We start from the raw sequence: 115,343 nt of genomic DNA on the forward strand, positions 1-115,343 counted from the left end.
GAAGACCGCGAGATCGGCTACTCGCTCGATATGGCATGGGACATCCTCGGAGAGCTGCCGGCGGGAGAGCTGACGCGCGTCAGCCTCGCCGACATCAAAGAGCACATAAAGAAGAAAGAGCAGTAGCGCAATACTGAGCGACACGACCAACCGCCCGCTGCTGATCGGCAGCGGGCTTTTATATATCAGAATCTATGTCAGCTTCCTATGATTATATGTTGACAACGTTCGTTTTATGATATAATTCTGAAATTATATTCACAATTTATGATTATGGAGGGAACGCAATGATAAATAATATCGCACTGGCGGGCTGCGGCAATGTCGGGACCGCGCTGCTTGAGATACTGCACGAGAAAAAGGCCGAGCTGAAGGAAAGGTATGGCTTTGAATATCAGGTGGTCCTCGTCAGCGATCTGATGAAGGGCATCGTGATGGACCCCAACGGCCTCGATCTGGGAAAGCTCCTTGACGAGATCCACGGCAAACGCAGCTTTGGGGCGCTGGCGCAGGCGGCGGGCCATTTTGAAGAGCTGCTCGACCGATCGGGAGCCACCGTCCTCGCCGAGTGTACGCCGACCAATCTCAAGACGGGAGAACCGGGGCTTGCGCACCTCAAGGCGGCGCTGTCGCGCGGCATCAATGTCACGACTACGAACAAGGGACCGATCGCCGTGGCCTTCGACGAATTGTGCCGGCTCGAGAAGGACTGCGGCGCGAAGCTCTGCTATGAGGGCGTGGTCATGAGCGGTACGCCGCTCATCGACATGATGAAGAACGGCATCGCGGGCTGCACCGTCCTCGGCCTTGAGGGGATACTCAACGGCACGACGAACTTTATCCTCACGAAGATGGGAGAGGGTTCCACCTACGCCGACGCGCTCGCCGAGGCGACGGCGCTCGGATATGCCGAGGCGGACCCCTCCGGCGACGTCGAGGGCTGGGACGCGGCGGTAAAGGTAGTCATACTCGCGAAGATCCTCTTCGGCAAGGACGTCGCCGTGAAGGACGTCACGCGCATCGGTATCACCCAGGTGACGCCGCAGCAGATCGCCGAGGCACGGCGCAGCGGCTTCACGATAAAGCTCGTCGCCGGCATCCGCTTTGACAGCTTCGGCATGCACCCCTACGTGATGCCCAAGGAGATCGCTTTAACGCATCCTCTGGCCGCGATCGGCGGCGCGACAAACGCCATCACCGTAAATACCGACAACCTGGGAGAGATCACCCTGGTCGGTCCCGGGGCGGGACGCCGTGAAACCGGACAGGCGCTCCTCTCTGATATGATAAGGATGAGCAGGTAAAAAACGGAGCGGGCCGCAGAGGCCCGCTCCATTTTTTGTATGATCGGATTATAAATTCAGCGTTTCAGCTCTCCGCTTTTCAGCTTGCTGTCAAAATCATTGACGAGGAAGCGCAGCTCCTTCGTCAGCAGCAGCAGCCCGATGAGGTTCGGGATCGCCATCAGCCCGTTGAGAGTGTCGGAGAGATCCCAGAGGTTCGCGAGAAAGTCGCTGCCGCCCCACGCGCCAAATACGATCAGCACCATCCAGAATATTTTGAACGGCTTTATCATCGCGCTGCTCTTCGTGATATAGACGAGTGCCGTCTCCGCGTACCAGTACCAGCCGAGTATCGTTGAAAGCGCGAACAGCGCGAGCGCCACCGAAAGGATCATGATGCCGCTGGGGCCGAGCACCGCGCTGAAGGCGGCAAGCGATAGCTGTGCGCCCGTCAGCTCCGGCTGCCCCGTCAGCACTCCCGTCGCGAGGATCGTGAGGGCGGTGAGGTTGCAGATGATTATCGTATCCATAAAGACTTCAAACAGCCCGTAAAGCCCCTGGCGTACGGGGTGGTCGGTGCGGGCGGCGCAGTGCACCATCGGCGCGGAGCCGAGTCCCGCCTCGTTGGAAAATACGCCGCGGGAGATGCCGCGCGTGATGGCGATCTTGACTGACCAGCCGGCCAGCGCCCCCGGCAGAGCCATCGGGTCGAAGAAAGCGCCGCGGAAGGCGTTAGCTATCGCCCCAGGGACCGCATCAAAGTGAGCGGACACTACGGCAAGCGCTCCAAGTATATAGAACACCGCCATGAAGGGAACGAGGTAGACCGTGACGGTGGCGATCCTCGTAAGGCCGCCCCAGATAACGAGCCCGACGATCGCCGCGATCACGACGCCGGTGACCAGATGCGAGACGCCGAATCCCATCGATATGCCCTCGGCGGTCGAGTTGGACTGCACCATGTTGCCGATGCCGAAGGAGGCGAGGATCGTGAAGACCGCGAAGATCATCGCGAGCCACTTCATGCCCAGCGCCTTTTCAAGGATGTACATCGTGCCGCCGCGATAGCTTCCCGCTCCGTCTTCCTCACGGTAACGGACGGCGAGCGTAACTTCGCTGAACTTAGTCGTCATGCCGAAGATGGCGGAGAACATCATCCAGACGAGGGCGCCGGGGCCGCCGAGGTGGAGGGCGGTCGCCACGCCGGCGATGTTTCCGGTGCCGACCGTAGCCGCCAGTGCCGTCGCCATCGCGGCAAACGAGGAGATCGTCCCCGCCCCCTCATTTTTCTTTCTGATATTCCCAAGTACCTCGCGGAACATCAGGGCAAAGTAGCGCAGCTGCGGGAAACGCAGGACGATCGTGAGCCAGATACCCGTGCCGACCAGCAGCGCGAGCATCCACGGCCCCCACACGATGCCGTTTACGAAACTGTTGAGCTTCCCAAACCATTCCACAATACTACCCCTCCACATCTGTTTTTATTTAGATGCGGAAAGAGCAGCATTAAATTACTGCCATGTAAAGCAAATCAAAGGGTCGCTTATAGATAATTTTTAACATAATCGACCATCTCACTTATTTTTATTTTGAAATGTCGTAAATAATCATTATCAGCCCTATTTTTTTCTGTAAAGATAGACGGCCATAGGCAGCGTGATCAGGCTGACAAACGCCCAACCGCCGGCGGCGGTGCATCCTGAGGATGACGACCGCTCTGACGGGGTGTCCTGACCGTCGGGCGGGACGGGGGAGACATCGGGCGAAACGACCGGCGGAATGTCGGGCCAGACGGGCGGAACGTCGGGAGAGGCCGCGGCGTCGTTCACGACGGCCAGGGCCGAGAGCGGCGCCGTTTTCGCGCCGCTTTTGTCAACGCCGCCGTCCAGGCTGCTCCTGTAGCCGGCAATCTGCGCCGTCAGCAGCGCCTCCCCCTTCGCCGCCCCCGCCGCAGTGACCGCGCGGCCGTCCACGGTTACGGATAGGCAGGCCGGGGGCTCGGCGCTTGCGGAAACGATGGAATAAAACTCGCCCCCGTCGGCGGGAGTGCCGGGATAGGTCTTCAGATCGACCGGCAGCGTCCGTGCCTCCCCGACGGCGAGAGTAAGATATGATGCGGAAAACGACGGTATCACGGTCGTCACAAATCCGGCAAGCCGAGCGCCGCTTAAGGGAACGCAGTCCCTCGCGGAGAGCGTGCCGTAGGCCACCGCGTCGCAGCCGCTCGGATAAACGGAGTCGGAGACGTCGGCGTTGGAAAGTTTGTTGCCGACCAGGCCGCCGGCGAAGGCCTTTCCTCCGGCGTCGACCGCGCCGCTGTTTGCCGAGTTCGTGAGCAGGCTCTTGCCCATCTCGCCGATAAGACCGCCGACCCGGGCCGCCGTTTGCCCCCCGCCCGATACCGCGGCGCTGTTGGAACAATTGGAAAAGACGTTTTCCACCGAGTTCGGGCCGGAATTGCACCATCCGGCGATACCGCCGGCGTAGGCATAGTTCGGAGTCCCCGCGGCGCCCACGGCTCCCATGTTTGCGCAGTTCACCGCCGAGGCGCCGTTATACGCCTTGCCGATGATCCCTCCCGATATTATCAGGCCGCCGCTCTGCCCCGTCCCTCCCACGCTTCCGAAGTTCAGGGCGTTCTGGATGGAGGTGCCGTAGGTGAAACCCATGACGCCGCCCCCGACGTTTGAGGAATATATGCTCCCCTTGTTTGCAGCGTCGTAGAGCACCCCGCCTTCGCCGACACCGGCAACGCCGCCGGCGATGTTCTGCACGAGGCCGACATCGCTGACCGAGACCGCCCCCTCGTTGCGGGACGACAGCACATAGCCTTTGACGCGCCCCGCAAGCCCTCCGGCGATGCTGTAGGTGGAGGTGCTCGCGCTGTTTACGGCGCCGTAATTGACGCAGCTGACGGCATAGCCCTCAAGGTGGGCTACGACGCCGCCGGCGATCGCGTGGTCCTCATCGCCAAAGTATCCTCCGCCCCCCTTTCCGGAAACGGAGACGGAGGCGAAGTTTTTACAATTAAAGATGACCGTCTCCGGCCCGGCGTAAGCGACGATGCCGCCGGAGAGAAGGTTGCTCCGCTGTCTGGTATTCGTCACCGTCCCCTCGACGGTAAGGTTGGCTATTTGGGCGTGCGCCCCGGAGAGGATAAGGAACAGCGCCGCGCCGGAATATTCCACCGTTCCGACGGGCACGGCGGACGACTGCGGCGCGGCGACCTTCAGTCCTCTGACCGTATGGCCGGCGCCGTTGAACTTGCCGCCGAACGGCGCTGACGCCGTCCCGATGGGGACCCAATCGGCATCTTTCAGGTCGATGTCGGCGGTAAGGCGGACGGTTACGCCGCTGTAGTCATCGCCGGCATTTACGCTGTCGCGGAAGGCCGCCAACTGTCCGGCGCTGCCGATCTCGGTCACCGTGGCGCTTTCCGCGCCGGCGGGGCAGGCGGCCGCCGCCAGAAACAAAATAACCGCTATATATATTGTTTTGGATAATCTCTTCATGACACACCTCTTCGTAAAATATTTCTCACAAAAAGGATAGTCTCTAAGCGCGGCGGCGGACAGCGGGAAACCCGCCCCGCGCCGCTACGCATAACGGCCTGGATCACAAGTTTGCCCTTTGTATCGTCACTCCGCCAGGAAAAAGAAAAAAGCGCCGTCGCAGGGACGGCGCTCTCTCTTAAACTAAAGGCTCGATCGGTTATTTCGTGTTCGCCTTAAGGCGTCCCTGGTCGTCGAAATGGTTGAGAGCCTCGCTCACGACCTTGCTCAGGCCGATAAGGGCGATAAGGTTCGGGAAGACCATGATGCCGTTGAAGAAGTCGGCAAGCTCCCAGACGAGGTCAAGCTTAAGCGTGGCTCCGAGCACGACGAAGGCCATGACCACTATGCGGTATGGAGTAAGTCCCTTGTTGCCGAAGAGGAACTTGACGTTCTGCTCGCCGAAGAAGTACCAGCCGACGATCGTCGAGAAGGCGAAGAAGAACATGCATATCGCGACGAACGGGAGGCCGAAGGAGCCGAGCCCCGTCGAGAAGGCGCTCTGCGTAAGCGCGATGCCGCTCGTCTTGCCGTCGATGGCGCCCGTGACAAAGATTACGAAAGCCGTCATGTTAAGGACGAGGAAGGTGTCGACGAAGACTCCCATGATGGCGACGAAGCCCTGCTCGGCAGGGTCCTTCACCTTGGCGACGGCGTGGGCGTGCGGAGTGGAGCCCATGCCGGCCTCATTTGAGAAGAGGCCGCGCGCGACGCCGTAGCGGATCGCTTCCTTCATCGTTGCGCCGATAAGGCCGCCTGTCGCCGCAGCGGGATTAAAGGCGCCCTCAAAGACCATGCCGAAGGCCGGGATGATGTGCGAGGCATGGGTCACAAGGATGTACAGGCCGCCGAGGAGATAACCGGCCGCCATGATCGGGACGATCTTTTCCGTGATAGAGGCGATACGGCCCATTCCTCCGAAGAAGACGAAGCCGCCGATCGCCGCGACGATGACGCCGATAAGGAGGCGGTTCACGCCGAAAGCATTGTTGAAGGCATCGGCGATCGAATTCGACTGCACCATATTACCGATAAAACCGAGAGCCATGATGATGGCCACCGAGAAGAATACCGCAAGGCCGTTGCTCTTGAGGCCGCGTGAAATGTAATAAGCCGGTCCGCCGACGACGCCGCCGTCAGGCATCTTTTCCTTATAGACCTGGGCGAGCACCGCTTCCGCGAAGATCGTCGCCATTCCGAAAAAGGCCGCGATCCACATCCAGAAGATGGCGCCGGGGCCGCCCATCGCGATCGCCGTCGCCGCGCCGGCGAGGTTTCCCGTGCCGACCTGAGCCGCTATCGCCGTCGCGAGCGCCTGGAAGGAGCTCATGCCGTCCTTGCCCGCGCGCTCACCAAAAATCGTCAGCTGCCCGAAGGTGTACTTAAAAGCCATCGCGAACTTGCGTATTTGGACAAAATTCAGCCGCAGGGTAAAGTAGAGCCCGGTACCGCAGAGAAGCGGGATGAGACAATAAAGCCCCCAAATAAAACTGTTGGCCTTTGACACCAGTGCTGTTAACTGATCCATAGAAAAATCCTCTCCTGTTCTTCAGATAATTAAGACAAACTATACTGTTGCTTAAACATTATGGCGCTCATCGGGCTATCCACAGATATATATTAAATCGCGAAACGCTCGATATCTGGATTATAGTATCGAAAGGGAAAATTGTAAATTATTATCTGTCTTTAAAAGACATTTTATCATTTTCTTGTTATATCAAACAAAGAATCAATCAATAACTGCCGTCCGCGGCCCCGCTTTTGTTTTTACGTACAAAAAAACGCGGTCCGGAAGCTTTAAGCCCCCGGACCGCTGCAGGTTAAAATGGTGAGAATCTACAAAAACACTAATTAATACACTTTGTCGTATAAAACCTGACGCATCGTCCGCTGATTAGATGTGCCAGCCGCTAAACAGGCAGTCCCTGAGCGGGGCGGAGGCGTATTCGTATACGTTGGAGCCACGGTCGGGGGCTGCCTGTGACGCGGATGGTGCATATAATCAGTGGTTCCCTACCTCCCAGGTATTATCTCTATCCAGTATCCGTCGGGATCTTCGATAAAATAGATCCCCATATCGCTGTTTTCGTAGCAGATGCAGCCCATCTCCTCATGGAGTTTATGCGCCGCCTCAAAATCCGACACATGCATCGCGAGGTGAAACTCCGCCTCGCCGAGGCCGTATGGCTCCTTACGGTCAAAGAGATATGTCAGCTCCAACTCGAAAGAGGTGACTCCGTCGCCAAGGTAAACGAGCGTGAAGTTCTCGCTCTCCTTGCGGTGCGCCTCCTTAAGGCCGAGCGCCTTTTCATAGAAGGCCAGGCTCCGTTCAAGGTCGAGAACGTTAAAGTTAAAGTGATTGAATGTGAATTTCATAGCGCGTATCCCCTACAGCAGCGCCCTGTTGAGGATAAAAAGCACCGCGAGCACGTAGAGCAGCCAGTTGACCTCTTTGCCGCGCCCCATGAGCAGCTTCAGCGCGACATAGGAGACGATGCCAAACTCGATGCCAGCCGCGATGCTGTAGGCAAAGGGCATCATGAAGAAGGCGATGATCGCCGGGAAGAATTCGGTCCAGTCGCTGAAATCCATATCCTTGAAGCCCATCATCATGTAGCCGCCCACCATTATCAGCGCCGGCGCGGTGGCGCAAGCGGGGACGATCGAGATCAGCGGGCTGAAGAAGGTCGCAAGCAGGAACAATATGCCGACGGTGAGCGCCGTCAGGCCGGTGCGGCCGCCCTGCTCGACGCCGCTGGCGCTCTCCACGAAGGTCGTGACCGTCGAGGTGCCCAGCACCGCGCCCGCCGTCGTGCCGATCGCGTCCGACATCAGCGCCTGGCTCGCCTTCGGCAGGCGACCGTCCTTGTCAAGCATATCGGCGCGGCTGGCGACGCCGACGAGGGTGCCGACCGTGTCAAAGAAATCAACAAAAAAGAAGGTCAGGACGATGACCCAGAAGGTGGGCTGCGCGATCATCGAGAAATCCATCTTCATGAATATCGGCGAGAGCGACGGCGGCATCGATACGATGCCAGCAGGCATCTTCGTGATGCCGAGGGGAATGCCGGCGAGCGTCACGGCGACTATGCCGATGAGGATGCCGCCCGTCACCCGGCGGGTCTCAAGCGTGACCATGAGCAACAGCCCCGCGAGGGCCAGCAGGCCGCCGGCGTTGCTGCGGAGCGGCGAAAGGCCGACGAGGACCGCGGGATTGGCAACGACCAGCCCCGCGCTCTGGAGGCCGATAAAGGTGATGAAGATGCCGATGCCGGCGGATACGCCGATCTTCAGCGTCTTCGGGATCGAGTTGACGACCTCTTCGCGCACCTTCGTGCAGGTCAGCAGGATAAAGATGACGCCTTCGATAAAGATCGCCGCGAGAGCCACCTGCCAGGGGATCTTCATCCCCAGCACGACGGTGAAGGCAAAAAAGGCGTTAAGCCCCATGCCGGGAGCCAGAGCGAAAGGATAGTTGGCGAGGAACGCCATCAGGAAAGTCGCCAGCGAAGCGCCCAGACAGGTCGCCACCAGCAGCGATCCGAAAGGCATGCCGGTCGTGGAGAGTATCCCGGGGTTTACAAAAATGATATAAGCCATAGTCATAAATGTCGTGATACCCGCGAGAATCTCTGTACGTACGTCCGTTCCGTGCTCGGAGAGCTTAAATTGTTTCTCAAACCAAGCGTTCATAAAGTTTCCTCCTTATAAAGTTGTATTAAAAGGAAAAGGGGGAATACCGACGCTCCCCGCTTTCCAGATAACCTAATAGCCGATGAAAGACCAGACGGCGCATACGACCGCGAAGACCGCCGCGACCGCAATGCATACAGTCTTAAATATATCTCTCTCCGCCCGTTTTTCCCTTTTCTTGTCCAACGTAAACACCTCTTTGAATATTATAAGATATTTTCCATATTTTAACCGTCGGACGATCCATTTTCTTCCGTATTACTGCTAACAGTCTCCTCCAGCCGCGAACAGAAACTCCTGACTTCGGCCAGCGTCCGTGCCAGCTTTCGCGGCGGGACCGGCGCCAGGGCCTCCATCATCCAGCCGTAGAGCTCATTCACCAGCACGTCGGCCGTCTCCCGGCCGAACGCGGTAAACTTGATGACCTTGCGGCGGCGGTCGGTCGGGTGCGCCAAGCGTTCTATTATGCCCCGTTTCTCAAGGCTGTCAAGCGTCGAGGTCATCGTCTGCCGCGGCACGCCGAGATAGTCGGCGATGACAGAGGGCTCCATGCCTTCGGGGCGGAGGTGAAGCTCCTCCATCAGAGACATCGCGTTCGTGGAAAAACCGCGGCTCTCGGCCCAATATGAATAAACCTGATCATAGCGCCGCATCAGGTCGGAGACTTCAAGTATAGTCCTAAGATTTTCTTCCTTCATCTTCTCGTCCCGTCCTTATAAAAGACCTATAGAAACACTGATTAATTCACTTTGTCATATAAAACCTGACACATCGTCCGCTGATTAAATGTGCCAGCCGCTAAACAGGCAGTCCCTGAGCGGGGCGGACGGCCAGAGAGCCAAATCAACGATTTTCTGATTTGTGCGAGTTGGCTGGTAGTCCCATCAGGCGTATATTAATACGTTGGAGCCACGGTCGGGGGCTGCCTGTGACGCGTAGCTGAGATAGGGAATCTGTGATTCCCGTCATCGAAGCTAGTAGTTACATCAGATGGTGCATTTAATCAGCGGCTCCCCATGATACTGCCGCCGGAAAGCGGAATCCGCCTCGCGTTCCCCCGTCTCCACATTATAACGAAAATCATGGCGAGCGTCATATTCGTGAAGAACATCGCCAGCCAGACGCCGTCAAGCGAAAAGAGGAGCGGCAGCGTCCAGAGAAAGAGCGGCTGCAAGATAAACGGGTCGCCGTAGGTCAGCATGGAGGCCATGTCGCTCCGGCCGACCGCCTGATAATATGACGCCCCCACCTTCGCGAGCCCAAGAAAGGGAAAAACGGGCACGGAAAGCAGCAGCCCGCGCGCCGCGACCTCCGCGGCCTCCCCGTGCATCGAGAAAAAGGCCGGCACGAGCCTGTTGCTGAAAAATACCAGCAGCGAGCAGGCGGCCCCGACAGAGACAGCCGTGGTAAAACCGAGCCGCGCCGTGAGCCGGCGGCGCGCGCCGAGGCTGGCGCCGTGGTAATAGCTGATCAGAGGCTGGATGCCCTCGGCTATCCCCTCCTCCAGCATCACTCCCACAGGGACGATGTAGCCGACCACCGCGTAAGCGGCGACGCCAATATCTCCGCCGTAGGCAAGAGACTGCCAATTGTAGAGGATCATCGTGACGGCCGTCGCGATCTGCACGCCAAAGGGAGAGGCCCCCATCACGAAGATCCGGCGGACAAGAGGACGCCAGGGGCGCACCAAACGCGCGCGCAGCCGGACCTTCGACATTCCCAGCAGGAAATGGGCGGAGAGCAGGACGGCCGATACCGTCTGCGACGCCGCCGTGGCCCAGGCCGCGCCAGCTATCCCGAAGGGAAAGACAATGACCCACAGCCAGTCGAGCACGATATTGGTGCCGAAGGCCGCGATCATGATAAACATCGCTTTGCGCGGAAAACCGTCGTTCCGCACCGCGCCGAGCATCGCCATCGTGACGACCTGCGCCGGGGAGGATATTATCAGTATCCACGCGTAAAGGCGCGCCATCCCGGCGATCTCGGGCGAGACGTCGTAAAAGGTCAGCAGATATTCCGCCAGCGGCGTCAGCAGAAGGCTCGACAGCGCCGAGGCCGCGACCATCAGAAAGACCATCGCGCCAAGTATGCGCTGCGCAAGCGCCTCCCTCCGGCGTCCCATGCTGATGGCGATGAGGGCCCCGCCGCCGACGCCGATACCGGCGCCGATCGCCGTCACAATGACTGAGAAGGGAAACGCGAGCCCGATCGCCGCGAGGCCGTCCTGCCCCACCCCCCAGCCGACGAAGTATCCGTCCACGATCGTGTATATGCCGCTCAAGAGCTGCGAACTCAGCGCCGGCAGCACAAACATAAAAAAGAGCTTCGTCAGCTCTCTGTAATTTCTAGTATGGAACATAGTTAAGACCTCCGATTTTCCCGCGCCCCCGGCAGACGCGCCGCCGCGCAAGCTTTTGCGCAAAATATACTATGCATTCATATAATACGATTACGGATTATATTATAACGGATTTTATTTTACAGTCAAGGCCGGCCTACAGAAAGCTCATGAAAAAGATAAGGCCCGACGACACACCGGCGATTAAAGGCATCGACCGGCTGGGCAGGAACTATGATGAGATCCTTGAACAGTGGCGCTTTATTACCAAAAACGGTGACCGGCACGGATAGGCCACAGGTACACGGAACGGAACTTGGAGATCAAGGAAAGATTCCCGATGTTGTGAATTTGGGGATTTAGTGGTATTTTCTATAACTACTATATTGAAAACCGCCGGTCCGGCCTTTATTTACCTGAGAGCCTCGCCGCAAGCGGAAACAGGGAGGTTCTGTCAATCATGAAGCTGTTCGTCGCGCCAAGCAAAAATTCAGCGGAGCATCATGCGCGCATGACGGAGGCTCCGGTCGGGCCGCTCATTATTTCGCTCGCCATTCCGACGATAATCAGCATGTTGGTCACGACGCTTTACAACACCGCAGACACATATTTTGTCTCCCAGCTCGGCACCAGCGCGAGCGGCGCGGTCGGAGTCGTCTTTTCGCTGATGGCGATCTTCCAGGCGATCGGCTTCACCCTCGGCATGGGTTCCGGCAGCATGATCGCGCGCGTGCTCGGCGCGGGAGACAGTAAAACGGCGAGCGTCTACGGCTCGACCTCTTTTTTCGGCGCGATCATTATGGGGGTGCTCCTCTGCGCGGGCGGGCTGATCTTTATCGACGGCCTGATGCGGCTGCTCGGTTCTACTCCGACGATACTGCCCTACGCGCGAAGCTACGCAAGCTGGATACTGCTCGGCGCGCCGGTGATGTGCGCCTCTTTCGTAATGAACAATATCCTTCGTTCGGAGGGTCACGCCGCCTTCGCGATGTGCGGCCTTGTGACCGGAGGGCTGCTGAATATCGCGCTGGACCCCATTTTTATTTTCACCTTCGGACTGGGTATCTCGGGAGCGGCGCTTGCGACGCTGCTCAGCCAGTGCGTCAGCTTCTCGATCATGATCTCCTTCTGCCTGCGCGGCAAGAGCCTGGTGAGGCTCCATTTGAAGAATCTCTCGCACAGGCCGCGGATCTATTTTGACATCCTCCGGCTCGGCTGTCCGTCGCTTTCACGCCAAGGGCTGGCCAGTATCTCCACAGCCGCGCTGAACGTGAGCGCCGCCGCCTACGGAGACCCCGCCGTCGCCGCGATGTCCATCGTCGGCAGGATATTCATTTTCATCCTCTCGGTGATGATCGGCCTCGGCCAGGGATTTTCGCCCGTCGTGGGCTATAATTACGGCTCCCGGCGCTACGGGCGCGTGCGCAAAGCTTTCTGGTTCACCGTCAAGGCCGGCATGGTGCTGATGGCTTTCATGACGCTCGCGGGATGGATATTCGCGCCGGAGATAATCGCCCTTTTCCGCAGGGAGGATGCCGTCGTCATCGCGATCGGCACGCGCGCGATGCGTTTTCAGTGTTCCGTGCTGCTCCTGCAGCCGCTATTCGTCACGACGAACATGATGCTCCAGGCCTCCGGCTTCGCATGGCGCGCGACGTTCCTCGCCTGCACGCGGCAGGGCATCTATTTCATCCCGCTCATCATATTGCTGCCGGGGATCTTCGGACTTACCGGCGTGGAAATGACGCAGACCGTCTCCGATATTTTCAGCTTCACGACGAGCCTGCCCTTCCTCTATTATTTCATTAGGATGTTAAAAGAAAAAGAAAGGTTTCAATAAGGGGCAATGACAATGAAAATCAAAAAACTATTTTCCGGAATATTCACCTCCGGCGCGCAGACGCTGACCGAGGGCAGCATCCCTTTGCTGCTGACGCGCTTCGCGATCCCGTATATGGCGGCGAACCTGCTGCAGGCGCTCTACGGCGCGGCCGACATGATAATCGTCGGACAGTTCACCGACGCCGCGGGACTCTCCGCGGTCTCGATCGGCAGCCAGTTCATCTTCATGATAAACAGCATCGTCATCGGCCTCTCCATGGGAGGCACGATAATGATTGGACGCTTTTTCGGCGCGGGAGAGGAGCATGAGATCGAGGATACCATCGGCACGATGCTCTCGCTCTTCGTCGTCCTCAGCGTCGTCATCACGGCGCTGCTGCTCGCGCTGACCGACCCGATAGTTGATCTGCTCGGGACGCCGGCCGAGGCTGTCGAACAGACGAGAGGCTATATCTTCATCAACGCCGCGGGGATCGCTACGATGTTCGCCTACAACGCCCTCGCCGCCATTTTTCGCGGCTTCGGGGATTCCACTTCGCCGCTTATCTTTGTCGGCATCGCCTGTGTCGCTAATGTCATCGGCGATCTCGTGCTCGTCGGCCTGTTCGGCTGGGGGGCCCCCGGGGCCGCTTTCGCCACCATATGCGCGCAGGGGCTGTCGGCGTTCCTCGCCGTCATCTACGCGCGCCGCGCAAATTACCGTTTCGATTTTCGGCTCAGGAGCCTGAGGATAAAGTGGCATAAGCTGGCGCACCTGCTTCGTATCGGACTGCCGATGGCGGTCCAGTTTTCACTGACCGGCATCTCCTTCATCTTCATCATGGCTACGGTCAGCAAGATGGGCGGCGTCGCGGCCTCCGCGGCGATCGGCATCACAAGCAAGCTCAACGGCTTCACCATGCTGCCGCCGATGTCCTTTTCGGCGGCGATCGCCGCGATGGTCGCGCAGAATATGGGGGCCGGAAAGCCAAAACGCGCGCGCTCGACGATGTATTCCGGCCTTTCGATATCGCTCGGTTTCGGCGCGGCCACCTTTATCGGGCTCTTTTTCTTTCCGCAGAGCGTGATCAGGATATTCACTCCGGACCGGGAGCTGATAGAGGCGACGGCGCTCTATCTCAAATCGTTCAGCGCCGACTGCATCCTCGTCTGCTTCGTCTTCTGCCTCAACGGCTTCTTCAACGGCTGCGGCAAAACGGCCTTTACGATGGCGAACAACATATTCTCCGCATTCGCCGTGCGAGTCCCCGCCACCTGGATACTGAGCGGCATCGAGGGAGCGAGCCTCTTCTCCGTCGGACTCGCGGCGCCGCTCGCCTCGCTGCAGACGATCGTTTTCAGCCTCTGGTATTTGAAAAGCGGCCGCTGGAAAAGAGGCAGGTAGGCCTGCCGCCCAGCTATTTCAAAGGCGCGGACGCGGGCCGGCTTCTCATGGGACAAAAAAGGCGGAGGATGCCTTCGACAAGGCTTTCCTCCGCCTTTCGGCGTGTATCCGCGGATGTCTGTCACCAAAGCGGGTTAAAGGTCGAGCTTCATGTCTCCCTCTTTTATCAGCCCGGTCCGGCGCATCACCTCGGCGATGAGAAGCGTCGTCACCGCCGGCAGCAGGAAGTGCATGAGGCCTATCTGCATCAGGACCGCGGGGGAGCTCCCCATGGCGTCGATCGCGCCGAACTGTCCGACGAGGCCGCTCGTTCCCATCCCCGCGCCGGAGGGCACGTTGGTCATGCCGAAGACGAGCGTCGATATGGGACCGAGGATGAAACTTGCGAGGGTCGGCGGCGCCCAGATCATCGGATGGCGCACGATGTTCGGCATCTGCAGCATCGAGGTGCCGAGCCCCTGCGAAAGGAGGCCGGAGAGGCCGTTTTCACGAAACGACATCACCGCGAAACCGACCATCTGCGTCGAACAACCGACAGCGGCCGCTCCCGCCGCGAGCCCGGAGAGGTTCAGCGCGACGGCGATCGCCGCGCTCGATATCGGCAGCGTCAGGATCATGCCCATGATCGTGGATACGGCGGCGCCCATCGGGCCGGGCTGAAGCTCGGTCGCGCGCATGATCAGCACGCCGAGCGCCGTCATCATCGCGCTGACGGGGGGGCCGATCAGCTTGGCCGCCGCCATACCGGTGATTATCGTAACGGCGGGCGTGGCGATTATGTCGATCACTGTCTCCTTCGAGATCATCTTGCCGCACTCGGTTCCAATGATCGCCGCTACGAACGCCCCCACCGGGCCGCCCCAGGTGTTGCCGGCGAAACCAACGGCGGCGCAGGAGAACACTACCATCTGCGGCGCTTTGAGCGCCTGGGCGATGGCTACGGCGATCGCCGGCCCCACCATCTGTCCGGCAAGCGTGCCAAATTCCACCAATATCGGGATTCCGCATTTTGAGCCGATCGTCTTCAATATGAGACCAGTGATAAGAGAGGCGAAGAGGCCGATGCCCATTGCGCCGAGAGCCTCAACAAAGTAACGCGAGAAGGAAAATTTCACATTTTTGCGTTCAAGAAATGCCGCGAAGGAACCTTTTTCCGATGCCAATGCAAACGCCCCATTTATAGAAAAATATTTTGCGTGACATTGTAGTTTGTTTACATAAAACTGTCAAACATGAGAAAAATATATCAAGCTCCGCAAATTTTTTTCAAAATCTTTTTAAATATCACGTTTTTCCTCATAAACAGACGTGCCGGTCACACACTCCGCCTTTGCGGCATAGCCAAACGCAGATTGACATCGTAAAAAAAGAACCTCATACTAAGCCCGGTGCCGCGCGGCGCCGTAATCACGACCCACAAAGAGGAGATGCTTACCTTGGGAGAAAAGATTCGCGGAGTATTCGCGCCCGTACCGACCCCCTTCAAAGACGACGGCGCTCTGGACGGGAACGGATGGGAGAAGAACATCACGCTGTGGAGCGCTTCGCCGCTCGACGGCATCGTCATCGCCGGCTCAAACGGCGAGATACCATTTCTTTCTCTCGAAGAGAGAGAGTTTCTGACAAGAACGGCAAAAGAGGGTTCCGCGGGGCGGCTGCACATAATGGCCGGCGCGCACTTTCCTTCGACGGATGAGACGATAAAGGCCGCCGGGAGGCTCGCCGCCGCGGGGGCCGACAGCATCCTGCTGCTTCCGCCGCATTACTACAAGGGAAAAGACGAGGCATTGGTGAAATACTTTACCGATGTCGCGGATGAATCTCCGGTACCGCTCTTCCTATACAACATGCCGGCCAACACCGGCGTCGACATCAACATTGAGGTGATATGCGCCGCCGCGCGCCACCCGAATATACGCGGAATAAAAGACACTTCCGGGGATATGACCAAACTAGGCTACACCGTGCTCCGTACTCCCGACGGTTTCTCGACTTTCGGCGGTACGGGAAACTGGTTCCTGGCGGCGCTCTCAATGGGAGCTTGCGGCGGCACGATGGCCGTCTCGATCCTATTCCCGCGCTCCTGTCAAATGCTTTACGAGGCTTTCAATGACGGGAGGATCTCTGAAGCCGCCGCGCTTCAAAAGAGACTGCTGCCCGTCAGCGACGCCATCACGCGCCGCTTCGGCATCCCCGGCCTGAAACGCGCGCTGGAGGCTTACGGAATGACGGGAGGCTCATGCCGCAAGCCGCTGCTGCCGATATCCGAGGCCGACGCCGGCGAACTGCTCAAGGTAATAAGAGACTCCGGCCTCGACGAATATGAGACCTGGCGAAATAACCGCTAAAAAGGATCTTCAGGGGCCCGTCACGCCGGCGGGTCCCTTTAAAGAGTTTGACGCGTCCGCCCCGCGGCGACGAACACCGCTGTTGACTTTTCTAAACTATCGTCTATAATACATAGGTTGCGCGGCATGGGTCCGCGCTTCGCATAAATTCTTTACACCGCGTACGATGTAACTGAGGAGTATTTTTCTTACCGCCTGGCCGGATTGCGCGTCACAAGAATTTTGTGCATGGATGCAACGGGGCAGATACCGATATTTAGTCGGTCTATTGTTTAAACTGCGTAAAGATATTTACCTGACAGACGCATGCCTTTCAAAAGAGCTGGCTGTATCGTAAATACAGCGGCAAGCTCGTTTGCCGGCAGGCGCCGATATATAGCTGAACGCGATTTTCAACGCCCCCAATATATTTAGGAGGTAGTCTATAATGACACAGGAAATTCAGGAAAAATTTTCAGATTTTGATCTGAACCCCGCGCTGATCAAAGCGATCGAGCGCAAGGGATTTGAACATCCGATGCCCGTCCAGACGGCGGTGCTTGAGGATGAAACTATCATGGACAACGACGTCATCGTCCAGGCGAAGACCGGTTCGGGCAAGACGCTCGCCTTTGCCCTGCCGCTTTTGAACCAGATCAACGCCAGAGAGAGGATGCCGCAAATCATAGTCCTTTCGCCGACCCGCGAACTCGCCCAGCAGACGGCCCGGGAGTTCGCATGGCTCGGAGCCGATCTCGGGGTGCGCGTCGCGACGCTTGTCGGCGGCCTTGATATGGAGCGCCAGATACGCGCGCTGCGCGACGGCGCTTCCGTGGTCGTCGGCACGCCCGGGCGTATTCTCGACCATCTGCGTCGCGGCACGCTGAAAACGGAAGACATAAAGAGCGTCGTCCTCGACGAGGGCGACCATATGCTCGATATGGGCTTCCACGATGAGATGGAAGCGATACTCAAAGCGATGGACCACGTGGAACGCACCTGGCTCTTCTCCGCCACGATGCCGCCCGAGGTCCTTTCGCTCACAAAGCAGTACCTGAACGCGCCGAAAAAGATCTCGCTCGTATCCGACGTAACTTCGCACAGCGAGATCACGCAGAAGGCCTATATAATCCCCTCGCGCAGACGTTTTGAGGGACTCACCAACGTGCTGATATGGGAAAATCCCAGCAAGTCGCTGATCTTCTGCGGTACCCGCGCGGAGACGCAGGATATCGCGGACAAGCTCTGCGACATCGGCTTCCGCGCCACCGCGATACACGGCGACATGAGCCAGCGCGAGCGCAACAACGCCCTTTCGGCGCTGCGCGGCGGACGCGTCTCCATCCTTGTCGCGACGGACGTCGCGGCGCGCGGTCTGGATATCGACGCGGTGAGCCACGTCCTCCAGTACGGCCTGCCGCAGAACCTTGAGGCGTTCGTCCACCGCAGCGGACGCACGGGACGCGCGGGACATGAGGGCAGCAACCTCATCCTCCTTACGGCGCGTGAGGCGCGCCAGTTCAAAGGGATGATCATGCATTCGGGATCTAAACTCAAGCTTGAATGGATACCAGCGCCGGACGCCGAAGAGATCGAAGGGCAGGCGCGCGTCCGTTTCGAGAATAACATTCTCGAACACGCGCTCGAATCAAATGAATTCGAGTCATGGGCGCAGGAACTGCTCAAACGCGAGGAGGCTCCGGTACTGGTCTCAGGGCTGCTCGCCAAGGCATACGGGGACCAGCCGTCGGGTTATTCGATACGCGAGGACGTCCAACATGAAATGGACCGCGAGAAGGGCCGCCGCGACTCAAGCTCAGGGGCGGCACGCGGAGAGAGGACGCAGGGGCAGCACAAAGACCGTTTCCAGCGCCCGGACATGACAGGCGGCGTAGCCGTGCAGCTCGCGCAGGGGCGCGACGACGGCTGGGAGGTCGGTCCGCTGCTTGGCGCGCTTTGCCGCAACATCGGCATCGGCCGCGAGGATGTGGGAAACATCAAACTCCGTGATTCAAGCGCGACGGTGGAACTTTCTCCCCGCGGCGCGGCGCTCCTCGAGGCGCGCAAGGACCGTCTTGAGAGAGACGGCCTCACCGTCAGCTCCGTAAAACCGGCGACGGGCGGAGAACGCCGCGGCTCTTTCCGCTCGGATTCCAAACCTCCGCGCCGCGACGGCGGGTTCCGCAGGGACCGTGACCGTGATAGAGACGGCGAGCGCGCGGGAAGAAGGCGCTTCACAAAGTAAGGCCGGTTATGTAACACCGCTGACAGATGTAATGTAATATTGTGAGCGCCCCGCTGTGAACGGCGGGGCGCTTTTCGCGTTATGCCCAGGGCAAACGCGTCAAGAAAGGTCAGGTAAATGGTAAACCGGGGTTTATCTAAGGCCTTTGGCTCCCTCTCCGAGGGGGCTCCGGCGAAGCCGGTGGAGGAGGGTTGACTTTGGGTTTTGCTTCTTGTTTCTGCTCTTTGCCTTATCTTCTTCCGCGAAAGAGGCGAAAGAAGATAAGATCAAGAGCAATACAAAACCCAAGGTCAAAACTCCTCCAGTCTCGGCGGAAAAACACCGCCGAGCCAGCCCCCTCGGAGAGGGGGCCTTTAAGAGCAAACACTAAAAATCGCTGAATATCGACAAATTGTTTTTTGCGAGCGCCCGCTAAATCGCTGTTTATCTTCCCCCGGAATCGTTTATAAACGCCAATTCACCCTCTGTTGCCCTGTTGATGTGTTTGCCCTGGCGTTATGCCCTTTTAAACTGCATACTTGAAGATTCCTTTCCAACTGCTATCATCATACTACAATATATGATATGTGAGGAGGCGCGGAAATGGACTTTATAAAACTGGCAAAAGAGCGTTATTCGGTGAGAAAATTTGCCGGCCGGAAGGTCGAAAAGGAAAAGATCGCACAGATACTCGAGGCTGGCCGGCTCGCCCCCACCGCCGCAAATTACCAGCCGCAGAGAATACTGGTCATCGAGAGCGGCGAAAGCCTGGCAAAACTGAAAGGCTGCACGCCCTACCACTTCAACGCGCCGCTCGCCCTGCTCGTCTGTTATGACAGGACGGCGAGCTGGAAGCGTCCTTACGACGGATATGACATGGGAGCGGTCGACGCCGCGATCGTCGCCGCGCAGATGATGCTGGAGGCGACGGCGCTGGGCCTCGGCACCACTTGGGTCGGCCATTTCGATCCGGCCGCGGTGAGAGAGGCATTCGAGCTGCCGGAGTATTTGGAGCCTGTGGCGCTCCTGCCGACAGGGTATCCTCACGAAAACGCGAGGCCGAGCCGCCTGCACGACGACCGTCTCGACCTCGAGGACACTGTCTTTTACAACGCTTTCGCGGGGCTCGAAGCGGGGCGAAAGGGCGCGGGCGCGCACGATTAGCTCGCGGAGGAAGAAAATAATATGAAGATATATATTCTGGACGGAGGTCCGCGAAAAAACCGGAACACCTCCGCCATGTGCGAAAGTTTCGCCAAAGGGGCCGCCGGCGCGGGAGCGGAGACGGAGACCATCCGCCTCTTCGACTACAGCTATACCGGCTGCCGCAGCTGCTTCGCCTGCAAAGTGCGGGGAGGAAGCTCGTTCGGCCGCTGCGGCTGGCGCGACGGGATATCCGAACTGCTGGAGGCCGCCGCAAACGCGGACGGCGTGGTATTCGCGTCGCCCGTCTATCTGGGAACGATCACGCCGCAGCTTCACGCGTTCGTCGAGAGACTGGTCTTCCCCTTCATAGTCTACGACAAAAATTACAGCGTCATTGCTCCGAAAAGGTTTGAAACCGCCGTAATCTATACGATGAACGTCAAGGAGCGGATGTTCGCGGACGAATATATCGGCGCGGAGAACGGCGGCCCGCTGGGGTTCTTCGAGCGTTATGTGACGCGCGTCTTTACGAAGCCCGAACGCGTCTGCGCCTTCAACACCTATCAGTTCGACGATTACGGCAAATATGTCGCCGATGGCTGGGACGAGCGGGAAAAGGCGGAATGGAGGGCGCGAGAGCTCCCGCGGGAGCTGCAAAACGCCTTTGACGCCGGCGCCCGCATGGCGGAAAAGATAAAGAAAAACCTGTAAAAAAAGCCGCCGGCTTGCCGGCGGCTTTTTTACATTTTATTCGGAGCTATCCCTCTATCGCGATGAGGTTGTTTTTAGCCGGGAGCTTTTTCGGCTCCTCTTTCGGGAGCGAGACGGTCAGGATGCCGTCTTCAAATTTCGCTTTCACATCCTCCGGCTTAGCGTTCTCGCCGACATAGAAGGTCCTCGAACAGCTGCCGGAGAAACGTTCCCGGCGGATGAACTTACCGTCCTCCGGCTTCTCCTCCCTTTCGTAGCTGCGGTCCGCGCTAATCGTCAGATAACCGTCGCGGAGCTCGGCCCTGATATCTTCCTTCTTGAATCCCGGCAGGTCGATGTCAAGGATGTAGTTGCCATCCTTCTCTTTGACGTCGGTCTTCATCAGGTTCTTTTCGCGCTTGCCATATACGCCGCCGCCCAGCGCCGGCATCCTGCTCCCGAAGGGGAACTCATCCATCAGCTCGTCAAATAGACTTTCTCCGAAAAATTTTGGCATCATCATTGTGCATTCCTCCTTAAAATTTACTTAATGCGATACCACGGCGAAGCTTCCGCCGCTTCGAAGAGCATCTTATGTTCTTCATTTCAAGAAGAATTATAGCATCCTTGTTAGCAGAGTCAATAGGCGAGTGCTAATTTTTGACTAAATTTGATGAAATTTATTATCAGCCGCTTTTATAACCATATATCATAATATCGGTTTTGTTTTTATGATATCATACAGATTGATTTATTATATTTTATATTCTATTTTTATATATTGATTTATAAAAAGCGCGCGCGGATTTTTCCCCGCGCGGCTAAGGCAAAATGTATAATAGCTGGTGAGACGGGAGAAGGGGGTTGCGCCTTGGATTCTTTTTTTGACCGGGTCTACCGGCTGGTAAAAAAAATACCGCGCGGCAAGGTCGCCTCTTACGGCCAGATTGCCATGATGCTGGACAGCCCGCGCGCGGCGAGACAGGTCGGCTGGGCGATGCGCCGCTCTCCGAAGGGTTTGCCGTGGCAGCGCGTCGTCATGGCTGACGGCTCCATCGCCGGCGGCGTCGATCCCGAGGCCTGCCGGGCGATACTCCGCGCCGAGGGCGTCGCCTTCCTGCCGGACGGCCGCGTCGATATGCGGACCTGCCGCTGGAACGGCAGGAAGCGCCCCGCAAGCGATTGAGCCGGGTACAGACGTATCAAGGCTTTTGATCAAAACATTGGGCGACCGGCTTTCATGCGTTTGCCCTGCCGCATTGCCGCTTTCATATTGAATAACTCCCTGAATTTATTTATAATTCTTAAAGATGATATAGAGACGGCAAAAGAAAATCTCTTCACCGGATATCTGCCAGGAAAGGAATAGGGCGCTGATAATGACGCGCCGCAAAACCGCAATGAAAAAACATGATCGGGTATACGCCTCCGTCGACTTGGGGGCCATCGCGGACAATTTTAAAAATATCGGCTGCAATCTGACGGAGGGCACAAAGATGATCGCCATCGTCAAAGCCGACGCCTACGGACACGGGGCGGTGCCGGTATCACGGGCTATCGAGCATGAGGAGCGCCTGTGGGGCTTCGCCGTCTCCACAACGGAGGAGGCGGAAGAGCTGCTGGACGGCGGAATCGCCAAGCCTGTGCTGATATTGGGACACGCCTTCCCCGAAGATTACGAAACTCTCGTGGAGAGGAACATTCGCCCGACGGTGTCCAGCCTCGCGGCGGCGGCGGCGCTGTCACACACGGCGGCGCTGGCGGGACGCCTTCTGCCGGTGCATCTGGCGATCGACACAGGGATGTCGCGTATCGGCCTCCGCGGCCCGCGGGAGAGCCTTGCGGAGATCAAAGCGATAAGCGGGCTGCCAAACCTGCGGCTCGAAGGGATATTCACACACTTCGCGCGCGCCGACGAAGAGGAGCTTGAGCCGACCGTCAGGCAGCTCGAACTCTTTCACTCCTTTCTGCGCCTCGTTGAGGAGGCTGGGATCAAAATACCGATGCGCCACTGCAACAACAGCGCGGGGGCACTGTGGAACCGCCAGGGCGATATGGAGGCCGTGCGCCCCGGCATCGCCCTTTACGGCATCTACCCATCGGACGAGACGCTGAATCCCGGAGTGGCGCTGAGGCCGGCGATGGAGATAAAAAGCCACCTCTCCCACGTAAAGGATGTGGAGGCCGGCGTTTCTGTCAGCTACGGCGGCACATACGTCACCACGCGGGAGAATACCCGCATCGCCACAGTTCCCGTCGGTTACGCCGACGGTTATCCGCGCAGCCTGTCCAACAGCGGCAGCGTGTTGATCCGCGGCCGCCGGGCAAAGATCGTCGGGCGTATCTGCATGGACCAGTTTATGGTCGACGTTACGGAGATTCCCGGCGTCAGCCAGGGCGACGAGGTGACGCTGCTGGGAAGGGACGGCGGCGAATATATCCCCGTCGAGGAACTTTCGGCGCTTTCGGGCAGATTTCCCTACGAATTTTTATGCTGTGTAGGCAAACGCGTCCCCAGAGTTTACCAAGGCTCAAACTAAACATAACGTTTTAAAACAGGAACGGCCCCTTTTTCAGGCGGCCGGTTCCTGTTTTAGACTTTGCCATTCTCATTTCTCCGTTTCGGCTGATAAAAGCGGATTTGATTTTCCCATATCACGCAAATCAATACTTTATTATGTTAAAATTCTTTTATCCTTAACTACTATAGGCAATCAGTAGCCATTACTTTTATATTACGTGGTAAAACATCGTTTTCAACCCATCAAGTTATTTATTTAAAAGGTTTGACATAAAGATAAATGAGTGTTATCATTCCCGCATTCTGTAAGAGGGAGGAAACGTTATGTTAAGAAAGACCAGCAATCAGAACATAATAATTATAATTATTAACGCGGCTCCTCCTCGCAGGATCGGCGTCTAGCGCCGTTTGTCAAGCGAGTAAAGGGGCCCTTTCGATTGAGAAAGGGTCCTTTTTTTATTCTCTAATTTAAGAATAAAGGGTTTATATCTCAAGGAGGAATTTTAAATGCAGAAGACAGTAGAGGTAAGATGGCACGGACGCGGCGGACAGGGCGCAAAGAGCGCCTCGGCGATACTCGCGGAGGTACTTTTTGAAGAGGGCAAACACGTTCAGGCATTTCCGGAATACGGCGCGGAGCGTCAGGGCGCGCCGATCAGAGCCTATAACCGCGTTTCCGATTCTCCGATACGCCGCCGCTGCGGAGTGCAGAACCCCAATATCGTGGTCGTCGTAGATCCGACGATGGTGGAAAGCGCCAATCCCACCGAGGGGTCCACGGAAGACGCCGTCTACCTCGTCAACAGCGCAGAGGACGCGAAGGTCCTCCGCGGCCGCCTCGGAGTGACCTCCAAGGCCCGCGTGCTCGTCGTCGACGCGACAAAGATAACGCTCGAAGAGCTGGGACAGAACCGCCCCAACGCGCCGCTGCTCGGCGCTCTTTCGCACGTATTCACCGACGTTCCCGTCGAGTCGTTCGTAAACCACTTTACAAGCAAGATGACGAAGCTGCCCAAACCGGTGCTTGAGGCAAACCGCCGCGCCATCCTCCGCGGCCGCACGGAGGCGGTGTTCGCATGAGCAAACCGCAATGCTGGCAGGAGGTCCCGCTTGGCACCGTAGCCTTCGGCGCCTCCGCCTTAAAGGTGCAGACGGGACTCTGGCGCTCGACGCGCCCCGTCATAGACACCGCGAAATGCGTATCCTGTCTCAAGTGCTGGATACAGTGTCCCGACGACTCGGTAGAGCTTAACGCCGACAACATGGTCTGCGGGATAAACCTCTTCTTCTGCAAGGGCTGCGGCCTTTGCGAAAAACTCTGCCCCACCAAGGCGATCACGATGCACTCCGAGGCATCTTTCGCCGGCGAGGACGCCCAGTCGGGAGAAAACCCGGGAGAGGTCGGCGCCCATGTTAAGTAAACAAAAGGTCATGACCTCCGGCAACCTCGCTTTCGCCGAGGCGATGCGGCAGATAAATCCTGACGTCGTAGCGGCGTATCCGATAACGCCCTCCACCGAGATCCCCATGCGTTTCGCCGATTTCGTCGCCAACGGCAAGGTCGATTCCGAATATGTCGCCGTCGAAAGCGAACACTCCGCCATCTCGGCCTGCGTGGGAGCTTCCGTCTCCGGCGGGCGCGTGATGACGGCCTCTTCGGCAAACGGCGTGGCGCTGATGCATGAGATATTCCCCATCGCCGCCGCCTTCCGCGCGCCGATCGTCTTCGGACTGGTGAACCGCTCGCTCGGCGCGCCCGTCAACATCCACTGCGACCATTCTGACAGCATGCCGGAGCGCGACTCCGGCTGGATACAGATATACTGCGAGGACGCGCAGGAGGTCTACGACAGCGTGCTGCTCGCGACGCGCCTCGCGGAGGACCCGCGAGTGCTTACGCCCGTATTCGTCTGCCAGGACGGCTTCATCACGAGCCACTGCTACGAACCCGTGGAGCTGCTCGCCGACGAGACGGTGAAAAAATTCGTGGGAGAACGGACGGCGGCCTATCCGCTGCTCGACACGGACAACCCCGTCTCCTACGGCTCCTTCACAATGTCGGAATATTATTTTGAGATCAAGCGCAATCAGATGGAGGGGATGAACAACGTCCTTCCCGTCTACCGGGAACTCTCCGCGGAGCTGGAAAAAGAGACCGGGCGCAGCTACGCGCCGATCGAGAGCTACCGCGCGGAGGACGCCGACTACCTGATCGTCATCATGTCCTCGGCGGCCGGCGTCGTCAAAGACGTCGTCGACGAGCTCCGCGATGAGGGCGTCAAAGCCGGGGCGCTGCGAGTCCGCTTCTTCCGCCCCTTCCCCGCGGAAGAACTTCTCACGCTCGCGCAAGGCAAAAGGGGCGTCGCGGTGCTCGACCGCAGCGCGAGCATCGGCGGCACCGCCCCGCTCGCGGCGGAGGTAAAATCCGTGCTCTATAATCTCGAAAAACGCGTTCCCGTGCAGGAATATATCTTCGGCCTCGGCGGACGCGATTTCTACGCCCAGGACGCGAGGTTGGTATTTGAAAAAATGGCAAACGACGATTACAGCGCGCGGGCGCGCTTCATAGGACTTCTTGAACGGGGTGACGAAGATGAGCGCGCTTAACATAAAAGAACTGACAAAAAAGGCCAGCCCGCTCACGCAGGGGCACCGGATGTGCCCGGGCTGCGGCGCGCCCACGGCGGTACGTCAGGCGCTGATGGGCGTCAACGATCCGGTGGTCGTCGTCAGCGCGACCGGCTGCATGGAGGTCTCGACGACCGTCTATCCCTACAGCTCCTGGCGTATGCCCTTCATGCACATCGCCTTTGAGAACGCCGGCGCCGGCATCTCCGGCGTCGAGGCGGCCTACAAAGTGCTCCGCAAAAGGGGCAAAATCGATAAAAATATAAAGTTCGTCGCCTTCGGCGGCGACGGCGGCACCTACGACATCGGCCTCCAGTCGTTATCAGGAGCTCTGGAGCGCGGCCATGATTTCACATATATCTGCTACAACAACCAGGGCTACATGAACACCGGCGCGCAGCGCTCGAGCGCGACGCCGCAGAGCGCGAACGCGACCACCTCGCCGGCCGGCAGCGCCGCGCCCGGCAAGCTCCAGCGCGCGAAGGACCTTACGGAGATAGTCGCCGCCCACAACATCCCCTATGTCGCCCAGACCTCGCTGCACAACCCGCTGGACCTCGTCGCCAAGGTGAAGCGCGCCGTAGAAACAGAGGGGCCGGCCTTTGTCAACGTACTGGTGCCCTGCCCACTCTTCTGGAAGATAGATCCGGCCAATCAGGCGGACATCTGCCGGATGGCCGTCGACAGCAAGTTCTGGCCGGTCTACGAGGTGATAAACGGCGAATACGTCCTCTCATACGAGCCTAAAGAAGCGCGTCCGATAGAGGATTTCCTTCGCGCGCAGGGGCGCTACGCCCACCTCTTCAAAAAGGGCGCGGAGCGCTTCGACCTCGTGGAAGAGGCCCAGCGCGACGCCGACGAGAGCTGGTCGAAACTGCTCAAAAAGTGCGGCAGATAAAATTTTTACGATAACGGCAAATGTCCGGCGGGGAGCAAAAACCCGCCGGATTTATGCCGGGAACGCAGCCCTCGCGGCAAAATGAGAATTTTCTCAAAATTAAGAATAGCGCACTATAACCCCCAACTTTTTTTCATAATTTTACCTATACAAAAGCAGGTATTTTGCCTTATATTTAGATATAAGAAAAGACAAAAAATGGGGGGTGCTTTTCATGCAGGAAAAATTATGGGTCGTCATTCAGCAGGACTGCAACGGGATAGCCTCTGTCCTCGCCTTCGACTTCGAGGCTGACGCGCAGAACTTCGCCCAGGAAATGACGGCGGCCGGAAAAGGGACCAACACGGTCGTCCAGACAACGGTAAACAGACGCCGCGAAGCGGAGGCGGCCATCGCGCACGTCGACCTGCCGGAATTCAACACGGAATGTATCGAATGCATAATCGACATGTCCGGCGTCCCCGAAGACAAACAGGACGCCGCGGCGAAATATTTAGAGGAACATCGCTGCGAACTGCAGAAGGACGCGCAGAAGATGGTCGACAAATACATCAAGAAGGCGATCACGGATTTCTTTGCCGAAGACCGGATAATTCTGGGATAAACCAGACAAGTGAGCGATAAAGGGCTCCGCGCCGGGCATATGGGCGCGGCCTTTTTTTGATATACTTTTCGCAATAGGATCTTCACCACCAACCGGAGGGATATTTATGCCATTGTCTGAGAGGTTTGAAACAGAGCTTATCGAATTTACGCGGCAGCTTGTCCGTTTGCAGAGCTATTCCGACCATGAGGGCGCCGTCGCGGAGGCTGTCGTCGCCAGGATGCGCGAACTGGGATACGACGAGGCCTTCATAGACTCGACCGGCAACGCCGTCGGATTCATCGGCGGCGGGGATAAGATCGTACACTTCGATTCCCACATGGACACCGTCGAAGCGGGCGACGCCGGCGACTGGACGCTGCCGCCCTTTGCCGCGGAGATCAGGGACGGCAGGCTTTACGGGCGCGGTTCGGTGGACATGAAGTCCGGGCTCGCCGCCTCGATCTACGGCGCGGCCCTCGCGCGGGAGCGCGGTTATGCGAATGATAAAAAAATCTGCGTCAGCGGCTCCGTCTGCGAGGAATACTGCGACGGCAAGAATCTCAAAATGATGTATAGAGAGCTCACGCTGCGCCCCGATTTCGTCGTCATCTGCGAGCCTTCGGACAACGTGATCACGCTGGGCCATAAGGGCAAGGCGCAGATGCGGATAAAGACGCACGGCCTCTCGGCGCACGGCTCTGCGCCGGAAAAGGGGATCAACGCGGTCTATGAGATGGCGGAGATCATCTGCCGCGTCGAGGCGCTCAATAAAAAGCTGACCGCCGGAGGCGACCCGCACGGGACGATCGTACTCTCCGACATCAGCTGCGTCAGCGCTTCTCTCAACGCCGTGCCCAGCGAAGCGGAAATATACCTCGACCGCCGCCTCGTGCTCGGCGAGACGGAGCAAAAGGTGCGCGCCGAGATGGAAGAGCTGATCGCCGGCAAACGCGCGACGTGGGAGACCGGCACGCTGCGCCGCACAAGCTGGCGAGGCGCGGCACTGGTATACGAACCTCTGCACATGGCCTGGAAGCTGGATGAAAGATCGCCGCTCTTCTCCGCGGCGAACGCGGCCTATGAAGAGGCTTTCGGCAGAGCGCCGGAGAGATATGACTTCTGGGACTTCGGGACCAACGCCGTCACCCCCGTAAGCATGGGGATCGACACGATCGGTTTCGGCCCCGGCGAATATAAGCTGGCCCACATGCTCGACGAAAACTGCGAAATCGAAAAGATAAAGGACGCGGCAAGATTCTACGCGGAGCTTATCGGCAAACTGTAAAAAACGGGGGAAACCATGGATAATGCCGCCAATGAGATCATCTGCCACTGCTTTCAGTTCACCAGGGGCGATATTGAGAACGACTATATAAAAAACGGCCGGTCGGTCATCATGGAAAGGATCAACGCGGAGCTAGAACGCGGCGCATGCCGATGCCGCGATAAGAATCCCCGCAAGACCTGATGTCTCGGAGATGTTCGCCGGGTCGTGGACAGTATCGCAAAAAATAGATAAGAAACAGTCCGAAGAGCTCTCCGCAAGGCGCACTTCGGACTGTTCTTATTTTCTCGCGGCAATAAGTTTATGAAGCTCGTCCATCACGCATTCGACGATCCTGCCTACCGAAAGGTCCGGCACGCCGGCGATGATGTTGTTGCAGCAGTTGACGGGTACGAGTATCCGCTTCGCCTCGCTGCGGGCGACGGCGGCCGCCATCACGGGGGTGATCTCGCCAAGCAGCGAGTCGGCGATCACGATCGCGACGGGGCCGATGATGACGTCCGCGTCCCGACAGCAGACAACTACGGAGTTTTCCCCCGTCGCGGCCCTGTCGGCCCCCGCTTTGAGCATCGCCGCCGCCGCGATGCTGTTGGTCCCCACCGCGGTGATCGAGATATCCGGCATCTTCGCCCGCACCGACTGTACGATCTGCCGTCCTATCCCGCCGCCCTGTCCGTCTATCACGAGTATGTTCATCGATTGCCTCCATGTTTTCTCTGTATGTCGTTTGCGGTAAGTATACAACCTAACGCGGCGCGCGAAAACACGAAAAGAGAGAGCCCCGGGCGCGCGGGCCGGGGCTCTCAAGCAGAAAGAAAATTTTGTCGTCCAAGAGGACTCGATGCGTTTAGAATTCGTAGGTCGCGGAGAGGATGAAACGGCGCTCAGGATTGATGTAGCCGCTGTTGTTCAGATAGAATTCCTTGTCAAAGAGGTTGACGCAGGCCAGACGAAGGGTCGTTCTGTCCACCTTCCAGGCGACGGAGGCGTTGACGATGAATATATCTCCGTCGTCATACGTCGAGGCCGTTTTTGAGAGCTGCCTGTCTCCGTAGTAGTGCGCGGAAAGCTCGGCGCTCCATGGGTCTTTTTTGAAATTCAAAATCCCGGAGATGTCCCAGCGCGGCATATTCGAGCGTACCCAGTCGGAACCGCCTGTTTTTTCCTCGGCGTGAAGGTAGGAAATTCCCTGGGTATATGACCAGTTTTCGTGGAAGTTCCACTTATACCGTCCTTCCGCGCCCCAGGCGCGGTATTCGTCTACGTTGATGTATTGCGTATAACTGTCGTTCATATTGATTTTGTCCGTCATATCCATGTAGAATACGTTGAAGCTCCACGGATTCTTCGCCGTATCGTCCTTGACGCCGATATCGTACGTCCAGCCCTTTTCCGGTTTGAGGTTAGGGTTGGGAAGCCAGTATCCATACGCGTCCGCGTAAAACATCTGATAGAAGCTTGGCATCGAAAAATAGCGCCCGGCCGTCGCGTAATAGAGAACACCGTTTTTGTTCGCCCAATTCAGGGAAAAGCGCGGCATCAGCTCGTGCGCGTCTTCTCCGTCTTCCACATTCCAATATTCATAGCGAAGGCCGATGTCAAAGGCCGCCTCTCCGATGGGAATGGAGGTCTCTATGTAAGGCGCGTATTCGGTTCTCGTATTTTCATACGGAAGGTTGTCCCCCCACGGGTTGCCGCTGTTGGAATACTCCGCCTTTTCCCTGCGGAAATCCATACCGAAAATAAACGGCAGCGTTCCGATCTCCTGCCTGCGGTTATAGGTGGCACCGAACGTATCGCCCTCGTAATTAGTCACGCCGGAGCTGTCGGAGACCTCTCTTTCAGTCTTATGGTAGTACAGGCGGCCGGTATTGGCCCCGTCTGCGTAATTAAGGGCAAAGCGCCTGTATTTATTTTCCTGACGGTTTTCGGAGGTCCCTCCGCCGTAAAAGACATCCGTGTAATCCCATACGGATTTAAAATCTCCGACCTCTCCGAGGAACGACCACGGTCCCTTTGTAAAGCCGAAAGAATAGTCGTTTCCTTTATAATCTTTTGCTTTGTCGTATAATCCGGTGGAAGGGTCGGCCAGCCGTATCTTTGTCTCGCCCTCCTGCGTTCTAGTGTACCCCGCAAAGACCCTGAAATCATTGCTGAGCACCACGGTCCCGCGGATATTTCCCCGGAACCATTCTCTGTTTCCTCCCGACAACGTTATACTGCCGCCGGACTTGTCGGAGGATCTGCGGGTAATGACATTGATGACGCCGCCCGCCGCGTTTGAGCCATAGATGGCGGAACCGGCTCCCTTAACCACTTCGATCCGCTCAACGTCCGTCAGCGCGATGCTGCGCAGATCAAATGGCGAACCAAGGTCCGCTCCCACGCCGTAATCGGCCCCCATATAGGGAATGCCGTCGACCAGCAGCAGCACTTCGGAATTTAAGCCTCTGACCGTTACGCCCTTCGACTGCGCCATCGAGGCGTTGTTCAGCAGCGTATTGATCCCCGGCACTCTCGCCAGTACGTCCTGCACGTCGCGCGCGCCGCTGGCGTCGATCTCCCCGCGCGTGATGACATAGGTCTGCGCCGGGACGTCGGCTATTGAATCGGCGAGACGCGATCCAGTAACCTCTACCGCCGCCACATCCGCCACATCGGCGCTCTTTGTTTCCCCTGCCGCAAACGACGGCGCCGCGAACATTGACAAGAATAAGAGAGCCCCCGCTGTCTTCTTCCACAGATGATACATAAAAACACTCCTTCTGTTAATTATTTGTATATAAACAAAAAGCAGAGACCCCGAAGACGGAGCCCCTGCCATATACGCAAAGCAGACGCTGCACCTCGCCCTCGCGATCTACAACTCATACGGATACGGCAGATGTTCTGACTCCTGATCATCCTACGGCGCGCCTTCCCGCCTTCGGCAGTGGCATGGTGCGCTTTCGTCCCAGTTACAGCAGCGGGGCTGTTCCGGATTTCCACCGGATTCCCTGTCTGTACTCCGTTACATTATTTTGTTATTTTACACTATGACAGGCGGTTTTGTCAGCAACATATCTTCATAGTTTTTATCTCGCCGCGGCGGGGAGCGGCTGTTTCAGCCTCATGATACAATGATAACAAGATAGAAAATCCCGGCGGAACGGCCGCCGGTTGTTGAGAACAGACTTCGAACGACGACAGGAACGCCCGCCGGACTGGCGGCTCTTCGCGGTGTGGAGGGATGAGGCTGATGGAGAACGATTTGAGAAAAATTCCCGGCATCGGCAAGAACATGGAGCAACACCTGCTGGATATCGGGATAAACTGCGTCAAAGATCTGGTGGGAAAAGATCCCGAAGTCCTCTTTGAGCGAGACTGCATCCTCAAAGGGCTCGCGGACGACCGCTGCGTATTATATGTCTTCCGGCTGGCGGTCTACTACGCGGAGAATGAGGCGCGCGAGCAGGAAAAGCTTAAGTGGTGGTATTGGAAGGATAAGGAGTATCACCCCCAAAAGGGCTGAGCGGCTTTTAACATTCCGCGTGCGCCGCGCACGGCCAGCGCGCGGTTGGCTTACAGCTCTTTCTTAAAATATATCATGTCTTTAAGCAGTACGCCGTCGTCGATGATCGGCAGGCGCTGAAGCCACGGTCCGGGGAACCACTGATTATACGCACCAGATAGTGCATATAATCAGCGGTTCCCTAACTTTCTTCCCCGCGAAGCCGCATCACCGTTATCTCTGCGGGTACGCCGATACGGAGCAGGAAGCCGTTCCAGATCCCCGTGCCGGGCGATACGTAGAGTTTCATCTTTCCCACATCATACCAGCCGCTGACGAAGCCGCCGTTGAATCTTTTGACGACGGCGGCGAGCCCGGGGACCATGCCGCCGTGCGTGTGCCCCGAGAGCTGAAGGTCGGCTCCCGCCGCGGCGTTCCTTCGCGCCGCGCCCGGCTGGTGGTCGAGGATTATTTTGGGAACGTTTTCAGGAATGCCGGAAAGCGCCTTCTCCGCGTCCGGCGCCTCGGCGTCCGCGAAGCGCAGCGCCGCCAGATCGGCGACGCCGGCGACCGCGATATTTTTACCGCCGCGCCCGATCATCGCATGTTCGTTGAGGAGTATCTTTATGCCGAGAGTCTCCTCGATATACGCCTTCCACTCCCCCGCGTTGAAGTAGTACTCATGGTTCCCCAGCACACCGTAGATGCCGCGGGGCGCGGAAAGCCCGGAGAGCGGCGCGATATCGGCGCTCCTGTCGCGCACCACGCCGTCGATAAAATCGCCGGCTATGAGGACCGCGTCGGGCGAAAGCGCGTTGACGCGTTTCACGAGCTCCGCCGCGTAATCGGCGCGGCGTGAGGCGCTTATGTGTATGTCGCTGAGCAGCGCTATTTTAAAGCCGCGAAGCTCCGGCGGCAGCCCCGGCAGCGAGACCTCCGTCTCGTTGACGCGCGGCAGCCGCTGAGCCTCATATGTCCCGTAGACCGAAACGGAAACGGCTATCACGGCCAATATAAGAGCCGCCCCCGCAGAGGCCGGCAGACGCGGCGCAGCAGGCAGGAATATCCTTGCCAGAGCGAGGACTATCATCAGAATATCTTTCAGCAGCGTGAATACAAAGAGCAGAAAGAGCGCCCCAAAGGCGGCCCCGTAAAGTTCGATGAGCCACCGGGGAAGCTCGGGAGAGAAGAAGCTGCCTCCGACGCTGACGAAGAACTGCTGCTTGAGCGAGGCGGCGCAGAGGACGGCGAATAGGGCCGCCTTAGCCGTAAGTCCGAGCGGAAGCGGCAGAATGAGCCTGAGCCATACATATATAAAGAGCGAAAGCGGTATCCACCTAAACATGAGGGCTAGTATATCGGTTAGAGTTTACTCTAGTCAACAGGCCGCCCGCAGGCTTCACGGCAAACGCCTCAAATTTTTCGACAGAGGCTTTGGACGCCCGGCGGCGGCAGGCGGGACGAACGATGACGAATGTCCGCCGGTTCGCCGCGCTTGTAAGCGCGGCGCTGTTTGCTTAAAATAGAGAAAGGGCGCGGCGGTTTTCTTCGTTCCCTTAAGATGGTTTTATGGAGGAGATATGATGAATTATAAACAGTTGAAGAGGTCTTTGCTCGCCCTGCTGCTTTTGTTTGCCGCGGCGCTGCCTTCGCCGGCGGCGGAAAAGAGTTTTCATATCCTCATGATCAACGACCCTCACAGCTATATCCTGCCCTACTATGAGGCGGATAAGGCCGGGCTTCCGGCTGGGGCGGTCAAGGTCGGTCCGGTCGGAGGGCTGTCACGCGCGCTGCAATTGACGGCCAACGAGAGGAAAAATATCGAGACGGCATCACAAAGCCCGATCTTCCTTTTCGAGGGCGGCGATATCATGCTCGGGAAGAAGGGCAGCCTCCAGAACGGGCACGCCGAATACGGCTCTTTAGCGGCGCTCGGCTTTGACGCGGGGGTGCTCGGCAATCACGACTTCGACGGCGGCGTTTCGGTACTTGCAAGGCTGGGGCCAACGCTCAAGTTCCCCGTGCTAGCCTCCAATATCACCTTCAAGGACGCCGTAATTGACAGCTTTTATCCCAAGACGAAAATAATCAAGAAGGGTGATGTGAGCGTGGGCGTATTTGGCCTCGTAACGCCCGGCCTGAAAGCGCTAATCTCCGATCCCGACGGCTTTGATATAGAAAGGGATATCGTCAAAAAGGCCGGTGAATGCGTGCGGGACCTCCGCGCGCAGGGCGTGGACGCCGTCGTCGCGCTGAACCACATCGGCCTCGACCTTGACAAAAAACTCGCGGCCGCGGTACCGGGAATAGACGTGATAGTCGGGGGACATTCGCACGACGCCGTCAAGGAGCCGCTGTTCATAAAAAACCCGCAGGGTTCGCGGACGCTCATCGGCCAGGCCGGCCTCAACGGGAGTTACGCCGGCAGATTTGACGTCACCGTGGACGACGGCGCTCTCGTCGCCGAAAAGTCGTCATGGAAGCTGATGACGGTACAGCCCGGCACCACGGCGGAAAAAGAGAGTGAGGCTCTCGGGCTCGCCGCCAGGGAAATACTCGCGGCCACGCTTGACATCGCAGACCCCGCGGTCTTCTTCGCCAGGAGCATAGACGCCCGTAAGGAGGCGATGCGCACGCGTGAAAACGAGCTTGGAAATCTTGCCGCCGAGGCGCTCCGCTGGAACGGCGGGGCACGTATCGGCGTAATAAACGGCGGCGCGCTGCGCATAGGCCGCATCGTTCCGCCGGGGCCGTTTACGGCGGTCGATATGCTCGACCTCATGCCATTCGACGATGTTCCGGTACGGCTGCTTGTGAGCGGCGCGGAGATCAGAATGCAGCTGGAAGCGGCGGCCTCCGCGCTTAAAGGGCGAAACGACGATTATGACCCGACGCGCCGTATGTCAACGGGAGAATTTTTACAGGTGGCGGGGCTGCGTTTCGATATCGACCTCGGCGAGCCCGCAGCCGTCGTGGATAACCGCCGCCTCGTCTCTCCCGGCAGCCGCGTAAAAAACATCGCGGTAGATTCCTCGCGGGGCTGGGTACCTCTCGAAGATGATAAAATTTACTCCGTCGCGGCGCTGGACTACACCGTGAAGCACTGGAACGCTCTTTCATCCGTGCCGGCCGGCAGGACGGCGATCGCCTGTTTCGACCGCTACCTGGCGAAGGTGCTGCGCCGTCGGGCCGATCCCAAGACAGACGGCAGGATAAATATTATCAACTAAATTTTTGAGTAGACCGTCTTCGCGCTGACCCCCGGGAACATGCCAAGTTTTCCGGAGAGGGCGCTTATCTTCTCGTTCGGCGCGTCGATTATCACGCTGATGATAGATATGTTGCGCTCCCGGTATGGCATTCCCATGCGCCCGATGATACAGTCGCTGTATTCGTGCAGCAGCCGGTTGATATTTTCCGCCGCCGCGGGGTCCTCCACGATTATCCCGATCTGTGCTATCCTCGTCTCCATTTCGATCAGCCTTTCCGTATGTGCATCCTCTCCCTCGCCGAGGGGGAGGATGCTCGTATAGTCGCGCCTGCCCACTTTAAAGCGGTGTATATGCACCGGTATCTCGAAAGCGCGCCGCAGGTTTTCTTCCGTCAGCACATTTGCCGTGCCTCCGAATATGGCGCTCTTGTCCGGCATCAGCAGCAGCGCGCGCTGTGATATATCCATCGCGTGTTCCGGGTAGTGCGTGTTTATCACCGCCGCGATGCCGCGCTCCTTGCAGAGCGTCGATATCGTCGAAAGGACCCTTTTCTGGTTTTTAAAATCCAGATTGGATTCCGGCTCGTCAAGCACCAAAAGCGATGGCTCGGCGGCGAGGGCGCGCGCGATCAGCACAAGCTGGTATTCGCCGCCGCTTATCTTGCTGCACAGCTTATCCCGCAGATGCGCGATGCCGGCGAGCGCAAGCGCCTCGCCGGCGACGCGTTCGTCGTGCTCTTTGGGCATCGCGAGTTCGCTCATGTGCGCGCCGCGGCCAAGCAGCACCATTTCGCGCACGGTGTAGACGAAGGAGGAGAGTTTCGCCTGCGGCACATAACCGACACGCCGCCAAAATTCCTTCGCGCGCAGACGCCGGATGTCCGTACCGTCAAGGTAGGAGGCGCCGCGGCTCCATCTGCGCAGTCCGAGCATACATTTCATCAGCGTCGTCTTGCCCGCGCCGTTGGCCCCAAGGATACAGAGAACGTCAGGCTCGCCTATGCTGAAGTTTATGTCGCAGAGGTTGTCGCAGCCCTCTTCATAGTTAAAATAACCGCCGCGCACCTCAAGGATCATGCCCTTATCCCTCCCGTCTTTCTCAGCAGAAAGATGAAGAACGGCGCGCCGATGACGGCCGTCAGTATCGAGGCCGGTATCTCGGAGGCTGCGAGGCTGCGCGCCGCCGTGTCTATCGCAAGCATGAACAGCGCCCCGAGCGCCATGCTCGCGGGGACGACGGAACGGTTGTCGTTGCCGAAGATCATGCGCGCCGCGTGCGGGATCAGCAGCCCAACCCAACCGATGAGGCCGCACATCGAGACGACCGAAGCCGTGATCATCGCGGCTCCCGTGATCACAAGCAGCCTGATCCGTTTCACATTTATTCCCAGAGAGACCGCCTCATCCTCGCTGAGCGTCATCGCGTTGAGCTTCCAGCGGAAGAGCCAGATCACCGCCATCCCGGCGGCGATCAGCGGCGCGCCCATCGCGAGGCTCGCGCGCGTCGTGCCGGAGAGGCTGCCCATCAGCCAGAAGGTTATCGACGGCAGCACGTCCTGCGGGTCGGCAATATACTTCACAAGCGAAACCAGCGCCGAAAAGAGCGCGCTGACGACCATTCCCGCCAGTATCATCATGATCACCGACGAAGAGCCGCGCACCCGGCTCACGAAGACGACGAGCGCGACGGCGGCAAGCCCGGCGGCGAGGGCGGAGAGCTGCACAAGGAATGACGGCAGCCCCATAAGTATGCCGAGCACCGCGCCGAAGGAGGCCCCGGTCGCGACGCCGAGCGTATCCGGCGTCGCCAGCGGATTTGAAAAGAGCGCCTGAAAGGCGCCCCCGGCGACGCCGAGCCCGGCGCCGGCGAGCATCGCGAGCAATATGCGCGGCAGGCGGATGTTGAGTATCACGTCGCGCACCATCTGCGGCGGCTCCGCGCCGCCAAGCCACGGAAGGAGCACGGAAAGCGTCTCGGCGAGCGAGAGCGGGAACCTCCCCGCCGTGACCGCAGCCAACGGCGCGGCGACCAGGAGCGCCGCCGTTGCCGTTACAAAGAACGTCCTCTTCTTCATCGGCTATTTAATGAATCCGGCCGCCGAACCACGCCCCTGGTTGTACATCTGTTCTATCTGCCTGTCGCTGAGCGTGATGCCGTATAGCTTTTTGTAATAATTCCTTACCTCTTTGCGCATATCGACCTCTTTGAAGAGCTCAGGATAGACCTTCTGCGCCATCCACATCAGCGTCACCGGCGTGTCGACGCCGGGGGTGTAGCTCCGGTACGTACCGAGCGGCATTTTGTAGACGGCGCGCTCCTTCACCGCCTTTACCGCGCTCCAGTCATGGCCGCCGATCTTATTGCCATAGAGGTCCTCCGGCAGCGCGGGCGTAAAGTTGGTGATAAATATGACATCGGGGTTCCATTTATAGACCTGCTCCATCGTGATGACGGCGTTGGAGTTGTCCGCCGGCACCTCTTCGGCGGCGTTCCTCGCTCCCACCGCGTCGCACCAGTACTGGCCGAAGAAGCTGCGCCCCGAGGTCACCATGCGCTTGTCGTCGTACTGGAAGAGGAAGAGCGCCTTTTTTCTGTCGGCTGGCTTGATCTTTCCAACTTTTTTCTGGATGTCGGCGTAGACTTTTTTACTGTAGCGCGAGACCTCTTTGCTTTTCGCGCTCTCCGGGAAGATCTGGCTCAGAGTCTTGATCCATTCGTCGTAAGTGCGCAGCACGTCGTAGTTCCACTTCGTCGGCGAAATGGCAACGGCGGGAAGGCCGGCGTTCTTGATCATCTTCCCCATCTCTTTGTTGCCGGCGAGATAAAATACGACGTCGGGGCGCAGCTTCATAAGCTCCTCTATGTTGAGGTCGAGTCCAGCGGTATATCCGGTCTGCGCCTTCAATATCTCGGGGAAGAGCTCGCCGAGCAGACCGGCCTTCGCCGCGCCCATCGACGCGGGAGGGATGCCCACCAGCTTCTCCGCCGAGCCTAGGAATACCGTTATCACCGAGGGAAAGGGCAGTATCCCGGCGACGGCGATCCGCTCTATCTTATCCGGCACCGTGACCTTATCGCCGGCCTCGTCGGTTATCACGCGCGAGGCCTCGGCCCCGGAGGCGCAGTTCATAAATATCAGCGCGCCTGTCAGCAGCGCGGCAAAAATTTTCATAGCACAAGCTCCCTTTCTATCCATTTATTAAACTCCCCGCCCATAAAGAGCGGGATATCATCCCTGAATATGCGCCCGGAATAGCCCTCGTGCGGCAGCGCGACAAAACGGCAGTAATGCTTGGGCAGCGCCGGCCTGTAGAGCGGATCGGCGATCACGAGGCGCGCCTCGCGCAGCGCGCGGAATACCTCGTCCTCGTCGGGGAAGTCAAGCGGCGCGAGCACGCGCACATTGCGCATCGCGTAGTCGCGCTCCAAAGCGCGCGCGATAGCGGCGCTCTGCACCGGCTCGCCGATCACAAAGACCTTGCCGCCCGGCTCCGTTATCGGCGCGGTCAGCGAGAGATCGCCGCCGTCTCGCGCCGCCTCGTCTATGAGCGCAAACAGCTCGCGCGTCACCGAATCGCCGACGGGAAGCCCCGTCACCGCCGGGGTGCCGTATATCTCGCGCAGCGCGGCGGCAAGCGGCGCGCCGCATGAGGAGACGACGACGTTTACATGGGCGAGGCCGGCCCGCATCAGCTCCTCCCACGGGCTGTTCATCGCCCAGCAACTGTTGACGCGAAAGCCGGCGTCCTCAAATACGCGCCTCATAGCCTCCACATTGCCGCGCCCTCCCTCTCCGATGGAAAAATCCAGCGGCGTCACGCCGAGCAGGTTGACAGAGGGACGCTCGCCCGCCTTGAGCGGCGCCGCGGCAAGCGACGGGGCGCAGAAACGGCGCGCGACGGCGGCGAGGGCCATTCCCGCGCCGCGGCTGTAGGAGTTCATGCCGTTCGTCGCAAAGCCGAAGGTCGGGATGCCGGTACGCTCTTCAATCAAGCGGGCTATTCCCTTAAAATCCGTTCCCATCATCATCGGGATCGGCGTTCCGGCAAGCGCGATAAAACGCGGCCTAAGCTCGCCGGCGGCGCGGCAGACGTCGCCGATGACCTTTTCGTCGTCGCCCATCAGCGCGTCCACCTCGGCGAGCGCGGAGATAAAAACCATCGAGGGCGTGTCATACCAGCGCGGCTCGTCGTGCGTATTGTAGGTCGAATTACAGCCGGAGGCGTCGTGCATCACCGTCATGCCGCCCATCTCATAGAGCGCCGAGCAGACGCCGGAGACGTCGGCGGCGTATGTGGAAAGGATCGCGCAGGTCTGTCTCAACAGCAGCACCCCCAGCCCTTGACCTGAATTATCTTCTTGGTATCTTTTTCGTTGATCACAGCGTCGCAGACGGCCTCCGCAAGATGGACGATCCCGTCAAATCCCCAGAAACCTCCGCCCTCGAGCATATTGACGAAATGGGGCGTATTACAAAAATAGGCCGCCTTCTGGCCGATGGCGACGATCTTCTCCGATCCGCCGCCGGACGACGCCCTCGGCAGCACCCCCATCTTCGGGTGCACCGTCGCGCAGAGCTCAAGCTCGGGATACTTCGCTTGCAGGCGCTCGAAGGCGGGGCGCTCCTCTGGAATAAAAACGTCGGCGTAGACGGTGCGCACATTGACTCCGTGATCGAGCAGCAGCTCCGCAAGCCCCAGCGGACGCGGCGTCGCCGTGTAGTCTATCGCAACGGGAGTCTCTCCGAGAAGCCTCGCGGCGGTCGATATCGCCCGCTCAGCCTCCGCTTCAAGCAGCCCCGCGTCGATCATCGGGATATCAAGGCGATCGGCGAGCGCCTCAAGGTTCGCCCTGATCTCCGCGTAATCATAGCTCAGCGGCAGATAGAGATAATCGATATCAGCCCGTTCTTTCAGATCGCGCGCCGCGGGAAGCGCGGGCGGCATATAGGCGATGTCGAGCCGGCTGTGCGCCATCTTCAGATACTCGCGGAAGGAGCGGCAGCGCGTGATATCGCGTATCTCAAAGCCGGCGCCGCGCAGCATACGCACAAAATCCGAAGAATCCTCCGTCGGATAATTATTGCCGATGATGTTGACACACTTTTCATCGCGTATATCCTGCCGTGAAAGAAAGCTGTAAAGCCTCATACGCATCATCGGGTCGGGCGGCGTCTTCGTCTTGCGCATGATCGGGTACATATAGCAGTCGGTGAAATAGATCCCTGGGAAGCGCCCGCACAGTTTGGCGTAGACATAATCTAGGTCGCAGCCCATAAAATTATGTATGCAGCTCGTGAAGACGAGCACCGCCTTCGGCTCCTTCGGAAGTTTGCGCAGCACGTCTGCCACCCCGTCGATGATAAGGGATTCCATATCGCCGTCGAGAACGTTGTTCTCGCAGACGGCGATCGTTGAAAAACGCTCCTGCGCTCCCATCTCCGCCGCCGTCAGCACGACGCCGCGCAGGCATCCCTGCGCGCAGACGAATATCTGATGGCTCTCGGGCAGCAGCATCCCCGTATGGACGATGTTCCAAAGGCCGCGCGCCGGCGAGCCGTACTCGACGCCGTACTCATAGGGCGTGAGCGAATCGGCGTCTTTTATCTTTACGGAGGCCCCGCTCCAGTCGGGATCATGAAGGTCTATCATCTTCACGCACCGCAGGCGGCGAGCACGCGCCGCGCAAGTTCGCGGTACTCCTCCGCCATCGGGCTGTCGGGAAAGGCTTCCAGCACCGTCTGGCGGCGCTCCTCCGCCTGCTGGACGACCGGACTGAAATTCAGCGCGCCGATCACCTTCGACGCCACATCGGAGGCCAGCTCCGCCGCCTTCTCCTCCTCGCGCGGCACATTGCGGCGGTTCAAAATCACGCCGCCGAGCGTCGCGTAGCCGCGCGAACGAAAATTGGCGACCGCTTCGGCGATGTTGGCCGCCGCGTGGATCGCCATATTCTCGCCGGAGGTGACGACGAAAACCTTTTCGGCGTAGCCTTCGCGTATCGGCATCGCAAAACCGCCGCATACCACGTCGCCAAGCACGTCGTAGATCACCGCGTCGGGGCGGTATATCTCAAAAGCCCGCTTCTCCTTCAGCTTCTCCATCGCGGCGATGATGCCGCGCCCGGCACAGCCGAGCCCGGGCGCGGGACCGCCCGCCTCCGCACAGAGCACGCCCGCGAACCCCGGCGTCACCATCTCTTCAAGCGTAAGCGCCTCGCCCCTGCTCCTGATCAGTTCGAGCACGGTCGGCACATCCCTGCCGCCGCGCAGGTTCACCGTCGAATCGGCCTTCGGGTCGCAGCCGATCTGCATCACACGCATCCCCGACTGCGCGAAAGCCGCCGCGATATTTGAAGCCGTCGTCGACTTGCCGATACCGCCCTTGCCGTAAATTGCGATCTTTATCATCTTCCACACCCCTGCAAAAAAATAAAAAACCCTCCGCCCGCCGGACAGAAGGAGACAACGGAAACCGCCTGGGAATCCATCTCTTTTTATGTTACGCCTTCCGACTCCGAACGAATCATCGTCAACTCAGAACGATTTTATTTAACTTTATACTGCAGGTGAATCTTAGCACAAGACCGGAATAGGAGCAATAGTCTAATATATACTCCTGCATGGCAGAAGCATCGAGCTTTTCAATAAAAACATTGGACAGACCGCGGCTAACATTTACAGAAGGAAAACCGCAGTATTTTTCTAATACAATAAAATAAGTTTGCCCTGTTAATAAGCCGCATATACGGAGCATAACACATATACGCGGCTCCCATACGGGCTAAAGAAAAAATATCGACCGGCAAAATGACATATTGATCGCAGCCGAAGCATAAGGCGCCAAGTTACGATAATAAGATCTACGCCTCCTGTTCCCGCTTCTTAGAGATCATCTCCGTAAGCAGGGCCGCCGTGATCCCCATAAAAAGGCCAAGCAGGCCGGCCAGGCAGAGAATCTTTAACCCTCCGCGCGATACCGGTTTGCGCGGCAAGATAGGTTTTTCAACTATTTTGATTGGGTCTGTAGCCTCAACGGTGGTTATGCGCGACAGCTGATATTTTTTTGAAAGGTCAACATATGAATCCTGCAATGTCTTTTTTTCCCGCTGCAGGCGTTCCACCTCTTTCTCCATTTCAAGCAACTTTGCATACATAATGGCATGTTCTTTTTTCAGGCTGGCCATCTTTATCTTAAGATCTTTTGTTGAAGCGTTGAGCGCTGATATCTCTAACTCTGTATTTGCTAAAGTCGTCTTAAGATATAAATACTGATCATTGAGCATCTCTTCCTCTATATTAAGCTCACGCAAACTCTTGACTTCGGCCCCGTTGAGGTTCTTGGAGAGAAAATTCCAAAGAGCCTCTTTACTCATCCCCTTAGAAAGCGATTTTGTCTCTTTTTCAAGAGCGAGAAGTTTTTTCGCAGCCTTCGCTTTGGCCTCAAGAGGCGGCAGAGAGGTAATATCTTTGTTGTATTTTGAGAGGAACTCAGAATATAGTCCCTCTGTCGTCTGTATCTGAGCCTTCAACATTGGGACGGAGTTCCCCCTTTGATAGGCTAACAACTGATCCTCCGTTTTTTCCAAATCTTCCTTAACGGTCTTTACCGACTCGCCGATGAACTCAAATGAGGAGCCTGCCCGATCGACGAAGTGCTGGGCGTTGCGCTTGATGAAGAGGGAGCTCCAGATATTCAGCGTGCTCATCGCCTTTTTAGGGTCTTTGTCTTTGAAGGAGACCGTCATCGTCATCTGATTCGGTATTTCCTTGGAAGATTCCGATGACTTTGCAAGCTGTACCTTCATCCTTTTGCGCATATCGTCCGTCGAGGGACGCCCCTCGGCCCCTATGTCGGAATAGGCTAAGTTTATAACGTCGTCCAGCAAATCTTCCGCCGTCGCGAGGGTTATGTATGTATCAGGGGTAAGCATAACGCCGCCCCTGCTCTCATTGTCGAGCTCGGAGGGAATAGGAGGCAAAAAGAGCAAGGTGGCACGGCTCTCGTAGGCCCTTGGCGTAGCCATCAGATAGGCAATGGCTCCAATAAGGCAAATTGCAACAAGAGCCCCGATCAGCCTCTTATGTTTCCACAAAGAATCGATTATATCGACCAGGTCTATCTCCGAATCATCGCGCCAACCGTCAAAATCATTGCGTATGGCAGGATGCAGTTCCTTTTCCATAAAAATCCGCCCCTTTAAGAAAAACCCTTTTATTTCGTCAATGCGATCCTGATGGAGTTGCAATAAATACCAACCGCATTATTAGGTAATTTTTGTCGTTTGTCAATAACTTACTTTATTTATTTGAAGGTATTTTATTACAGACAATAACAGCTCGTATTTGTAAGGTATTTCTTACATAGGAGTGATAGACGTTTGACAATTGGAAGCAGGATAAAGGAAGTGCGTAAACTTAACAGAATGACCCAGGAAAAGCTCGCGGAACTGCTCGGCGTTTCGCGGGTAACGATCTCTTCGTGGGAGAATGACGAAAACGCTCCCACTGTGGACAATATCATTTACCTCTCCGAGACATTCCGCGTATCGACGGACTATTTATTGAAGGGCGTTATCGATCCCGGCAACGAAAAACCGGTAAAGGCATCAGCGCCGGGGCAAGATGACATCTTTCTTAATTTATTCCAAGCCTTCAGCCCGGTCGAGCGCGACGAAGTTATAAAGTTCATGCGTTATCAGGAATTTTTGTCAAAAGGAAAGTCATGATCATAAATCGTCTTTGAAAGAGGCAGGGGCGACCGCCTAGATGACGGTGCCCCTGCCTCTTTATCTTTCTGCCGCCTGTTTCCCCACGGCCCGGCCGGGGCGGTTTCCTATTCTATAATAAAATTATCTATCAGCCGCGTAGCGCCGATATAGACGGCGACGGCACACATTACGGGCCCTTCGATGACGCTCTGCGGCCGGACGGTTCCGGGATGCACGACCGCCGTGTAATCGATGCGCGCAAGCGGTTCGGCCTCGATATGCCCGCGAACGGCGGCGATCACCGCCTCTGGCGCGGTCTCACCAGCTTCTATAAGCAAACGCCCCGCCTCTAATCCCCGGGAAAGGCAGAGCGCCGCGCGCCGTTCGTCGCCGTTCAGGTAGCGATTGCGCGAGCTCATCGCCAGCCCGTCTTCCTCACGCACGATAGGACAGCCGACTATCTCCACCGTGATGTTCAGATCGCTTACCATACGGCGGACGACGGCCAGCTGCTGGGCATCCTTTTGACCAAAATAGGCCCGATCCGGAAGGACTATATTTAAGAGCTTCGCCACGACCGTGCAGACTCCGCTGAAATGCACGGGGCGGCTCGCGCCGCAGAGCCCCTCTTTCGGCCCGTCGCTCATATCTATATAGCAGCAAAAACCCCCGGGATACATCTCTTCCGGTTCCGGATTGAAGATCAGATGCGCGCCGTTGGCGGCGCACACAGCCTTATCACGTTCTATGTCGCGCGGGTAGCGCGCCAGATCTTCTGTCGGCCCGAATTGCGTGGGGTTTACAAAGACGCTCACCGCCACGCGGTCGTTTTCACGCGCCGCCGCGCGTATGAGGCTTGCGTGCCCTTCGTGCAGATAGCCCATCGTGGGAACGAGCCCTACTGTAAGCCCCTCCGCGCGCCACTCCTCGACCTGGCGGCGTACTTCGTCTATCTTCTTAAAAAGCTTCATCAATATTTACCCGCCTTTGACATCTCTTCCACCTGGGAGAGAACTTCGTCCGGCATCTTGAAAGAATGCTCCTCCGTCGGGAAAGAGCCGGCCTTTACTTCATCGATATAGCCGCGGAACCCCTGACGCATCACTTCGCCCGCGTCGGCGAACCTCCGGACGAACTTGGGACACATATCGCTGTAGAGCGCCAGCATGTCCTGATAGACCAATACCTGGCCGTCACAGCCGGCTCCAGCGCCGATGCCGATAGTGGGGATCGAGAGCCGCCGCGATATCCATTCGGCAAGCTTCGCGGGGATACACTCAAGCACAAGAGCAAAAGCCCCCGCCTCTTCTACCGCGAGGGCGTCAAGCAAAAGCCCGTGCGCGGCCTCCGCCTCCCGGGCCTGGACCTTATAGCCGCCCAGCGCGTTCACGGACTGCGGCGTCAGCCCCAGATGCGCCATCACCGGGATAGAGGCGCGCGTAATGGCGGAGATCTGCCCGCAAACCTCCCTGCCGCCCTCGAGCTTGACCGCCTGCGCTCCGCCCTCCTGCATCAGCCGTCCGGCGTTGCGCACCGCATCCTCTGCGGAAACCTGATAAGACATAAAAGGCATATCCGCGACGACCAGCGCGTTTTTCGCGCCGCGAGCCACCGCCTTAGTGTGGTGAAGCATATCCGCCATCGTTACGGGAATGGTACTGTCGTAGCCAAGCATTACCATACCGAGAGAATCACCAACCAGCAGACACTCTATTCCTGCCTCATCCATTATCTTAGCGGTAGAATAATCATAGGCGGTGAGCATTGTTATCTTGTCGCCTTTTTGCTTCTGCTCCTTCAGAGTCAGCACCGTTGTTTTCATGCGCGCAGCACCTCTTTCATTTTTGTGTAGTCCCTTTTAGGGTTCTTCTTATGCGCAAGCGCGAGAGTCTCGCGCGACAGAAGCCGGTAAAGCTCGGCGGTTCGCCCGTCAAGCGCCTCAAGGTGACGGCGCACCGTCTCGCAGTCGCCTCGTTCAATAGGGCCGGTAAGTGCGCGCACAGGCCCCAGCCGCCCGACGTTGGCGGCGTTTTCCGTGAAAAGGTACCTCCAGGCGTTCTCAGAAAAGTCCTCATCCAGTCCGCATTCGGCAAAGAGCCGCGTTGCGGCGCCGGTCAGCGCGGCGGCAAAATTGCTGCAGAAGACGGCGGCGGCGTGATATTTGGCCTTCTGCTCCGGCTCTATCCGCCGTACGCGGTTCCCAATCAGCGACAGCAGCCGGCCGATGGACGGATGTTCACCGGCTCCCTCGAGCGTAAAACATACCTCGTCCATCTTTTCAAAATTTTCCGTGACCGCGCAGAGCGGGTGCAGCGAATAACCGCAGGCCCCCGCAGCCTCGATCCCGGCGAATATTCGCGAACTGTGCAGCCCGCTGCAATGACAGACGGCCTTTCCCTCCAGCGGGAAAGCTCTCAACCCCTCCCATACCGCCGCGAGCGCGTCGTCGGGAACGGTGAGAAAGATAACGCCGCCGCGCCCGGCGACCTCAGCCAACGACAGCGCCGCCGTACCGGTCCACCGCGCGGCCGCCGCGGCGCTCTCTTCACGGCGGCTGCTATAACCGCAAACCGGGAGGCCGCGCCGCATAAAATAGCGGCCCAGCGCGCGGCCGACCTTACCCGCACCGACAAACCCCACAGAAAAATGTTCCGCCACGTTTAACACCTCAAAAAGCTTGACTTAATGACATGCGTGTCATAAAATGGGTTATATCATTAAATGACATGCGTGTCAATAAATTTATGCAGGAGGCCGATCATGGCAAGGACACCAAACGAAGAACGCCGGCGGCTTAAACTTGAAACGATCCTTGAGTGCGCGTGCGCCGTCTTTTGCCGTAAAGGATTCAACAGTGTAACGATGAAGGACATCGTCGACGAATGCGGGATCAGCAGAGGCGGCATCTATCTCTACTATCATTCGGTCGAGGAGGTCTTCGTCGCCGCCGCCAAATATCATACGAAACGCAAATACGACGGCATCTGCAAGCTGGTTGGCACGGGCATCCCCTTCGGCGAATTGCTTGATTCCTACTTTGCGACACAGAAAGAGCGCTTCCTGCACATGGAGAACAGCATCCTGCTGGCTACCTACGAATACTTCTTTACACATCGCGGGCCGGAGGACAGGGCCTTGCAGCAGTCGCTTGTCAGCAGCCTGCACGACACGATCGCCGAGATATTGAACCTCGGCGCGAGACAGGGAGTTCTGGCGGACAAAGGCCTGCCGGAGCTCACGGAGAATTTTCTATTTGTATTTGAGGGGATGAGCGTGCTCGCGCTGCTCGGAGGCATCAGCGAAGAGCGGATCGACAGACAGCTCGCGCTGATGAGGTCGCAGCTGCCTTTGAAATGAATCCCGATCTTGAATATTCAAAACGGTCATGATAATGCGAAATTACCGTCTTGGGCGGTTATCTCCTTGAGGCTCGACGCCCAAGGCAAATGCGCAAAAAGAGACTACCGGAAATACCGTATCTCCGGATAGCCTCTTAAAAACCGCCGCTCTGTTTATTGCCGCGCCGCGTCAGATTGACGGCAAAAACGAAACTTAGGACGCCAGCTCCGAGATCCGTTTGTTGATCGTAACAAACTTTGCCACGACGCAGAAAACACGCATGGCTTCTTCCAATACCGCAAGCGACGCCGCGGAGGGAGCGATACGGAGATAAGTGTCATCCGGGTCCTTGCCATATGGGTGTGTGGCTCCGGCGGTGGTGACAGTTACGCCGTTTTCTTTGCAGGTTTCAAATATTTTTTTCGCGCAGCCCGCGGGAGCACGGTACATCACAAAATAACCGCCGTCAGGACGTATGCAGTCCCCCGCCCCGACAGGGACAAGCTCTTTTTCAATGGCGTTGATGACGATGTCAAAACGCGGGCGCAATATGGCGGCGTGCTTGGCCATTATGCGCATGATATTTTCTTTATTTTTCAGGAAACGCGCGTGGCGAAGCATATTTACCTTGTCCCACCCGGTCCACATGGCGCTCATTCCCTTTATTACATGCTGGATGTTCTCTTTTGAAGCGGCAAAAAGGGCGACTCCGCCGCCGGGAAAGGTCATCTTTGAAGTTGAGCCGAACATATATACCCGGTTCGGATTACCGGCTTTTTTGCATTCATCGAGAATATTGATTATTTCGACCATCTTATATACGTAGTGTACGGCATAGGCGTTATCATAGAAGAGCCGGAAATCACCGGCCGCTGTCTTCATATTCGCCAGGCGTCTGATAGTCTCGTCAGAATATGAGATCCCTGACGGATTTGAATACTTGGGCACGCACCACATGCCTTTTATCGTTTCATCCTTAGCGGCCAGGTCTTCCACTATATCCATGTCCGGCCCATTCTCTCCAAGAGGGACGGGGATCATCTCTATATCAAAATATTCGCAGAAACCGAAATGCCTGTCATAGCCGGGAACAGGGCACAGGAATTTGATCTTGGGATAAGCGGACCACGGCTTAGAGCCGCCGAGGACCCCCTTGCGCATCGAATGGGCGAGTATCTCGCCGATTATGCCCATCGACGAATTTCCCGCGACCATTATTTCGTCCATTTCAACTCCGAGATACTCCGAGAAGAGTGTTTTCGCTTCGACTATCCCCGTCATGTCACCGCCGTAATTTCGGCAATCCACACCATCCGAAGAGATATTGACCGTTTGGGAAGTCAGCGTATCCAGCATTTCGTTTGAAACCTCCACCTGCTCGGCGGAAGGTATCCCTCTTGCGATCAGCAGGTTCAAATCTCTCTCTTTATATGCTTTTAAAATCTCCTCAAGTTTTGCCTGTTCCGCGCGCAATTCCGCTAAATCCATATCTTTGTAGGGCTTCATGTTATATGCTTCCTCCAAGTCATGACATTACGTTATAAAACTAGATATTCCAATGTATTTTTTACATACTAACATTGTTGTAGAGACAAGAAATTTCCTATGGCAAATAAAATGGAGTCGATATCTTCTTCTGTTGTGTAATAATGCATGGAAACACGGATACCACCTGTCCAAGATGCACACCTTAATGAAACTATAATATTTTTTTCTAGTAAATAATCCATAAGTTTTTTCTCTTCTGACGATCCTCCTCCTTTAAAGCCTAAGTTAAAGGAGACTGTGGACGACATATGGGGTCTGTCTTTTGAACTGACTGTGTCTATTCCAAGCTGCCTAAGCCCCTCAGTAAACTTCAAATTCAGAGAGATAATTTTTTCTTCTATTTCCTTCAGGCCATATTCTTGTAAAACTTCAATAGCTTTTATTAACCCCATGGCTCCTAAATAATTTCTGTAACCATTTATTTCAAATTTTTGAGCAGTATTAATCATTTCCATCTCATCAAATGGGCTTCTATCTGGATTCTCAAGGTAGGTGTCATAGTCTGGGTAGTGTTTAGGGAGCAATGCATTGAAATATGTATCATATGCTGGCTCTAATATATCAATCAATTGCTTTTTTATGTACATAAACCCCATTCCAAAAGGTGAACCAATCCATTTTTTCGCCCCGGTACAGTAAAAATCAATTCCCATTTTTTTAACATCAACATGCATGGCGCCTACTTCCTGGACACCATCTATTGCGACATAACAGCCATATTGATGGGCTAGGTCACTTATAGCTTTCAAATCTGCACGATAGCCATTGATTTCTTGAACAGAGGATAAAATAATTAGCCGAGTATTTCTATCGATATATTTTTTAAAAATCTCAGCTGTAATTTCATTCTCTTTGCTTTTTACATGACGAATCTCAAAACCAATTTTTCTCTGTTTCCTCGTAAGGCAGAAATATGACGCCTGATACTCCAAATCACAGACTAACACATTCTCTTCAGGCTTTATATCTACAACCTCTGATACAATACCTAATCCATGCGACGTGCTTTCAACTAAAGCAACTTCGGATACGTCACAATTAACAAGCTCTGCAACCTTATTTCTGGCCTCATCCAAAAGGCCCTGAAGAACGACGGATTGTGGGACGAGACCCGTTTGTATCTCGTTTAATAGCGCAACAAAAATTTCCGCACAAGAGAGAACCTTCTGGCTGTAAAGCCCAGTACAGGCATTGTCTAAATATACAATTCGCTTGTTTGACATTCTTAATCACCTTATTTTGAGGAAGAGAATATTCTACATTCCTAAAATCAACCGCGGAAGAAAGAGCGAAAACTGCGGTATATACGTGGTGACAAGTAGCGTCGGCAGCCACGCAAAAAGCAACAGAATTACAGTTGGTTTTGCCATTTCACTTATAGGCGCTTTTGCCATATTGCCACCAAAATAAAGTAAAGGGGCACAAGGGGGAGTAATACCAGCCATACCTATATTAACAGCTAAAATTGCAGCCAACTGTACAGGGCTCACTCCGATCTCTTTAACTATAGGAACGAGAATCGGAGTACATAGCAGGACCGCACTTGTATCATCCATCAAACAGCCTAATATCAACATAAATATGTTAATCATAATCAAAACCATATATTTGTTAGTAGACACCGCATAGAACATTTGGAGGATTTTCGATGGCAGATCTTCCATAACATATATCCGACTAAGCATCATTACACAAAATATAAGAATCATAATACTGCCAGTTGCAGAAGCACCATGGAGCAGGCACTCTTTTAATTTTGTCCATGTCAATCCATGGTATACAAATTTGCCTATGAGGATAGAATATGCCACAGATACTGCCGCAGCTTCTGTTGGAGTCATAACTCCAGTATATATGCCACCCAACACGATCACTGGGAGCGCTAATGCTGGCAGTGCTGCTAATTGTTTTTTCCGTTTCGCCTGACATAACAATTCTGATTCGAGATGTTCCACCATAAGCAAATTTGGATCATTCTTAAGTAAAATGAAATTTAGCACAACAAACAGGGCTGTCAGCATCAGGCCAGGGAATACTATCGCTAAAAAAGAGGCCAATACTGACTGTCCACCAACCCATGCATATACAATCATTAGCGCACTTGGGGGTATAAGCATTCCTAAAACTGCGGCATGTGTAAGCAACGTCGCCCTATAACCTCTTGGGTAACCGGCCTTTTCTAATCTAGGAAGCATTATAGTCCCTATACATGAAAGGGTTGCAGAAGCACTTCCAGTAATAGAGCCAAATAAAGCACAGGATACCACCGCGATAGCACCAAGTCCGCCTTTTTTTCTGCCCAGCCAAGTGTCTTCCACCAAATCAATAAGCCTGTCCCCGATATTAGCTTTAGCTATGATGCCACCAGCCATAATAAACATCGGTATGGCAAACAGAACCACACTGCTCATCTTATTTACCCCTGTAGGTAACATAAAAGAAGGGTCATAACTGCCACTAACTAGGAAATATATCGCAGTTGTTAAAAAGGCGAAACAAACAGGCACTCCACTAAAAATACATACAAATAGTATTCCTATAGATATAAAAATCATCTTATTGCACCTCTCCCCTACGCAACTCTTTGGCAGTTATAACAAAATCACGAAAATGATATACCGACATTAATACCAGCCCAAGTACAATTGCAATATAATACGAGGTCACGGGTAAACGCAAAATTAAAGTTCTTTGTGAACGTTGAAATGCAAAATCAAAGAAAGCGAAACTAAAATACGTAAAAACGATTCCTACACAGGCAGACAACAATGATGTCATAGCGTTGATGATTTTTTGCACCTTAGGACAGTTTTTGCAAACAATATTTAGTATATCAGCAGTAATTTGGGTGCCATTATTACTGCAGTTAGCGCTGGCTATAAAATAAAGCCAGAATGCCACGCATACTTCGAGTTCGTCCATTCCTAAAACATCTCTATTAAAAATGTATCTCATAAACACCGTATACACTAAGAGAACCATCAGTATCAGAGAACTCCAGATCATGACAAATTCTTCAACTTTTTTCAGCCAACTGGCAAAATACCGCATATTAATACCTCCTTGAATATTTTTAGGCAACCAGAACCACTTATACAAAAGCGGTTCTGGCCAATTACATCATTCCGCCCATCTGTTGCTGCTTATTTCTCTAGTTTTTTGACCTCTTCACGCAATCTTCTTATCGCATCTTTCCCGGCTATGGAAGTAAGCTTCTCCCATGTTTTATTTCTCCCGTTTTCGAAAATTGGAGCTAGTTCTTTGGGAGTAAATGTGTGAATCGTTACCCCATATTCATCATGAAGTTTCTGGCTATATAACTTATCAAATTTTTCCGCACTCACGAAGCTGTTTTTCTCTTCGATGTTGATGGCGTTCTGGATGACTTTCTGCTGTTCCGCCGTGAGGCTATTCCATGCCTTATTGCTTGCAAAGAAACACGTTGCCTCTATAAAAAGATTAGTCGCGTAATAATGCTTGATGATGTCGCCAAACCCATAGTAATTATGAATAGGGCCGCCCCCCCACCATGCATCGCAGATACCAGTCTGCAACGCCGTATAGGTCTCCGCATACGGTACAGAAACCGTCCTAAAGCCTAAATCCTGAAGGGTGTAGACTGCGCTTGCAATACCTGAAGTCCTGATAAGCTCTGACTTTTTCACCTTTGGGTCCAAAAGCCCCTTCTCGTTCAGAGGTTTAACAGACGCGATGCCGGACATACATTCGGCACTAAAGCCAAGAAATTTCATTCCCAAATCATTGCACGCTTCATCTATGATTTTATAAAGAACTCCGTTCTTAGCATAGATTTTTTTGGCATCATCGTATGTTTTTGCCAGAAACATCATAGACGGGAGCATCAACCTTCCATCAAGCTGATGATTAGTAGAAATCAGGGCAAAATCAATTGTTCCTTTTAGAAGCTCTTCCTGAATCTGCTGAAAATCACCAAGTTGATTAGCTGGATAAACCTTTAGTTCGATTCCTCCTTTTGTCTCTTTCAGAACCATATCTCTGATACGCAACATTTGCTTCGTTGACTCTTGATCAACGGGGTTTTGACCAGCAAAACGAAACGTTTTAGCTGCGCTTGCGGTCCCAGTACTCATGACCATAAAGGACAACACCACCATGGCACATAAACCTTTCTTAAAAACATTCATCGTTTCTTCCTCCTGAAATTGTATTTTTGCTTCTGACTACTTTATGGTGCTAAAAACACATAATAATTTTCTATAAGATGTAAAAAGTATCATTTTTTATTAAAATTCTAGCAAGTTAGTCCAACTGTGATTCAAAAAACCTTCTAAAAATTTCTTGATGGTTTGGATAAGTTTTATCACTATATTCGAATCCCAGAGAATTACAAGTTACAGGGAGTTTATAACCATCAAGAAAATCTTTTGCTTGTGCAGGAGATATCTCAAAGTGGCATTGAAATCCCCACACAGGTTCATTTAAGAATTTATAAGCCATAATCTTGCAATTGTCTGAAGAAGCGATAATCTTTACCTTGTCCAAAGGCAGGTCAAACAATTCATACCCATGAGTGACAAAAGGAAACCAAATAGAACCTTTTTTACCTAATAATGGATCGTCATCTACGACAGTAACCTTTTCCCAACCATGATCTTCTTTTGGTTTCTGTCTCAGCTTTTCGTACCCCAATATCTCTCTAGCGATTATTTGATGCCCATAGCATATTCCAAGTGTAGGGATACCATAATCGTATGAGCTCCTGACAAAACTATATAGCCGCGACTGCCAATCACTCTCGTAAGACGTAACCATCGAGCCGCTATAAACTAGATGTGAATAACCCTCTAGACTATTTGGCAATTCTTCAAATTCAGGACTTACAAAATCGTGTGGATAACGTTCTAAAAATGGTTTGATATGTACCTTCGGATCATATAGCGGGCTTCCAGAACAATCGACGAATAGAATCTTTGACATGAATCCATCTCCCTTTTTCCTAAATTTTATTTCTTTTTAAAGAGCGACCTGGCAGGGTACCAGTGGGGCATCCGTCATATAAGGCTATTTGTCCATTAACTATGACGCATTTAATACCTTCAGGAGGTGCCATGGGCATAGCGTAAGTAGCTTTATCATAGACATCAGTGTATTTAAATATGGTAATATCAGCAAAATTACCTTCGGAAAGAACCCCTCTTTTGACTAACCCAAATCTATCGGCGTTAAATTTTGTAAGCTTATAAATTAATTTTTCTAGGCTATAACCATATTCGCGTGTTAGCCTTAGAACCTTTGCATAGCTGCCAAATGCACGCGGATGCGTATGGCTTCCACAATCCATACTATCGCTGCCTACAGTGTAATACGGTTTCTGCAAAAGAAACATAAAATCATCAAGAAGCTGACTATTAATATTAGCTCCCGCAATTCCGTCGGCTGACGTTATCGATACCCCTAGATCGCTTTCAATTAGTACCTCTGCTAGCATATCTCCTATTTTTTGACCGCGAATTTTAGCCACATAATCTAACGAATGCCCTTCGTATTCTGGATGATATTTCACATAGGCAAACCTGGCTGGTTTATAGTAAACAAGTGTTTCACAGTTATCTGTTATAGCTGATCTTACCTCTAAATCCTTAAGCCTTCTTATTATTTCTTCGCTAGTCCCCTCTTGCGCCCACGCTGGGAGGTAATAAATGCCATAGGTCTGGCCTCCAAAATATGGATAACTTTCAACACTTATATCAGCTCCGTTACTAATGGATTTTTCAAATACTTCTGCAATCACCTCCGGTTTACCACAAGTGACTGGATAGAGTGTCCTAGTGTGTAAAACATGTGTCCTTACTCCCAGCGATTCGGCGATAGAACAAACTTCCTCATTCCCTTCCATCATACTGCCATCGACACTACTCGGGCGCACATGCGCAAGAAAAACAGCGTTCTCTTCCGCAACTACCTTATTTAAATCTGTTAACTCATCGGAGGAGATAACACTAGAATGCGTAGGGAAATAGTCTAATCCTATAGAAAACCCCACTGCTCCCATTCTCAAATTTTCCCTAAGCAGACCTTTCATTTTTTCGGATAGCCCAGCGTAACCTACGCAATTAAAACCACCTGCACTTATGCGCAACGGGATGTGTCCAATCGCCGCAGCAACATTAACTGCTGCACCATCTGCTTGATAAAGATAATCCTCTATGTTGGCGGCAGTGTAATTGAAATTATCCCTATACCCTACCATGCCGGAATTTAGTCTGTTGACCTCAGATCTGTATTCTTGTTGTAAAGGAACGGTACCAAGCCCACACAGTCCTGTGATAACAGTGGTTACTCCCTGACACAAAGGAGCTACCATTTGTTTATCATAAAGAACAGTGTTATCGTAGTGCGTGTGAGGGTCAATAAAACCAGGAGATACGACATGTCCGGAGGCATCGATCTCATAAAACGCTTCATCATCAGCATTACCTATTTTGGCAATGATACCGTCTCTTATCATAATGTTGCTTAAATATGGAGAATTACCAGACCCATCATATATATAGGCATTTTTTATTAAGATATCAAACATCCCGCACACCTCCCTGCTCAATGCAAAATAATACCGTTCACACGGATGAACCTAGATAGCTTTGACCATACCGCCATCTACTAAGATAGATTGTCCTGTTATAAACGTATTAGCGGAAGAACAAAGGAACGCGGCGAGCTTTCCATATTCCTGAGGCGTACCGTATCTGCCAAGCGGGATACCCGCAAATGCTAGCTGCTGAATTTCCTCTACTGTCTTGCCTGCCTTCTCAGCGCGAACGCTATCTAGGTAGTCAATACGGGCGGTTCCAATGCGTCCGGGAGCAATTACATTAACCAGAATGTTATCTTTACCTAGTTCCTGCGAAAGCGTTTTCGCAAGCCCAACAACTCCCATTCTGAAAGTGTTTGAGAGAATAAGATTATCAAGGACAGACTTAATTGACGAAGACGTTGAATTAAGAATCCTGCCGCCATTATTAGCTCTCATATGCGGCAGTACCTCACGAATTGTACGTATATAAGAAAGCAGCGTAAGTTCATAAGCCTTTTGCCAAGCGCTATCGTCAAAAGCATCAAAGTTCCCTGCTGCCGGACCACCAGTATTATTCACAAGAGCAAAAACGGGGCCATATGCGTCGACAGTTGTTTTTACAAGATTTTTTATATCATCTGCGTTCGTTATACTACCGACGAATATTGAGGGGTTCTTACCTGTCTCCGAGAAGATATCTTGGCGCGCTTGTTTGAGTTCGTCTTCGAATGGACTGAACAGCATGACATTTGCACCTTCTCGCGCAAATTCGGTTGCAATTGCTTTACCAAGTCCAGCACTTGAAGCCATTACCAATGCACATTTGTCTTTAAGCCCTAGTTCCACGAAAAATCCTCCTTATTTGATATCCGCCTCAATTAAGCATGTTTTTGAAACAGATATGTTTATTCTTGTGATACGAGAATATTATTAGTTTTTCGCGAATCAGTCCAAGACGTAATTTCAAATATTTATATTAGTAAATCATTATGAGCTTTATTTAAATTTTGTAGAATTAACCTAATTTTTCCAACAGTTTCAAGGCCGCGCAAGTTATATAACGCACACCCACGGATAGAGTATCCTCATCAGGGAGGAATTTACTATTGTGAAGCGGTGGCATATCATTTACTAAAACATGACAAGGGCAACAACCTACATACGCAAATACGCTTGGAACCTCACGAGCAAAAAAAGCAAAATCTTCACCTATTGCAGGTATCGTAGGCAATGAGCAAAGGTTTTCATGCCCTAATATTTCCCTCGCCGCATTTTTGCATATTTCTGTAATATACGGATCGTTCATTACAGACGGACACCCTCTATCATAGTGCACATCAGCATTAGCTCCAAAAGCAGCTACCGTGTTTTTTATTGTTTGCTTTATAAGCTCTGGTAATTTGTCTCGGACGTTTTCATTAAAACTCCGAACGGTTCCTTCTACATATACATGATCAGAAATGATATTGTATCCGTCACCACCACAAATTTTCCCCAACGTGATAACCACAGGGGAAAACGGGCTTATTCTACGGGATACGATACTCTGCATAGCGGAAATTACAGCTGCTGAAGCAACTATTGTATCTATGCCCTCGTCCGGAATCGCCCCATGAGAAGATTTACCATTAATCGTAAAAGATAAATGGTCTGAAGAAGAAGATGCTGGGCCTTCTTCAATGCCTATCGTTCCTACTTTTAAATAAGGCCAGACATGAAGCCCTAACATAGCGTTAACTTTTGGGTTTTCTAAGATACCGTCCGCTATCATCAGAGAGGCCCCTCCCAATGGGGGCTTTTCCTCGGCTGGCTGAAAAACGAATTTTATGGTTCCTGCCATCTCCCCTTTAATCTCACATAATACCTTAGCCGCCCCAAGGAGAATCGCCATATGGGCATCGTGCCCACAAGCATGCATAATACCATCATTGAGTGAGGAAACAGGAGACCCTGTATCTTCCTTTATTGCCAGGGCATCCATGTCGGCACGAAGTGCTATTACAGGTCCTGGCTTTGCGCCATTAAGAAGACCAACCACTCCATAGCCACCTACATTTGTTTGGATTTCATCAAAATGTAATTTTTTTAATATGTTTATAATAAATTGTGATGTGTTCTTCTCGTCGTAGCTTAGTTCTGGATATTGATGTAAATAGTGATAAGGTTCTACAATGGAATCTCGATACTTTTTCTCAACACGGTTGATAACTGTTTTCATTACTTCCGATCTCCTCTTTTAATTCACAGTAAGACTAAAAGCATCATTAAATAAACCTGGGTAGCAGTCAAAGACGTATTGTCAAATGTTTATATTAGTGATTTGTAATGCCGTATTTGCTTACGACGACGCGCGCCGGACGCACGGCAAAGGCAGTGCCTGCGCCGCCGCGCCGCGCCTTCCATGCCGTTTTTTTACTCCGCCAGAAGCGTTTTATTGACGACGTAGCACGGCGTTTGACCTTTGAAGAACAGCGCGATCTCCTGCGCCGACTTGGTGCGCAGTTCAGGCAGCGCCTCTTCTGATATCCACGCGGCGCGGGGGGTCACGATCACATTTTGCAGGGCCGCCAGTTTGTTGATGCCGACCGGGGGCTCTTTACAGAGCACGTCAAGCCCCGCTCCCGCGATGCGCTCATTGATCAGTGCGTCGTAAAGATCATCCTCGTTTATCAATCCGCCGCGTGAAATGTTTATGAGGTAGGCGGTAGGCTTCATATACGCGAGAGTCTTCGCGTTGATTATTTCCTCGGTGTTTGGCGTGAGCGGCAGGTGAAGTGAAACAAAATCCGCTGCGCGGAGAAGCTCTTCCACGCTGTCGTATTTTTTAATGTCGTTCGACTTGAAGATCGAATCCGGGATATACGGATCATGGGCGATGACTCTCATGCCAAAGGCCTGGGCCCTCTCCGCGACCATGCGCCCCGTGTTGCCGCAGCCCAGTATCGCGAATATTTTGCCGTAGTTGCGCGGCACGTTCGAGGCGACGGATGAGTCCCAGCCGCCGTTTTTCGTCTGATTTGACAATATGTGCATCTTTCTCGAAATGCCAAGAACGAGCGCCATCGTATGGTCAGCGGTTTCGCTCTGACAGTAGTCGGGTACATTGCAGACGATGATCCCCTGATCCGTGGCCGCCGCGACGTCCACTTCATTGACGCCGACGCCGAGCCGGACAAGGATTTTACATTTTTCAAGTATGGCAAGGTTTTCCCGCGTCATCGGATTCTGATTTACGATAACGGCGTCGCAGTCCATTCCCTCCATGCAGATCTCTTTCGGAGTACCGCCGGCGGCGAGAAATATTTCCGCGTCGGCTTCGGCAAGTATCTTTCTTTCAATTTCAAGGTCAGGCCACAAAGTATCCGTTACGAACACCTTATACTTAGCCATTCTCACCATTCCTTTCTAAAAAACATTATAAAAACTTAATTTTCTAAGATGAAATTGTAATACACCACATTTATCACAGTCAAAGACGTGTTTTTTATACAAGGTATTAGCGGGTTATTATATCATGACCTCGTTTGCGTAATATTCTTTTACAATGTCGATGAATTTACGGGCCACGCTGGAGAGGTAGGCGTCCTTTTTATATACGGCCGCGAGCGGAGCGATGAGATCATCCGTCCGGAGGTCGAAGCATTCCAAATTTTTAGTGCCGGCGGACCAGTTAAGACCTCCGTCAGGCATGAAGGAAAAACCCATATCCTGCGCCACCAGATTGCACGCCGTCGCTTTGCTTGACGTAATGATGCGCCTTGCGGGAGAAAAATGTATCTTTTCCAGATATTTATATATCCATTCCGCACACGCCATCCCCTCTTTCATGAGGATGAAGCATTCGTCGGAGAGAACGTTTATATCTACTCTTTCATTTCGTGCCTCTGTCTCTCTCAGCCTTTTCGCCCACAGGTTATTTTTATTCGCAATAAGCAATATTTTTTCGTACTTTAAGAGTTCTGTGCTCACTATGTCGTGCTCATCCAGGGAAACGTTCATTATCGCCACTTCGACGATATTTTTTTCTATGAGGTCATAGAGCTGACGCGCGGAGTATTCATGGAGGTTGATCTGAACGTTTTTATTTTTCGCCGCAAAGATGGGGAGTATCTCCGGCAGCATCGTCGCCCCGCGCCACGGAGGAATGCCGAGATTAAGCGTATTTGCCCGCTCGCGGTTCAAGGCGTCAAAATCAGAGGTAAGCTTAGAATACAGCTGGTTGCTGGCCTGAAGGTAGTTGTAATATATCCTTCCAGCCTCGGTCAATTCTATCGGCACCTTCGAGCGGTCAAATAACTTGACGTCAAAGGAGCTCTCAAGCTTGGAAATATACTGGCTCAAATATGACTGCGAGACATACAATATCTCGGCTGCCTTAGATATATTGCCCTCCTTAGCAATCGTTAGAAAGTATTCAGGGTTCTTATTGACGATCGCCATAATAAATCCCCTTTCCAGATAAATATTCCAGCGTCTATTGATGATTCTATCACAGGCGGTATCTCATGCCCTCATTACAATTTGATAATGATAATATTAAATTTTAGGTCTTTGACGGCGCCAACGGCAAAAGGTAGTATGCGTTTGTAAATCAAAAGCTCATCCTGTTCGAGAAAGGCTGATAAATCATGAGGTTCGCAACCATTAAAACTTACGCCGGCGATATCGCGGTGGGAGAGACAGCCGCCGTTCTGACGAAAAACGGCGCCGTCCCCGTCAAGTCTATCAATGAGACTCAAAAAACATATTGGAGCACGGATCTTTTTTCGATGATCTGCAATGGGGAGATACCGAGGATCAATGAGTGGTACCTATCCGGCGGAAGAGAAGAATTGGAAAAAGCGGCAGAGATAACGGTTCCTTTCGACAGGGTCGAATACGGGCCATTATATCGCAATCCGGGCAAAATATTCTGTATCGGACTCAATTATCAGGCGGAGGCGGCCACGATCAACGATACCGCGGCGACAGACCTTCCCGGCAGTTTTTACAAGCCGCCGACGTCAATAATCGGAACGGGAGAAAAAATCATCATTCCCTTCCTCCCGAAAGAGGTGGACGGAGCCGGCGATTATGCGAAAGAGGTAGACGGAGAGGCCGAGCTTGTCGTAGTTATCGGCAAAGAGGGCAAAAATATAGAAAAAGAGAACTGGCTGGATTACGTCGCCGGATTTACCACATCAATAGAATCCACTGTGATCGACGTATTCCATAAAGGCCTGCGCAAGCTCTGTATCTCAAAAAGCTATGATTCTCATTTCGCCTTCGGCCCCGTGCTTATAACGCCTGATGAAATCGACGATGTCATGAAGCTCAAGGTCAGAACGATCCATAACGGCAGGCTTGAAGCGGAGGATTATGTTGGCAACATGATGTTCACGCCGGATTACCTCGTTTCATTCCATTCTGAAATCATGAAGTGGATGCCGGGCGACGTGATCTCGACAGGGACGCCCAAAGGCGCGATCGTCTCCGACGGGGATACCGTTACCACCGAGATAGACGGTTTCGTTCCCATAACATGCCCCGTGGCGAAGGAAAAAAGAGCTTAGATATCTTTTTCCGCATACGCCGAAGGATAACGCGCAAAACAGGCCTCCCCTTTGCATATAAAAGACGGAGGCCCGTTTAGTATTTTTATCTAATGGAATTAAAGCTTGCCTTTATCTATTCCACGTACTTTTTAAATTCTCCGTACCCCTCTTTGTCCATCTCCTCATAGGGGATGAAGCGCAGCGCGGCGCTGTTGATGCAGTAGCGCACGCCGTTCGGCGATTCGCGGTCGCCGGTAAAGACGTGGCCGAGGTGCGAATCCCCGGCGCGGCTGCGCACTTCGGTGCGGCGCATCCCGTAGGAGGCGTCCTCTTTGCGGACCATCGCGCCGTCGTCGATGCCCTTCGTGAAGGCCGGCCAGCCGCAGGAGCTGGCGTATTTGTCTTTAGAAGAGAATAGGGGTTCGCCCGTGACGACATCGACGTAGATGCCGCGTTCTTCGTTGTCGTAGTATTCGTTGTCGAAGGGAGGCTCGGTGGCGTTTCTCTGCGTGACCGCAAACTGCCGCTCCGTCAGCCTTTTCTTCAATTCGTCCGCGGCGGATTTCCGATAGAGCCCCGCGTCGACCTTTATCTTTTTCGCCTCATCCATCTCTTCCCGTGATATGTGGCAGTAACCGTTTGGATGTTTTGTAAGATAGTCCTGATGGTATTCCTCGGCCTCATGAAAAACCGCCAGCGGCTCGATGAGCACATGGAAACCGTCCTCGGCGCGGCCCTTTTCAATGGCGGCGACACGCCTGACGACGGCTTCGGAGGCGGCATCGGCATAGAATATCCCCGTCTGATATTGTGTGCCGACGTCGTTCCCCTGGCGGTTCTCAACACCTGGGTCGATGATCTTGAAGAAGGCGAAGAGCAACGTCTCAAGCGACACCCGCTTTGGGTCATAGACGACGCGCACCGTCTCTTTATAGCCGGTGCCGCCGGCGCAAACCTGTTCGTAGCTCACCCGCTCGCCTATTTTGCCGTTCGCGTAGCCGGATACGGCGTCAAGCACCCCGGGGATGCCCTCCATATATTTCTCCAGCCCCCAGAAACAACCGCCGGCAAGGTAAATGACATCTTCGCCCTCTTTTTTGGCATATGTCGGATCGTCAGCCATCGCCATCCGCGCCTCCTCTGCATTATTTTTTCTATTATCGCCCATGACTCCGGCGCCGTGCAGCGCAAAAGCCGCCGCCGCGGCAAGGAATATTAACGAAAATAATAAAATTTTTATTACCGGTTTTCTCATGCAGCCCTTCTTAATCATAATAGTTATTATTTTACAATATTATTGTAGCACCAGCAACTATGATAAGAAAGGCTAAAAGACGGAAAGCCGGAGCAAGCGCGCGAACGGACGCCGTTTCGGGGCTGAAAAGATCGCGGTATTTTTGCCCGGCGGCGTTATCTTAAAAGAGGGAGGTCTCCGGTCAGTTTGTTGACAAGTTTTCTCGCGCCGCATATGCCGATCCCCAGATAGCTGAGTTCGCGCTCTTCCACGGACGCGGATCTTTCTATATACTCGCCGTAATTCTTGCAGCTCTGGGCGACATCGGAGAAGTCCACCGTCAGCAGTTCGGAAAATTCGGGCTCATAGAGCCGCGTCCTTATCGCGCGGAGCTTTTCTTTGCCCGCCCGCAGTATCGGCACGGGGAACTCGATGACGCCGCGGTGTGTCCGCCCGCTCTTGTCAAACACGTCGCCGCCGACAGCCTCCGGCCGGTGTTTTCCCAGAGTGATGCCGATGATCCCCGCCGTGTTCGCTATCAGCCCCAAGGGCAGCTCCTCGTCTATCACCATCACACATTTTTCGTTCAGGATCTCCATTGCCATAGTTCGATCATACCTCTCTTTTTGACGAGGCGGCGTCGACGTCAAATATCCGCTGATACTGCTTGGGCGTCACCCCGGTAAACTCTTTAAAAAAATTGGTGAAGTGGCTCTGATCGGCGAAACCGGCCATAGCCGCAGACTCTATCGGCGGCACGCCCCGCTCAAGAAATTTTTTGGACATGCCGAGCCGCACTGTTTGCAGGTAACGATATGGGGAAAGCCCTGTTTCTTTTGTAAACGAGCGTATAAGGTAGGATTTGCCATACCCAGTCAGCGCCGTGAGCTCTTCAAGCGCGATATTCTCCGCGAAATGCTCTTCCATATAACCGCAGGCCAGCCTCACCCGTTCATCGCCGCCGCTTCGCTCACGCTTGATCACGGTACATTCCTCAACGAGCTGCTCAAGCAGTAAAAAGAGAGCCTCTTCACGCTCCATCCTCGGAGAGCGGGCCGCTACGGCGTCGTAAAGCGATGCCAACGGCTGGGCGATATCGCTCCGAAAGAGCACGTTTTTCGCAAAGCACAGCTTTTCCGTGCCGGCCGCCGTCTCGCGCAGGAGCCCGGACATTACCTCCGGCGTTATATTCACGGCGCGGTAATCCAAAGGTTCTTCGTCTATCGGCGAACAGTAATGGTTGTCGCGCGGATTGAAGAGAACGATATCTCCCGCCGCCAGCTCATATTCGGCCCCCCGGCACCAGAGGCGCCGCCGGCCTCCCATCATCACCCCGATGACGTAACAGTCGTGAAAGTGATTCGGGAATTTCTGTACCACCCCGCTGAGCCTATACGCTTCTATCTCAAGATCGCCGTCGTAATAGACGAGGCGCTCTTCCCTTTCGGCTGTCATGATCCGCATACCTCCCCGCGCCTGTCATACTATCACGCTTTGTACCGCCTTTCTTGAAGGATATTACACCTTCGCGCGGCCCGGTCAAAATCACCGGCTTAGCCGGCAGTTTTGAGGGCAAACAAAAAAGAGAGGGGAAAACTCCCCTCCCCGGTTCAAACATTGTACTCGTGCGGACCGCCGTACTCTGTCAACCGACCAGCGTCGTGATCTCGCTCACGTCTTTGCGGCTCTTCGGGCGCGGCGTCTCATCCGCCGGATATCCGACCGCCACGATCGCGCGCACCGTGTCGCCCGCGGGCAATCCGAAGAGCGCCTTGACCTCGGCGTCGCTGTAGGTGCCGATTATGCAGCAACCGAGTCCCTGTTCCGTCGCTTCGAGAAGAAGGAAGGCCGTCGCCATGCCGACGTCGCCCTCGGAGAAACGCTTCGTCCCATAATGTTCGACGACGCGAGGCATCAATATCGGCTCCGCCTCCTCGACGACGACGATGAAGGCCGGGGCCGACTCAGTCCACTTATTGAGGCCGATCTCCTGCGTCAGCTTTGAAAGCTCTCTCTTCTTGTCATCGTTCGTGACGACGACGAACTTCCATGGCTGGCTGTTGCAGGCCGAAGGCGCGAGCGAGGCCGCCTTCACGCAGCGCACTAGCAACTCGCCGTCGACCGCCTTGTCTTTGAAGCTTCGGCAACTCTGGCGGCTTTGCGCAAGTTCATAAAAATTTTTCATCGACAGGCCTCCTTAAAACTCCAGCATCTGGCCGGGAGACAGTATCACGATCTCCGTTCCGAGCAGATCGGCCTCGGCGACAGCCATCGCAAAGGCTTCGGGGTCGGCCTGTATCTTCGGGAAGGTGTCATAATGCATCGGGACCGCCTTGATCGGATGGATAAAATCGACGGCGCGCGCCGCGTCGTCAATATCCATCGTGAAATAGCCGCCGATCGGCAGGCAGGCGACATCGATCTTTTCCGCCTCAAGCAGCTTCATTTCCATCGTCAGCCCAGTGTCTCCCGAATGGTAGACCTTTTTTCCGTCCACTTCAATGACAAAGCCGCACGCGATGCCGCCGTAGCGAACCTGTCCATCCTCGATGATGGGGTCGCCATGCCACGCGGGAGTGAGTTTGACCTTGCCGAAGGGGAACCGGGCGCGTCCTCCGATGTGCATCCCCTCGGTCTTTACGCCCTTAGCTGATAGCCAGGCCGCCGTCTCGTTGCAGGTATAGACCGTCGCGCCGGTCCGCAGGGCTATCTCGACCGTGTCGCCGAGATGGTCCCCGTGGGTGTGGGTGAGGAATATCGCGTTGATATCGGTAAAATCGGCAGCCTTCGCCGCCGCTTTGGGGTTGCCTGTAAGAAAAGGATCGATGAGCCCCTTAAGTCCCGTGCCCTCGATGCAGAATGCGCTGTGTCCAAGATAACGAAGTTTTGGCATTACTTATACCTCCATGCACTAAATTTATTTTTAACCGCTCTTATTTAACTATTATAATATATATCAGTAAAAAACAAATATGGTATATTTGCCGATAGGGCCTTTAGCGTGATGCGTCCTTTACTGAATTTGGCTGCCGCGCCACATGACAATTTTTTAGTATATAATATTAATATAATTATGATAGGGAGATGATAGAATGTTTATAAAACCATCTACCGCTCTGCGCAACGAATACAATGAGATCGCCGAGCTCTGCAAAAAAGAGGACTCTCCGGTCTTTCTAACCAAAAACGGCGAGGGAGACCTCGTGGTGATGAGCATTGAGCATTACACAAAGCGTGAGGCAATGCTCGATCTGCGGGATAAGCTGCTGCGCAGTGAGGCAGAACGACTTGCCGGATGCAGGAGCTATTCCGTTGATGAAGTAAGCAAGCGTTTAAAAGAGCTGATCGATGGGTAGCTTCGAGGTACGCTTCCTGGAGGCCGCACTGTCTGACTTAGAGGAAATAACCATCTATATAGCGACAGAGAATAAAGAGGCAGCCAAGGAGCTGCACGCGCTGATCATCACACGCGCCAAAGAACTTTCAACTCTTCCTTATAGGGGACCGAAAATACCTGACGAAAAAATCTCCGCGATGGGCTTTCGCTATCTTTCGATCGGAAAATATCTTATATTTTACAAAGCGGAGAAGGACACAGTATTCATTCATCGGATACTTGACGGCAGGCGCGATTATCCGGGGCTGTTTTAACCAATGTATGAAGAACGACGGTTCCGATAGAAATATCCTCGGGATCAAGGCGAACGCGCCGATTTTTTGATGGAAACATTGAGCAGCCCCCGCTGCAGGGAGGCGGTATTTTTGCCTCAACAATAAGCGGACGCCGCGTTGATGCGGCGTCCGCCATTTTCTTCTATATCTTGATTTTACACGAGCGGCGCGACCGTCTTGATCGAGAGTTCGTCGAGCTGTTTTGTCTCGACCTCGGAGGGGGCGTCCGTCATCGGGCACTGGGCCTTCTGGTTCTTCGGGAAGGCCATGACGTCGCGGATCGACTTGCTTCCCGTCATCAGCATCACAAGGCGGTCAAGGCCGATCGCCAGTCCGCCGTGCGGCGGCGTGCCGTAGCTCAAGCCCTCGAGCAGGAAGCCGAAACGCTCCTTAGCCGCCTCGGGCGTGAAGTTGAGCGCCTGGAATGCCTTCTGCTGCATTTCGGGGTTGTGTATCCTTATCGAGCCGCCGCCGAGCTCCGTGCCGTTGAGGACGACGTCGTAGGCGCGCGAACGCACTTTGCCCGGTTCGCTGAGCAGGTATTCCATATCCTCGTTCATCGGCGCGGTAAAGGGATGATGGACGGCGGTGTAGCGCCCCGTCTCCTCGTCCCACTCAAAGAGCGGGAATTCAGTCACCCAGAGGAAGCGGAAGCTCTCTTCAACCAGGCCGCGCTCGCGTCCGAGCTCAAGGCGGATCTGCCCCAATATCTCGCAGGCCCGACGCCAGTTTCCGTCGGCCATGATAAAGAGCGCGTCGCCGTTTTCAATGCCGGAAAGCTCTTTGAGCTTCGCGATGCGTCCCTCGTCGAGGAACTTCACGAGCGGTCCCTTGAGCTCGCCCTCTTTGACCTGGAAGTTCGCCATGCCCTTCGCGCCCAGCGCCTTTGCGCGGCCCTCAAGGTCCGAAAGCTCCTTGCGCGACAGCGACGCGCCGCCGGGCAGACGCAGCCCCTTGATCGTGCCGCCCTTTTCGACCAGCGCCGCGAAGGGATTTTCGCCGCCGGCGAATACCTCTTCAAGGGCAGCCATCTCCATCTGGATGCGCAGGTCAGGCTTGTCGATGCCGTATTTGTTCATCGCCTCGTCCCACGTCATGCGCAGGAAGGGCGTTTCGACATCCACGCCCATGATCTCTTTGAAGAGCCCCGCGAGGTAGTTCTCAACGAGCGTCATGATATCCTCTTCGGTGATGAAGCTCATCTCGAGGTCGATCTGCGTGAACTCCGGCTGCCGGTCGGCGCGCAGGTCCTCGTCGCGGAAGCACTTGACTATCTGCATATAGCGGTCACAGCCGCTGACCATCAGCAGCTGTTTAAAGAGCTGCGGCGACTGCGGCAGAGCGTAAAATTTGCCGGGGTTGACGCGGCTCGGCACAAGATAGTCGCGCGCGCCCTCTGGCGTCGATTTCGTGAGCATCGGCGTCTCGACCTCGATAAAGCCGTTGTCGCCGAAATAGTTGCGCGTATAGCGCGTCACATCGTGACGCGTCCTGAGGTTGGCCTGCATCGACTCGCGGCGCAGGTCGAGATAACGGTACTTCATGCGCAGGTCTTCGTTGACGCTGTCGGCGTTGTCCAGCTCAAAGGGTATCAGCTTCGCCGGCGCGAGGACGATGAAGTCGTCTACAAGGAGCTCGACGGCGCCCGTCGCGAGATCGGGATTCTCCGTGCCCTCGGGGCGGCGGCGCAGCATGCCCTTTACCGCGAGCACGTACTCGCTGCGCAGGGCCCCAGCGCGCCCGTGCGCCTCGGCGTTCAGTTCGGGGTTGAATACCACCTGCGTTACGCCGGTCTTGTCCCACAGCTCGATAAAAATGATCCCGCCAAGGTCGCGGCGGCACCTGAGCCATCCGTTAAGTACAGTCTTTTTTCCTGCGTCCTCAAGGCGCGGAGCACCACAGTACATGGTCCTCTGCCACGAGGCGTCATAATGTCGGTCCATCGGTTATCCCTCTTTATTCTGAAATATACGTTTGACTACTTTAATTTGTTTATGACCTGCTCGACCGTCAGCTCTTCCTGCACGCCCTCTTTGAGGTTCTTCACGGTCACGACGCCCTTCTCGATCTCGCTCATGCCGAGGATGCAGGCGTATTCCGCCGAATTTCCCGCCGTCTTCATCTGCCCCTTCATCGCCCTGGCCATATAATCCATATCGGCCGAGATGCGGTTCATGCGCAGCGTGCGCATCAGGTCCATCGCCTCAAGGCGCGCGTCCGGTTCGGCGGCGACGACGTAGACCTTGTTCTCAGGTTTCCGTCCGAAGCCGCAGCCCTGCGCCTCCATCGTGAGGATGACGCGCTCGATTCCCGAGGCGAAGCCGACGCCCGGCACATGCGGGCCGCCGATCGCTTCGGCTAGGTTGTCGTAACGGCCGCCGCCGCAGACGGCGTTCTGCGACCCCAGGTCGCCGGAGAGTATCTCATAGGCCGTCTTTGTATAATAATCAAGGCCGCGCACGAGGCGCTTGTCGTGCTTCACCACCGCGCCGATCTTGTCGAGGCCGCGCCGAAGCTGTTCAAAATGATCCTTGCACTCGTCGCAGAGGTGGTCCATCACCGAAGGAGCGCCCTCCGTGATCTCCTTGCAGATCGGGCTCTTGCAGTCGAGGATACGCAGCGGGTTGCGGTCGAAGCGGCTCTTGCAGGTGTCGCAGAGTTCGTCATAACGTCCGCGCAGATAATCCTGCAGCGCCTTGCGGTAGACGGGGCGGCACTTAGGGCAGCCGACCGAGTTCAGCACCACCTGCAGATTCGAGAGGCCGAGCCGGCGGTAGAGCTCCATCGAGAAGTCGATCACTTCCAGGTCAACAAAGGCGTCCTGCGCGCCGAGCGCCTCGATGTCGAGCTGTACGAACTGACGGTAGCGCCCCTTCTGCGGGCGCTCGTAGCGGAACATCGGGCCGATGCTCCAGAGCTTCGCGGGCTGCGTGCCCTTATTCATCTCATTTTCAAGGTATGAGCGCACCATCGAAGCGGTCAGTTCGGGGCGCAGGGTGATGCTGCGTCCGCCCTTATCCGTGAAGGTGTACATCTCCTTCTCGACGACGTCCGTCGTCTCGCCGACTCCGCGGCAGAAGAGCTCTGTATGCTCGAAGATCGGAAGATGTACCTCTCTATATCCATAATCATCCGCAACATTGCGGCATATCTGCGTTACATAGGCCCATTTCCAAGACTCGTCCCCAAGTATGTCTCTTGTTCCACGCGGCGCCTTGACTGCTTCCATCCCAACCGCCTCCCGGTAAGTTTTTGATTGACGAACAGGGCTCGCCCGCGCGGAGATAAAAACCGCGTCTCGCCCTTCGGAAAAAATAATTCCGTTATTCAAATGAATATAATACTTCATAAGTATATTGCAAGACAAGACAAAATAGGAAAATTTTTTGACCTTTATCCGACTGCCGTTTCCCGCTCCCTCCCGCGGGACGGCGAACGCCGCCTTCAGCGCGCGGCCGCGCGGCGGGAAAACCAGCTTCACAAGGACCTCGCAAAGTTGCGTACTTTACCGATATTGCGGAGAAGATATCTTTATTATAAATAGGAATATGCCATTTTTATTAAAATATGATACTCTATTAGGAGTAAAGGAGGCGGTCTCATGGGATATGTTTGCGGTTTGCATAAGAAGTATTTCTGCGCCATGACGGTGACGGCCTTCTACATCATTGTACAGACGTTTTTACTGCTCGCCTATGAGGGACCGTCGGTCTCCAGCCTCCAGGACCCGGGCAGCATCTACGTGATGGAGGCGATGAAGAGCATCTCTTCCACAACGCTCTCTCCGCGCACGGCGGAGACGCGTTTCGCTCCGCTCTCCGTCAAAACGGACCCCGTGCCCAGGACCCTCTCCGAAGCCTTTTCCGAAGGGCTCAACCTTGCTGCCGAACGCACGAGCAGCCGGGCCCTCTGGGATGTATTTATCGGCGACGAACAGGAATCACAGCCTTCTTCCGATATGGTCGCAAGGAAATAGCCTCTATCCCCCTTTTATCTAAATACCTGAGTCTTTTTTATTGAGCCGCGCCCGCGGGGGCGCGGAGGGCCGTGTTATCAAAAAGCTGCGGCCGCCGGAGGGCGGTTCGCCGCCGCGGCATCTTTATCTACAACGATCAGGGGGGAACAGCGATGGAACTTCTTCACGCGGGACTCGACATAGGCTCAACTACGGCAAAGGCTGTCGTCCTTGATAAATATGACAAAATCGTATTTTACCGCTACAGCAGGCACTTTGCCGATATACGAACGGCGGTGGAGAGACTTGTCAGCGATATAAGGGAAAGTTTCTCCGAGGCGAAGCTCACGCTTGCGATGGCGGGTTCTGGCGCTCTGGAGATCGCGCGGGGCATGGACGTGCCCTTTACACAGGAACAGATCGCCTGTACGGCGAGCATCACGCGTTTTCTTTCGGGCGTCGACGTCTGCATAGAGCTTGGCGGCGAGGATTCAAAGATAACATTTTTTGACGAAGCGGGAGCCGAGCAGCGCATGAACGAGACCTGCGCCGGAGGCACCGGGGCCTTCCTCGACCAGATGGCCTCCCTCTTCGGCACGGACGCCGCGGGGCTCAACGAACTCGCCAAGGGGCATAAGACGATCTATCCGGTCGCCTCGCGCTGCGGCGTCTTCGCCAAAACGGACGTGCAGGCGCTGCTGAACGACGGCGCCTCGCGCGAGGACGTCGCGGCCTCGATATTTCAGGCTATCGTAAACCAGACGATAAGCGGCCTCGCCTGCGGCAGGAGGATCGCGGGGCGGGTCGCCTTTCTCGGCGGGCCGCTCTATTTCCTCTCGGAGCTGAGAAACCGTTTCACGGAGACGCTGCGCCTGCCGCTGGAGCAGTGCATCTTTCCGCAGAACCCGCACCTTTTCGTGGCTATGGGCGCGGCGATCAGCGCCAAGATGCAGGGCGCGGTGGATGCCTCCGTGCTGCAAAGGCGCGCGGAGGATTTCTTCATCTCTCATCGCGAAGAGCGGGGCTCGAAACTGCGCCCGCTCTTTATGAACAGGGGAGAACTCGACTCCTTCCGTGAAAGGCATTCGGCCTGCCGCGCCAGGCGCGTCGAGATGCGTGATTATCAGGGCGAGGCATTCCTCGGGATAGATGTCGGCTCCACAACGACGAAGATGGTCCTCATCGGCAGCGAAGGAGAACTGCTGTTTTCGCGGTACAGGCTGACCGGCGTCGGCGACCCCCTCCAGACGGTGCGGGAAACGCTGTCGGAACTCTATTCGCTGATGCCGGAGGGAATCAGGATCGCGGGCAGCGGCGTGACGGGGTACGGCGAAAAACTGATAAAAGCCGCCTTCGGCGTGGATACCGGCGAAGTGGAAACAGTGGCGCACGCGAAAGCCGCCGGCTTCGTCCTACCCGGAGCCGACTTCGTGATCGACATCGGCGGGCAGGATATGAAATGCCTGCGCATCAAGGACGGCATAATCAGCGGAGTCTTCCTTAACGAAGCCTGCTCCTCCGGCTGCGGCTCTTTCCTTCAGAGCTTCGCGAAGTCGCTGAATATGGAGATGGCGGAATTCGCCCGCGCCGCCGAGGAATCGGCCTCCCCCGTCGACCTCGGTTCCCGCTGCACGGTGTTCATGAATTCCCGCGTGCGCCAGGCGCAGAAAGAAGGGGCTCCGGTACGGGACATCTCCGCCGGGCTCGTCTATTCCGTCGTCAAAAACGCGCTTTATAAGGTGCTGAAGATAAAGGACCCCGCGGAACTCGGCAGCCGCATCGTCGTGCAGGGAGGGACCTTCAGGAACGACGCGCTGCTGCGCGCCTTTGAGATCGTCACGGGACGCGAAGTGGTGCGCCCCGACATCTCGGAGCTGATGGGAGCCTTCGGAGCGGCGCTGATCGCCAGAGAGAGGCGGGGAGAAAAGAGCTCGCTGCTTGACGCGGAGGCGCTGAACGGCTTCAAAACGACAGTGTCCACGCAGAACTGCGGCGGCTGCGGCAACAAATGCCTGCTGACACTGACGCGCTTTCCCGACGGGCGGAAGTACGTCTCTGGCAACCGCTGCGAGCGCGGCGGCTCCGCCGAAGAGCGGGGACCGCTGCCGCCGAACCTCTTTGAGAAGAAGTATAAGAGGCTCTTCGACCACTACCGGCCGCTGCCGGCCGAGGAAGCGCCGCGCGGCGTTATCGGCATCCCGCGCGTGCTCAACATTTACGAGAATTACCCATTCTGGTTCACGCTCTTTACTGAGCTCGGCTTCCGCGTGGAACTCTCCGCGAAGGCTCCCGACGAAAACCTCGGCATAGAGACGATCCCCTCGCAGACGGTCTGCTACCCCGCGAAGCTTGTACACCGCCATATAACGGACCTGCTGGAGCGCGGCGTGAAGAATATCTTCTATCCGCTCATCCTCCATGAGAAAAGTGAGTTCTCCGAGGCGCAGAACGACTACAACTGCCCCGTCGTCACCGGTTATCCCGACGTCGCGAGGCTCAACATCGACCGCCTGCACGACGAAGGCGTGAATTTCATCCAGCCCGCGCTCGCCATCGAAAACGAGGAGGCGCTGGTAAAGACGCTCGCCGGCGCGCTTGCCGCTTTCGGCGTCGCCAGGGGCGAGCTGCGCCGCGCCGCCAGGCTGGCAGAGGCGGCGCGCGCCGCCTATAAGTCCGACGTGACGAAATTCGGCAGGGAGGCGCTCGCCTACCTCAACGAACACGGCGGGATCGGCATCGTGCTTGCGGGACATCCATACCACCTTTCGCCTGAGGTCAATCACGGCATCCCCGAGCTGATAAACAGCTACGGCGTGACGTTATTCACAGAAGACTCCGTCTGCGGCCTCGCCGGCGAGCTTGATGAACGCGACGAGGTGGGGGCCGTCGACCAGTGGGTATACCACTCCCGCCTCTACCGCGCGGCGATGGTGACGGCGAGACACCCGGGCTTCAAAAATGTGGAGCTGGTACAGTTCAACTCCTTCGGCTGCGGACTGGACGCCATCAGCGCGGAGCAGACGGCGGAGATCCTTACGCGCCACGGCAAGCTCCACACGCTGATAAAGATCGACGAGGGAAAAAACAACGGCGCGGTCAAGATCAGGATACGCTCGCTGCTCGCGGCGATGAAGACCGAACGCAGCGACGAGGGGGCATATACTGAATCTTCCGTGAAAAAACCGCGTCCCGCCGTCCATCACGAGGGAAGGACCCTGCTCTGCCCGCCGCTTTCGCCCTTTCATTTTCAGTTCCTGGAAACGGCCTTCGAGGGCAGCGGCACAAACTTCAAGGTCCTGCCGGAGGGAACGCGCGAGACGGTGGAGCTTGGGCTGCGTTACGTCAACAACGACGTCTGCTATCCCGCGATGATGGTCGTCGGCCAGTTCATCGAAGCGCTGAAAAGCGGCCTCTACGACCCGGAGAGGACGGACTGCCTCTACGCCCAGACCGGCGGCGCCTGCCGCGCGAGCAACTATATACATCTCCTGCGGGGAGCTCTGGATTCCGCCGGTTTTCCGCAGGTGCGCGTGGTGGCGCTCAACCGCCAGAAAGAGGGAGAGGCAGAAAGGTTCGAACTTCCGACGCGCATCGGCTGGCGCGCTATGCTCGGACTCTTCTACGGCGATCTGCTGATGCGGCTGCTGCTGCGCACGCGCCCCTACGAAACCGAGAAGGGCGCGAGCGCGAGGCTCCATGATATATGGGTGGAGCGCATAAAGGAGAATATCCGCGGGGGAAGCTGGTTCCGCTTTAAAAGGGACGTCAGGGAGATGACGCGCGACTTCGCCGCGCTGCCGATAGAGAACGTCAAGCGTCCACGCGTCGGCATTACGGGCGAGATCCTCGTCAAATATCACGCCAACGCCAACGAACGCCTCATCGAGCTGATAGAGGATGAGGGCGGCGAGGCCGTGGTGCCGGATATGGGCAACTTCCTCTCCTACTGTCTCTTTGACCCTGTCTATGCCAACAGGCACCTCGCGGGAGGCTTATGGCCGCGCGCCGTCGGCGAGGCCGGAATGTGGGTGCTGGACAAGATAAAGGCTCCGATCGCCGAGGCTCTGAGGGGCACGCGCTTCGGAGAACTCCACAACATAGAGGAGCTGGCGAAGCTCGGCGGCACCGTCGTATCGCAGGCGAACCAGGCCGGAGAGGGCTGGCTGCTCACCGCGGAGATGATGGCGCTGATCGAGGGAGGGGTCAACAACGTTCTTTGCGTCCAGCCCTTCGCCTGCCTGCCCAATCACATCACCGGCAAGGGCGTCATCAAGGAGCTTAAGCGCCGCTTCAAAGGAGCGAACATCCTGCCGCTCGACTATGACGCGAGCGTCAGTACGACGAACCAGTTGAACAGGATCAAGCTTCTTATGGCTACCGCCCGGTAAATCGGCGTAAATCGGCGTTTATACGCACCGTCTGCGTCATAACTTCGGGGTCTGCGGTCCTGCGGCAAACGCACCCGCATGCTGCGGCAATATGGATAATTTGAAAGAGTTCCCCGCCAATGGCGGGGAACATTGCCTTGCAATCGCCGTATTAATATACGGCTCCGGGCGCAGACCCCAAAGTTATTTAGCATCCGGCACGTCTGGTGAACAAACTACGCGATTCACACAAAACGCAAAACCGGCGTTTTGGTTCACTGCGTATAAACGCCGATTTATCTAAGACCTTTGGCTCCCTCTCCGAGGGGGCTCCGGCGAAGCCGGTGGAGGAGGGTTGACTTTGGGTTTTGTTTTTCTGGTCTGAATTAAAACAAAACCCAAGGTCAAAACTCCTCCAGTCTCGGCGGAAAAACACCGCCGAGCCAGCCCCCTCGGGTGAACAGAGTCCCGCAAACCGGACAACGCTATAAAAGCTCCCAAGGGTATCAAAAATTTATTCAATAAAGAGACTTCGATATTGCATCGGAGCCTTTTTCAATTTTATCTGTATCCTGTCGTTATTATAATACCTTATATATTCGTCTATAGCATCTTTGGCCTCCTCGTAGTTCTCCCATTTTACTCGGTTGACGAGTTCTGATTTAATGTGACTAAAGAAGTTTTCTGCACAGGCATTATCCAAACAATTTCCTTTCCTTGACATCGAGACCTTGAGTCCGTATCTTTGTGTCAGGTTGAAATATGCATGGCTTGTATATTGAAACCCCTGGTCGCTGTGGAGGATTGGTCCATCAGCGACCACCTTATTATTATTTTCAAATGCTTTCTTCAATGTATCGCTTACTAACTTAATATTATTATTACGACTGATTTGATATCCCTGTATGGAATTATCAAAGAGATCTTTTATCATGGAGAGGAATATATTACCCTTTTTGTTCGTATATATGTGATATCAGTAACCAGTTTCTGGTTTGGTCTGTCGGAACGAAATTCTCTGTTCAGGATATTCTCATAGCTGTGGATATTTCCTGACATCACTTTAAACTTTTTCTTTTTCTTATTTCCGCTTGAAGTCCCGCTTTTTTCATAACACGCCTTCCCTCTTATTGTTTACATGAATGCCAATGAAGTTGTTGAGCCACAGAGTCATTCGCCTGTACCCATAAGTGTTTTTGTTGATATTCTGTCCCGTTCTTATTGCTTCTATGAGAGGACCGTCTTTATCTTCCATTCCACGCCGCTTTAGCCAACTGTAGTATGTCGAACGAGATACGGACAAAAATCTACACATTACACAGACAGAATGTTTTGTTGAAAATTCAAAAATGATTCTGTATTTAATATTTCTTTCTATCACCACCTTTGCAGCTCTAAGGCTTTTTTAATACATCGACCTGCATTTCCAGCTCTTTAATCTTTTCTATGCTATTTGTAACTTCCAATTTCTTATCTGGACAGTCTTGTTTTGAACTAGAAATATCCCCTTGTTCGATAAATTCCTTACACCATCGTCTTAAAAGAGAGGGACTTGAAATGTTAAAAGATGAGGTAACATCTACCATAGTACGTCCCTCTTCTAAATGAGCCGAAACAGCTTCAAGTTTTACAGCCTTGCTGTAGGTTCTTTTTTCCTTGTATCATCCAGTAAGTCCTTCTGTCCGCTCTTATATAAAGATATCCATGTTTTAACAGAATCATGACTAACACCAAGTTCTTCAGCAATCCGCCTTCGTGGAATTCCCTGTTTGTGCATCTCAATTGCTTTTATTCTTTCTTCTGTTTTACGTTTACGCATAGAAGAGCCCCCTTTATATGTATTTAGTTTTATTATAATCCAGGGGCTTTATTTGGCTGTCCGATTTTCGGGATGCTGTTCATCCCGAGGGGGCCTTTAAAGGCATAAATTAAAATCGCTGAATATCGATAAATTGTTTTTTGCGAGCGCCCGCTAAATCGCAGTTTATCGTTCCCTTCCAATCGCGTAAATCGGCGTTTAGAAGTGCGAGTTGCTAAATAACTTTGGGCTCTGGAACCGGAGCCGTATATTAATACGGCGAGGACGCCAGAGCCCTAAGTTATGACGCAAATCGCGCTTATAAACGCCGATTTATCTTGTCATGCAGGCACCCGGGCTTGACCAGGGGCCCGGCAACCGTACCGCTTATTTTACAAACCGTGAGCCGCCGGCCCGGCGGCATTTTTACCTCGGACGTCAGGAGCTTGGCGCGACGACGCCTGACTGCGGCTGGTCATAACTGCAATTGGCCTGGTACCGAGATATATAGGAGATATAAAACGCCCAGCCGGCGAGTATCAGCGCCCCCGCTATTATTTTTTCATACCCCGCAACTCCCTTCGTCGATAAATTTTTTATTTATTGAGACTAAATGTAATTATAAAAGTTGCAGTTAATATGTCAAGCGGAAATATTGCAATTCCAGCGTGAAGTACCTCTTGAGAGAAAAGCAAACAGCCCGGCCCCCTATCGGGAACCGGGCCTCGGTCGCCGGTAAAAAACGCTGATCTTTTATTTACATCAAAGCCGTGTCATATCTTGTCCTTAGCGGCAGTTAGGGAACCGCTGATTTCGGCTCTCCGGCCGTGATCAGCGGACGATGCGTTAGGCTTTATATGGCAAAGTGAATTGATCAGCGGTTCCTTAGAACTCCACTTTCTGCCCAAGTCCCTTCTGCGCCGCCTTTTCGCAGAGATAGTCCGCCGCCGCGATGTCGAAGAGCGCCATGCCGACCGATTTGAAAAAGGTGGTATCGCTCTCCGTTTTACGTTTGCCGCCGATCAGCTCCGCGAGCGTGTGGATGTTTTCGCGCCTGAGCGCGCCGTTTTCCAGCGGCGTTATGAGGTCGCCCGTTTCGTCGAGCGCGTGGGGCGTGTCTACGTAGACGTCGCCGCCCGTGAGCCGGAAGAGGGCGTCGGGGTATTCCCTCATCTCCGGCAGATAGGAGCCGATGCCGGTGAAGGCGTGTCCCGCGAGCAGCTTTTCGTCGTCGGGGAAGAGCGGGCTTCTGGAGGGCGTCGCCGTCATCACCGCCTCCGTCTTTTCAAGCAGCTCGGCGGCGCTTGCCGCGATCTTCACCGTCACGCCGGGCAGCGCCGCCCGCAGCTTTTCCGCGAAGGGTGCAAGCTTTTCCGTCAGCGCGTCGTATATCCATACCTCTTTGACGCCCTTGCGCGCGGCGCAGCCGAACTGTGCCTGCCAGAAACCCTGCGCGCCCGTGCCGACAAGCCCGAGAGAGCCGATATCGGCGCGCGCCGTGTTTTTGATTCCCGCGCCGCCGACGGCCCCGGTGCGGAGCGCCGTCACCATCTTGCCCTCGAGCAGAGCCTTCGGGCCTCCGGTATTCGCGTCAAAGAGCATCACCGCGCCGTTGATGAAGGGCAGCCCCTTTTGCGGGTTTCCCGGACGCAGGGTGAGCAGTTTGCAGCCCCAGGCATCGGGCGTCACGCAGGGCATGAGCATGAGAGAGTCGCCTCCGTTAAGCGAAACGCTGGAGCGCAGCGGCATCGCAAAGTTCCCCTCATCCGCGAAGAGCATCGTCTGTTCCATCCTACCGATCAATTCTTCAAGGTCTACGGTCTCAACGAGCGTTTTTTCATTAAGTACCAGCAATATCAACCACTCCTCTTTTAAGGATATTTATTCTTTGGAATGCACCGATCTCAGATAGGCATAGAGCGTGAATTTGCTCTTTTTCATCTCTTCCGAGAGACGTTCCATCGCCCCTTTGACGAGAAAGAAGCCCATCCCGTCGAGGCGAGCCACCACCTTCACCTTGTCGGAGCGCGGCAGCGCGGATAGGTCGCCGCCCCACTCTTTTTTGATCGCCGCGATCGAGCCGGAGACGACGTCGTCGACATCCTTTGAAAAATGCTCGCGGTACTCGGGCACGCCGGCGTTGGCGGGGTCTATACGGAAAAATTCGTCAAGCGCCTCGCGCGCGGCGCTGATTTTCGTGATATCCATGTTGATGCAGAGAAAGCCGATCACTTCCCCCAAAGAGTCTCTGATAAAACAGACGCCGCATTTGAGCAGCCTGCCGTCGTCGGTCCTCGCCCGATAGTTATAGATGCCAGTCAGTTTGCGGTATTCGGGATCTTTCAGCATCCGCAGCCCAAAATCGGTCATCGGCGAACCGACGCCGCGGCCGCTCACATGGGCGTTGGCGCAGGCGATGATCGAGCGTTCCGGATTTGAGACGTCGTGCAGCAATATCTCGCAGTCTTTTCCGAGTATCTCTCCCAGTCCCGCCACCAGGCCCTTATAGGGCAGCAGTTCCGCGGGCGTTTTATGTTTGTTCATCATCCGTCGCCCCCATTTTAGTCTATTCTATCATAAAAAAATTGTTAATGACAATATTTTTTCTCTTTTCGCAAAAAAAATGTTAATGCCGATGATTCCTTGAATTATCTGCATTATTCAGCCCGTGTTCCAAGACGAAAAACCCTCTTAATTTCCCGTGTCATGATATAATTGACAAAATATTGTTAATAACGTATAAAATTATCAAGAGGCAGAAAAGGGGGGCAACACCTTCATGATGAATTTTACGAGAACTATCGACGCCATCGACGCCCACACCGCTGGCGAGCCGATACGCGTCGTCACCTCCGGCATCCCGAAGGTCGAGGGACGGACGATGCTGGAAAAGATGGAATATTTCGCGAGCCATTATGACAATATCCGCTGTATGCTACTCAAGGAGCCGCGCGGCCATAAGGACATGTTCGGCGCGGTGCTGGTGCCGCCTGTGACCGACGACGCCGACCTCGGCATCCTCTTCATGCACAACGAGGGGATGAGCACCATGTGCGGCCACGGAACGATCGGCACGGTGAAGGCCGCCGCCGAGACGGGGCTGCTCGACCTGCGCGAGGGAGAAAACACGATCAGGATAGACGCTCCGGCCGGACGCATCACCGCGGAGGCGACCGTAAGAGACGGACACGTCGAGCACGTCGCCTTCACCAACGTCCCGGCCTTCGTATATAAAGAGAGCGTGACGATACCGGTGGAAGGGACCGGCGCGGTGGAGGCGGCGGTCGTCTACGGCGGCGCTTTTTACATCTTCATCGAGGAGGAAAAGCTCGGGCTGCGCGTGCTGCCGGAGCAGACGGCGGCGCTCGTCGCACGCGCGATGGAGATGAAGCGCTGGGCAAACGCCAACCTCGAGATCCGCCACCCGGAGAAGCAGGAGATCAACGGCATCTACGGCGTGCTCATCACCTCGCCTGTCGAAAGGACGGAATATGGCTGCCGGAGCCGGCACATCTGCGTCTTCGCCGACGGTTCGGTGGACCGCTCCCCCTGCGGCACCGGGACCTCGGCGCGGATGGCGCTGCTGGTCTCGCGCAAAGAACTTGATATCGGAGAAAAATTCCAAGCCGCAAGCATCATCGACACAAAGTTCGAGGGCACGCCGCTGGCCGCCGTCACCGAGAGCGGTTACGAGGCGATAATCCCGAAGGTCGCGGGCCCCGCCTGGATAACGGGCTTCAACAAGTTCGTCCTCGACCCGGCCGACCCCGTGCCGGAGGGCTTCCTGCTCTGAGGACCGGTCAAATTTTATATGAATTTATAGAAGGGATTGAGCACAAATGACATACCGCTCCAAGGAACTGGGACTTTTTTCCGGCAGGGGCTCCTCGTCGCGCCGCGCGATCTACAAGGGCTGCGGCTATGACGACGGAGACCTGGCCAAGCCGCTGATCGGCATCGTGAACACCGCGAACGACGCTGGGCTCGGCCACGTGCACCTCGACCGCCTCGCGGCGCGCGTGCGCGCGGGGATTTTACAGGCGGGCGGCACGCCCTTTGAATTCGGCACGATCGCCACCTGCGGCGCTGTGCCGATCGGGATGCCGCACTTCCGCTACGAGCTCGTCATCCGCGACGTCATCGCCTCCTCGGTGGAGATCATGACCGGCGTACAGCTGCTCGACGGCCTCGTGCTGCTCGCCTCGTGCGACAGCATCATCCCGGGGGTCCTCATCGGCGGCATTCGCGCCGGCGTCCCCTGCATCATGCTGACGGGCGGCCCGCAGGAGGTATGTAAGAGCGGAGGCCGCAGCGTCGTCATGAGCGAGCTTGACCAGCTCGTCTTCGGCGCCGACTACGCGAGCGGCGAGGCGCGCGAAAAGATACGCTACCTCGAAGACCACGTCTGTCCCGGCCCCGGAGCCTGCTCGCTGATGGGCACCGCCAACACGATGCAGATACTGGCCGAGGGGCTAGGCATGGCGCTGCCAGGATCGTCGACCGTCCCCGCCGTCTACGCGGAGAAGGAGCGCTTCGCGACACAGACGGGCCGCCGCATCGTGGAACTCGTCAAAGAGGGAGTGAAGCCGAAGGACATCCTCACGCGCGAAGCGCTCTTGAACGGCGTCATCCTCACGATGGCGCTCGCCGGCTCGACCAACGCCGTGCTGCACCTGCTCTCATTCGCGCGCGAGGTCGGCGTCGAGCTGACTCTCGACGATTTTGACAAATTATCGGAGACGATCCCCGTCATCAGCCGCGTCATCCCGACGGGAAAAGCAACGGTCATCGACCTTTATAACGCGGGCGGCGTCCCCGCCGTCCTTGGTGAGATGAGGGACTACTTGCATAAGGAATGCCTCACCGTGTCGGGGCACACCATCGGCGAGATCGCCTCTCTGCGCCGCTCCTCCGACCATGAGACGCTGACAGCGGCTGAAAGCCCCGTCTTCAAAAGCGGCGGCATCGCCGTCATGAGGGGGAACATCACCCCGAACGGCGCGATCTGCCGCACGACGACGATTTCCGAAAAGATACGAAAATTCGCGGGACCGGCGCGCGTCTTCAACTCCGACGAGGAGGCGCACCGCGCCGTCGTGACTGGAGACATAAAAAAGGGCGACGTCGTCGTCATCCGCTACGAGGGGCCGCGCGGCGCGCCCGGAATGCGTGAGATGATGATGACCACGGACGCGTTGGTAGGAATAGGCATGGGACAGGAGGTCTTTGTGCTGACGGACGGACGCTTCTCCGGCTTCACCGAGGGGGCGGCGATCGGCCACATCTCCCCCGAAGCCGCCGTCGGCGGCGTCATCGCGATCGTCGAAGATGGAGACTTCATCAGGATCGATATCCCCGGACGCACGGTAAACCTCGACCTGCCCGATGATGTGATCAGAGAACGCCTTGCGAAATGGAAGCTGCCGCTCAAAAAAGAGCGCGGCATCCTCGGCATCTACGCGAAGAGCGCGCTCCAGGCCCACGAAGGCGCGATGATCGACGACCGCGTGGAGGACGAGGGGCAGGTGCGCCGGGAGTTTTAGGCGGCCGGCGGTTGATAGGGCGAGGGGCGGCGATTCTATTTAAACCAACAAATATTCAATCAATTATTGATAATATTTGATATTAAATTTATAATATATTTTAGTTTCAACACTATTTACCAAATATATCTAACGCCGCTGAAAACAGCGCGAAAAAACGGAGAGGTGGAAACAATGAAAGACAAAACTCTTTTGGGGCTTAACCTCTCCGCTTTTTTGATGATGATCGGCGTCGGGATGATCGTCGCCCTGCTGCCGCAAAGAATCATAGAATTAGACGGGAACGGCAATAATGTAGGCTACCTGGCCTCTATGTTCGCCGTCGCATATATCGTGCTGCAGATACCGGTCGGCGCGATGGCGGACAGATTCGGCTTCAAGCGTTTTTTGGCGTCCGGGTATTTCCTCTGTTTCCTGACCGGGCTCTGTTACTATTTTTCCACCGGCTCGGCCATGATATTTCTCTCGCGCCTGCTGCAGGGCGCTGGAGAGGCTCCCGTCTGGGCGCTCGCGCCCGCGCTGCTCTCAATAAAGTACGCCTCTTCCAAAGGCTCCGTTATGGGGTCATATAACGCGATAATACACATCGGGCTTACCATGGGGCCGATCCTCGGAGTGTTCCTCATTAAATTCCTGGCGGCGAAAAATCTCTTTCTCATCTACGCTTTCGCCTGCCTCGCGGGGGCGCTTTTGATCGCCTGGCTGGTCGACGACATCCGCCCGGGGAAAAATGCGGAGAATATCTTCAATCTGGCGAATATTATGGCGATGATCAAAGACTCGTCCATCTTTGCCGCCCTGCTTGGCATTACTTTGTATGGGACCGGATACGGGATATTTCTTACGACGATACCGGCCTACCTCATTGAGGAAAAGGGTTTTGACTCAACTTATATCGGCATTTTTTTCTCGCTGTTTTACATCGCGATCAGCATCTCCCAGCTGATAACCGGAAAACTCTGCGACCGTTTCGGTGCCAAAATCTTTATGGTCTCCGGGCTCTTCCTCGCCTCACTGGGGCTTGCGGCGACACGGCTGCTCCCCGCGGCGGCCGGGATGTTGTCGGCGCTCACCATATCAAGTATCGGGCTCGGCATATTTTACCTCGCTTCAATGATTTTCTTGAATGACGCCGTTGACGAGAGATATAAGGGCACTATCTCCGGAGCCTATTATCTGTTCTGGGGGATCGGGATGTTTTTGGGCCCGCCGTTATTATCATTATCGTCAAGGATAAACGGCGCAGACCTTTCTTTAGCCTGCTACGCCGGACTGTATTTGGCGCTCTCCGCCGCCATGGCGATACTTTTCAGCCGCAGGCAGGAGAAGTGATATTTTTCCCATCCCCGCCATGCCGAGGTAAGATAAAAGGCGTTCCGTCAATAAAAAAACGGAACGCCTTTTACTTCATTTGCCCCAGACAGAGTCCAGAGGGATTCCTTATTCCATTTACAGCCTCATCAATTCCAGCGCGAGGCGTGCGGTATCTTCGAGGTTTTTCACCGTTATGCGCTCGGAGGTGGTGTGCACCTTGTCCATGCCGGTGCCGAGGACTACCGCCTTTATGCCGTTGGCGTTCATGATGTTCGCGTCGCTGCCGCCGCCGGTGGAGCCGATGACGGGCTTCAGGCCGAGTCTTTTGCAGGCTTCCACTACGGTAATGACGAGCGGCTCGTCGTCAGACTGGGTATAGCCGGTGTAGCTGGTGGCCGCCTGGCAGTCGAGCTTCGCGCCGAAGTCGCGGCAGGCCTTTTCCAGGCATTCCACCATGTGCTTCGTCTGCGCTTCGAGCTTCGCGTTGTCGCGGCTTCTCACTTCGGCCTCAATGCAGGCGCAGGGGCTGACGATGTTCGTCGCGCCAACGGCCTTGAAGGTGCCGATGTTGGCCGTCGTCTCCTCGTCGATGCGCAGCAGCTTCATCGCGGAGACGGCGGCGGCCCCGACCTGTATCGCGCTGACGCCCTTTTCTGGGGCGAGCCCCGCGTGCGCCGCAACGCCCTTTATCTCGGCACGGATCTTCGTCTGCCCCGGCGCGGCGGTGATTATCTTGCCCGCGTCGCCGCTGGAGTCAAAGACGACCGCCTCTTTCGCGGAGAGTTTAGAATAGTCGAGGGACTTGGAGCCGATCATGCCGACCTCTTCGCCGACGGTGAGGACCACCTCGACGGCGCGGTGGGCGATCCCCTGCTCGCGCGCCGCCGTGATCGCCTCGATGATCGCCGCGACTCCGGATTTGTCGTCTCCGCCGAGTATGGTGCTGCCGTCGGTGTGTATCACGCCGTCGGTGATGATGGGGCGGATACCTTTGCCCGGCGTAACGGTGTCGATGTGGGCGCTCATGAGAAGCGCCGGCGCCTCTCCCGCGAATACCGCTACGACGCTGCCTGCCTCGTCTATGCGGACGCGGCAGCCAAGCGCTTTAAGGTCGGCCGCGGCGCGGCCGGCCATCGCCGCCTCGTTTCCGCTTTCGCTGTCGATCGCGAGGTATTCAAGAAAGTTTTTTAAGAGACGTTCTTTGTTTATCAAAAATTTCATCTTCTTTCACAGGTTTTTATCATTATACTTCCACCAGGGGTTATTTTCAGGCTATTATCGGCAAAATTATCCCGAGATGAACGATGCCGGGGGGCCGCAAGGGATCGCCTGACCCCTTATTTACATAAATAACCCCGCGCCGGGACCCAGCGGCAGGCCGAAGAACATCCAGACGACGAGCAGCAGCGACCAGCCGATGAGGAAGAATATCGAGTACGGCAGCATCGTCGAGATCAGCGTGCCGATGCCGGAGTTTTCGTCGTATTCCTTCGCAAAGACGATGATCATCGCGAAGTAGGACATCAGCGGCGTGATGATGTTCGTCGTCGAGTCGCCTATTCTGTAGGCGACCTGCGTCAGCTCCGGCGAGTAGCCGAGTAGCATGAACATCGGGATGAATACCGGCGCGAGGATGGTCCACTTCGCGGAGGCCGAACCCATGAAGAGGTTGATGAAGGCGCTGAAGAGGATGAAGAGGATCATCAGCGGGATGCCTCCGATGCCCGTCGATTCGATGACGTGCGCGCCTTTTAGGGCGATGATGGTGCCGAGGTGCGTGTAGCTGAAGTAGTTGATGAACTGCGCCGCCACGAATGAAAGGGCGATGTAGGCTCCCATCGAGGACATCGCCTTGCCCATCGCGCCGCAGACGTCTTTGTTGTCTTTGAATTTGCCGGAGGCATAGCCGAAGACCACCGAGGGAATGAGGAAGAAGAACATGATGAGCACGATGATGCTCTGCATGAGCGGCGCGCCGGCTATAAGGCTTCCGGTCTTGGGGTTGCGCATGAATGAGTCGGCGGGCAGGCATACGGCCACGACGATCAGGGTCATTACGAGCAGCGCGGCGTTCGCCATCCTAAGGGCTTTCCGCTCTTTTTCCGTGATCTGGTTCGATTCAAAGGCTCCCTCAAGAAATTTGCCGTTGTATTTGCCAAGGCGCGGCTCGACTATGTAGTCTGTGACGATCGTGCCGATGATCGTGATGAGGAATGTCGAAGCGATCATGAAGTACCAGTTGGAGGTCGGCTCGACGGAACGCGCCGCGTCAAGGATGTGTACGGCCTCCGTCGAGATGCCGGAGAGCAGCGGGTCGGTGGTGCCGATGACGAGGTTGGCGGAGAAGCCGCCCGAGACGCCGGCGAAGGCGGCGGCCAGGCCGGCCATTGGATGACGCCCGTAGGCCATGAACATCAGCGCCCCGATCGGGATGAGAACGACGTATCCGGCGTCGGAGGCTATGTTGGACATGATGCCGAGGAAGACGACGACGGGCGTGATGAGGCTGCGCGGCGTGACCGCCACCGTGCGCTTGAGGATCGTCGGGATGTAGCCGCTCGTCTCGGCGACGCCGACGCCGAGCATGGCGACGAGGACGACGCCCAGCGGGGCGAAGTTCGTAAAGTTCTTTACCGCCGAGGTGAGCATATAGACGACGCCCTCCTTGTTAAGCAGGCTTATCGCCTGGATCGTCTGCATCTCCACGGTATTTGTCGCGCGGTTGATAAGTTCGCCGGTCGCGGAGACGCCCATCGCCGCGAAGATCGCGGAGAGCGCCGCCGTCACGGCGGCAAAGATCGCAAAGAGCGCTATCGGATGCGGCAGTTTGTTGCCCACGCGCTCAACTCCATTGAGAAAACGGTCGAACAGAGAAACCCTCTTCTTTGTTTCGGCTGTCATTACAAAAATTCCTCCTGATAAAGATATTTATGAATAACTGCAAAGAACCCAGTTGATTCCGCCGTTGTTGGCGCTGCTCGTGTATATTTATTTGTAATAGCGCCAGTTGCTCGCCAAATAAAATAATTAAATATAACATACTTGAATATTTAAAAATTGTCAATAATTTTTTAAAACAAGCCAATATTATAAGGAGAAATGCTTCTAGTACAGTTATTAATAAATATCGTAAAAATAAACTTTACAACGCCTGCGAAACTGTTTAGAATACGTGACGAAAGCGGGAACGATTCCCGCGTGATTTATGGGGAGCCTGGATATTTCGGCTGAGAGGAGGCGCGGCCTCGACCCGATGAACCTGATGTGGGTAATGCCACCGTAGGGAGAATAGCTCGAATTCAGTGACGGCTGTCCTTCTTGGAGGGGCCGTCATTATTTTTAAGGAGTGTTTTTGATGAATGAGGAAAAGAGAACGACAACGGCAAACGCGCTGATTTGGTTCGGCGCGGCGGTCTCCATCGCGGAGATATACACGGGGACGCTGATGGCTCCGCTCGGGATGGCGCGCGGCATGGGCGCGGTGGTCGCCGGACACCTGATCGGCGGCTTTCTCATGTATCTCGCGGCGCTGATCGGCGGGCTTTCCGGGCGCGGCGCGATGGAGAGCGTCAAGCTTTCCTTCGGAGAGCAGGGGGCTAAGTTTTTCGCGGCGCTCAACGTGCTGCAGCTCGTAGGCTGGACCGCGGTGATGATCGCGGGCGGCGCGATCTCGCTCGGCCTTATCCTGAACCCGGTATTCGGCACGGACAACATGCTTTGGTGCGGCGTGATCGGCATCATGATCGCCGTCTGGATATTGCTCGATATGAAGAACTTTGAACGCGTCAACAAGATCGCGATGGGCGCGCTCTTCATCCTCACGCTGGTGCTCTCCTTCATCGTCTTTAAGCGCGGTGAGACGGAGGCTGCCCGCGGCGTAATGAGCTTCGCGGACGCGATGGAACTATCGGTGGCGATGCCGCTGTCGTGGCTGCCGCTGATCTCCGACTATATGCGCGACGCGCGCGAACCGAAAAAGAGCGCCGCCGTCAGCACGGCCGTCTATTCGCTGACCAGCTGCTGGATGTATTTCATCGGACTCGGCGTCGCGCTCTACACAGGCGGCTCCGATATCGCGAAGATCATGCTCGACGCCGGGCTCGGCGCCGCGGGCGTGGTGATCGTAGCCTTCTCCACCGTGACGACGACCTTTCTCGACGCCTATTCCGCCGGCATCAGCTTCCACGTCATATTCAAAGGGATCAGGGAAAAGGCCGCCGGCGTCGCCGTCTGCTTTATCGGCACGATGATCGCCATTTTCGCGCGCTCCGACAGTTATGAGAGCCTGCTTTATCTCATCTCCTCCGTCTTCGCGCCGATGGCGGCGGTGATGGTGACCGACTTTTTTATCTTGAAGAGGAACTGCGCCGCGAGGCAGCTCTCGCCGAGGAATTTGATCCTCTGGGGCGCCGGCTTCGCGCTCTACCGGTATCTTATGACCGCCGGCAGTCCCGTGGGCGCGACGCTGCCGGTGATCGCCGCGACCGCCGCGCTGACATGGCTGGCCGGCAAACTGATACCTGAGAAATAATAACAAAGATAAATATTTCACTTTACGATCTTGCGTCATTTCCTTTGCAATATCCATGTATAAGGGCTACAATTAGTCTATAAGCACCTTATTATAAAAATTTCTCAGGGGGAGATTCCAATGGATGTAAAGAGCAAAGCATATCAGGAGCTGCTGAAGAAGCGTCCGCTGAACGTGCAGGCACGTTTCGGCGATACGGAGATGGGGCTTGTCAGCGGGCGTGATATCGCGGCGGCGGCCAGAGAAGTCGATTCCATCGTGCTGGCGGCGAACGCGCGTCATCCGCTCGTGATAAAGGCGGTGCTCCAGGCGGCAAAGAAAAAGAACGCGGCGGTGCTCATCGAGCTTGCAAAGTCGGAGTCGACTTACTGCGGCGCGACCTACGACAACATTTCCGAATACGCCCTGAAGTATTCCGAGGAGATGGGACACGGCGCGGTCTTCGGGCTCCATGTCGACCATTATGCCATTAAAGGTTGGGCCGACGTGCTGAAGGGCGTGGGACATCTCACAAAGATCCTCAACAACGGCTTCACCTCGGTGGCTATCGACGCTTCACACCTGGACGACTATGACAACTTCGCCGCCACCCGCGCGCTCGCGGACTGGCTGCCCTCGGAGCTCGGACTTGAGGTCGAGGTCGGCGAGATAAAGGGCCCCGGCGAGCTTTCAACGGTCGAAGAGGCCCTCTATTATATCGGCGGACTCAACGCCTGGCAGATATTCCCCGACTACCTCGCGATCTCGAACGGCAGCCTCCACGGCACCTACGACCCGACGGCGGGACAGATGGAGGGCATCGACCTGGCGCGCACGAAGGAGATCGCCGACGCGATCGCGCCCTACGGCGTGACGATCGCGCAGCACGGCATCTCCGGCACCCCGCTCGACAAGGTCTCGACCTTCCGCAAGTACGGCATCCGCAAGGGCAACGTGGCGACGCTCTTCCAGAACGTCTACTTCGGGATCAAGATGGACCCGAACACCGGCAACGCGATCACCGAGGGCGGCACCTATACGAAGGAGGCCGACCGCGGCATCTCCGTCGAGCTCTGGGAGAAGATCGTCGCCGCCGGCGACGAAAAGGGCATGAGCCGCAAGAGCGGAGATTATAAGAAGCTCAATCTGCCCTTCTGCGATATGATACTCGCGGAGCCGAAGCCCATCGTAGACAGGATAGTCGACGAAATGGCCTGGTGGGCCGAACGCTTCATCGTCGCCTTCGGAGCGGAGGGCAGCGCCGAGGCGGTCGCCGAAGTTATGGCAAAGCGCGTAGACCAGAACGCCGCTCCCGACCGCAAGGTCCTCGGCGAGAGAAAGAACTACACCGCGGCCACCGCGCCGGGCAAAGGCGGGAATGACGGCAAGAATTACGACGACTAAACATAAGACGGAAATAATTTATTAAGGGAAAGGCCCGCGCCGGAGATTTCCGCGCGGGCCTCTTTTTTGTCTTTATTGCTTCTCGATCTTCATCTTCCGCAGCTCGCGGCGCAGGATCTTGCCCGTGGGAGAGAGCGGATATTCGGCGACGAAGCCGATCTTGCGCGGCACTTTGTAGTGCGCCAGCCTCTCGCGGCAATAATCCATCAGCTCTTTCGACGATGCCTCGGCCCCCTCGTTGAGGATGATAAAGGCCTTAACAAGTTCTCCGGCGACATTGTTCTTCTCGCCGACCGCGACGGCAGCGTGCACAGCCGGATGGGCGCAGAGAGCCGCTTCGACCTCCTGCGGGTATACGTTGAAGCCGCTGACGATTATTATATCCGTCGCGCGGTCTACGATCTTGATGTAGCCGTCGTCATCTATCTGAACGACGTCTCCGGTGTTGAACCAGCCGTCATGGAAGCGTTCCTTCGTATTTTCCTCGTCGCGGAAGTAACCGGGAACGACGGACGGGCCCTTTACCCAGAGCACCCCCTCCTGATGGATGTCGAGCAGCCTCCCCTCGCGGTCGCGTATCTCTATCTCGTAATCCGGATAGGGACGTCCCACCGTGCCAAGCTTTTTTGCCGCCTCCGTGGAGTTTACTGCAACGACCGGCGAACATTCTGTCAGGCCATAGCCCTCAAGGATGCCGACGCCGAGATATTCACGGGAGCGCCCCTCCATCTGCACGTTGAGGCGGTCTCCGCCGGTGATGACGTGAGTGATGCCCTTCAGGTGCTGATCCTTCTTAGCGAGAGCCCCCAGCAGGAAAGCCATTATCGTCGGCACGGCGATGATCCTGTTTACCCCAGACTCCTCGATAGCCTTTATCGTATTGTCGACCGGCACAAAGCTCGGGACCACCGCCTGGCGCAACCCAAAAGCAAGCGGCATCATTCCCGCCAGGTTATAGCCAAATGTGTGGAAGTTCGGCAGCACGTTGAGAAATACCGCGTCGTCATCCAGCAGGCCGGGAACGTGCGCCTCTATCGGCGCGAGATTGCCGAGCATGTTCGAATGGAGGCAGGCGACCGCCTTCGGCAGTCCCGAGGTCCCGGACGTTGAGAAGATCACGGCGGTCTCCGCCGTATCCGGGCTTCCCTCTCTGCCTCGCCACACAGGCAGCGGCCCTTCAAGCGCCGAGGGGACGAGCGGTATGTCAGCGGGAAATCCCTCCGCCTTTTTATGGCCCTCTTCCGTAAGGATGACGGCGTTTACGTCGAGCATCTTTATAGTATCTATCAGGTTTACGGCCCCGGTACGCGCGTTGAGGGGCGCGACGGCTCCGCCGAGCCGCCAGCAGGCGACGGAGAGGGCAAGCGCCATCGGAGAGTTTGGCAGCAGTACGGCAAGGCGCTGTCCGACGCCAAACCCGGAAGCCCTCAGCTTCTCTTCGCAGTCGGCGACAAGCGTTTCAAAACGCCGCCAACTCCACCACCGCCCCTGCCACCAGATGCAGTCCGATTCTTCTTTTCCCTGCCAGGCCGCCCTTATAGCATCATCAAGCCGGTCTTCATTGAACTTCCTTACCATCCTCATGCCACCCTGCTACGCTTTATTAAGGAGGCGCTGATCGTATGCACCATCCGGTATCACTGCCGGCCTCGATGACCGAAAATCAAAGATTTCGGCTCTCATCTAATGATCAACGCCGCCAGAGCCGACCGTAATCCCCCGCAAGGGAGCTGTCAGCGACCCTCTTAGTATTATCACAGATTTTTCCGATATTATCCACTGCCGAGCATTGCCGCGTAAGATTTTTAGCGGGCGTTCATCATCGCGGATATGAGTCCGCCCTTTCGTCTTTCACAGGTTCGGCCGCCGCCGCTAATCCTTGCTTATCCTGACGCGCCGCTGAAATATTCCTTTGTCGTTCGCACAGAAGACTATCGCCATGGCTTTATTCAGCGGCAAGTGGCTGCGCGGGTCGATGGTCAGGGTCGCGTGCGTCAAAGCCAGATTTTTCGTGGCAAGCAGCGTGTGCCGTATCGCCTCGCCGCGAAAACCCGGCGTGCTCTGGAGAGCCGCCGCGATCCACATGACGCCGTCATAGGAGAGAATGGCGGGCATAACGTCTTCGGGCGGACAATTTTCGTTGTAAAGGCTCTTGTACTCTTTTAAAACGGAACGTATCGGCGGATCAAGCGCCGATACCTCGTTCACCCACCAACTGCCTTTGAGCGCCGCGCCCGCGTCGGCGTAGGTTTTTTCGGTGTATCCCTCACCCAGAATGGCCTCGCTGAAACCGGCGGCGCGCGCCTCCGAGATGATCTTGGCCGAGTTTTTCCCTCCGCCGGGAATTATCAGCAGGTCGGCCCCGCTCTCGGCTATCGCCCTCATCGCCGCCGAGTGGCCGCCGTCGCGCTTGCCGTTGTATGAGAGTTCCGCGACGACCTTAGAGCCAAAACCCACAGCCCACTTGCGCGCGGAAAGGTAGGTCTCCTCAGGGAGCCTGCCTGACGAGTCATAGTAAAGGGCGATCTGTTTTTTATGCAGCGCCTGCGCGGCAAAATAGGAGAGGACTTTGCCGCGCGCCTTAGCGTCGTTCACGAGGCTGAAGGTGTAGAGGTACGGCAGCGTGCCGTCCAGCAGGTCCTCTTCGCTCGGCGGTTCCGGCGACGTAATGACGAGCGGCGCCTCGACGCTTTCGGCAAGCCGCGCCAGGTCCGGGATATTCCCATTGTTGGCGCCAAGCATCATCACGAGGAAGCTCTTGTCCTTCATCGCGTTTCGGACCGCGGCCACGGCCTTCGCCGGGTCCTTTGGCAGGTCGAAGCCGATCACCTTAATCTTATATTCTCCCCGCAGCGGTCCCTGCATGTTTATGCGTTCCACCGCAAGCTGCGCCGCGCGAAGCTGCACATGCGAAAGCCGCGCCTCCGGCCCGGACATGGGGGCAAAAAAGGCGATGCGCAACTCGTCGCCGACAGGGGTACGCTGGCTGCCGATCTGAAAAAAGAGGACGCCCAGCACCAGAAGCGACGCGATCAGGATAATGCCGTTGTAGAGGGATTTTGTGCGTATTCTCGTAGTTCGCGGCCTGTTTGAGATGCCGCCGGATATCCGCCGCAGATTGCCCGGCGTCGCGACAAAGCTATCCTCCGCGGAGTTTTCTTTAGTGAACCTATCGGCGACCGCGCCGTTTATCAGCGCCGTTACATCCCGCGACTGCGCGGCGGTGAAGCCAAGCTGCTGACATAAACGTTCTTCCTGTTCCTTGTCCAGAACGGCAGTCGCCGACGCGGCGCGCCAGCCGCCTTTGAGAAGGTACCGAAGGGCGAATGTCAGGTGAAAGGCCTCCTCGGCTTCCCGCGCGCAGCGGTCTTCAAGAAATTGAGACAACCTGTCAGGGTCTTCCAGAATATTTATTCCATAACTGTCTATCAAATCGGACAATACATCCCGAATATTTTCGGACATCGTTCCACTCCTCATCTTAATATCGATAGTATACAGCATAGGAGTTCATAAATGAATCGGGGCAGAACCATCAAGCCCTCAATTAACGAACGGAGCGGCCAGCCCTGCCGTCCGGCTGCGCCGGCGCAGCCGGCGAACTTCACGCGCCGCCCTGATATATGAATTTCATAATTTGTAAAAACCCTCTCCAGGTGATAATGTATAGCGGAAACGAGGTGAAACAATATGCATAAACATATCCCGGTCTTCCTGCTCTTTTTTTCTCTGCTCGGCGCCTCTTTTTTCATCGCCGCCCTGGGTTGGCGCGTCGACTCGCTGCTCCTCACCGACGACGAACGCAACGTGCTTTTTTCTGTGCCCGTGGCTTTCGGACACCACCTTACGACGACATATATCCACTCGGTGGAGCTGACCCCTGTCGAAGACGAATATATTGTGATCGGCGGCAAGATATGGACATGGCAGGAGCGCGTAAAATCATCGAACGCGGGGATGCCCTGCCTTAAACCCGACAACGGACGCTATATAAAAACGGCCGAATGGATGATATTCCAGGGCGGCCGCCAGTCATGGGACCGCTATTATCTCCGCGTCGGCAACGATACCTTCGGCCGCAACAAGATGACGCTGCCGCCATTCGGCACGGCATGCCTGTTCAAAGCATTTCCGGGGAAACGACTGACTGTCGCCGTTAAGAACGGCCCGCTGATGTTCGCAAAACTTTACAGGACGGAGGCCCTCTACGAACGGCTCCCCCAGCAGAGGCTCTTTTCAGCCTACAGGTAGAGGTTTATAAGAAACAGTACGACGCCGCTGTATGAGAGGAAAAGATAAGGGGACGACTTCCAGCCGTGAGGCAGCCGCTTTTTCATATTCAGGTAGGCCGCACGTATGGGCGGGATGACGGCCGTCTGCACGACCAAGACCTTAAACCAAAAAAAGGCGAAGTCTGCGGCGTACATCGGGACGCCGGCAAGCTTCAGCGTCAGGCCGATGTTCATCGGGATGAATATCGCCGTTATTATCGCCGGACACAGAGTCGAACGCACGGCGTCATATACCTCGAGCAGCGAGGTGTATTCCGTAAGCCCGATATCCCTGACCTTGCGGCAGGGAGAGACGACCGCGAGAGAAAAGAAAAAGAACGCCATACCAAGATGTCCCCATACGTTTGTGACGCTGGACAGCGGCATCGCGGCATAGGTGCTGAGGCTGAAGATGCTCCCAGGCACCCCAATATTTATCACGAACCAGGCAAGCGTGATGAGGACGAGCAGCAGCGCCATCGTGAATTTGAACAGTACGTTTATAAGGTTGCGGTCGATGGAAAGATACATTCTTTTTGAATATTGCTTGAGCCCTCTGATATAGAAATTCTGCGCCAGGACAAGCAGCGCCACAACGATCAGAAAACCGCCCTCCGCCGATATAAACTGCGGCAGCGAGCCCATCGGGATGAAAAAGTAGACGGCGATGAGAAAGAGACATGAAAGATACAGTGAGCGCGGGGGCCTCTTTTTTACGGGGAGCATCTTCCCCCCGATAAAACGTTTGAAGGGGGAAAATACAGATTCCCTCTTATCTCCCCGGATATTGAAGATCACATTTTCTATACCCATGAATAAAAGCGCTATGCTGATGATGAGGTAGATAAAAGCCGCCGCGGAAAACGGCATAACGATAAGGTCTATCAAAATACCAACTCGCCCCGTGATTTAGATTTTTATTGATACCTTAGACAAAAATATCATAACTCCGTAATATTATACAATAAAATCGCCGGTAATTTTGCCCGTATCCCCCTGAATTTCCAAATAATCAACAATAAAGAAATTTCATTTATAATGAATCCTCAGCTTTTTTGCCGGTTGTAATTATACTATCGCGTATAAATGATAAAAATCATTGATAATGCGTAAATTCATCAAAAAACATAACAAAAAGGAGCCGCCAGAACGACGGCTCCCGCAGATATTTTCAAAGTCTCAAAACTACTTGATGAGCCCCTTCTCCTTGTAGAACTTCTCCGCACCGGGGTGCAGCGGCGCTGTGAGTCCGTCGAGCGCGCCCTTAAGGGTGATCTCTTTGCCCTTCGCGTGAACGGCGGCGATATCCTTAAGGTTATCGAACATACCGGTCAGGAACGCATAGATCTGGTCAGCGGGTACTGAATCGTTGGTGATGAGGATCGCCATAACGGCAGGGGTCTTCGTGTCTGTGTCGATTCCCTTATAGGTCTTCGCAGGGATCGTGCTGGCGACAAAGAAGGGATACGCCTTGTGCAGCTTCGCGAGGAAAGCGTCGTCAAAGCTCATGAGGTCGACATCCTTCGTTGTCGTAAGGTCCATGATCGAGGCTGTCGGGAAGCCGGCAACGACGAATCCGGCGTCGATCTGGTTGTCCTTGAAACGGCTCGTTACCGCGGCGAAGTCGAGGAAGTCGGCTTTCTTAAGGTCCTTGTAGGTAAGTCCGGCCAGCTTGAAGATAGCCTGAACGTCGCCCTCAACGCCTGATCCGGGAGCGCCAACGCCTACGCGCTTGCCCTTAAGGTCAGCGATGTTCTTGATTCCAGCACCTTTCGCGACGACGACCTGGACGTGCTCGGGATAGAGCGAAGCTACCGTACGGATGTTCTTAAGGGGCTTGCCCTGGAACATGAGTTCGCCATTGTAGGCCCAGTAGGTGATGTCGTTCTGTACGAACGCGATCTCGATACCCTTTGTCGCGATAAGGTTCGCATTCGCTACGGAGGCGTTGCCGGTCTCAGCCGTGCACTGGATCTTTCCGCCCTTCGTTACCGCGGCCGCGAGAGCTCCGCCCACCGCGTAATAGGTGCCGGACGTGCCGCCTGTCGCTACCGACATGTACGTCGGAGCCGCGGTGGCTACTGTTGTGAGGGAAAGTGCTGCAAGAAGTGCTACAACTGTTACGATGATGCCTTTCTTCATTTTGTTTCCTCCCCGAATTTTGTTTTTGAAACATGGGCTCTTTAACCTCAAGCCCGCTCTACGCCTCTTATAATACTCTTTTTTGCCCAAATACTCAATGCACAATTTCGCTCAAAGCGGCTTATCACTGATATATTACGCAGCGGCATTCGCCGCCAGCTTCTTCGCTTTGGCCACCTGCACCGCATAGATGACGACGAGCACGGCAAGTCCGGCGAGGTCGGAGGCAGTCCCCGGTATGAGCAGCCCCAGGGCTCCGGCGAAGGCAAGTATCCTCATATACCACGCCATTGGCGCTTTAAAGAATCCTATCGTGAACATCGCGAGCAGGAATACGCCGATCAGCGCCGTGCAGATCGCCTGGACCATCTCCAAAGGCACGACGTCGATAAATAGCAGCATCGGGCTATAGACGTAAATATATGGGACGAGGAATCCCGCCAGCGCGAGTTTAAAAGCCGTCATCCCCGTCTTCATCGGATCTGACCCCGCGATGCCGGAACCCGCGTAAGCCGCGAGCGCGACTGGCGGCGTCAGGTCAGCCGCGATGCCGAAGTAGAAGACAAACATATAGGCCGCCTTAGCGGGAACGCCGAGCTGGAAGAGCGCCGGAGCCGCCATCGTACTGGTGACGATGAAGTTTGCCGTCGTCGGCAATCCCGTTCCGAGAAGGATGCTCGCGCACATCGTAAAGACGAGGGTCAGTATCTTGCTGCCGCCCGCGGCTGACACTATCGCGCCGGCGATGCGCAGGGCAAGTCCCGTAAGCGTTCCCATACCGACGACCATACCGACCGTGGCGCAGGCGCAGGCCACGCCGATCGCTCCGCGCGCGCCGCTCTGGAAGGCTTCAAAAATCCGTGCCGGGGTCAGGCGCGTCTCCTTATTGAGCCAGGAGAGCACGAAGCTGACGAGGATGCCGTTGAAAGCCGCCATAAGCGGCGTGTAGCCGGCGAGCAGGAAGTAGATGATCGCGATAAGCGGGATGAGCAGGAAGCCCTTCGACCTGAGCAGCGGCCAGATAGGCGGCAGCTGCGCCCAGGGGATTCCCTTGAGTCCGAGACGGCAGGCCTCAAAGTGTACCTGCACCATGACGGCGAAGTAGTAAAGAAGGGCGGGGACGACGGCGGCGATCGCCACCTCGATGTACGGCACGCCGAGGAACTGCGCCATGATGAAGGCTCCCGCTCCCATGACCGGCGGCATTATCTGCCCGCCAGTGGAGGCGACGGCCTCGACCGCGCCCGCGAAATGAGGTTCATAGCCGACGCTCTTCATGAGCGGGATCGTGAACATACCCGTCGTGCAGACGTTGGCGACCGAGGAACCGGATACCGTGCCCATCAGGCCGGAACTCACGATGGCTACCTTCGCGGGACCGCCTGTCGACCACCCTGCGAGGGCCATCGAGAGGTCGATGATGAAGCGTCCGAGCCCCGTCTTCTCAAGCACCGAGCCAAAGAGGATGAACATGAAGACGAAGGTCGACGACACCTCGAGAGGCGTTCCGAAGATACCTTCCGTCCCGAGATACATATGGTTTACGATACGCGCGACGGAGAATCCCCTGTGCGCGAGCATCTGCGGCATATACCTTCCAAAGTAGCAGTAAAGCAAAGCCACGACCGCCAGACATGGCAGGACGGGGTTAGATATTCGCCGCGTGGCCTCAAGCAGCGTAGCGATCAGGACGAACCCCATTACAAGATCGACGGTCGTCGGCAGTCCGGCCCTGGTCACAAGGTCGTTAAAGAAGACAACCAGATACATCGCGCTGGCGACGCCAAGTCCAGCAAGAATAAAATCATAGAAGGGGATGCCGCTCGTCTTCGACTGTTTCGACGAGGCCGGATAAAGAAGAAATACCAGCGCCAGCGTGAAAGCCAGATGGACCGCGCCCTGTTTCTGTGCCAGCAGCAGCCCGAACCCCGAAGTGTAGAAGTGGAAGCAGGACATTGCCACGGCGAGCAGAGCCACCATCTTGCCCTGCCAGCCGGTAAGCGCCCTGAAACGCGCCTCCGTGTCGTACTTGCGCATCAGATCGTCAAGGTCGATCTGCGCGTTTTCCTCCACCTGATCAATTACCTTTGCTTCTGTTTCGCTCACAAAAAATTCCTCCTCCGTGGAGAGTTTGAGACATAAAAAATAATTTCACGGGAACGGGGGGTTTTCACACACCCCACAATAAAATAAATTCCTGATTGCTCAAGATTCCATACTTTTTTATGCAAAACGCTGTCGTTCCGGTAAATTATCAAAAGTCTCGTTAATTATTATATACTTCTATCAAGCAAGTATCAACTGTCAGCTCCTTAAAATACAGCCATGCGGACGTGTTTACAGTTATGCATATAAATGGAACAAGGTTTTCGTATCACAATTACAAGCGCTCTAAAGAATATGATACACCGCCGGCAAACCGCCGCGGCATTATCAGTATGGAGATAAAAGAATTCGGCAGAAGGTTAAGAAAATACAGGGGAAAAATCCCCCAAGAAAAACTTAGCGAGCTGTTGGGATGCGGCCAGACCTATATCAGCAGTTTGGAAAAGAGGATATCTGTTCTCGATATGGAACTTGATTCGCTGTCATCATTTTTCCGCGATCGTGTAAAGTATGAAATCGAGGACGCGAAAGATTCGACTCTGAAACGCGTGCAGGAAGATATCGAGGAACTGTGTCTTTTTCTAAAAAAATATCGGAGAGACGCTACGTAAAATATATCTGCGTAAAAAGCGGGCTTCTTTTCAGAAAGCCCGCTTTTTTATGCCGGTATTAAGGGGCGTTATGCCGCCGCGTTTGCCGACAGTTTTTCCTGACTTTGTCAAAAAAATGGGTAAAAAAGAGAGCCCGCCCCGCTAATACCAAGAGTTAAGCTCTCTTTATCAAGTGTAAATCAGCGTGGTGTACAGATTACCGAATAATTTTATGATGAAGCGCTTTTTCCAGTTCTACCCTCATACTGTATGTATGAAGCGGTTCCATACCAAGCATGCCCGATATCTGCTCATATAACTCGCCTGTCTCGTTCTTTATGTATATCGTCTTCGACTGTACCGTTATCGCCGTAACGTTAGCCTCGCGTATAGCCTCATGGATCATCTGCGTCCCAGCTTGGATACCGGCACGTTTCAGTTTCAGTTCAAGCAGCCTCTGAAGCACAAATGCCAGATAACAGGAAACAAAATGGCCTTGTATTCTCCGAGGGGTCCAGACGAAACAGGGACGAACCTCTAAATCGGTCTTCATCACGCGGAAGCTCTCTTCTATCTTCCAAAGCCTGTGATGAATAGCCGTAACAGCTTCTGCAGAAAGATTTATGTCACTGCTTATAATCCCATAATAACCGTCAAATATACTCTGAGACGCTATCTTTTCTTCATCAAGCCGGAGAGTTCCTCCTCCAATATCCGCCACTACAAAGCTCTTGCCTCCCTTTTTAAGCTCAGCTTTAAACTGAGCAGGATTACCTACAAGCTTCACCGCCTTCTTCACAAGCCTCTCCCTGTCACGGCGGTCCTTTTCCGCTCTCCTGGCGGAGTAACTTATCACAAGGCTGTCACTTAAAACCACTTTTTTCTTATCTTCCGTTATCACCTGAATATGAGGCATCGCCTTATAGCGATATGAAAGTTCGCCGTCTTCACCGGCAACGCTGCAGTAACCCTCATCTGACAAAATGGCTTCCTTCACATCTGACGGCGCGGAACGGACCTTAAACGCAAGGATATACTCAAAACCCAACTTCTTTATCATCGACAAATTACTCTTGGAATTTAACCCGCGGTCCGCTACCACAATGACCTTCTTTATCTTATATGAACTCTTCAACTTCTTAAGAGCTGATGCAAGCGTCTTAAACTCGGACGTATTGCCAGGGTACAAATCATAGCCGAGCGGAATGCCGTCTCCGTCAATCAAAAGGCCCATCACCACCTGGACCTCGTTTACACGGTGATCCTTTGAAAAACCAAAACCCTTAAAACCATCTGCGGCGACACTCTCGAAATAATATGTGGTCACATCATAAAAAGCGACCGAAACCTCCTCGTCACGACCATGAAAAAGACGTTTGAAAAGATGAGACTCCAACCTCTCCTTATAATCCGCCAAAAGATCCAAAGACTTATACATATCACACTCGCGGACATCTGAAAAACCATACAGATAATCACCCCGTCTGCGAAAAGTCGCCGCTTTGGAACATGGCTCCATATTCCTCAGAGCCGCCAACAAAAAAGCCGTACGCGGCAAATGAACGGGCGAACCGGCGGAATCGGAAATACGACGCAAAACATCATCCAGGCGCAGCTCATCCCAAAGCGCACGATAACAGAAAATGCCATAATTCAGAACTGGCATCCCAGCAAAAGAAACCTTAGCTGGCTCCTTCTTGACGAACTCCGCCAAAAGTTCATCAACACCGCGTACGGGGACGGCGTTGGTATCCTTCAGTTCCGCCTCAAGCTTGAGCAGCGCGTCGGGATCTGCCTTGAGTAAATCATCCAAACGTCCAAACGACCTTACAATACGGTTTCTTGACTGTTTAGAGACAGGATCCCTGTAACTCTCCATGAAATACACATAATCGCCGCAGCGCGCATGTTTAATATAAAGCCTCATGAGGACACCCCCCTGTGAGGTATTATATCACAACAAAACAAAATACGCCACTAATACACCACATAATTTGCGCAGAAAATATCGGCATGGATCCGGTAGTTCCATGCCTTTTTGATGACTTTTTTGCGGCTTTTTTGACAAAGTCGGGAGACCTATATCAGCAGTTTGGAAAAGAGGATATCTGTTCTCGATATGGAACTTGATTCGCTGTCATCATTTTTCCGCGATCGTGTAAAGTATGAAATCGAGGACGCGAAAGATTCGACTCTGAAACGCGTGCAGGAAGATATCGAGGAACTGTGTCTTTTTCTAAAAAAATATCGGAGAGACGCTACGTAAAATATATCTGCGTAAAAAGCGGGCTTCTTTTCAGAAAGCCCGCTTTTTTATGCCGGTATTAAGGGGCGTTATGCCGCCGCGTTTGCCGACAGTTTTTTCTCTTTAGCCTTCTGGACAAAGTAGATCAGCGCGAGAATCGCCAGCCCGCAAAGGTCGGAGATCGTGCCGGGGATCATGAGTCCGAGGGCTCCGGCGAAGGCAAGTATCCTCATATACCAGGCCAGCTGCGCCTTGAAGTACCCCACCGTAAACATCGCGAGCAGGAATACGCCGATCAGCGCCGTGCAGATCGCCTGGACCATCTCCAAGGGCACCGCGTCGATGAAGAGCAGCATCGGATTGTAGACGTAAATGTATGGCACGAGGAAGCCGGCAAGAGCCAGCTTGAAGGCCGTACAGCCCGTCTTCATCGGGTCCGCGCCCGCGATGCCGGCGCCGGCGTAGGCCGCGAGCGCGACGGGCGGCGTCAGGTCGGCCGCGATGCCGAAGTAGAAGACGAACATGTAGGCCGCCATCGGCGGAACGCCGAGCTGGAAGAGCGCCGGAGCCGCCATCGTGCTGGTGACGATGAAGTTTGCCGTCGTCGGAAGCCCGGTTCCCAGTACGATGCTTGCGCACATCGTGAAGATGAGCGTCAGTATCTTGCTGCCGCCGGCCGCCGCGACGATCGCTCCGGCGATGCGCAGGGCGAGGCCCGTAAGCGTACCCATACCGACGACCATGCCGACCGTGGCGCAGGCGCAGGCCACGCCGATCGCTCCGCGTGCGCCCGCTTCAAATGCCTGGAATATCCTGTCGGGCGTCAGTCGCGTATCTTTGTTGAGCCAGGAGAGCACGAAGCTGACGAGGATGCCGTTGAAGGCCGCCTTGAGCGGCGTGTAGCCGGCGAGCAGGAAGTAGATGATCGCGATAAGCGGGATGAGCAGGAATCCCTTCGACTTCATCAGCGGGAGGAGCGGGGGCAGCTGTGACCAGGGAATGCCCTTGAGTCCGAGACGGCTGGCCTCAAAGTGCACCTGCACCATGACCGCGAAGTAGTAAAGAAGGGCGGGGACGACGGCGGCGATCGCCACCTCGATGTACGGCACGCCGAGGAACTGCGCCATGATGAAGGCGCCCGCTCCCATGACCGGCGGCATTATCTGCCCGCCAGTGGAGGCGACGGCCTCGACCGCGCCCGCGAAGTAGGGCTGATAACCTACGCTCTTCATGAGCGGGATCGTGAACATACCCGTCGTGCAGACGTTGGCGACCGATGAGCCGGATACCGTTCCCATCAGGCCGGAGCTGACTACCGCGACTTTCGCGGGGCCGCCTGTCGACCAGCCGGCAAGAGCCATCGAGAGGTCGATGATGAACCGTCCGAGCCCAGTCTTCTCAAGCACCGCTCCGAAGAGGATGAACATGTAGACGAAGGTCGAGGATACTTCGAGAGGCGTGCCGAAGATGCCTTCCGTTCCGAGGTACATGTGGTTTATGATGCGCGGAATGGAAAAGCCCCTGTGCGCAAGCATCTCCGGAAGGTATCTTCCGAAGTAGCAGTAGAGCAGCGCGGCTACGGCGAGGCAGGGCAGGACGGGGTTAGATATTCGCCGCGTCGCCTCAAGCAGCGTAGCGATGAGGATGAACCCCATGACGAGGTCCGCCGTCGTCGGCAGCCCGGCTCTGGTCACCAGGTCGTTGAAGAAAAAGACCAGATACAGCGCGCTGGCGACACCGAGCCCCGCGAGGATGAAATCGTAGAAGGGGATGCCGCTGGTCTTAGATTGTTTCGACGTGGCCGGGTAAAGAAGAAAGACCAGCGCCAGCGTGAAGGCCAGATGGACCGCGCCCTGCATCTGGGCGAGCAGCAGCCCAAATCCCGAAGTATAGAAGTGGAAACAGGACATGGCGACGGCAAGCAGCGCCACCATCTTGCCCTGCCAGCCGGCAAGTATTCTAAAACGCGATTCCGTATCATATTTGCGCATAAGATCGTCAAGATCGATCCTCGCGCTCTCTTCCATTGCTGCCGCGGTTTTTACCTCTGTTTCGTTCACAGTAACTCCTCCTTTATAGTGGAGACTTTAAAGGTACAGTATTTAGATACATTCGCGCGGGCCGGGGGCCGTGGATTATATACCTCTGCCTGGGGCGGAAAAGCGGACTACTCCGTCTGTTTGTTTTTGCCAGTCTTACGAAAAAGCAAACATAGGAATAAAAATCCGATCCCGCCGGCAGTACCACAACAGCAAGCCGCGCTGCAACAGATGCGGGGCGCCGTAAAAATTAAGTTTTGTTCCCGCCGCGTCCTTGGGGACCCGGCAAGCGCGTGGCTATGTCAGTACGTCAGCGCGCGGAGATCGCTCACTACAGGCAAGAGCTCCCCGCTCCGCAGATTTCGACCGATTTGGAGGCCCCTATGCGGTCCGCTCCCGCCATGATGAGGCGCGCGGCAAAATCCGCGTCGCGGATGCCGCCGGCAGCCTTGACCTTCATGGCCGTTCCCACCGTTTCCCTCATCAACCTGACGTCTTCCTCGGTCGCCCCCGCCGTTGAGAAGCCGGTGGAGGTTTTTACGAAGTGCGCGCCAGCCGCCATCGCGGCATGACAGGCGCGTATTTTCTCCTCTTTCGTGAGGAGGCATGTCTCGATTATCACCTTTACGATACATCCGGGGGCGGCGTCGACGACGGCCCTTATATCTTTGGCGGCCTCTTCGTCGGTGCCGTCCTTTATGAACCCTATATTGATCACCATATCGATCTCCGACGCGCCGTCTTCCGCGGCTTTTTTCGCCTCAAATGCCTTGGCGGCGCTGGACGCCGCTCCCAGCGGGAAACCGACGACGGCGCAGACTGCCACGCTTGAACCCTTAAGGAGTTCCGCCGCAAGAGCCGCGCGCGAAGAATTTACGCACACGGAGGCGAAACCGCATCTGAGAGCTTCCTCGCAGAGCTTTTTTATATCTTCGGCTGCGGCCTCTGGTTTAAGATTCGTATGGTCGATATAGGGTGCCAGATTCATATATTATTTCTCCTTTTCCTTGCCGGTCAGTTCGGCGATCCGCTGTTTCAGGACCTCGTCAAATATCGCGAGACCGGGTATCGAGCTCGATTTCGGATATCTGTGAGTCAGCTTATAATATACGATATCAGGCGGAGAATCGTAAATTTTCTGGAATACCGCCTTCGGGGATTCCTTCCTGAACTGCTCCGCGGCAGATTCAGGGATCATGCACCACTGTCCTGGATGTTTCATCAGGGACGTTACGAGGTTGACCGAATCAAGTTTTACCTTGAAGGATTTCAGCGGGTCCCAGATATGGTCATGCCATAACCGGTATCCGCCGCTCCATTCAATGTAGAACTCCCCGTCCTGCTTCAGTTCCGCGGGTTTTATGAATTCTCCGGGGATCTCGCCGGGATAGGGAATGCGCGCCGTGACAAAACCCTCTCTGTAAAAAGGTTCTATCTGGACATAGCGCGTATTTTCCTCGTGTAAGGTGATCGCGACGTCTAGAGCGCGGCTTTCCACCGCCTGGTACATCTGATCGGAGGGGTCGGTCATGATGCGCAGGTATACGGGCGGCTCGTGCTCCAGCAGTATGTTGTATATCTCAGGAAGCAGGCGGCAGTTGACACTCTCTGAGCCTCCTATGGTGAGAGAATAGGCCGAACCGGGACTGCGTGCGTTTCCGATCTCTCTGCTGACTTCCTGCCATTTGAGCGCGAGCGGAAGAAAGCCCTCGCCGGACGGCGTCAGCCGGATCGATTTCATGCCCTTCTGGCGGTCGACTAGGATCATGCCCATTTCACTCTCGAGTTCGCTGAGGTTATAACTTATCGTCGACTGTGTGACATTGAGAAGCTCAGCCGCTTTCCCGAGGGTACGCGACATGGCGACGGCAAGAAAGGTCTCTATTCCCTTTTCGTGCATTCTCATCACCTCCTTAAAGTATTTTATTCTATTTCTATCTTTTTATCAGCCTATTTCAACAGGGTGAGCATCGCTCCCGCGGCAACCGCCGTGCCGATGACGCCGGCGACGTTAGGTCCCATGGCGTGCATCAGAACATACTGGCCGGGGAACTCCTTTGATACTACCTTCTGGCAGACACGCGCCGCCATCGGGACCGCCGACACTCCGGCAGCGCCGATAATGGGATTGATCTTGCCGCCCGAGAGGACCTTCATGAGCTGGCCGAAGACGACTCCGCCAGCCGTGCTGAATATGAAAGCTATGAGCCCCAGGCAGATTATCTTGATCGTCGCGAGCGTAAGGAAGGTCTCGGCGTTCATCGTCGCGCCGACGGAGATGCCGAGGAATATCGTCGTGGCGTTGAGCACTTCGTTCTGCGCGGCGAGCGATAGGCGCTCGGTGCAGCCGCATTCACGCATGAGGTTCCCGAACATCAGCATTCCGATGAGCGGGACGGCGGCCGGAAGCACGAGTCCGCAGGCCAGCGTCGATATGATCGGGAAGAGGATGCGTTCGGTACGGGAGACCGGGCGAAGCTGTTCCATCTTTATCGAGCGGTCGGCCTTGGTCGTCAGCAGTTTGATGACTGGCGGCTGGATCAGCGGAACGAGCGACATATAGCTATAGGCCGCCACCGCCACCGCCGGCAGGATCGCGGGGGCCAGCTTCGCACAGAGATAGATCGCGGTCGGACCGTCAGCTCCGCCGATGATGCCGATGCCGGCGGCCTCCTGGATCGTGAAGCCCATCAGCATCGCGCCGATGACGGCTACGAAAACGCCAAGCTGGGCGGCGGCCCCGAGCAGGAATGTCACGGGGTTCGCAAGCAGCGGGCCGAAGTCCGTCAGCGCTCCGATGCCCATAAATATTATGATCGGATAGAGTTCATGGTTGATCCCGAACATAACATAGTAAAGAAAGCCTCCCTCGTCTATGATCCCGGAAAGCGGGAGGTTCACCAGCAGGCAGCCGAAGGCTATCGGCATCAGGAGCAGCGGCTCAAAGTCCTTCCCTATTGCAAGATAGAGCAGGATAAACGAGATGAACAGCATCAGAAGGTTGCCGGTCGTGAGAGCGATAAACCCGGACTGATCAACAACGCCTTTAAGAGCGGTCATGTAAAGTTCCATTGTTATTTACCCTCCGGAGCCTTTTTGTCGAGCATAGCGGCAACTTTGCCGGTAACTGTCATTACCAGCATAAGCCCGATTATCACGAGAAAAACAATACTCATCGAGATGAAGGACATAATAAGCGCCCCCATAGGCCCAACAAAATAGGAACTGAGTGAAGCCGTAACAGGCATATCAATTGCCTCCTAATATTTTGATGTGGAATGCGTTTCCACTACACAGAATAAATATTGAACAGCACTATCAGTATATAAAAATATGAGGTGGGTATTTCTCCGGGGGTTTTATTCTCGTTTTTGGACAGTTTTAGGATCGCTGATGCCGCAGTAATGGGCATTAGCCATATAGACGTCTGCAAACAGGCAGGCGGCGGAGACCGGTCCCGTTCCAATTTCCGTCAGGACGGGAAGGCTGACGCGGAGCGTATCGAACGAACTGTCGTCACGTATCCGCAGGCTCTTTTCCACCGTGACCGGAACCGAATTCACAGGCACGCAGATGGTGCCGAAGGGGATATCGGTATTGGCTGAAAGGTGCGCGATATCGGAATCGGCCTTTGCATACCCAGGCGAGACGAAGGAAAGCGGAGAACCCGCCACGAAGAGCATGGCGATGAGTACGAACAGAGCAAGCGCCGTCTTTTCTTTAGACTGTGTAGAAGCGATCGTCATCCACCATGCACTCCTTCCTTGTTAAATCAAAAATCCCGTATAGATTAAATACCATTTTACTTAATATTTCAACTGCGTATTCTTGCCTAAATATTTAACCCATGAATTTTTTCATGAGATACGTGCAAATTATCACCACCACGCACATCACTACGATCCCGATGGTACCGGAACCGCTGATTATTTCAGCCGACGCCTCAGCGGGAAGCGCGGCAAAGGCAAAGATGGTGAGCAGCAGAAGGAGCAGAAAAGTTTTATTTTTCATTGAACAGCCGCCTTTCTAAGGGCACAAAAAAGGACCTACCAGAATAACGCCTCTGATAAGTGCCGTTCATTTATTTTTATATCATAAAATCGCAGGAAGTCAATAATAAAAGGAGAAAAATTTATCGAAAAAAAGACTACTTCCGGGGATTCTCTTCCAAATTATCACAAAATTTGCATTATTCTAGTACAAGCGCGGCCGCCCTCACGGCGGCCGCGCTTGTAAAGAGAGAGTTTATTAAATGAACGCAGGTTCGAAGAAGAGGTCGTTTTCCGCAAATCTTGAAAGGCGGAATCTGTGCAGATCGACAAATGGCGCCTCTCCCATGAGAAGTTCCTTGCAGACACGCCCGCCGGAAGGACCGAACTGGAGCCCGTGGCCGCTCCAGCCACAGTTGACGAGAAGTCCCTCCACGGGAGTCCAGTCTATGATCGCATTGTGGTCCGGCGTGTTGTCATAGGCCCCCGACCACTGGCGCACGACGCGGATTCCGCGAAGCGCCGGTATCCTCTTAAGGATGCTGGTGGTAACTCCTTCGAGGAATTTGGCGCTGTTGCCGGCCTCTACCGTATGCGGCTCGCCTGGGTCGTCGCGTCCGAACATGAATGTGCCGTTCGGGCACTGCTTGAAATACGCCCCGTCGTCAAGGCAGAGGACCATCGGGCAGTTAAAGATCTCGACCGCCTCCGTGATAAGTATATTGTGGCGTTCGGGGTAGACCGGAAGCTCCACGCCCACAGTCGCCGCAAGCGGCGTAGACCAGGGGCCGGCGGTAAGGAGCACCTTCGGCGCGTGCCATTCTTCCCCGCTCTCGGTCACGACTCCCTTTATCCTGCCGTTCTCCGCAAGCAGCTTCGTGACCGGCGTGTATGTCTTTATCTCAGCGCCGAGGCGGCGCGCGGCGTGCCCGTAAGCCAGCGTCAGCGTCTGCGGGTTGATATGCCCGTCGTCGCCGCAGAAGGCGGCGCCGAGGATGCCGTCAAGGTTCAGATAAGGCCATCTGTCGTGGATCTCCGCGGGAGTCATCATCACAGACGGTATATCGAGACTTTTCTGAAGCGTGACGTTTTTATTGAGCTGCTCCATGCAGGGGTCCGAATAGGCGACCCACATGTAGCCCCATTGAGTGAACTCGAGCTTCATGCCCGTGTCCAGCTCCTCTTCAAGCGTCGGGAACACGGAGAGGTTATATTGAGCCATACGCAGGTTGACCTCGGTCCCGAAATGCTGGCGAAGCCCGGCCGCCGAACGCCCGGAACCGCCGGAGGAGAGGTATTCCTTTTCAAAGAGGACCGTCTTTACTCCGGCCTTCGCCAGTTCATAGGCGGCAGACGATCCATGCACGCCGCCGCCAACTATGATCACATCAGCAGTTTTTACTGTCATGGCATACTACCTCCCTAGTCTTCGTCAGCCAAAAGCATGGCCTTTATCGGCTTCACGGGCGGACGGATGACCCCGGCCCTCACTTCGGCGATCGGTTTTCCGGTGGCGCGCGCAAGCTCGCGGATGATGATGTCGCGGCATCCGCGTCCCTGGCATGGTCCCATGCCGACGCGCAGGATGCGCTTCAATTCGTCAAATTCGGTGTAGCCCGCCGCTATCCATTTGCGGATCTCGTCGATCTCTACCTCTTCACAGCGGCATATCACATTCACTTTCGCCATTTCAGCACTCCTCCTCCGGGCGCAGGCATGCGGGCGCGTTCACCGCGACTGCGCGGATTTGATCCGTCAGCTCTTTTGGTATGACTACGCTGACCACATAGGTACGGTCTTTGGAGGGTTCGGTGACGGCGATCACTTCTCCCTCGGCCACGACTTCCCCGACGCGGTTGAGGCATTTGACCGTCTTGCCCTTTTCCGGCAGCGGCAGCATTTCGTAGGGCAGCTTGACGACGGCTTTGTCCGAAGCGTAGGTCATGTCGATCACGAAGCAGGCTAGCCCAGGGCATCTCGATACGCAGATGCCGCAGCCGGTGCATTTGGCGTAGTCTATCCGCGGTACGTCGTTTATGTCTTCAAAGGGAAGGACCGCCCCTGTCGGGCAGCTTGTGTAGCAGGGGTTGCAGGGGATGCGTTTGGGGCATTCTATGACCGCGTAGCCGCCTTTTTTTGCTTCCCACGCCTCTTTCGGCGGCAGGACGGCTCCCTCCGTGTGTTCCACGAGGACGCCGCTGTTGAACAGTTTTTCTTTATCGCATGCGCATGTGCAGCCCATTGTCTACGCCTCCCATCTTTCTACGAGGACCTGGTCTATTCCCGCGAGGATTTTTTCTCCCACTTCTCCGGCGCGGAGGTGGTGAAGGCGGGTCCAGTATTCGTCGAATTTCTTGTCGTCTATTTTGTGTCCCAGGGCTTTGGCCGCCGAGTGACCCGCTATCCTTCCCTCCACCATGGCGGCGGAGGCCTCTTCTATGCCGGAGGCGTCTCCCGCGACCCAGATGTCGGGGTTGCTGGTCTGCATGGTTTTGTCTCTGAAGGGCACGTAGCCGCAGAGCTGGGGGACGAACTGCATTTTGCAGCCCGACTGCCAGAAGAGTTCCGTCGTAGGCGTGAGGCCGACTGCCATGCAGATGATGTCGCAGTCGATTTTCTTCGGTTCGCCGATGAGCTGGAATTTATCGTCAAGCTCCTGAATGACCGCCCCTTCGAGGATTTTATCGCCGACGGCTTCTACGATGGTGTGTCTGAGAAGGATGGGGATGCCGAGGCGTCTTATCTTTGCCGCATGGACCCAGTAGCCGCCGATTTTCGGCATGGCTTCCACGACCGCCGCCACTTCGACTCCCGCCTGGGTGAGCTGGTAGCTGACGATAAGGCCGATGTTGCCCGCCCCCACCATGACGACTTTTTTGCCCGGCACGACGCCGTAGACGTTCATAAGTGTCTGGACCGCTCCCGCGCCGTAGACTCCGGGAAGGTCGTTGTTGGGGAAGGGGATCATTCTTTCCTGGGCGCCGGTCGCCACAACGGCTTTTTTGGCTTTGACGCGGTAGTAGTTTTCTTCGCCCGCCATTACGGTGTAGACGCCGTCCTCGGGGTAACAGCCGGTGACGGTGGAGTTGCAGTTGATTTTTACTTTGTCTCCGAGAGAAGCTATTTCGTCCAGGAGGATGTCGGCGATCTTATAGCCTCTGGTGCCGGCGTATTCGTCCTTGGAACCGAAAAATTTGTGGGTCTGCTTTACGAGCTGCCCTCCCGGGTGGAGATCGCTCTCTATCACCGTGACTTTAGCTCCCGCCGCCGCGGCTTCGGCCGCCGCGCAGAGGCCCGCCGCTCCGCCGCCGATCACGAGGAGGTCTGTCTCATGTACTTTTTTCATCTTAATATACCCCTCCTTAGCAGGCGTCCATGGGGACGCGGCCCTTGTCCCTTTGCGTCTCGACTTTCATCCCCGCCAAAAGCGGAGTGACGCAGGTACGGACGTTGGGGACTCCGTCTACCACCATGAAGCATGAGCTGCATTTGCCGATCGCGCAGAAGAAGCCGCGCGTCCTTTTCATCTCCGGCGTGACACGGTAGATGAGAACCCCGTTGGCGTGCAGCGCCATCGCTATCGGCTCTCCCTCGTATCCCTTGAACTCCTGCCCGTCGAAGGTGAATGTCACTTCCCTACCGTGCTTGTAGTCCAGTATCGGGTGTCTCTGGATCAGTTCCATGCCCTCTCTCCCTCCTTGGTCTTGATAATAATGTAATCCATAAAACAATCTCATTAAAATAACTAAACAATAACATAATACATCGCTTCATATTGTTTGAAAAATGATGTTTATGGCTATATATTATCGATTTTTTCAATATTTAATTGCCGCGTTTTTGCAGCATTTATCTTATTTATTTAATATAAAATCAACTAAAATTATTTTTTAGGAATTTTGAGCGCGAATAGCACTTTTATACAAATAAAAACAGTTGATAACTCTTTTATATTCTTTTTGCTCACTTTCTTGTTCATTATTAATTATCGAAAACATGTGAATTAACTCGCAAAATAACTTCTTTGATATTTTGATATAATGAGCGTTGACACAAGAGGGGGAATTTGTTTGAAGATCGAGGGCGTGCCTTATCAGACAGTGGACTGGAATAAAATTGAGCCCGTCGCGCACGGCGGCGAGAGCGGGGAGGCCCTGTGGAGGACCTTTGAAAAGGGCAACGTCCGCGCGCGCGTCGTGGAATACGGGGCCGGCTATCTTGCGGACCACTGGTGTCCGCGCGGTCATGTGCTCTTCGTGCTTGAGGGATCGGTGATCTCCGAGCTGGAGGACGGTACGAAAGAGGAGCTCACCCCGGGGATGGGCTACGTGGCGGAGGACGACGGGAAAAACCGTCATCGTTCATTTTCGCCGAACGGCGTGAAACTTTTCATCGTAGACTAGAAGAGGGCGGCTCCGCCGCCCCTTTCCGTCTCTTTTATTCTTCTTCCGAATTGTCTTCGGTTATCTTGATCTGCCGTATCTTGTCTTCGAATCCGAAGACGGAGGCGTCTATTTTGTTGACCGCGATATCTATCTGATCCATATTCGAAAAGCGGTAGCCCTCCGGCAGGCGGTTGGCAAAACGTTTTATCTTCAGCAGCGCCTGCAGGTAGTTCCTCTCCGTCTTTCGCAGCAGGTCGGCGCACTCCATCGCGTCGGGCATCTCGTACTTCGCGAAGAGGCGCGCGATCGCGATGTTCACCTCGTGCTCCATCTCGTCGCTCCAGATGTCGCCGAGTATTTTTCTGACGCGCTTCCTTTCGTCCTGATCCTTTATCAGAGCCAGCATCTGCGTTATTTCGCGCAGCGCCGCTTCGACCTCCTTCGTTACGGAACGGACGCCGCGGCGGGGCATCGAACATTCGGCGATCGTCTGCGCCTCGGTTTCGACGGTTATCTCTTTTTTCAGCAGTCTGCCGATCGCCGGAAGCAGCTTTATCTTCGCCTCTTCGCGGGGCTTGTCAAGCGTCTCAAGGTAAAGTATCGCCGTATCGTAGTCGAAGTTCTCGCATTTGCTGCGCGGGATATAAGAGACGTATCCCGTGTCGAAATATCCCTTGCGTCCGGCGCGGCCGGCCATCTGCATGAATTCGTTCTTCGTCAGCGGCCCGTCGATGAATTTCGCCATCTGGCCGAAGACGACCGTCTCCGCCGGCAGGTTCACGCCGAGCGAGAGCGCGTCGGTCCCAGCGACAACGTCTATTATCCGCTCGCGAAAGGCCATCTCCACCAGCAGCTTTTCTTTAGGCAGCATCGAGCCGAAGTACATGCCGACGCCGCGCAGCATCGTGTCCGGGACCTTTTCGACCTCCAGGATCTGCGACATCTCGCGCAGGCGGTCGCGTTTGTCGCGGTCCACCTTGCGGCGGGTCCTGGCGATCTGCGCCGCGATCCATTCGACGCCTTTTTTGGAAAAGGCGAAGACAAGCGCGTCGCGGATCTGGGCGAAGCGCAGCCCGCGCTGTTTGTAAACGAGCTTCGTGACGCGTTTTTCCGTCTCAAAGAGGGCAAAATCGCGCCGCGCCATCTCCTCAAGGTAGCCGCGCACCTTATCCGGGTTGCCGAAGGTGGCGGACATCACGAGGATGCCGCTCTCGTCAGAGGTGCGGCGCAGGCCGTCTATGTAGGCGCGGGCGCGCTCCGGGTCGTTGAAGATGAAATGGAACTCGTCGATTATGACCTTTTGTCCGGGGATGTGGGCATATTTGAGGGTGTATATCTCCTGCGTGCAGCAGAGCACCTCGGCACCGGCGTTTTTCTTGAAATCGCCGGTCTCGAGCCCCACGTCGAAGCCCATCGATTTAAGTTCAAGGTAGCGTTCGTTGGAGAGGGCCTTGATCGGCGCGGTAAAGATCACGCGCCCTTCCGGCATCTGAGGCGTGCCGTCGCGGCTCATGAGTCCGGCCCATATATAGGCGACCCAGGTTTTGCCGCTGCCTGTCGGAGCGGAGAGGATCGCGTCCTTCCCCGCTATTGTCTCAAGCGCTTTTTCCTGCCATTGATATAGCATATTATAGTTTTATGCGCATCACGGGAAGGAGCCGTTCCGGCAATCCCTCCGTCCGCTCTTCTCCTATCTTCTCCGCTCCCATGTGCCGGTAGAATTCCTCGGCGTTCGGGTCGGATACTATGTAAAGTTCCTCGGCTCCCATCGTCTCGGCGATCTCGCAGGCGTGAAGGAAGAGCTTTCCGCCCAGCCCGGTGCCAATTTCATCGGGAAGCACCCATAGATGTTCGAGCCATAATTTCCCGTCCTTTTTCTCAAGCGCATAAAAACCGACCTTTTCGTCTGTCTCCTCGTGCTCTATGAGATAAGAGGGATTGTTTTCGATAAAATCCTGCTCGATGTTGAGCATCTCCCGAAAGATGTTCATCACATCCACGGGGTAATCCCAGTAAGATTTGGATCTCCAGGCTATGTCTGTCAGTTCTTCCGCCTCTTCTGGCCTGGCCGGACGTATTCGAACGTCGTCATCGTACATTTTGTTTATCGTGCTCCCCTTATATAAGATATGCGAGGTACATTGTACCACAACACTAATAAATAAGTTCAGCGTATTGCGCGCAGCTCTCCCAGCGGTCCGCGCCGGCCGGCCTGTTATTAAGAGTTTCTTTTCGATATCTCTCTGACCGCCCTCTTGAGCAGCTCCGGCAGCACGTCGAGCGAGTAGCTCAGGTGCAGGCGTTCGTCTCTTTTATGGGGGGCCTCGCCGCTCGGGCCGAGGTTCATCACGGGAAGGCCTAGCCCCTGCATCTCCGCGAGCGGGATATTATAAATGCCGCCCCAGCCGGGCATATTCTCGCTGAGCGCACGCACGTCGTCGTCGGAAACCTTCGCCCCTACGTAGCTGAGGTCGCAGAGTCCGGCGAAAAGCTCTGTCTCCGTCATTTTAAGCCCGTATTTTGCGGCGCACTCCTCCGCGACTGCGCGCGCAGCCGCGACCGCCGCCCTGTCGCGCGGGTCGTCCGTAATGTCGGTGCGCACCGCCAGCCACGGCGGCAAGAAGAAGCAGACGATATAGGGCCCCTCCGCGCCGGAACGGTCGGCGATGAAATCGACGGCCTTTATGCCGCGAGCGCGCATATCGCCGGGGGGCAGCGTCTCTATATAGCGGCTCAGCTCATCGTCGAACGAAGCGCCGTGACGCCCGCGCGCAAGCTCTTTTAGCTCCTCCAGCGTATAGACTGCCGGTTCCGCCGGTTCAAACTCCGCCCCCTCATAGCCCAGCGCGAGAAGCGCGCGATAGGAGGCGGTGAGCTGCTCCGAGCTCTGGCGCAGCGCGTAGGCCGCGATGCCGCGCATCTGCTCCATCACCAGCGCGGGGGTGTTGTTCGTCGTGAAGCAATTGAAGTAGGCGTAAGCCTTATCGGGGACGGTAACGCTGTAAAAGTCGCGCAGCGCCTTCATGTCGAGACAGATCCACGAGGGCTGGCAGACGCCGTGCAGCGGGTCCGCGAGGTAGGGGTTGCCCTCCGCGTACGCGACGAGCCGCGAGGCTGCTAGCAGCGCGGAGAAACCGTTGTAACAGCTGCCGACATGGGCGTCGCGCCCGCGGATGTAGAAGCCCGGCATCAGCTTGCCGAGCGTGCCGAGGAATACCATCGGGCCGACAACGCCGGACTGCCCCGCCTCCCCCGGCTCGGTGTTCAGCGCCGCGAGAAAGTCAAGCCCCTCCGCCTGCATCGCCGCGATGGCCGGCAGCACGCCGCGCATACCGGCCGAGGCGTTCTCCTCGTCCCCGACGAGGGCCATCACGAGGTTTACGTCAAAGAGGCCGCGGTCCTTCGCGAACTCCTCAATGAGCGCCGTTTCGACCGCGACGCCGCACTTCATGTCCATCACGCCGCGCCCGTAGAGGATGTCTCCGCCGGCCCCGAATATCTCCGCGAGCCGGTCGGGAGCAAAGGCGTGTTCGGCGATATCGCCGTAGCATTTTATATCGACGACGTCGTAATGGCCGATGAGCAGCACCGTGCGCGCCGTCTTTTTGGCGGCGTCGACGCGGGCTACCAGCGATTTCAACTTATAAAGCGAGCCCTCCAGCGGCGTTTCGGCCAGCTTAAGGTGAGCTCGATGTTCCTGGAAATAGGGAAGCTTTGAGAGCCTTTCAAAGAGCCATTCGCCGGGAGCGCTCTCCGCGGCGCTCTCCGTAACGCTCGGTATCGCAACAAGTTCTTTTATCATCGATAATAGATATTCTCTGTCCACAGCTACCGCCTCCTAGGTCGATTAAATGATATCACAATAGGCGGCCTGCCAGCGCGCAGGGAGAAACTTCTCCTTGACATTCGCCGCCGCGGCTGTAAAACTTGTGGCAGAACGCTTGAGAGGATGTTTTACTGAATGGCGAAACCATTTATCAAGCCCGTCATCACCGCCGGCGAGGCCGCGGCGTACATATCGCCGGGGAGCTCGCTGATGATCGGCGGCTTCAATTACGGCGGCGCGCCCTATACGATCATAGAGGCGCTTTGTGAGAGCGGCGTGAGAGATATCGACCTCATCTGCGTCGACACCAGCTACTTCCAGACTAAAGTACCGGGCCCGGTCGGCGTGGCGCGGCTCGTGACGAACGGGCAGCTCCGCTCGCTCGTCGCCTCACACATCGGCCTCAATAAAAAGACACAGGAGCTGTATACGAGCGGGGAGCTGAAGATAGAGCTTATCCCGATGGGCACCTTCGTCGAGCGCATCCGCGCGGGCGGCGCCGGGCTCGGCGGCATCCTCACGCCGACCGGCGTGGACACCGTCTATGAGGAGGGGCGCGACAGCGTCGAGCTCGACGGGCGGCGCTACATCATCGAACGCCCGCTAAAGGCCGACGTCGCCCTCATCCGCGCATACAGGGCGGACGCGGCGGGAAATCTCATCTACTACGGAACGAACCGGAATTTCAATCCGACGATGGCGACCGCCGCGGCAAAGGTCGTGGCCGAAGTGGACGAAGTCGTGCCAATCGGCGGGATAGCCCCGGACGACGTCGTAACGCCGGGCATCTTCATCGACGCGCTGGTATTGAAGGGAGAGGGCGAATATGCTTCCAGAACTTAGCGAGAACGAGGCGCGCGCGCGTATAGCGAGGAGGATAGCGGCGGAGCTCGAGGACGGCGCGCTGGTAAACCTCGGCATCGGCATCCCGCAGCTCGTGCCCGACTATGTGCCGAAAAACGTGCGGCTCATACTGCAGACGGAAAACGGCGTCATCAACGCCGGCCCGGGCAGGGACAAAGACGATCTGCGCGTCATCGACGCCGGCGGAACGCCGGTCTCGGTGCTGCCCGGCGGCGCGCTGATCTCCTCCGAGCTGAGTTTCGCGATCATGCGCGGCGGCCACATCGACGTCACCATTCTCGGCGCGCTTGAGGTCGACC

106 protein-coding genes and 2 riboswitches (2 of these 108 running past the window's edge) are annotated in these 115,343 nt (G+C 55.4%); of the genes, 37 read left to right on the forward strand and 69 right to left on the reverse strand.

What is annotated here, in order from left to right; all coding sequences use genetic code 11:
* Positions 1-126: the final stretch of a V-type ATP synthase subunit B gene (locus tag CLOEV_RS11225; protein ID WP_008712948.1), read on the forward strand. The gene continues 1,254 nt to the left of window position 1, outside the view; only the last 126 of its 1,380 coding nucleotides appear in the window; its start codon lies off the left edge, out of view; the stop codon is at positions 124-126.
* 161 nt (positions 127-287) lie between these two features.
* Positions 288-1,304, forward strand: coding sequence for a homoserine dehydrogenase (locus CLOEV_RS11230; RefSeq protein ID WP_008712950.1), 1,017 nt, complete (start codon positions 288-290; stop codon positions 1,302-1,304).
* Between the two features lie 56 nt (positions 1,305-1,360).
* On the opposite strand, the gene CLOEV_RS11235 is transcribed toward CLOEV_RS11230, so the two are convergent.
* The 7 genes from CLOEV_RS11235 to CLOEV_RS11265 all read right to left on the reverse strand — a co-directional run bounded on the left by CLOEV_RS11235 (position 1,361) and on the right by CLOEV_RS11265 (position 10,892).
* A complete protein-coding gene (locus tag CLOEV_RS11235; RefSeq protein WP_034443773.1) occupies positions 1,361-2,740 on the reverse strand; it encodes an alanine/glycine:cation symporter family protein in 1,380 nt (459 codons plus the stop codon).
* Between the two features lie 162 nt (positions 2,741-2,902).
* Positions 2,903-4,795: a hypothetical protein gene (locus CLOEV_RS11240; protein WP_034443776.1), complete on the reverse strand. Its 1,893-nt coding sequence runs from the start codon at positions 4,793-4,795 to the stop codon at positions 2,903-2,905.
* 199 nt (positions 4,796-4,994) lie between these two features.
* Complete coding sequence (locus CLOEV_RS11245; RefSeq protein ID WP_034443779.1) at positions 4,995-6,362, reverse strand: alanine/glycine:cation symporter family protein; 1,368 nt, start codon at positions 6,360-6,362, stop codon at positions 4,995-4,997.
* Positions 6,363-6,850: 488 nt separating this feature from the next.
* The gene (locus tag CLOEV_RS11250) at positions 6,851-7,213 is read right to left on the reverse strand and encodes a VOC family protein (RefSeq protein WP_034443781.1); all 363 of its coding nucleotides are present in this window, start codon (positions 7,211-7,213) and stop codon (positions 6,851-6,853) included.
* Between the two features lie 12 nt (positions 7,214-7,225).
* Positions 7,226-8,530: an NCS2 family permease gene (locus tag CLOEV_RS11255; RefSeq protein WP_034443783.1), complete on the reverse strand. Its 1,305-nt coding sequence runs from the start codon at positions 8,528-8,530 to the stop codon at positions 7,226-7,228.
* 227 nt (positions 8,531-8,757) lie between these two features.
* Positions 8,758-9,228, reverse strand: a complete 471-nt coding sequence (locus CLOEV_RS16120; protein WP_008712961.1) for a MarR family winged helix-turn-helix transcriptional regulator — start codon at positions 9,226-9,228, stop codon at positions 8,758-8,760.
* A gap of 305 nt (positions 9,229-9,533) precedes the next feature.
* Positions 9,534-10,892, reverse strand: coding sequence for an MATE family efflux transporter (locus CLOEV_RS11265; RefSeq protein WP_034443786.1), 1,359 nt, complete (start codon positions 10,890-10,892; stop codon positions 9,534-9,536).
* Positions 10,893-11,041: 149 nt separating this feature from the next.
* On the opposite strand from CLOEV_RS11265, the gene CLOEV_RS17475 reads away from it, so the two are divergent.
* From CLOEV_RS17475 to CLOEV_RS11280, 3 genes are all read left to right on the forward strand, one after another.
* A complete protein-coding gene (locus CLOEV_RS17475) occupies positions 11,042-11,164 on the forward strand; it encodes a recombinase family protein (protein WP_256181218.1) in 123 nt (40 codons plus the stop codon).
* Positions 11,165-11,331: 167 nt separating this feature from the next.
* On the forward strand, positions 11,332-12,711 hold the full coding sequence (locus CLOEV_RS11275) for an MATE family efflux transporter (protein WP_034443793.1): 1,380 nt from the start codon (positions 11,332-11,334) through the stop codon (positions 12,709-12,711).
* Between the two features lie 12 nt (positions 12,712-12,723).
* Positions 12,724-14,097 carry an MATE family efflux transporter gene (locus CLOEV_RS11280; RefSeq protein WP_051485052.1) on the forward strand — a complete coding sequence of 458 codons (1,374 nt, stop codon included), beginning with the start codon at positions 12,724-12,726 and terminating at the stop codon, positions 14,095-14,097.
* 134 nt (positions 14,098-14,231) lie between these two features.
* Here the strand turns inward: CLOEV_RS11280 and CLOEV_RS11285 are convergent, their stop codons facing one another.
* Complete coding sequence (locus CLOEV_RS11285; protein WP_034443796.1) at positions 14,232-15,260, reverse strand: PTS sugar transporter subunit IIC; 1,029 nt, start codon at positions 15,258-15,260, stop codon at positions 14,232-14,234.
* A 264-nt stretch (positions 15,261-15,524) separates the two neighbouring features.
* Between CLOEV_RS11285 and CLOEV_RS11290 the strand changes: the two genes are divergently transcribed.
* The 4 genes from CLOEV_RS11290 (at position 15,525) to CLOEV_RS11305 (ending at position 20,505) form a co-directional block, all read left to right on the forward strand.
* A complete protein-coding gene (locus tag CLOEV_RS11290) occupies positions 15,525-16,445 on the forward strand; it encodes a dihydrodipicolinate synthase family protein (RefSeq protein ID WP_034445810.1) in 921 nt (306 codons plus the stop codon).
* Positions 16,446-16,872: 427 nt separating this feature from the next.
* Positions 16,873-18,669, forward strand: a complete 1,797-nt coding sequence (locus CLOEV_RS11295; RefSeq protein WP_008712976.1) for a DEAD/DEAH box helicase — start codon at positions 16,873-16,875, stop codon at positions 18,667-18,669.
* A gap of 582 nt (positions 18,670-19,251) precedes the next feature.
* Positions 19,252-19,812 carry a nitroreductase family protein gene (locus CLOEV_RS11300; RefSeq protein WP_008712977.1) on the forward strand — a complete coding sequence of 187 codons (561 nt, stop codon included), beginning with the start codon at positions 19,252-19,254 and terminating at the stop codon, positions 19,810-19,812.
* A gap of 21 nt (positions 19,813-19,833) precedes the next feature.
* Positions 19,834-20,505: a flavodoxin family protein gene (locus CLOEV_RS11305; protein WP_034443798.1), complete on the forward strand. Its 672-nt coding sequence runs from the start codon at positions 19,834-19,836 to the stop codon at positions 20,503-20,505.
* Positions 20,506-20,551: 46 nt separating this feature from the next.
* On the opposite strand, the gene CLOEV_RS11310 is transcribed toward CLOEV_RS11305, so the two are convergent.
* The gene (locus CLOEV_RS11310) at positions 20,552-21,007 is read right to left on the reverse strand and encodes an Hsp20/alpha crystallin family protein (RefSeq protein WP_008712981.1); all 456 of its coding nucleotides are present in this window, start codon (positions 21,005-21,007) and stop codon (positions 20,552-20,554) included.
* 348 nt (positions 21,008-21,355) lie between these two features.
* Here CLOEV_RS11310 and CLOEV_RS11315 point away from each other — a divergent pair, with 348 nt between their 5' ends.
* The 9 genes from CLOEV_RS11315 (at position 21,356) to CLOEV_RS11355 (ending at position 28,585) form a co-directional block, all read left to right on the forward strand.
* On the forward strand, positions 21,356-21,670 hold the full coding sequence (locus CLOEV_RS11315) for an MGMT family protein (RefSeq protein ID WP_034443801.1): 315 nt from the start codon (positions 21,356-21,358) through the stop codon (positions 21,668-21,670).
* Between the two features lie 214 nt (positions 21,671-21,884).
* Positions 21,885-23,024, forward strand: a complete 1,140-nt coding sequence (gene alr, locus CLOEV_RS11320) for an alanine racemase (protein WP_034445815.1) — start codon at positions 21,885-21,887, stop codon at positions 23,022-23,024.
* 488 nt (positions 23,025-23,512) lie between these two features.
* The gene (locus CLOEV_RS11325) at positions 23,513-24,085 is read left to right on the forward strand and encodes a 2-oxoacid:acceptor oxidoreductase family protein (protein ID WP_034443804.1); all 573 of its coding nucleotides are present in this window, start codon (positions 23,513-23,515) and stop codon (positions 24,083-24,085) included.
* Positions 24,082-24,426: a 4Fe-4S binding protein gene (locus CLOEV_RS11330; RefSeq protein WP_008712989.1), complete on the forward strand. Its 345-nt coding sequence runs from the start codon at positions 24,082-24,084 to the stop codon at positions 24,424-24,426. The genes CLOEV_RS11325 and CLOEV_RS11330 overlap by 4 nt, the downstream gene beginning before the upstream one ends.
* Positions 24,416-25,612, forward strand: a complete 1,197-nt coding sequence (porA, locus tag CLOEV_RS11335) for a pyruvate ferredoxin oxidoreductase (RefSeq protein WP_034443807.1) — start codon at positions 24,416-24,418, stop codon at positions 25,610-25,612. The genes CLOEV_RS11330 and porA overlap by 11 nt, the downstream gene beginning before the upstream one ends.
* The gene (locus tag CLOEV_RS11340) at positions 25,599-26,531 is read left to right on the forward strand and encodes a thiamine pyrophosphate-dependent enzyme (RefSeq protein ID WP_034443809.1); all 933 of its coding nucleotides are present in this window, start codon (positions 25,599-25,601) and stop codon (positions 26,529-26,531) included. Before porA ends, CLOEV_RS11340 begins: the two co-directional genes overlap by 14 nt.
* A gap of 214 nt (positions 26,532-26,745) precedes the next feature.
* The gene (locus tag CLOEV_RS11345) at positions 26,746-27,135 is read left to right on the forward strand and encodes a hypothetical protein (protein WP_008712996.1); all 390 of its coding nucleotides are present in this window, start codon (positions 26,746-26,748) and stop codon (positions 27,133-27,135) included.
* A 106-nt stretch (positions 27,136-27,241) separates the two neighbouring features.
* The gene (locus CLOEV_RS11350; RefSeq protein ID WP_034443810.1) at positions 27,242-28,402 is read left to right on the forward strand and encodes a YgeY family selenium metabolism-linked hydrolase; all 1,161 of its coding nucleotides are present in this window, start codon (positions 27,242-27,244) and stop codon (positions 28,400-28,402) included.
* A gap of 15 nt (positions 28,403-28,417) precedes the next feature.
* Positions 28,418-28,585: a bacterioferritin-associated ferredoxin gene (locus tag CLOEV_RS11355; protein WP_034443811.1), complete on the forward strand. Its 168-nt coding sequence runs from the start codon at positions 28,418-28,420 to the stop codon at positions 28,583-28,585.
* Positions 28,586-28,681: 96 nt separating this feature from the next.
* Here the strand turns inward: CLOEV_RS11355 and CLOEV_RS11360 are convergent, their stop codons facing one another.
* Together CLOEV_RS11360 and CLOEV_RS11365 are read right to left on the reverse strand one after the other, a co-directional pair.
* Positions 28,682-29,098 carry a DUF3842 family protein gene (locus CLOEV_RS11360; RefSeq protein WP_034443812.1) on the reverse strand — a complete coding sequence of 139 codons (417 nt, stop codon included), beginning with the start codon at positions 29,096-29,098 and terminating at the stop codon, positions 28,682-28,684.
* A gap of 151 nt (positions 29,099-29,249) precedes the next feature.
* A complete protein-coding gene (locus CLOEV_RS11365) occupies positions 29,250-31,106 on the reverse strand; it encodes a TonB-dependent receptor plug domain-containing protein (RefSeq protein WP_051485054.1) in 1,857 nt (618 codons plus the stop codon).
* A 158-nt stretch (positions 31,107-31,264) separates the two neighbouring features.
* A riboswitch (cobalamin riboswitch) is annotated at positions 31,265-31,429 on the reverse strand.
* A gap of 211 nt (positions 31,430-31,640) precedes the next feature.
* Here CLOEV_RS11365 and CLOEV_RS11370 point away from each other — a divergent pair.
* A complete protein-coding gene (locus CLOEV_RS11370) occupies positions 31,641-31,913 on the forward strand; it encodes a helix-hairpin-helix domain-containing protein (protein ID WP_034443815.1) in 273 nt (90 codons plus the stop codon).
* A 181-nt stretch (positions 31,914-32,094) separates the two neighbouring features.
* On the opposite strand, the gene CLOEV_RS11375 is transcribed toward CLOEV_RS11370, so the two are convergent.
* The gene (locus CLOEV_RS11375; protein WP_034443816.1) at positions 32,095-33,237 is read right to left on the reverse strand and encodes a metallophosphoesterase; all 1,143 of its coding nucleotides are present in this window, start codon (positions 33,235-33,237) and stop codon (positions 32,095-32,097) included.
* Positions 33,238-33,472: 235 nt separating this feature from the next.
* Between CLOEV_RS11375 and CLOEV_RS11380 the strand changes: the two genes are divergently transcribed.
* A complete protein-coding gene (locus CLOEV_RS11380; protein WP_084482366.1) occupies positions 33,473-35,122 on the forward strand; it encodes a bifunctional metallophosphatase/5'-nucleotidase in 1,650 nt (549 codons plus the stop codon).
* On the opposite strand, the gene CLOEV_RS11385 is transcribed toward CLOEV_RS11380, so the two are convergent.
* The 7 genes from CLOEV_RS11385 to CLOEV_RS11415 all read right to left on the reverse strand — a co-directional run bounded on the left by CLOEV_RS11385 (position 35,119) and on the right by CLOEV_RS11415 (position 43,288).
* Positions 35,119-36,180, reverse strand: a complete 1,062-nt coding sequence (locus CLOEV_RS11385) for a TM1266 family iron-only hydrogenase system putative regulator (protein ID WP_084482368.1) — start codon at positions 36,178-36,180, stop codon at positions 35,119-35,121. The two genes, CLOEV_RS11380 and CLOEV_RS11385, sit on opposite strands and share 4 nt — an antisense overlap.
* Positions 36,177-37,178 carry a FecCD family ABC transporter permease gene (locus CLOEV_RS11390; protein WP_008713011.1) on the reverse strand — a complete coding sequence of 334 codons (1,002 nt, stop codon included), beginning with the start codon at positions 37,176-37,178 and terminating at the stop codon, positions 36,177-36,179. The genes CLOEV_RS11385 and CLOEV_RS11390 overlap by 4 nt, the downstream gene beginning before the upstream one ends.
* A 3-nt stretch (positions 37,179-37,181) precedes the next feature.
* Positions 37,182-38,276, reverse strand: coding sequence for an ABC transporter substrate-binding protein (locus CLOEV_RS11395; RefSeq protein ID WP_034443821.1), 1,095 nt, complete (start codon positions 38,274-38,276; stop codon positions 37,182-37,184).
* Positions 38,273-39,427: a nitrogenase component 1 gene (locus tag CLOEV_RS11400; protein WP_034443822.1), complete on the reverse strand. Its 1,155-nt coding sequence runs from the start codon at positions 39,425-39,427 to the stop codon at positions 38,273-38,275. Before CLOEV_RS11400 ends, CLOEV_RS11395 begins: the two co-directional genes overlap by 4 nt.
* Positions 39,424-40,755 (reverse strand): nitrogenase component 1, encoded by a 1,332-nt coding sequence (locus tag CLOEV_RS11405; RefSeq protein ID WP_034443825.1) that lies wholly within the window; start codon positions 40,753-40,755, stop codon positions 39,424-39,426. The genes CLOEV_RS11400 and CLOEV_RS11405 overlap by 4 nt, the downstream gene beginning before the upstream one ends.
* A 2-nt stretch (positions 40,756-40,757) precedes the next feature.
* Positions 40,758-41,513 carry a nucleotide-binding protein gene (locus tag CLOEV_RS11410; RefSeq protein ID WP_034443828.1) on the reverse strand — a complete coding sequence of 252 codons (756 nt, stop codon included), beginning with the start codon at positions 41,511-41,513 and terminating at the stop codon, positions 40,758-40,760.
* Positions 41,514-41,965: 452 nt separating this feature from the next.
* Complete coding sequence (locus tag CLOEV_RS11415; protein WP_034443830.1) at positions 41,966-43,288, reverse strand: GumC family protein; 1,323 nt, start codon at positions 43,286-43,288, stop codon at positions 41,966-41,968.
* A 195-nt stretch (positions 43,289-43,483) separates the two neighbouring features.
* On the opposite strand from CLOEV_RS11415, the gene CLOEV_RS16125 reads away from it, so the two are divergent.
* On the forward strand, positions 43,484-43,831 hold the full coding sequence (locus CLOEV_RS16125) for a helix-turn-helix domain-containing protein (RefSeq protein WP_008713024.1): 348 nt from the start codon (positions 43,484-43,486) through the stop codon (positions 43,829-43,831).
* Between the two features lie 107 nt (positions 43,832-43,938).
* Here the strand turns inward: CLOEV_RS16125 and panC are convergent, their stop codons facing one another.
* From panC to CLOEV_RS11435, 3 genes are read right to left on the reverse strand one after another with little or no spacing between them, the layout of a single operon-like run.
* A complete protein-coding gene (gene panC, locus CLOEV_RS11425; RefSeq protein ID WP_034443833.1) occupies positions 43,939-44,784 on the reverse strand; it encodes a pantoate--beta-alanine ligase in 846 nt (281 codons plus the stop codon).
* Positions 44,784-45,635: a 3-methyl-2-oxobutanoate hydroxymethyltransferase gene (gene panB / locus CLOEV_RS11430; RefSeq protein ID WP_034443836.1), complete on the reverse strand. Its 852-nt coding sequence runs from the start codon at positions 45,633-45,635 to the stop codon at positions 44,784-44,786. The genes panC and panB overlap by 1 nt, the downstream gene beginning before the upstream one ends.
* Positions 45,632-46,471, reverse strand: a complete 840-nt coding sequence (locus CLOEV_RS11435; RefSeq protein ID WP_169732226.1) for a Rossmann-like and DUF2520 domain-containing protein — start codon at positions 46,469-46,471, stop codon at positions 45,632-45,634. The genes panB and CLOEV_RS11435 overlap by 4 nt, the downstream gene beginning before the upstream one ends.
* Before the next feature lie 102 nt (positions 46,472-46,573).
* On the opposite strand from CLOEV_RS11435, the gene CLOEV_RS11440 reads away from it, so the two are divergent.
* Complete coding sequence (locus CLOEV_RS11440; protein WP_034443839.1) at positions 46,574-47,170, forward strand: TetR/AcrR family transcriptional regulator; 597 nt, start codon at positions 46,574-46,576, stop codon at positions 47,168-47,170.
* 195 nt (positions 47,171-47,365) lie between these two features.
* Here CLOEV_RS11440 and CLOEV_RS11445 read toward each other — a convergent pair whose 3' ends face one another.
* The 11 genes from CLOEV_RS11445 to CLOEV_RS11495 form a co-directional block, all read right to left on the reverse strand.
* Positions 47,366-48,658, reverse strand: coding sequence for an aspartate aminotransferase type Ic (locus CLOEV_RS11445; RefSeq protein ID WP_034443841.1), 1,293 nt, complete (start codon positions 48,656-48,658; stop codon positions 47,366-47,368).
* Between the two features lie 68 nt (positions 48,659-48,726).
* On the reverse strand, positions 48,727-49,923 hold the full coding sequence (locus CLOEV_RS11450; RefSeq protein ID WP_034443843.1) for an aminotransferase class V-fold PLP-dependent enzyme: 1,197 nt from the start codon (positions 49,921-49,923) through the stop codon (positions 48,727-48,729).
* Between the two features lie 33 nt (positions 49,924-49,956).
* The gene (locus tag CLOEV_RS11455; protein ID WP_034443845.1) at positions 49,957-51,255 is read right to left on the reverse strand and encodes a TRAP transporter large permease; all 1,299 of its coding nucleotides are present in this window, start codon (positions 51,253-51,255) and stop codon (positions 49,957-49,959) included.
* 1 nt (position 51,256) lies between these two features.
* Complete coding sequence (locus CLOEV_RS11460; protein WP_034443846.1) at positions 51,257-51,751, reverse strand: TRAP transporter small permease; 495 nt, start codon at positions 51,749-51,751, stop codon at positions 51,257-51,259.
* 92 nt (positions 51,752-51,843) lie between these two features.
* Positions 51,844-52,866, reverse strand: coding sequence for a TRAP transporter substrate-binding protein DctP (dctP, locus tag CLOEV_RS11465; protein ID WP_051485056.1), 1,023 nt, complete (start codon positions 52,864-52,866; stop codon positions 51,844-51,846).
* Between the two features lie 115 nt (positions 52,867-52,981).
* Positions 52,982-53,659 carry a type 1 glutamine amidotransferase gene (locus CLOEV_RS11470; protein WP_084482374.1) on the reverse strand — a complete coding sequence of 226 codons (678 nt, stop codon included), beginning with the start codon at positions 53,657-53,659 and terminating at the stop codon, positions 52,982-52,984.
* 19 nt (positions 53,660-53,678) lie between these two features.
* Positions 53,679-55,262, reverse strand: a complete 1,584-nt coding sequence (locus CLOEV_RS11475; RefSeq protein ID WP_034443850.1) for an N-acyl-D-amino-acid deacylase family protein — start codon at positions 55,260-55,262, stop codon at positions 53,679-53,681.
* 51 nt (positions 55,263-55,313) lie between these two features.
* Positions 55,314-56,102: an SDR family oxidoreductase gene (locus CLOEV_RS11480; protein WP_034443852.1), complete on the reverse strand. Its 789-nt coding sequence runs from the start codon at positions 56,100-56,102 to the stop codon at positions 55,314-55,316.
* Positions 56,103-56,271: 169 nt separating this feature from the next.
* Positions 56,272-57,474: a M20 metallopeptidase family protein gene (locus CLOEV_RS11485; protein ID WP_034443854.1), complete on the reverse strand. Its 1,203-nt coding sequence runs from the start codon at positions 57,472-57,474 to the stop codon at positions 56,272-56,274.
* 194 nt (positions 57,475-57,668) lie between these two features.
* The gene (locus CLOEV_RS11490; RefSeq protein WP_034443856.1) at positions 57,669-58,646 is read right to left on the reverse strand and encodes a C-terminal binding protein; all 978 of its coding nucleotides are present in this window, start codon (positions 58,644-58,646) and stop codon (positions 57,669-57,671) included.
* Between the two features lie 117 nt (positions 58,647-58,763).
* Positions 58,764-59,696: a LysR family transcriptional regulator gene (locus tag CLOEV_RS11495; RefSeq protein ID WP_034443858.1), complete on the reverse strand. Its 933-nt coding sequence runs from the start codon at positions 59,694-59,696 to the stop codon at positions 58,764-58,766.
* 188 nt (positions 59,697-59,884) lie between these two features.
* Between CLOEV_RS11495 and CLOEV_RS11500 the strand changes: the two genes are divergently transcribed.
* Positions 59,885-60,808, forward strand: coding sequence for a fumarylacetoacetate hydrolase family protein (locus tag CLOEV_RS11500; protein ID WP_008713056.1), 924 nt, complete (start codon positions 59,885-59,887; stop codon positions 60,806-60,808).
* Positions 60,809-60,923: 115 nt separating this feature from the next.
* Here CLOEV_RS11500 and msrB read toward each other — a convergent pair whose 3' ends face one another.
* The 5 genes from msrB to CLOEV_RS11525 form a co-directional block, all read right to left on the reverse strand.
* Entirely contained in the window at positions 60,924-62,045 is a 1,122-nt protein-coding gene (gene msrB / locus CLOEV_RS11505; RefSeq protein ID WP_034443859.1) for a peptide-methionine (R)-S-oxide reductase MsrB, read from the reverse strand.
* 155 nt (positions 62,046-62,200) lie between these two features.
* Positions 62,201-62,629, reverse strand: coding sequence for a DUF2000 domain-containing protein (locus CLOEV_RS11510; RefSeq protein WP_008713061.1), 429 nt, complete (start codon positions 62,627-62,629; stop codon positions 62,201-62,203).
* A gap of 7 nt (positions 62,630-62,636) precedes the next feature.
* The gene (locus CLOEV_RS11515) at positions 62,637-63,479 is read right to left on the reverse strand and encodes an AraC family ligand binding domain-containing protein (protein ID WP_034443861.1); all 843 of its coding nucleotides are present in this window, start codon (positions 63,477-63,479) and stop codon (positions 62,637-62,639) included.
* A 190-nt stretch (positions 63,480-63,669) separates the two neighbouring features.
* Positions 63,670-64,209, reverse strand: a complete 540-nt coding sequence (locus CLOEV_RS11520) for a nitroreductase family protein (RefSeq protein ID WP_008713064.1) — start codon at positions 64,207-64,209, stop codon at positions 63,670-63,672.
* A 12-nt stretch (positions 64,210-64,221) separates the two neighbouring features.
* Positions 64,222-64,917 carry a metal-dependent hydrolase gene (locus CLOEV_RS11525; protein WP_034443863.1) on the reverse strand — a complete coding sequence of 232 codons (696 nt, stop codon included), beginning with the start codon at positions 64,915-64,917 and terminating at the stop codon, positions 64,222-64,224.
* 199 nt (positions 64,918-65,116) lie between these two features.
* Here CLOEV_RS11525 and CLOEV_RS11530 point away from each other — a divergent pair, with 199 nt between their 5' ends.
* On the forward strand, positions 65,117-65,380 hold the full coding sequence (locus CLOEV_RS11530; protein WP_008713067.1) for a type II toxin-antitoxin system Phd/YefM family antitoxin: 264 nt from the start codon (positions 65,117-65,119) through the stop codon (positions 65,378-65,380).
* Entirely contained in the window at positions 65,373-65,675 is a 303-nt protein-coding gene (locus CLOEV_RS11535) for a type II toxin-antitoxin system RelE/ParE family toxin (RefSeq protein WP_034443866.1), read from the forward strand. Before CLOEV_RS11530 ends, CLOEV_RS11535 begins: the two co-directional genes overlap by 8 nt.
* A 176-nt stretch (positions 65,676-65,851) precedes the next feature.
* On the opposite strand, the gene aspS is transcribed toward CLOEV_RS11535, so the two are convergent.
* Both aspS and hisS read right to left on the reverse strand, forming a co-directional pair.
* Positions 65,852-67,639 (reverse strand): aspartate--tRNA ligase, encoded by a 1,788-nt coding sequence (aspS, locus tag CLOEV_RS11540; RefSeq protein WP_034443868.1) that lies wholly within the window; start codon positions 67,637-67,639, stop codon positions 65,852-65,854.
* Positions 67,640-67,674: 35 nt separating this feature from the next.
* Positions 67,675-68,925: a histidine--tRNA ligase gene (gene hisS / locus CLOEV_RS11545; RefSeq protein WP_034445831.1), complete on the reverse strand. Its 1,251-nt coding sequence runs from the start codon at positions 68,923-68,925 to the stop codon at positions 67,675-67,677.
* Between the two features lie 372 nt (positions 68,926-69,297).
* Between hisS and CLOEV_RS11550 the strand changes: the two genes are divergently transcribed.
* Together CLOEV_RS11550 and CLOEV_RS11555 are read left to right on the forward strand one after the other, a co-directional pair.
* On the forward strand, positions 69,298-69,672 hold the full coding sequence (locus CLOEV_RS11550) for a hypothetical protein (RefSeq protein WP_008713074.1): 375 nt from the start codon (positions 69,298-69,300) through the stop codon (positions 69,670-69,672).
* Between the two features lie 152 nt (positions 69,673-69,824).
* Complete coding sequence (locus tag CLOEV_RS11555; protein WP_034443870.1) at positions 69,825-74,039, forward strand: acyl-CoA dehydratase activase; 4,215 nt, start codon at positions 69,825-69,827, stop codon at positions 74,037-74,039.
* A 493-nt stretch (positions 74,040-74,532) separates the two neighbouring features.
* Here CLOEV_RS11555 and CLOEV_RS16895 read toward each other — a convergent pair whose 3' ends face one another.
* From CLOEV_RS16895 to CLOEV_RS11570, 6 genes are all read right to left on the reverse strand, one after another.
* On the reverse strand, positions 74,533-74,988 hold the full coding sequence (locus tag CLOEV_RS16895) for an IS3 family transposase (protein ID WP_281172961.1): 456 nt from the start codon (positions 74,986-74,988) through the stop codon (positions 74,533-74,535).
* 138 nt (positions 74,989-75,126) lie between these two features.
* A complete protein-coding gene (locus tag CLOEV_RS17555) occupies positions 75,127-75,333 on the reverse strand; it encodes an IS3 family transposase (RefSeq protein ID WP_425393616.1) in 207 nt (68 codons plus the stop codon).
* Between the two features lie 79 nt (positions 75,334-75,412).
* A complete protein-coding gene (locus tag CLOEV_RS16555) occupies positions 75,413-75,604 on the reverse strand; it encodes a hypothetical protein (RefSeq protein ID WP_039916653.1) in 192 nt (63 codons plus the stop codon).
* Between the two features lie 41 nt (positions 75,605-75,645).
* Positions 75,646-75,837, reverse strand: a complete 192-nt coding sequence (locus CLOEV_RS16560) for a helix-turn-helix domain-containing protein (RefSeq protein ID WP_083829526.1) — start codon at positions 75,835-75,837, stop codon at positions 75,646-75,648.
* Positions 75,838-76,701: 864 nt separating this feature from the next.
* The gene (locus tag CLOEV_RS11565; protein ID WP_034443871.1) at positions 76,702-77,670 is read right to left on the reverse strand and encodes an ornithine cyclodeaminase family protein; all 969 of its coding nucleotides are present in this window, start codon (positions 77,668-77,670) and stop codon (positions 76,702-76,704) included.
* Between the two features lie 27 nt (positions 77,671-77,697).
* Entirely contained in the window at positions 77,698-78,363 is a 666-nt protein-coding gene (locus tag CLOEV_RS11570) for a helix-turn-helix transcriptional regulator (protein ID WP_245591130.1), read from the reverse strand.
* Positions 78,364-78,595: 232 nt separating this feature from the next.
* Here CLOEV_RS11570 and CLOEV_RS11575 point away from each other — a divergent pair, with 232 nt between their 5' ends.
* The 3 genes from CLOEV_RS11575 to CLOEV_RS11585 all read left to right on the forward strand — a co-directional run bounded on the left by CLOEV_RS11575 (position 78,596) and on the right by CLOEV_RS11585 (position 82,691).
* Entirely contained in the window at positions 78,596-79,609 is a 1,014-nt protein-coding gene (locus CLOEV_RS11575) for a proline racemase family protein (RefSeq protein ID WP_008713085.1), read from the forward strand.
* A gap of 46 nt (positions 79,610-79,655) precedes the next feature.
* Positions 79,656-81,359, forward strand: a complete 1,704-nt coding sequence (gene ilvD, locus CLOEV_RS11580; RefSeq protein WP_034443879.1) for a dihydroxy-acid dehydratase — start codon at positions 79,656-79,658, stop codon at positions 81,357-81,359.
* A 174-nt stretch (positions 81,360-81,533) separates the two neighbouring features.
* Positions 81,534-82,691, forward strand: coding sequence for an MFS transporter (locus CLOEV_RS11585; RefSeq protein ID WP_034443882.1), 1,158 nt, complete (start codon positions 81,534-81,536; stop codon positions 82,689-82,691).
* Between the two features lie 117 nt (positions 82,692-82,808).
* Here the strand turns inward: CLOEV_RS11585 and CLOEV_RS11590 are convergent, their stop codons facing one another.
* Together CLOEV_RS11590 and CLOEV_RS11595 are read right to left on the reverse strand one after the other, a co-directional pair.
* Positions 82,809-83,894, reverse strand: coding sequence for a M20/M25/M40 family metallo-hydrolase (locus tag CLOEV_RS11590; RefSeq protein ID WP_008713091.1), 1,086 nt, complete (start codon positions 83,892-83,894; stop codon positions 82,809-82,811).
* Positions 83,895-84,014: 120 nt separating this feature from the next.
* A complete protein-coding gene (locus CLOEV_RS11595; protein ID WP_034443886.1) occupies positions 84,015-85,574 on the reverse strand; it encodes an AbgT family transporter in 1,560 nt (519 codons plus the stop codon).
* Between the two features lie 295 nt (positions 85,575-85,869).
* Positions 85,870-85,976, forward strand: a riboswitch (TPP riboswitch).
* A 52-nt stretch (positions 85,977-86,028) separates the two neighbouring features.
* On the opposite strand from CLOEV_RS11595, the gene cytX reads away from it, so the two are divergent.
* Together cytX and CLOEV_RS11605 are read left to right on the forward strand one after the other, a co-directional pair.
* Entirely contained in the window at positions 86,029-87,204 is a 1,176-nt protein-coding gene (cytX, locus tag CLOEV_RS11600) for a putative hydroxymethylpyrimidine transporter CytX (RefSeq protein WP_034443889.1), read from the forward strand.
* Positions 87,205-87,324: 120 nt separating this feature from the next.
* Positions 87,325-88,587: a class II fructose-bisphosphate aldolase gene (locus CLOEV_RS11605; protein ID WP_008713097.1), complete on the forward strand. Its 1,263-nt coding sequence runs from the start codon at positions 87,325-87,327 to the stop codon at positions 88,585-88,587.
* A 72-nt stretch (positions 88,588-88,659) separates the two neighbouring features.
* Here the strand turns inward: CLOEV_RS11605 and CLOEV_RS11610 are convergent, their stop codons facing one another.
* Together CLOEV_RS11610 and CLOEV_RS11615 are read right to left on the reverse strand one after the other, a co-directional pair.
* Positions 88,660-90,165 (reverse strand): AMP-binding protein, encoded by a 1,506-nt coding sequence (locus tag CLOEV_RS11610; RefSeq protein ID WP_034443892.1) that lies wholly within the window; start codon positions 90,163-90,165, stop codon positions 88,660-88,662.
* 294 nt (positions 90,166-90,459) lie between these two features.
* Positions 90,460-92,019 (reverse strand): ABC transporter substrate-binding protein, encoded by a 1,560-nt coding sequence (locus tag CLOEV_RS11615; RefSeq protein ID WP_169732227.1) that lies wholly within the window; start codon positions 92,017-92,019, stop codon positions 90,460-90,462.
* Between the two features lie 258 nt (positions 92,020-92,277).
* Between CLOEV_RS11615 and CLOEV_RS11620 the strand changes: the two genes are divergently transcribed.
* On the forward strand, positions 92,278-92,838 hold the full coding sequence (locus CLOEV_RS11620; RefSeq protein ID WP_034443897.1) for a DUF1850 domain-containing protein: 561 nt from the start codon (positions 92,278-92,280) through the stop codon (positions 92,836-92,838).
* Here the strand turns inward: CLOEV_RS11620 and CLOEV_RS11625 are convergent.
* From CLOEV_RS11625 to CLOEV_RS11635, 3 genes are all read right to left on the reverse strand, one after another.
* Positions 92,829-93,746, reverse strand: a complete 918-nt coding sequence (locus CLOEV_RS11625; RefSeq protein ID WP_034443899.1) for a hypothetical protein — start codon at positions 93,744-93,746, stop codon at positions 92,829-92,831. The two genes, CLOEV_RS11620 and CLOEV_RS11625, sit on opposite strands and share 10 nt — an antisense overlap.
* 297 nt (positions 93,747-94,043) lie before the next feature.
* Positions 94,044-95,000 carry a TAXI family TRAP transporter solute-binding subunit gene (locus CLOEV_RS11630; protein ID WP_008713105.1) on the reverse strand — a complete coding sequence of 319 codons (957 nt, stop codon included), beginning with the start codon at positions 94,998-95,000 and terminating at the stop codon, positions 94,044-94,046.
* A gap of 135 nt (positions 95,001-95,135) precedes the next feature.
* Complete coding sequence (locus CLOEV_RS11635) at positions 95,136-97,106, reverse strand: TRAP transporter permease (protein ID WP_008713106.1); 1,971 nt, start codon at positions 97,104-97,106, stop codon at positions 95,136-95,138.
* Positions 97,107-97,438: 332 nt separating this feature from the next.
* Here CLOEV_RS11635 and CLOEV_RS11640 point away from each other — a divergent pair, with 332 nt between their 5' ends.
* Positions 97,439-97,717 carry a hypothetical protein gene (locus tag CLOEV_RS11640; protein WP_156938410.1) on the forward strand — a complete coding sequence of 93 codons (279 nt, stop codon included), beginning with the start codon at positions 97,439-97,441 and terminating at the stop codon, positions 97,715-97,717.
* A gap of 196 nt (positions 97,718-97,913) precedes the next feature.
* Here the strand turns inward: CLOEV_RS11640 and CLOEV_RS11645 are convergent, their stop codons facing one another.
* From CLOEV_RS11645 to CLOEV_RS11695, 13 genes are all read right to left on the reverse strand, one after another.
* Positions 97,914-99,623 carry an IS1634 family transposase gene (locus tag CLOEV_RS11645; RefSeq protein ID WP_051485057.1) on the reverse strand — a complete coding sequence of 570 codons (1,710 nt, stop codon included), beginning with the start codon at positions 99,621-99,623 and terminating at the stop codon, positions 97,914-97,916.
* Positions 99,624-100,030: 407 nt separating this feature from the next.
* Positions 100,031-102,001: a TRAP transporter permease gene (locus CLOEV_RS11650; protein WP_008713111.1), complete on the reverse strand. Its 1,971-nt coding sequence runs from the start codon at positions 101,999-102,001 to the stop codon at positions 100,031-100,033.
* A 310-nt stretch (positions 102,002-102,311) separates the two neighbouring features.
* Positions 102,312-102,968: a deoxyribose-phosphate aldolase gene (deoC, locus tag CLOEV_RS11655; protein ID WP_008713112.1), complete on the reverse strand. Its 657-nt coding sequence runs from the start codon at positions 102,966-102,968 to the stop codon at positions 102,312-102,314.
* A 3-nt stretch (positions 102,969-102,971) separates the two neighbouring features.
* Positions 102,972-103,880: a LysR family transcriptional regulator gene (locus CLOEV_RS11660; RefSeq protein ID WP_008713114.1), complete on the reverse strand. Its 909-nt coding sequence runs from the start codon at positions 103,878-103,880 to the stop codon at positions 102,972-102,974.
* A gap of 50 nt (positions 103,881-103,930) precedes the next feature.
* Positions 103,931-105,052: a sodium ion-translocating decarboxylase subunit beta gene (locus tag CLOEV_RS11665; RefSeq protein ID WP_034443903.1), complete on the reverse strand. Its 1,122-nt coding sequence runs from the start codon at positions 105,050-105,052 to the stop codon at positions 103,931-103,933.
* 2 nt (positions 105,053-105,054) lie between these two features.
* The gene (locus CLOEV_RS16565) at positions 105,055-105,228 is read right to left on the reverse strand and encodes an OadG family protein (RefSeq protein ID WP_008713117.1); all 174 of its coding nucleotides are present in this window, start codon (positions 105,226-105,228) and stop codon (positions 105,055-105,057) included.
* A 111-nt stretch (positions 105,229-105,339) separates the two neighbouring features.
* Positions 105,340-105,726 (reverse strand): hypothetical protein, encoded by a 387-nt coding sequence (locus CLOEV_RS11670; RefSeq protein WP_008713119.1) that lies wholly within the window; start codon positions 105,724-105,726, stop codon positions 105,340-105,342.
* Positions 105,727-105,820: 94 nt separating this feature from the next.
* Positions 105,821-105,991 (reverse strand): hypothetical protein, encoded by a 171-nt coding sequence (locus tag CLOEV_RS16900; RefSeq protein ID WP_008713121.1) that lies wholly within the window; start codon positions 105,989-105,991, stop codon positions 105,821-105,823.
* Positions 105,992-106,228: 237 nt separating this feature from the next.
* Positions 106,229-107,377 (reverse strand): NAD(P)/FAD-dependent oxidoreductase, encoded by a 1,149-nt coding sequence (locus CLOEV_RS11675; protein ID WP_034443906.1) that lies wholly within the window; start codon positions 107,375-107,377, stop codon positions 106,229-106,231.
* Positions 107,378-107,391: 14 nt separating this feature from the next.
* Entirely contained in the window at positions 107,392-107,658 is a 267-nt protein-coding gene (locus CLOEV_RS11680) for a (2Fe-2S)-binding protein (RefSeq protein WP_008713125.1), read from the reverse strand.
* A 1-nt stretch (position 107,659) separates the two neighbouring features.
* A complete protein-coding gene (locus CLOEV_RS11685) occupies positions 107,660-108,211 on the reverse strand; it encodes a 4Fe-4S dicluster domain-containing protein (RefSeq protein WP_008713127.1) in 552 nt (183 codons plus the stop codon).
* Between the two features lie 3 nt (positions 108,212-108,214).
* Entirely contained in the window at positions 108,215-109,315 is a 1,101-nt protein-coding gene (locus tag CLOEV_RS11690; protein ID WP_034443908.1) for an NAD(P)/FAD-dependent oxidoreductase, read from the reverse strand.
* Positions 109,316-109,331: 16 nt separating this feature from the next.
* Positions 109,332-109,652 (reverse strand): (2Fe-2S)-binding protein, encoded by a 321-nt coding sequence (locus tag CLOEV_RS11695; RefSeq protein WP_034443911.1) that lies wholly within the window; start codon positions 109,650-109,652, stop codon positions 109,332-109,334.
* A 387-nt stretch (positions 109,653-110,039) separates the two neighbouring features.
* Here CLOEV_RS11695 and CLOEV_RS11700 point away from each other — a divergent pair, with 387 nt between their 5' ends.
* Positions 110,040-110,372 (forward strand): DHCW motif cupin fold protein, encoded by a 333-nt coding sequence (locus tag CLOEV_RS11700; RefSeq protein WP_034443914.1) that lies wholly within the window; start codon positions 110,040-110,042, stop codon positions 110,370-110,372.
* 34 nt (positions 110,373-110,406) lie between these two features.
* Here CLOEV_RS11700 and CLOEV_RS11705 read toward each other — a convergent pair whose 3' ends face one another.
* The 3 genes from CLOEV_RS11705 to CLOEV_RS11715 form a co-directional block, all read right to left on the reverse strand.
* Positions 110,407-111,981 (reverse strand): DEAD/DEAH box helicase, encoded by a 1,575-nt coding sequence (locus tag CLOEV_RS11705; RefSeq protein WP_008713133.1) that lies wholly within the window; start codon positions 111,979-111,981, stop codon positions 110,407-110,409.
* 1 nt (position 111,982) lies between these two features.
* A complete protein-coding gene (locus CLOEV_RS11710; RefSeq protein ID WP_008713135.1) occupies positions 111,983-112,453 on the reverse strand; it encodes a GNAT family N-acetyltransferase in 471 nt (156 codons plus the stop codon).
* A 119-nt stretch (positions 112,454-112,572) separates the two neighbouring features.
* Entirely contained in the window at positions 112,573-114,180 is a 1,608-nt protein-coding gene (locus CLOEV_RS11715; RefSeq protein WP_156938411.1) for a M20/M25/M40 family metallo-hydrolase, read from the reverse strand.
* 135 nt (positions 114,181-114,315) lie between these two features.
* Between CLOEV_RS11715 and CLOEV_RS11720 the strand changes: the two genes are divergently transcribed.
* The gene (locus CLOEV_RS11720) at positions 114,316-115,023 is read left to right on the forward strand and encodes a CoA transferase subunit A (RefSeq protein WP_034443917.1); all 708 of its coding nucleotides are present in this window, start codon (positions 114,316-114,318) and stop codon (positions 115,021-115,023) included.
* Positions 115,007-115,343, forward strand: the 5' portion of a protein-coding gene (locus tag CLOEV_RS11725) for a 3-oxoacid CoA-transferase subunit B (RefSeq protein WP_008713142.1). Its footprint extends 332 nt past the window's final position; the window shows 337 of its 669 coding nt (coding positions 1-337); it begins with the start codon at positions 115,007-115,009; its stop codon lies beyond the right edge, outside the window. Before CLOEV_RS11720 ends, CLOEV_RS11725 begins: the two co-directional genes overlap by 17 nt.

This window comes from Cloacibacillus evryensis DSM 19522 (genome assembly GCF_000585335.1).
GTDB lineage: Bacteria > Synergistota > Synergistia > Synergistales > Synergistaceae > Cloacibacillus > Cloacibacillus evryensis.

Coding starts and splice junctions, on each gene's coding strand:
- CLOEV_RS11230 (WP_008712950.1), top strand. CDS start 288: ATGATAAATAATATCGCACTGGCGGGCTGCGGCAATGTCGGGACCGCG.
- CLOEV_RS11240 (WP_034443776.1), bottom strand. CDS start 4,795: ATGAAGAGATTATCCAAAACAATATATATAGCGGTTATTTTGTTTCTG.
- CLOEV_RS11245 (WP_034443779.1), bottom strand. CDS start 6,362: ATGGATCAGTTAACAGCACTGGTGTCAAAGGCCAACAGTTTTATTTGG.
- CLOEV_RS11250 (WP_034443781.1), bottom strand. CDS start 7,213: ATGAAATTCACATTCAATCACTTTAACTTTAACGTTCTCGACCTTGAA.
- CLOEV_RS11255 (WP_034443783.1), bottom strand. CDS start 8,530: ATGAACGCTTGGTTTGAGAAACAATTTAAGCTCTCCGAGCACGGAACG.
- CLOEV_RS16120 (WP_008712961.1), bottom strand. CDS start 9,228: ATGAAGGAAGAAAATCTTAGGACTATACTTGAAGTCTCCGACCTGATG.
- CLOEV_RS11265 (WP_034443786.1), bottom strand. CDS start 10,892: ATGTTCCATACTAGAAATTACAGAGAGCTGACGAAGCTCTTTTTTATG.
- CLOEV_RS17475 (WP_256181218.1), top strand. CDS start 11,042: ATGAAAAAGATAAGGCCCGACGACACACCGGCGATTAAAGGCATCGAC.
- CLOEV_RS11275 (WP_034443793.1), top strand. CDS start 11,332: ATGAAGCTGTTCGTCGCGCCAAGCAAAAATTCAGCGGAGCATCATGCG.
- CLOEV_RS11280 (WP_051485052.1), top strand. CDS start 12,724: ATGAAAATCAAAAAACTATTTTCCGGAATATTCACCTCCGGCGCGCAG.
- CLOEV_RS11290 (WP_034445810.1), top strand. CDS start 15,525: ATGCTTACCTTGGGAGAAAAGATTCGCGGAGTATTCGCGCCCGTACCG.
- CLOEV_RS11295 (WP_008712976.1), top strand. CDS start 16,873: ATGACACAGGAAATTCAGGAAAAATTTTCAGATTTTGATCTGAACCCC.
- CLOEV_RS11300 (WP_008712977.1), top strand. CDS start 19,252: ATGGACTTTATAAAACTGGCAAAAGAGCGTTATTCGGTGAGAAAATTT.
- CLOEV_RS11305 (WP_034443798.1), top strand. CDS start 19,834: ATGAAGATATATATTCTGGACGGAGGTCCGCGAAAAAACCGGAACACC.
- CLOEV_RS11310 (WP_008712981.1), bottom strand. CDS start 21,007: ATGATGATGCCAAAATTTTTCGGAGAAAGTCTATTTGACGAGCTGATG.
- alr (WP_034445815.1), top strand. CDS start 21,885: ATGAAAAAACATGATCGGGTATACGCCTCCGTCGACTTGGGGGCCATC.
- CLOEV_RS11325 (WP_034443804.1), top strand. CDS start 23,513: ATGCAGAAGACAGTAGAGGTAAGATGGCACGGACGCGGCGGACAGGGC.
- CLOEV_RS11330 (WP_008712989.1), top strand. CDS start 24,082: ATGAGCAAACCGCAATGCTGGCAGGAGGTCCCGCTTGGCACCGTAGCC.
- porA (WP_034443807.1), top strand. CDS start 24,416: ATGTTAAGTAAACAAAAGGTCATGACCTCCGGCAACCTCGCTTTCGCC.
- CLOEV_RS11340 (WP_034443809.1), top strand. CDS start 25,599: ATGAGCGCGCTTAACATAAAAGAACTGACAAAAAAGGCCAGCCCGCTC.
- CLOEV_RS11345 (WP_008712996.1), top strand. CDS start 26,746: ATGCAGGAAAAATTATGGGTCGTCATTCAGCAGGACTGCAACGGGATA.
- CLOEV_RS11350 (WP_034443810.1), top strand. CDS start 27,242: ATGCCATTGTCTGAGAGGTTTGAAACAGAGCTTATCGAATTTACGCGG.
- CLOEV_RS11355 (WP_034443811.1), top strand. CDS start 28,418: ATGGATAATGCCGCCAATGAGATCATCTGCCACTGCTTTCAGTTCACC.
- CLOEV_RS11360 (WP_034443812.1), bottom strand. CDS start 29,098: ATGAACATACTCGTGATAGACGGACAGGGCGGCGGGATAGGACGGCAG.
- CLOEV_RS11365 (WP_051485054.1), bottom strand. CDS start 31,106: ATGTTCGCGGCGCCGTCGTTTGCGGCAGGGGAAACAAAGAGCGCCGAT.
- CLOEV_RS11370 (WP_034443815.1), top strand. CDS start 31,641: ATGGAGAACGATTTGAGAAAAATTCCCGGCATCGGCAAGAACATGGAG.
- CLOEV_RS11375 (WP_034443816.1), bottom strand. CDS start 33,237: ATGTTTAGGTGGATACCGCTTTCGCTCTTTATATATGTATGGCTCAGG.
- CLOEV_RS11380 (WP_084482366.1), top strand. CDS start 33,473: ATGATGAATTATAAACAGTTGAAGAGGTCTTTGCTCGCCCTGCTGCTT.
- CLOEV_RS11385 (WP_084482368.1), bottom strand. CDS start 36,180: ATGATCCTTGAGGTGCGCGGCGGTTATTTTAACTATGAAGAGGGCTGC.
- CLOEV_RS11390 (WP_008713011.1), bottom strand. CDS start 37,178: ATGAAGAAGAGGACGTTCTTTGTAACGGCAACGGCGGCGCTCCTGGTC.
- CLOEV_RS11395 (WP_034443821.1), bottom strand. CDS start 38,276: ATGAAAATTTTTGCCGCGCTGCTGACAGGCGCGCTGATATTTATGAAC.
- CLOEV_RS11405 (WP_034443825.1), bottom strand. CDS start 40,755: ATGATAGACCTTCATGATCCCGACTGGAGCGGGGCCTCCGTAAAGATA.
- CLOEV_RS11410 (WP_034443828.1), bottom strand. CDS start 41,513: ATGATAAAGATCGCAATTTACGGCAAGGGCGGTATCGGCAAGTCGACG.
- CLOEV_RS11415 (WP_034443830.1), bottom strand. CDS start 43,288: ATGGAAAAGGAACTGCATCCTGCCATACGCAATGATTTTGACGGTTGG.
- panC (WP_034443833.1), bottom strand. CDS start 44,784: ATGAAGCTTTTTAAGAAGATAGACGAAGTACGCCGCCAGGTCGAGGAG.
- panB (WP_034443836.1), bottom strand. CDS start 45,635: ATGAAAACAACGGTGCTGACTCTGAAGGAGCAGAAGCAAAAAGGCGAC.
- CLOEV_RS11440 (WP_034443839.1), top strand. CDS start 46,574: ATGGCAAGGACACCAAACGAAGAACGCCGGCGGCTTAAACTTGAAACG.
- CLOEV_RS11445 (WP_034443841.1), bottom strand. CDS start 48,658: ATGAAGCCCTACAAAGATATGGATTTAGCGGAATTGCGCGCGGAACAG.
- CLOEV_RS11450 (WP_034443843.1), bottom strand. CDS start 49,923: ATGTCAAACAAGCGAATTGTATATTTAGACAATGCCTGTACTGGGCTT.
- CLOEV_RS11455 (WP_034443845.1), bottom strand. CDS start 51,255: ATGATTTTTATATCTATAGGAATACTATTTGTATGTATTTTTAGTGGA.
- CLOEV_RS11460 (WP_034443846.1), bottom strand. CDS start 51,751: ATGCGGTATTTTGCCAGTTGGCTGAAAAAAGTTGAAGAATTTGTCATG.
- dctP (WP_051485056.1), bottom strand. CDS start 52,866: ATGAATGTTTTTAAGAAAGGTTTATGTGCCATGGTGGTGTTGTCCTTT.
- CLOEV_RS11470 (WP_084482374.1), bottom strand. CDS start 53,659: ATGTCAAAGATTCTATTCGTCGATTGTTCTGGAAGCCCGCTATATGAT.
- CLOEV_RS11475 (WP_034443850.1), bottom strand. CDS start 55,262: ATGTTTGATATCTTAATAAAAAATGCCTATATATATGATGGGTCTGGT.
- CLOEV_RS11485 (WP_034443854.1), bottom strand. CDS start 57,474: ATGAAAACAGTTATCAACCGTGTTGAGAAAAAGTATCGAGATTCCATT.
- CLOEV_RS11490 (WP_034443856.1), bottom strand. CDS start 58,646: ATGGCTAAGTATAAGGTGTTCGTAACGGATACTTTGTGGCCTGACCTT.
- CLOEV_RS11495 (WP_034443858.1), bottom strand. CDS start 59,696: ATGGCGATCGTCAATAAGAACCCTGAATACTTTCTAACGATTGCTAAG.
- CLOEV_RS11500 (WP_008713056.1), top strand. CDS start 59,885: ATGAGGTTCGCAACCATTAAAACTTACGCCGGCGATATCGCGGTGGGA.
- msrB (WP_034443859.1), bottom strand. CDS start 62,045: ATGAGAAAACCGGTAATAAAAATTTTATTATTTTCGTTAATATTCCTT.
- CLOEV_RS11510 (WP_008713061.1), bottom strand. CDS start 62,629: ATGGCAATGGAGATCCTGAACGAAAAATGTGTGATGGTGATAGACGAG.
- CLOEV_RS11515 (WP_034443861.1), bottom strand. CDS start 63,479: ATGACAGCCGAAAGGGAAGAGCGCCTCGTCTATTACGACGGCGATCTT.
- CLOEV_RS11520 (WP_008713064.1), bottom strand. CDS start 64,209: ATGAAAAATTTTTATGAACTTGCGCAAAGCCGCCAGAGTTGCCGAAGC.
- CLOEV_RS11525 (WP_034443863.1), bottom strand. CDS start 64,917: ATGCCAAAACTTCGTTATCTTGGACACAGCGCATTCTGCATCGAGGGC.
- CLOEV_RS11530 (WP_008713067.1), top strand. CDS start 65,117: ATGTTTATAAAACCATCTACCGCTCTGCGCAACGAATACAATGAGATC.
- CLOEV_RS11535 (WP_034443866.1), top strand. CDS start 65,373: ATGGGTAGCTTCGAGGTACGCTTCCTGGAGGCCGCACTGTCTGACTTA.
- aspS (WP_034443868.1), bottom strand. CDS start 67,639: ATGGACCGACATTATGACGCCTCGTGGCAGAGGACCATGTACTGTGGT.
- hisS (WP_034445831.1), bottom strand. CDS start 68,925: ATGGAAGCAGTCAAGGCGCCGCGTGGAACAAGAGACATACTTGGGGAC.
- CLOEV_RS11550 (WP_008713074.1), top strand. CDS start 69,298: ATGGGATATGTTTGCGGTTTGCATAAGAAGTATTTCTGCGCCATGACG.
- CLOEV_RS11555 (WP_034443870.1), top strand. CDS start 69,825: ATGGAACTTCTTCACGCGGGACTCGACATAGGCTCAACTACGGCAAAG.
- CLOEV_RS17555 (WP_425393616.1), bottom strand. CDS start 75,333: ATGTGTAGATTTTTGTCCGTATCTCGTTCGACATACTACAGTTGGCTA.
- CLOEV_RS16555 (WP_039916653.1), bottom strand. CDS start 75,604: ATGGTAGATGTTACCTCATCTTTTAACATTTCAAGTCCCTCTCTTTTA.
- CLOEV_RS16560 (WP_083829526.1), bottom strand. CDS start 75,837: ATGCGTAAACGTAAAACAGAAGAAAGAATAAAAGCAATTGAGATGCAC.
- CLOEV_RS11570 (WP_245591130.1), bottom strand. CDS start 78,363: ATGATGAACAAACATAAAACGCCCGCGGAACTGCTGCCCTATAAGGGC.
- CLOEV_RS11575 (WP_008713085.1), top strand. CDS start 78,596: ATGATGAATTTTACGAGAACTATCGACGCCATCGACGCCCACACCGCT.
- ilvD (WP_034443879.1), top strand. CDS start 79,656: ATGACATACCGCTCCAAGGAACTGGGACTTTTTTCCGGCAGGGGCTCC.
- CLOEV_RS11585 (WP_034443882.1), top strand. CDS start 81,534: ATGAAAGACAAAACTCTTTTGGGGCTTAACCTCTCCGCTTTTTTGATG.
- CLOEV_RS11590 (WP_008713091.1), bottom strand. CDS start 83,894: ATGAAATTTTTGATAAACAAAGAACGTCTCTTAAAAAACTTTCTTGAA.
- CLOEV_RS11595 (WP_034443886.1), bottom strand. CDS start 85,574: ATGACAGCCGAAACAAAGAAGAGGGTTTCTCTGTTCGACCGTTTTCTC.
- cytX (WP_034443889.1), top strand. CDS start 86,029: ATGAATGAGGAAAAGAGAACGACAACGGCAAACGCGCTGATTTGGTTC.
- CLOEV_RS11605 (WP_008713097.1), top strand. CDS start 87,325: ATGGATGTAAAGAGCAAAGCATATCAGGAGCTGCTGAAGAAGCGTCCG.
- CLOEV_RS11610 (WP_034443892.1), bottom strand. CDS start 90,165: ATGGTAAGGAAGTTCAATGAAGACCGGCTTGATGATGCTATAAGGGCG.
- CLOEV_RS11620 (WP_034443897.1), top strand. CDS start 92,278: ATGCATAAACATATCCCGGTCTTCCTGCTCTTTTTTTCTCTGCTCGGC.
- CLOEV_RS11630 (WP_008713105.1), bottom strand. CDS start 95,000: ATGAAGAAAGGCATCATCGTAACAGTTGTAGCACTTCTTGCAGCACTT.
- CLOEV_RS11640 (WP_156938410.1), top strand. CDS start 97,439: ATGGAGATAAAAGAATTCGGCAGAAGGTTAAGAAAATACAGGGGAAAA.
- CLOEV_RS11645 (WP_051485057.1), bottom strand. CDS start 99,623: ATGAGGCTTTATATTAAACATGCGCGCTGCGGCGATTATGTGTATTTC.
- deoC (WP_008713112.1), bottom strand. CDS start 102,968: ATGAATCTGGCACCCTATATCGACCATACGAATCTTAAACCAGAGGCC.
- CLOEV_RS11660 (WP_008713114.1), bottom strand. CDS start 103,880: ATGCACGAAAAGGGAATAGAGACCTTTCTTGCCGTCGCCATGTCGCGT.
- CLOEV_RS11665 (WP_034443903.1), bottom strand. CDS start 105,052: ATGGAACTTTACATGACCGCTCTTAAAGGCGTTGTTGATCAGTCCGGG.
- CLOEV_RS16565 (WP_008713117.1), bottom strand. CDS start 105,228: ATGCCTGTTACGGCTTCACTCAGTTCCTATTTTGTTGGGCCTATGGGG.
- CLOEV_RS11670 (WP_008713119.1), bottom strand. CDS start 105,726: ATGACGATCGCTTCTACACAGTCTAAAGAAAAGACGGCGCTTGCTCTG.
- CLOEV_RS16900 (WP_008713121.1), bottom strand. CDS start 105,991: ATGAAAAATAAAACTTTTCTGCTCCTTCTGCTGCTCACCATCTTTGCC.
- CLOEV_RS11675 (WP_034443906.1), bottom strand. CDS start 107,377: ATGACAGTAAAAACTGCTGATGTGATCATAGTTGGCGGCGGCGTGCAT.
- CLOEV_RS11680 (WP_008713125.1), bottom strand. CDS start 107,658: ATGGCGAAAGTGAATGTGATATGCCGCTGTGAAGAGGTAGAGATCGAC.
- CLOEV_RS11685 (WP_008713127.1), bottom strand. CDS start 108,211: ATGGGCTGCACATGCGCATGCGATAAAGAAAAACTGTTCAACAGCGGC.
- CLOEV_RS11690 (WP_034443908.1), bottom strand. CDS start 109,315: ATGAAAAAAGTACATGAGACAGACCTCCTCGTGATCGGCGGCGGAGCG.
- CLOEV_RS11695 (WP_034443911.1), bottom strand. CDS start 109,652: ATGGAACTGATCCAGAGACACCCGATACTGGACTACAAGCACGGTAGG.
- CLOEV_RS11705 (WP_008713133.1), bottom strand. CDS start 111,981: ATGCTATATCAATGGCAGGAAAAAGCGCTTGAGACAATAGCGGGGAAG.
- CLOEV_RS11710 (WP_008713135.1), bottom strand. CDS start 112,453: ATGTACGATGACGACGTTCGAATACGTCCGGCCAGGCCAGAAGAGGCG.
- CLOEV_RS11720 (WP_034443917.1), top strand. CDS start 114,316: ATGGCGAAACCATTTATCAAGCCCGTCATCACCGCCGGCGAGGCCGCG.